The organism is Pseudomonas sp. Fl5BN2 (genome assembly GCF_009908205.1).
Lineage (GTDB): Bacteria > Pseudomonadota > Gammaproteobacteria > Pseudomonadales > Pseudomonadaceae > Aquipseudomonas.
In genome coordinates this window covers 1-115343 of the sequence record NZ_JAAARL010000022.1, presented here as the reverse complement: position 1 = coordinate 115343, position 115343 = coordinate 1, and the positions used below count along the sequence as shown (strand labels likewise).

The following is a 115343-nucleotide window of genomic DNA, read 5'->3' as shown; positions in this document are numbered from 1 at the left end:
CCCACGGAGTCCTTGATCTGAGTCAGCGTGGCATGGCGGATCTCGGCCGAGCTGTAGCGCTTGGGCAACGCTCCGGTGCGTTGTCGCAGCTTCAGCAGCTTGGGCGTCAGGCCAGGGTCGCGCAGGGTCAGCAGTTCGCGGGTGAGCTTGGCTCGCTCCTGGCGATTGAGCCCACGCAGCAGCTGGTACCAGCTCTTGCCGATGCCGGAGGCCTTGTTGGCCTTGAGCAGCTTGACCGTGGTCAGCGCCGAGCCGCCCACTCCCACCAGGGATATTCCATCGAGAATCGGTGACACGGTGGTGTACCACTCGGCATCGTCCATCTCGTCATTGGCATCGGGGTTGTGGATTTCATTCAGCACCCGCAGGCCACCGATTCCGCACTGGGCGGTACCGGCTGACGCAGCGGCAATCCCCAGGCCGACCATGAACGCACTGGCCCCCGCCGTGAACGGCACCGCAATGCTGCCGCTGAACACCACGATCCAGCCCAGCAGCGCGGCGCCACAGGACAGCGTGGTATTCACCGCCTCAGTGGTCAGGCGCGACTCGCGGGGGTTCTTCTTCACCTGTTCGATAAACTGCTGGGGCGTGATGTACTTCTTGGCCTCACGCAGGATCAGCCGCTTGGGGGTAATGCTGCAGATCGGCTTGAACTCGCGCAGGGTCACCACATTGAAGTCGGCGTCGATGTACACCACCCCGGCGCCGACAATCGCCGGATCGGAATCGATGGCGGCGAACAGCCGTGGCAGGTCAATCTCGCTTTCGATGCGTTGGCGGGCGAAAAACTGCGAGCGATTGGAATCCATGCCGATGCCGGCTAACAGGCTGGTCACGCTATTCATCCTTGAACTGAAGAAGACATCTACCACCGGTGCCAAGCACCAACCTGGCGGTAGCCTGTTGAAAAACCGCGCCACCTTAACAAAGCTCAGGGTGTTTGTTGACCGCCCGCCGGCAAATAAAACCAGTCGCCATAACGGCAAAACGCCAGCTCTGCGGCTGGCGTTTTGGGGGTTTAGCGCGGTACCACCGGCTTGCGGGTCGGCTTGTTGCCTTTGCCCTTGGCCGCGTCGGCACGCTCTTTAGCAGCCTGTTTGTTACGGGCAAATGCCGCAGCCTTGGCCTGTTCACGCTTGTCCCAGGCGTTGCCGCCGTCACTGGCCCGCGGCGGCAGGCCGGTGTGCTGGGTAAGGATCTTGGTTTCCTTGCCCACCTTGTGGCTGCCGGCCGGCGTCGAGTTCTTGCGCCGGGCGCTCTGGTAGCTATCGGTCGCCGGCTGATGGGTCGGAATCAGCTGATTCTTGCCCGGGCCGATCAGGTCGCCACGGCCCATGCGCAGCAGGGCCTCGCGCAGCATCGGCCAGCCTTTCGGATCGTGATAACGCAGGAACGCCTTGTGCAGGCGACGCTGTTCCTCGCTCTTGACGATGGTCACTTCGCCACTCTTGTAGGTGACCTTGCGCAGCGGGTTCTTGCCCGAATGGTACATGGCGGTAGCGGTGGCCATCGGCGACGGGTAGAAGGCCTGTACCTGATCGGCACGGAAGCCGTTGCCCTTGAGCCACAGGGCCAGGTTCATCATGTCTTCATCGGTGGTGCCCGGGTGGGCGGCGATGAAGTATGGAATCAGGTACTGCTCCTTGCCGGCTTCCTTGGAGTACTTCTCGAACATCCGCTTGAACCGGTCATAACTGCCGATGCCCGGCTTCATCATCTGGTTGAGTGGACCTTCCTCAGTGTGTTCCGGGGCGATCTTCAGGTAGCCACCCACGTGGTGGGTCACCAGCTCCTTGACGTACTCCGGCGATTCCACCGCCAGGTCGTAGCGCAGGCCCGAAGCGATGAGGATCTTCTTCACCCCCGGCAGCGCACGGGCGCTGCGGTACAGCTGGATCAGCGACGAGTGATCGGTGTTCAGGTTCGGGCAGATGCCAGGGAACACGCAAGACGGCTTGCGGCACGCGGATTCGATTTCCGGGGTCTTGCAGGCAATGCGATACATGTTCGCGGTCGGGCCGCCGAGGTCGGAGATCACCCCGGTAAAACCCGGGACCTTGTCGCGGATTTCTTCGATCTCGCGAATGATCGACTCTTCGGAACGGTTCTGGATGATCCGCCCTTCGTGCTCGGTAATGGAGCAGAAAGTACAGCCACCGAAGCAGCCACGCATGATGTTCACCGAGAAACGAATCATGTCGTACGCCGGGATCTTTTCCTTGCCATAGACCGGGTGCGGAATGCGCTGATACGGCATGCCGAACACGTAGTCCATTTCCTCGGTGGTCATGGGAATCGGCGGCGGATTGAACCAGACATCGACCTCGCCATGTTTCTGCACCAGCGCGCGGGCGTTGCCCGGGTTGGTTTCCAGATGCAGCACGCGGTTGGCGTGGGCGTACAGGACTGGATCGTTGCGCACCTTCTCCATGGACGGCAGGCGGATCACGGTCTTGTCCCGAGTCATCCGCGGGCTGGCAAGAATCTGCACCACCTTGGCTTCCTGAGGATCTTCAACCGGTCCCTTGTCCTGCTCGATGGCGCAAGCCTGGGTGTCCTGGGTATTCACGTAGGGGTTGATGATCTTGTCGACCTTGCCCGGACGGTCAATACGCGTGGAATCCACTTCGTACCAGTCTTTAGGCGTGTCGCGGCGAATGAAGGCCGTACCGCGCACGTCGGTAATGTCTTCGATCTTGTGGCCGTAGGACAGGCGCTGGGCGACTTCGACAATCGCCCGTTCGGCGTTGCCGTAGAGCAGGATGTCGGCGCTGGCATCGATCAGGATCGAGTTGCGAACCCGGTCCTGCCAGTAGTCGTAGTGGGCGATGCGGCGCAGGGAAGCCTCAATGCCGCCAAGGACGATTGGCACATTCTTGTAGGCTTCCTTGCAGCGCTGGCTGTACACCAGGCTGGCGCGATCCGGACGCTTGCCCGCCAGGCCACCCGGGGTGTAGGCGTCGTCGGAACGGATCTTCTTGTCGGCGGTGTAGCGGTTGATCATCGAGTCCATGTTGCCGGCGGCGACGCCGAAGAACAGGTTCGGCTCGCCGAGCTTCATGAAGTCGTCTTTGGACTGCCAGTTGGGCTGGGCGATGATCCCGACGCGAAAGCCCTGGGACTCCAGCAGCCGGCCGATGATCGCCATGCCGAACGACGGGTGATCGACGTAGGCATCACCGGTGACGATGATGATGTCGCATGAATCCCAGCCGAGCTGATCCATCTCCTCCCTGCTCATGGGCAGGAATGGCGCTGGCCCGAAACATTCGGCCCAGTACTTTGGATAGTCAAATAACGGCTTGGCTGCTTGCATGTCGATGACCGGTGTTGGCGTAGAAGAGGACGCGTGGATTTACGGGAAATTCGCGGGCGCGGAATATAGCACAAAAAATAACCAATTCCGACCGCAATGGTCGGAATTCAGTGTGACCCGCTGCACCGGCATGCCGGCACCAGGAGAGCCCAGACGGGTTATTCGTCGTCGTCGAAGTTGTAACTGCCCGGTGCGAGGTTCTCGAAGCGCGTGTACTTGCCGATGAAGGCCAGGCGGACAAAGCCGATGGGGCCGTTCCGCTGCTTGCCGATGATGATCTCGGCGATGCCTTTGTGCTCGGTTTCCGGGTGATAGACCTCGTCCCGGTAGACGAACATGATGACGTCGGCGTCCTGCTCGATCGCTCCGGATTCGCGCAAGTCGGAGTTGATCGGGCGCTTGTTCGGCCGTTGCTCCAGGGAGCGGTTGAGCTGTGACAGCGCCACCACCGGGCAATTGAATTCCTTGGCCAGAGCCTTCAAGGAACGGGAGATCTCGGAAATTTCGTTGGTCCGGTTGTCGCCGCCCGAACCCGGGATCTGCATCAATTGCAGGTAGTCGATCATGATCAGCCCGACGTCACCGTGCTCGCGGACCAGGCGCCGGGTCCGTGCGCGCATTTCCGACGGGCTGATGCCCGCGGTATCGTCGATGAACAGTTTGCGGTCATTGAGCAAGTTGACCGCCGAGGTCAGGCGCGGCCAGTCGTCATCTTCCAGCTGACCGGAACGGACCTTGGTCTGGTCGATACGGCCGAGGGACGACAACATACGCATGATCAGCGATTCACCTGGCATTTCCAGGGAGTACACCAGCACCGCCTTGTCGCTGCGCAGTACCGCGTTCTCCACCAGGTTCATCGCAAAGGTGGTCTTGCCCATCGACGGACGGCCAGCAACGATGATCAGGTCGGCCGGCTGCAGGCCACTGGTCTTCTCGTCGAGATCGGTGTAGCCGGTGGACAGCCCGGTAATCGCGTTGTCGGTGTTGAACAAGGTGTCGATACGGTCGATGGCCTTGGTCAGCAGGTCATTCACGCTCACCGGGCCGCCGGTTTTTGGCCGGGCCTCGGCGATCTGGAAGATCTGTCGCTCAGCTTCGTCGAGAATCTCTTCCGCCGTACGGCCTTCGGGGTTGAATGCACTGTCGGCGATCTCGGTAGCGATGCCGATCAATTGCCGCAAGGTTGCCCGCGCACGAACGATCTGCGCATAGGCCTTGATGTTGGCCACCGACGGGGTGTTCTTCGCCAGCTCGCCGAGGTAGCCCAGGCCACCCACCTGGGACGTCTGGCCTTCCTTGTCCAATTGCTCGGACAGGGTGACCACGTCGATCGGCATGTTCTGATCGGCCAGCTTGGCGATCGCGCGGAAGATCAGGCGGTGGTCATGCCGATAGAAGTCGCCGTCCGAGACTTGATCAAGCACACGCTCCCAGGCGTTGTTGTCCAGCATCAGACCACCGAGCACGGCCTGTTCGGCCTCGATGGAATGCGGCGGCACCTTCAGGGCAGCGGTTTGCAGATCGTATTGCTCGGGAGCGGAGATATCGTTCATGGCCACTTGGAATTCGGGGGGGTGTGGAAATCAGGATCAGCAGAAAGACAAAGGGCACGACCTGTAAACAGGATCGTGCCCGATGTTACCGACAAGCACCCGAGGGTGCCAGCCGACAAGTGCTGCTTAAGCAGCCACCACAACAACGCGTACGGTTGCTTCAACTTCAGCGTGCAAGTGCACGGCTACGTCGAATTCGCCTACGTTGCGGATGGTGCCGTTCGGCAGACGAACTTCGCTTTTTGCAACTTCAACGCCAGAGGCGGTCAGTGCATCAGCGATATCGTGGGTACCGATCGAACCGAACAGCTTGCCTTCGTCACCGGCGGTGGCAGTGATAGTCACTTCCAGCTCAGCCAGTTGGGCAGCGCGGCTTTCAGCCGAAGTTTTACGGTCTGCAGCCAGTTTTTCCAGCTCAGCACGACGCTCTTCGAACGCAGCCAGGTTGGCAGCGGTCGCAGCGGTGGCTTTGCCGTAAGGCAGCAGGTAGTTACGGCCGTAACCAGCCTTAACATTCACTTTGTCGCCCAGGTTGCCCAGGTTGGCGACTTTTTCCAGAAGGATCAGTTGCATGTGAAAATCCTCTTAACTTTTAACCTTCACCGTTCGCAGAGCCGTCATCGGCGTCTTTCGGCGCCAAACGACCGCGAAAATCAATCAGGCTGTCAACAATGGTCAGGACCACGAGCAACGGGACGAGCAGGTGCATCAAAGGCAGCAGCGTGACGTAAACCCCGACCAGCCAGAAATTGGCCAGTCTTTTCTGCGCCACCAGCCCGTGCATCAGGGCCAGCCCGGCGAGGACCAGTGGTACGCTGCAAAACGGCACCAGAATCCACATTTGCGGGCTCAGAATCGGCCCCACAAACATCAATGCCAGCAGCAACATCAAGGGTCCCTTGGGGATTCTGATCTGGCGAAATTCGCGACCAAAACCACCGGGGTTGTACAACGACGCTTGCCAGTAGCGCCCAAGAATCAGGCACAGCACGCTGAAGACCTGGAACATCATCGCAATCGAACCGATCACCATAGGTGCAACGAGTGAGGCGAGGTTGGCTCGCTGATCTACCGAAAGCTGCTGGTAGACCTCACCCAACATCAGTGGCAGGACCTTTACAAGTTCCTGCGTCACCGCATCGACAAAGGGACTGAACAACGTCCCCAATATCGCTACACACAACAGCGCAATCGCCACGCTCGCCAACAGCACACGATTCCAGGAGTGGCCGGCGCGCAACACCAGCGCCAGACCGCAAGACCCAAGCAGCACCAACAGTGCACTGGGGTCTTTCTGGAAGTGCCAGCAAATCAATGCTGAAAGCACCCCGACTCCGAGGACGCCAAGGGCGTCCGAACCGCGCCGAAGGAGCACAAGGCAACCCGCAGCGGCACTCAACCAGAACAACAGCGGCAATGCCGCAGATCCGGCCACGACTAACGTGGCCTGCACACGACCGCGCATGATGAACTCAGCTAAGGCGCGCATGCATTCAATCCCTTACTACTTGTCGACAGCCCGGTCTCAGCGGCCGTGGCTGTCGGTGTAGGCCAGCAGGGCCAGGAAGCGGGCGCGCTTGATAGCGGTGGCCAGCTGACGCTGATAACGAGCTTTGGTACCGGTGATGCGGCTTGGAACGATTTTGCCGGTCTCGGATACATAAGCTTTCAGAGTGTTGAGATCTTTGTAATCGATCTCTTTCACGTCTTCAGCGGTGAAGCGGCAGAATTTACGACGACGGAAGAAACGTGCCATGTAATTGGCTCCTCAAAAGGTCCGTGGATTACTCGTCAGCGTTATCGCTGGCGTCGCTGTTATCGCTGTCATCGCCATCGGCGCTGTCAGAATGCTCAGGACGGTCACGACGCTCACGGCGCTCACTGCGGTTTTCTTCAGCCTTGAGCATCTCGGATTGGCCGGTAACGGCTTCTTCGCGACGGATGACCAGGTTACGGATCACTGCATCGTTGTAACGGAAGTTGTCTTCCAGTTCAGCCAGGGCTTTACCGGTGCACTCAACGTTCAGCATCACGTAGTGAGCCTTGTGAACATTGTTGATTGCGTAGGCCAGTTGACGACGGCCCCAATCTTCCAGACGGTGGATTTTGCCGCCGTCTTCTTCGATCAGCTTGGTGTAACGCTCAACCATGCCGCCGACTTGCTCGCTTTGATCCGGGTGGACCAAAAAGATGATTTCGTAATGACGCATGAATGCTCCTTACGGGTTGTAGCCTGCCGCCTATAAGCGGTCAGACAAGGAGTGAATGACACTTGTGTGTCTTGCCAGAGATAGGCACATATGCGCCTGCCGTCACGGCAAGGGGCGCAATTGTAGAGAAGGGGGAACAGCGGCGCAAGGCAATTGGTGATTATTTGAACAACAACCTATAGGAGCCTGCTTGCCGGCGATGGACGGCAGCATGCGGTCCGCCGGCAAGCCGACTCCTATAGAAGAGCGTCAGGACTTCTTGGTCTTGGCGCTGCGTTGACGCATGGCTTCAAAGAGACACACGCCAGTGGCCACGGACACGTTGAGACTGCTGACACTGCCAGCCATTGGCAGGCGCACCAGGTAGTCGCAATGCTCACGAGTCAGGCGACGCATGCCCTTGCCTTCCGCCCCCATGATGATGATGGTCGGGCCAGTGAGGTCCTGATCGTACAACTCCTGCTCAGCCTCGCCGGCAGTGCCGACGATCCACAGACCACGCTGCTGGAGTTTTTCCAGGGTGCGCGCGAGGTTGGTCACGGCCACCAACGGAATCACTTCCGCAGCACCGCAGGCCACTTTACGCACGGTCGGCGTCAAGGTTGCCGACTTGTCCTTGGGCACCAACACAGCCAAGGCACCTGCCGCATCGGCGGTGCGCAAGCAAGCGCCGAGGTTGTGCGGATCGGTCACGCCATCGAGCACCAACAACAGCGGCGCGCCTTCGGTGCGATCCAATAGCTCATCGAGCATGGCTTCGCCCCACACCTGGCTCGGACTGACCTCCGCCACCACGCCCTGATGCACACCCTCAACCCAAGCGTCCATTTCACGCCGCTCGGCCTGACCGACAGAAACCCGGTTCTGCGCCGCCAGATCCACCAACGCCTGAACCCGAGGCTCACTGCGCCCTTCAGCCAACCAGATCTGCTTGACCCGCTTGGGATGGTGACGCAGCAATGCTTCCACAGCATGCACGCCGTAGATCTTTTCCAACTGACTCATGACTTGGCCTTAGGTTTACGCGCCCCAGAGCTTTTCGCACCGGAAGCGGAGCCCGCCTTGGGCGGACCTTTACGATGTTTGCTCGGCTTGGCGGGCTTGTCGCTATTTCTTGCAGGAGCCGACTTGCCGGACTTTCCACCAGAAGCCGCCTTGCCACCGCTTTTCGCTTCAGTCAGCAGCGCCTGCTTCATTTCACGACTTTTGCGCAGTTCGGCATTTTTCGCCGCAGCATCGCTCGGACGATAAGCCTCACCGGCCTTTTCCTTGGTGGAGCTGCGACGTCCGGCCTTGGCCGGAGCAGACGCCTCGACAGTTTTGCTCACGGGCGCATCCGCAGTGCCGCGTTTTTTTCGACCGATCGGGGCGCTGATGGTTTTTTCTGCCATCTCGAAATCGATCTTGCGCTCGTCGAGGTCGACGCGCATCACCCGCACTTCCACGGTGTCACCCAGGCGGAAGCTGCGACCGGTGCGCTCGCCCGCCAGGCGGTGATGCACAGGATCGAAGTGGTAGTAGTCACCCGGCAAGGCGGTGACGTGCACCAGGCCTTCAACGTAGATATCGGTCAACTCGACGAACAGACCAAAGCCGGTAACCGCCGTGATCACCCCCGGGAAAGACTCACCCACGCGATCCTTCATGAACTCGCACTTGAGCCAGTTCACCACGTCGCGAGTAGCCTCGTCGGCGCGGCGCTCGCTCATCGAGCACTGCTCGCCGAGCTGCTCCAGAATTGCCTCATCGTACGGATAGATACGCGCCTTCGGAATCGTCATTGCTCCAGCGCGACGCACGTGTGGCGTGTCCTGCTTGGAGTGGATGACACTGCGAATGGCCCGGTGGGTCAGCAGGTCTGGGTAACGACGGATCGGCGAGGTGAAGTGGGTATAGGCTTCGTAATTCAGGCCGAAGTGACCCTGGTTATCGGCGCTATACACCGCCTGGCTCAGGGAGCGCAGCATCACGGTCTGGATCAAGTGGTAATCCGGACGGTCCTTGATGGTTTCCAGCAGAGCCTGATAGTCCTTCGGCGTTGGACCATTCTTGCCCTTATGCAGGGACAAGCCCAGTTCGCCAAGGAAAGCACGGAGCTTTTCCAGACGCTCCGGCGGCGGACCATCGTGCACCCGGTACAGAGCCGGAATCTCGTGCTTCTTGAGGAACTCGGCAGTGGCCACGTTGGCCGCCAGCATGCATTCCTCGATCAGCTTGTGAGCATCGTTGCGCGTGGTCGGACGAATCTCGGCAATCTTGCGCTCGGAACCGAAGATGATCCGGGTTTCCTGGGTTTCGAAGTCGATGGCACCACGGGCATGCCGGGCACCGAGCAGGACCTTGTACAGCGCATACAGCTGCTTGAGGTGCGGCACGACGTCAGCGTATTCACCACGCAACTGCTTGGCTTCGGTGGTTTTCGGCTGTTCGAGAATAGCGCTGACCTTGTTGTAGGTCAGACGCGCCTTGGAGTGGATCACCGCCTCGTAGAACTGATAGTCGGTCATCTCGCCGGACTTGGAGATGGTCATTTCGCAGACCATGGCCAAACGATCGACTTTCGGATTCAGCGAGCACAGTCCGTTGGACAACTGCTCGGGCAGCATCGGGATCACCCGCTCAGGGAAATATACCGAGTTGCCGCGCACCTGAGCCTCAGCGTCCAGGGCCGAACCGATCTTCACGTAGCTGGAGACGTCGGCAATCGCCACGTACAGTTTCCAGCCGCCACCGAATAGGCGCAGCTTGCCAGGCTTGGCTTCGCAGAAGACCGCATCATCGAAGTCCCGGGCGTCTTCACCGTCGATGGTGACGAACGGCAGATCACGCAGGTCGATGCGCTTCTCTTTGTCCTTGTCCTCCACTTCCGGCTTAAGCTTGGCAGCTTCCTTGAGTACGGCTTCAGGCCATACATGAGGAATATCGTAGGTGCGCAGGGCAACGTCGATTTCCATGCCGGGGGCCATGTAGTTGCCCACCACCTCTACCACGTCACCTTGCGGCTGGAAGCGCGGCGTCGGCCAGTGAGTGATCTTCACCTCAACGAACTGACCGACCTTGGCATTGGCGTTGCGCCCCGGAGTCACTAGCACTTCCTGCTGGATCTTCGGGTTATCCGCCACCACGAAGCCGATACCGCCTTCTTCGAAGTAACGGCCAACAATGCTTTCGTGAGCACGGGACACCACTTCGACGATCACGCCTTCGCGACGACCACGGCGGTCCAGGCCAGAAACCCGGGCCAGAGCGCGATCGCCATCGAACACTAGGCGCATTTGCGCAGGGCTCATGAACAGGTCGTCGCTGCCGTCGTCCGGCACCAGGAAACCAAAGCCATCGCGGTGACCGCTTATGCGGCCGAGAATCAGGTCGAGCTTGTCTACCGGCGCATAGGTACCGCGACGGGTGTAGATCAGTTGAGCATCGCGCTCCATGGCGCGCAGGCGGCGGCGCAGGGCTTCGAGCTGGTCCTCTGTGGTCAGACCAAACTCTTCTACCAACTGCTCGCGACTAGCAGGCGAACCCCGATCAGCAAGGTGCTGGAGGATAAGTTCGCGGCTAGGAATAGGGTTTTCGTATTTTTCCGCTTCACGAGCGGCCTCGGGATCGAGGGACTGCCAATCGGCCATTAGATAAATTTCACCTTGTCTATATGCGGGTTAGTTTGGCATACGCGTATTGAAACGGGAAATTTCAGGCTCAGACAACGCTGGAAAATCCTCCGTAGCACTCCAGAAACGCCCTTAAGCATGATTTCATCAACTTTTTTCAAGATTTTTTGATCCTCTGGGTTTACAGCTTAAAATAGCGTCCGTATAGTGCGCGCCATCGACGACGGAGACGTCAGCGATGCTGCCCAGATGGTGAAATTGGTAGACACGCCAGCTTCAGGTGCTGGTGACCGCAAGGTCGTGGAAGTTCGAGTCTTCTTCTGGGCACCAATTCAAGAGCTTGAGATTAGAACAATTTCAACGCTCAAACAAAAACCCGCGAAAGCGGGTTTTTGCATTCTAAGTGTTTGATTTAATAAAACCAAAACAGGGGTTTACAGATCAAAACGCTCTCCGTATAGTGCGCTCCATCGACACGGCGACAACGTCGATACTGCCCAGATGGTGAAATTGGTAGACACGCCAGCTTCAGGTGCTGGTGACCGCAAGGTCGTGGAAGTTCGAGTCTTCTTCTGGGCACCAATTCAAAACTTGAAAGCAGCGCTTTCAAGTCTCACAAAAACCCGCGAAAGCGGGTTTTTGCGTTTACTCCCCCCTATATCTCTCCGCCTCCTGCTACCTCCGCAAAACCCACATGAGAAACGATATCGTTTATGATTGTTACAAGTTTTTGCGACGCTACAGTGAGGAAACCTGCGAATGATGTTCAGAAATACCCTCCTTCCAACATCCCTTCTGCGCGGCTTGACCATCACTTTGCTGGGACTGACCCTGGCTTCCCCACCCACCCAAGCAGCTGATCCAGTCTCTCTGACCCTATACAACGGGCAGCACAAGGAAGTTGGCGATGCTGTCGCCAAGGCCTTCGAAGCCAAGACCGGCATACACGTCAACGTGCGCAAGGGCAGCAGCAATCAACTGGCCAGCCAGATTGTCGAAGAAGGCGAACGCTCTCCCGCCGACGTGATCTACACCGAAGAATCCCCTCCCCTGAACAAACTCGGCGAGCAAGGCCTGCTAGCCCAGAGCGATGCCACCACCCTCGCCATGCTGCCCAAGGAATATGTGGCCGGCAATGGCACCTGGATCGGCATTACCGCGCGCGTGAGGGTCGTGGCCTTCAACCCGAAACTGATCGACGAAAAAGACCTGCCCAAGTCAGTGTTGGAATTCTCCCAACCACAATGGCAAGGCAAGGTCGGCTTCGTACCCACCAGCGGCGCCTTCCAGGAACAGGCTGTGGCGATCATCAAGTTGCACGGGATGGACGCCGCCGAAGAATGGCTGACCGGCCTGCGGGCATTCGGCAAGGTTTACAGCAACAACATGGTGGCCCTAAAAGCCGTGGAAAACGCTGAAGTGGCTACAGTCCTAGTGAACAACTACTACTGGTTCGCCCTACAACGGGAAAAAGGCCAACTGGACTCGAAACTGCATTACTTTACCGACGGTGACGCCGGTGGACTGATTACCGTGTCCAGCGCGGCAGTACTCAAATCCAGCAAACACCCAAAAGAAGCCCAACAATTCCTCGCCTATATGGCCAGCGAAGACGGTCAGCAGGTGATCACCCAGACCACCGCAGAATACCCACTGCATAAAGGCATGGAATCAAACCGCGGACTCAAGCCGTTCAGCGAATTACAGGCGCCAAAAGTAACTCCGGCCGATCTCGGCAATGCCGAAGAAGCCCTGGACCTGGAACGTGACGTCGGCCTGAACTGATGAATCCATCGCTAACCGCCGCCTCAAGCTCCCGCCACACACCGCGGCGCAAGCGGCCATCTATCTGGCTGCTGCTTCCGGTCCTGCTGCTGGTCTGTCTGAGCCTGCTGCCACTGCTGTATGTCGGGCTCAAGGCCTGGCAGGCTGGCTGGGCCGAAGCCTTGCACCTGCTATGGCGCCCGTATGTGTTCCGCCTGCTGCGCAATACCTTGCTGCTCATGCTCGGAGTGACCATCACCTGCGCCGTCATCGGCTTGTCCCTGGCCTGGCTGCTGGAGCGCAGTGACCTACAAGGACGACGGTTTTGGGGTGTACTGCTGTGCCTGCCTTTCGCCGTGCCGGCCTTCGTCAGCAGTTTCACCTGGGTGTCTCTGAGCTCCGGATTCGAAGGGCTCGGCGGCGCAATCCTAGTGATGACCCTGTCCAAATACCCCCTGGTGTTCCTACCGGTTGCGGCGACCCTGCGCAATCTCGACCCTTCCCTGGAGGAGTCGGCGCGCACCCTCGGACAGAACCGCTGGGGAGTGTTCTTCAAGATCACCCTCCCCCTGCTCTGGCCCTCACTGCTGGCCGGATCACTGCTGATTGCCCTGCACATGCTGGTGGAGTTCGGCGCTCTGTCGATCATCGGCCTGCAAACCTTCACTACGGCGATCTATCAACAGTTCGAGTTGGAATTCAGCAATGCCAATGCGGCGATGCTCTCGGCAGTGCTGCTGTTACTGTGCCTGATGCTGCTAGGCCTGGAGCTGCGGGCTCGCGGCAAGGGACGACACGTGCGCACCGGCCAAGGAGCGGCGCGGCACGCCGAGCAGGTGCGCCTGGGCCGATGGTCCATGGGCGGCCAGTTGTATTGCCTGATTCTGACCCTGATTGGCAGCGGCGTTCCCTTGGCGATGCTCGCCTACTGGCTGGCAGTCGGCTCATCAGCAGCCTTCCCGGTCGCAGCCATCAGCGAGGCCCTGCTTTCCTCGCTGGCGCTGTCCCTCGGCGGCGCTGGCTTGTGCCTGGCCTTGGCGATGCCGGTTGGCCTGCTGGTAGTGCGCTACAAAGGGCGACTGGCAATCTGGGCCGAACGCCTGCCCTATCTGCTGCATGCCCTGCCAGGGCTGGTGATCGCGCTGAGCCTGGTGTACTTCGCCTTGCACTATGTGCCGGCGCTGTATCAGACCTCGGCGTTGCTGCTGATTGCCTATGCCCTGCTGTTCCTGCCGCTGGCGCAAGCGCCGATTCGCACCGCACTGAACAAGGCCGCACCGCAACTGGAAGAGGCAGCCAGAACCTTGGGAGCGTCATCGTTCAGCGCCTTTTGTCGAGTGACCCTGCCGATCATCTTCCCGGCACTGGGCGCGGCTTTTGCCCTGGTATTCCTGGATGCGATGAAAGAGCTGACCGCGACCCTGCTACTCAGCCCAACCGGATTGAATACCTTGGCCACTGAGGTCTGGGCGCATACGGCAAATGTCGAGTTTGCGGCTGCGGCGCCTTATGCGGCGCTGCTGATTCTGGTATCGGGACTGCCGGTCTATCTGTTGACGACGCGGATGTACTTGAGTCGTTGAGAGCACCTTCGCCAGCAAGCCGCCCCCTACACGATGCTGCAGGAGCCGACTTGCCGGCGAAGCCTCAGGCGCGGAACTGTCCCAGGCTGGCCTTGAGCTGCGCCGCCAGGCTGTCCAACACCTTGCCGCTGGCGGTGGTTTCCACCACGGCCTGGGCGGCGCGCTCGGCCTGGGCATGAATGGTTTCCACCCGCCCACGCACCGCCTGCGCGCCTTGAGCCTGATGCGCCGCAGCCTGGGTGGCAAGACCAATGGCGGCATGCACCTGCTCCACCGAAGACTGCACCGACTGCTGCAACCGGGCACTGTCGCGCAACACCAGCAAACCTTCACTGGCCTGACGCCCCGCCTGACCAATAGCTGCCACCGCCTCCCGCGCGCCTTGTTGCAAGGCACCGATATGTGCCTGGATATCGCCAGTGGAACTCTGGGTCTTGCTGGCCAGGGCTCGCACTTCGTCTGCCACCACGGCAAATCCACGCCCAGTCTCACCGGCCCGAGCCGCTTCGATTGCCGCGTTCAGCGCCAGCAGGTTGGTCTGCTCGGCAATGCCGTGAATTACCGTCAGCACCACCTCGATCTGCTCACTCTGTTGAGCCAACCGCTCGATCACCTTCGCCCCGGTATCCACCTGCCCCGCCAGGGCCTCGATTAAGCTGCCAACCTGTTCCGAGGTGCGCGTGGTTTCGTCAGTCGCCTGGCGAATTTCCACCACTTGCTGCAGCGCGGCCTGCATCGCCTGGCTTTCCGCCTGAGCCTCATCGGCCATCTGCGACAAAGCCCGCAAGCTCTCCGCCACCTCGTCGCGCTGCGCCTCGGCCACAGCATCCGCCCCGGCATTACGCAGACTCATGGCACCGATCTCGACCCCGGTACGCTGCGCCACATCACCCGCCTCACGCACGATGGGCTGCAACTTATCCACAAAGCGGTTCACTGCCGATGCCATGTCACCGATCTCATCATTGCTGTTGAGCGGCACCCGCTTGGTCAGATCCCCCTCGCCCGCCGCCAGATCATTGAGTGCCGAGATCAGCAGATGCAGCTTGCTCACCACCCGTCGCCCCAGCACCACCGCCAGCAACAGCAACAGGGCCAGGCCCACCAACGCCAGGCCAACACCAATCTGCCAACGCAAGGTCGCCGCAGCCTTTTGCACCGTGCTCGCAGTATTGGCCTGCATTTCTGTGGCAGTGGCCTGCGCCGACTGCAAGCGCGAACGCATCGCCGCCGAACTGTCGGCAGAGGCTCCCTTCAAGCTGTCACCGACTAACTGATCGCTGCTGGCGATCAAGACCCCAAAGCGTTGATCCAGCGCGGCGATATCCGCCTCCACCGAGGCCGTCGACACCCCCATCAACACCTTGCCGATCTCTACCCCGTTGGGGTTGATCGACGCCTCAAGGTAGTAGACCGAAGGATCGTTTTTAGCCGCATCCAGGACCTTGTCCAGCGCCCGATCACCATTGCCCTTTTCCAGCAGGGCCTTGTTGATTGGATTCTCCCGATTCAAATAGCGAGTCAGGTGCTCACCCGCAGCATCGTCATAGACCACGAACAGCACATTGGGATTACGCTGGGCACGCCGCGCGAACTCGGACAGAGTCGGCACATCACTGTCCCACATGGCCCTGGGCGCAACGGATGCCAGCAACTGAGCCATGTCATTGGCGGAGTCCTTCAGGTCTTTTTCCAGGGCGGCACGCAACTGAACCTGCTCTTCCTTCAGTCGCGAAGACAGGCCGGCAGTCAGGCGCTGGCGAGTGTTGCTGGACAGACTCTCCAGGCTGGAGGTGACCTCCTTAGCGGCCTGCTCGAGCTCGCCAGACAATTTCTGGCTATCAACACCCAGACGAGCAGCCAGGTCCGCCTCAAGTGCAGTCACCGTGCTCCGAGTCAGGGCAACGGCTAGCAGCACCTGCACCAAAAGGGCGATACCGAGAGTAACGAAAACAGGCCGCAATAAACGGCTTTGTAACAATGAGAGAACGGCCGACACAGGAAATCCCTCTGCTTTGACGCCATTGTTTTGATGGCACTCTAGACGAGATTTTCACAGCAAGGGTCATGCCGTGCGGCACGCAGAAATGACAAAGGGCCCGATCAAGGGCCCTTTGTTCTTTACATCAACAACTTATCAAGCGAACGGATGACGCAGAACGATGGTTTCGTTGCGGTCCGGACCTGTCGAAATAATGTCGATCGGCGCGCCGATCAGCTCTTCAACACGCTTGATGTAGGCACGGGCGTTAGCCGGCAGCTCTTCCAGGGTCTTGGCGCCCACAGTCGATTCGGTCCAGCCCGGCACTTCTTCGTACACAGGCTGCAGGCCTACGTAGCTGTCGGCGTCGGTCGGCGCAACGTCCTTGCCTTCTGCATCTTTGTAACCGATGCAGATGTTGATGGTTTCCAGGCCGTCGAGTACATCCAGCTTGGTCAGGCAGATGCCCGAGATGCTGTTCACATCGATAGCGCGACGCAGGATAACGGCGTCGAACCAGCCGCAACGACGCGCACGGCCGGTGGTGGCGCCGAATTCGTGACCTTGCTTGGCCAGGTGAGCGCCGACTTCGTCGAACAGCTCAGTCGGGAACGGGCCCGAACCTACGCGAGTGGTGTAGGCCTTGGTGATGCCCAGAATGTAGTCCAGGAACATCGGGCCAACGCCCGAACCGGTCGCCACGCCGCCAGCGGTGGTGTTGGAGCTGGTCACGTACGGATAGGTGCCGTGGTCGATGTCCAGCAGGGAGCCTTGGGCGCCTTCGAACATGATGTCTTTACCGGCGCGACGCAGGTCGTGCAGCTCGGCAGTGACGTCCAACATCAACGGCTTGAGCAGCTCGGCGTATTCCTTGCACTCAGCCAGGGTCTTTTCAAACTCGATGGCCGGCTCTTTGTAGTAACCCACCAGCATGAAGTTGTGGTAATCCACCAGTTCACGCAGTTTGTCTTCAAAGCGCGGCATGTTGAGCAGATCGCCCACACGCAGGCCACGACGTGCAACCTTGTCTTCGTAGGCCGGGCCGATGCCGCGACCGGTCGTACCGATCTTCAGCTCGCCACGGGCCTTTTCACGGGCCTGGTCCAGCGCAACGTGGAAGGACAGGATCAGCGGGCAGGACGGACTGATACGCAGGCGCTCGCGCACCGGTACGCCTTTCTCTTCCAGCTTGGTGATCTCACGCAGCAGAGCGTCAGGTGCAACCACTACGCCGTTGCCGATCAGGCACTGCACGCCTTCGCGCAGCACGCCCGACGGGATCAGGTGCAAGACGGTTTTTTCGCCATCGATGACCAGGGTGTGGCCAGCGTTGTGGCCACCTTGGTAGCGCACTACGGCGGCAGCATGTTCGGTCAGCAGATCAACGATCTTGCCTTTGCCCTCATCACCCCACTGGGTGCCCAGGACTACGACATTCTTACCCATAACACTTGTCCTCATTCGCGCAAACTTGGTGCCGGCAGCCGCCGGCAGGAAAACTCAAGAAGCCAGCGGCAATACTTGCCAAAGCCCATTCTGCTGAATCAATTGCCGGTCGCAGTCCGCTTCACGGGCGGCGGCCAAAGGCTGCCCAGGCAGAGCCTGAACGACACGCTGACCCTCACTGCGCAACTGGCAGACGGTCTGCCAGAGTGCCGCATCAGTGCTGTCAGGCATCCAGATACCGCCAGACGGTAGCTCGACTTCAGCACGCCCCAGGGTCACCAGGGTTTTCAAATCGGTGGAGAAGCCAGTCGCTGGACGGGCACGCCCGAAATCCGCGCCAATGTCATCGTAGCGACCGCCCTGAGCAATGGATTGACCCACGCCCGGCACAAACACCGCGAACACCACACCGGTGTGGTAGTGGTAGCCGCGCAACTCGCCGAGATCGAAATACAACGGCAAATTCGGGAACCGCACCGACAGGCGCTCGGCAATCGTCAGCAACTCATCCAGTGCCAGCAGAACCGAAGTCGGCGCCCCGGCCAAGCGACGGCGGGCATCGCCCAGCACTTCGCGACTGCCACACAAGTCCACCAGGGAGCGCAGCATGTCCGCCAGATCGGCAGGCAGGCCTTCGGTCAGGCTGATGACTTCATCGATCGCCTTGCGCTGCAGGGCGTCGAACAACTGTTGCTCCACGGCTCCGGACAGGCCAGCAGCCTGGGCCAGGCCACGGTAGATACCCACGTGCCCCAGGTCCATATGCACATCAGGCACATCGGCCAGTTGCAACATGGCCAGCATCAGGCTGATGACCTCGACATCGCTGCTCGGGCTGGCATCGCCATACAACTCAGCGCCCAACTGGATCGGGCTGCGTGAGGACGATAAGGCCCGCGGCTGCGCATGCAGCACGCTGCCGGCGTAGCACAGACGGCTCGGCCCTTCACGGCGCAAGGTGTGAGCATCGATACGCGCCACTTGTGGCGTGATGTCGGCACGGAACCCCATCTGCCGGCCCGACTGCGGGTCAATGACCTTGAAGGTACGCAGATCCAGATCCTGGCCGGCACCTGTCAGCAGGGATTCCAGGTATTCGATATGGGGAGTGACGACGAACTCGTAACCCCAACTCTGAAACAGATCCAACACCTGACGACGCGCCACTTCGATGCGCGCCGCTTCCGGCGGCAGTACTTCTTCGATGCCATCTGGCAGCAGCCAGCGGTCTACCGTTGCCATTACGCCATTCCCCTATGGTCCGGGCGGCAAGCCTGGGGCCAGCCTTAGAGTGAAGCAGAAAACAATCGCATCCGACGCGAGCTCAGCCGGACAGGCAGCCAGGAATCAGCTGTACAGACCATTTTCCTCGAAAAATCTCGCCGGGCTCTGAACGAACCACGACCAATCAAAGATGCAGACGCAAAAAAGCCGGGAATTTCCCGGCTGCCGCATCATACACCCGTTTTTCCAAAGGATCACCCCGCGAGGCGTTTTAGCCGCCCGGCGGGGTGCCCCTAGGTCAGGGGCGGATCAAGGCTTGGACTTTTCCAGATAGTGGAAAAAGTCGCTGCTTGGATCCAGAACCATGACGTCGGATTTGTTCGCGAAGCTTTCACGGTAGGCACGCAGGCTACGGTAGAACGCGTAGAACTCCTGGTCCTGACCGTAGGCCTTGGCGTAGATCGCCGCTGCCTGCGCATCACCATCACCGCGCGCCTCTTCAGACTCACGATAAGCTTCAGCCAGCAGCACGCGACGCTGACGATCAGCGTCGGCACGGATGCCTTCCGCCAGTTCGTTACCCTTGGCACGGTGCTCACGAGCCTCACGCTCACGCTCGGTGCTCATACGCTCGAACACGCTGCGGTTCACTTCCTTCGGCAGATCGATAGCCTTGACCCGGACATCGACCACTTCGATACCCAGTTCCTTTTCCGCCATCTTGTTCAGCGAAGCAGTGATATCCGCCATCAGCGCATCACGCTCACCGGAAACCACCTCATGCAGGGTGCGCTTACCAAACTGGTCACGCAGGCCCGATTCCAGACGACGGGAAAGACGCTCGTCGGCAATCTGCTTGAGACCGGAAGTCGCGGTATAGAAGCGCTCGGCATCTTTCACCCGCCACTTGGCGTAGGCATCAACCATCACGGCTTTCTTTTCCAGGGTCAGGAAACGCTGCGTCGGTGCATCCAAAGTCATCAGGCGCGCATCGAACTTACGGACCTGGTTGATGTAGGGCACTTTCCAATGCGGGCCAGGCTGGACATCCGCCTGGACCACACGACCGAACTGCAGCAACACCGCGCGCTCGGTCTGAGCGACGATGTAGAAGCTGTTCCAGGCAACCACCGCCACGACAACGCCCACGATCAGGGCGATCAGCGATTTATTGCTCATCAGCGACTCTCCCTAGAACGCGTCTGCTGCTGTTGCTGCATATGATCAGCCGCCGCACGCGCATTCGCTTCATTGCTGGCCGCAGAAGCCGAGCCCGTTACCGGAGTGCCACCGCTACGACCACTGTCGATCATCTTGTCCAGCGGCAGGTAAAGCAGGTTGTTCTGCCCACCCTTGCTGCCAGTCACCAGGACCTTGCTGGTATTGCTGAAAACTTCCTGCATGGTGTCCAGGTACAAACGCTGACGTGTGACTTCAGGAGCCTTGCGGTACTCGGCAACCAGCTTGGTAAAGCGATCCGCCTCACCTTTGGCCCGCGATACCACCTCATCACGATAACCGTTGGCATCCTCGAGGATGCGCTGGGCCTGACCACGAGCTTCCGGAACAACGCCGTTGGCATAGGTCTCGGCCTGGTTACGCGAACGCTGCTCATCCTCACGAGCACGGATCACGTCATCAAAGGCTTCCTGCACTTCACGCGGTGCGGCTGCGCTCTGTACGTTCACCTGAGTCACGGTGATACCGGTGCGATAGTTGTCGAGGAAACGTTGCAGACGCTCCTTGATCTCGCTGGCCATCAGCTCACGGCCTTCGGTCAGTACCTGGTCCATTGCGGTGGAACCCACCACGTGGCGCAAGGCACTGTCAGTCGCATGTTGCAAGCTGATTTCCGGCTGATCGACGTTCAGCACGAAGTCTTGCAGGTTGCTGATCTTGTACTGCACGGTCAGCGGCACTTCGACGATGTTCTCGTCCTCGGTGAGCATCTGCCCTTGCTTGGTATAGGCACGCTCACGCGTGACGTTCTCCATGTACTTGCGATCCAGCGGCGGGAAGTAGATGTTCAGACCCGGCCCGACAGTCTCGTAGTATTTGCCGAGGCGCAGCACCACGGCCTGCTCCTGCTCGTCGACGACATACACCGCGCTGTACAGCCACACGGCCGCCAGCACGACAAGGCCAATACCCAGCAAGCCGAAACCACCGCCCTTGCCGGAGCTACCGCCATCGCCACCACGTTTCTTACCACCACCGAACAACCCATTCAGGCTTTCCTGCAGCTTACGGAAGGCCTCGTCAAGATCTGGTGGCCCCTTGCGATCGCCGTTATTGCGGCGTTTACCACCCCAAGGGTCCTGATTATTCGAGTTGCCACCCGGCTCATTCCAAGCCATAGCGCTCTCCATCTGATAAAGCAAAGACGCACCCACGGCGCGCCGACCAATGCTACAGAATGCCTGCTACAGCGGCACAACCGCTTGCCCAGGCTTTTATTGCAAAGTGTGTTGCTCGATGAATTCGGACGGCTGCATACCTTCGCGACTGACCAGCCGATTCAACTCGGCTCGCGGCAGGCGCACGGCCAGCAAACTGACACCCTCGTCGTCGTGTTCTTCCTTCTGCACAGCATTCAACTGGAAAAACTGTGCTCGCAGTCGAGCAAAACGCTGAGGCAAGCGCAAGGTGCCCACGAACAAATCTTCGCCCAACAGCTCCGCCATGGCCTGCTTGAGCAAATCCAGTCCCTGGCCGTCACGAGCCGATAACCAGACCCGCTGCGGCTTGCCGTCGGGGTCTCGCTGGATCTGTGGCTCAACGCCCTCGAGCAAATCGAGTTTGTTATAGACCTCCAGGATCGGCAAGTCTTGAGCCCCGATTTCCCCCAGCACCACCATCACCTGCTCGATTTGGGCCATGCGCTCAGGCTCATGGGCGTCGATCACATGAAGCAGCAAGTCGGAGTTGCTCGACTCTTCGAGCGTAGCCCGAAACGCTTCCACCAATTTGTGCGGCAAGTGGCGGATGAAGCCCACGGTATCAGCCAGCACGATCGGCCCCAGATCATCCAGCTCGAGCCGGCGCAAAGTCGGATCGAGCGTGGCGAAAAGCTGGTCGGCCGCGTACACGTCGGATTCGGTCACCGCATTGAACAGGGTCGACTTGCCGGCGTTGGTATACCCCACCAGCGATACCGTCGGAATGTCGGCGCGCTTGCGCCCTCGACGGGATTGCTCACGCTGACTGCGAACCTTTTCCAGGCGTGCCTTGATCTGCCGCAGACGCACTCGCAGCAGGCGTCGGTCAGTTTCCAACTGGGTTTCACCTGGACCGCGCAGACCGATACCGCCTTTCTGCCGTTCAAGGTGAGTCCAGCCGCGAACCAATCGCGTACTCATGTGTTCAAGCTGGGCCAGTTCAACCTGGAGCTTGCCTTCATGAGTGCGTGCGCGCTGAGCGAAGATATCGAGAATCAGGCCCGTGCGATCAATCACGCGACACTCGAATACACGTTCGAGGTTACGTTCCTGACTGGGCGTGAGGATGTGATTGAAAATCACCAGATCTACCTGTTCGGCGTTGACCAGGTCGCGTAATTCCTCGACCTTGCCGCTGCCAACCAGGTATTTGGCGGTTGGCCGATGACGCGGCACGTTTACAAACGCGACGGTCTCGGCGCCGGCCGATATTGCCAGCTCCTGAAACTCCTGCGGATCTTCGCGCGCCTCAGGGTCCTGACCATCCAAGTGAACGAGAATGGCCCGTTCACCACCACCGTGGCGCTCAAAGAACAAAGGAGACTCCTATCAGGCGTTACCTGGCTCAGCGTCACCCTGTTCGGATTCGGATGCGCTAGGCAGACGAATCGGGCGAACTGGAACTACTGTCGAGATAGCGTGCTTGTAAACCATTTGGCTGACGGTGTTTTTCAGCAGGATAACGAACTGGTCAAACGACTCGATCGTGCCTTGCAGTTTGATCCCGTTGACCAAATAGATGGAAACCCCAACCTTCTCTTTACGCAATGTATTCAAGTAAGGGTCTTGTAGCGAATGCCCTTTTGACATGTGCCGCACTCCTTTAAGGATCAATAATAAAAATCGGAAAACAGGTGGCTAAAGCCGTCACACCCCCAAGGATAGACGGCAATTACAAGGACTCAGCTCAATATGGAGATCGTCCCCAAGTATTTCAAGGCGCGTGGCAGATTGTCGCAATCCAGGCTGTCCAACCATTGCAGGTCAGCCCAACTGCGTAACCAGGTGAACTGGCGCTTCGCCAATTGGCGCGTGGCAATGATGCCCCGCTCCTGCATTTCGGCTGACGTCAGCTTGCCATCCAGATGATCCCAGACTTGGCGGTAGCCCACTGCACGTATAGACGGCAACCCGGCATGCAGGTCACTTCTCGAACGCAGAGCTACGACCTCGTCAATGAATCCCTGTTCCAACATTTGTGTGAATCTTTGTGCAATACGCTGGTGCAGTACCTGGCGATTCGCCGGAGCGATGGCCAGATTCGCGACAGTATAGGGCAATTGACTGCGTCCCGATGCGCCTGCTTCAGTACTTTGCGCCAATTGACGCTGGCGATGGGCAGTCATTGTCAAGCCGCTGACCCGATAGACTTCCAGCGCCCGGGTCAGGCGCTGGGGATCATTAGGGTGGATCCTGGCCGCAGACTCTGGATCAACCACCGCCAACTGGTCATGCAGCGCTTGCCAGCCAAGGCGTGCAGCCTCGTCTTCAAGCTCGGCACGCACACTGGGATCCGCCGGAGGCATGTCCGCCAAACCTTCCAGCAGCGCCTTGTAATACAACATGGTGCCGCCCACCAGCAGCGGGATCTTGCCCCGCGAGGTGATATCCGCCATGGCCGCCAGGGCATCGGTGCGAAAATCCGCCGCAGAGTAACTTTCGGACGGGTCAAGGATATCGATCAGACGGTGGGGAAACTGCGCCAGCAACTCCTTGGAGGGCTTGGCGGTACCAATGTCCATGCCGCGATAGACCAATGCCGAGTCGACGCTGATCAGCTCGCAAGGCAGCACCTTGGTCAGCTCTATGGCCAGATCGGTCTTGCCCGCAGCGGTCGGGCCCATGAGGAAAATCGCTGGAGGAAGCTGAGTCATCAACGGCCGCGCAGAAAGAGTTTGTCCAGGTCGTCCAGGCCCATCTGGGTCCAGGTCGGTCGACCGTGGTTGCATTGACCACTGCGTTCGGTGTTTTCCATATCCCGCAGCAAGCCGTTCATTTCCGGCAGGGCCAGTCGCCGATTGGCGCGAATCGCTCCGTGGCAGGCCATGGTCCCCAGCAGCTCATTGAGGTGAGCCTGGATCCGGTCACTGGTGCCATATTCCATCAGGTCTGCGAGCACATCGTGCACCAGGCGATTGGCCTCGGCCTGCTTCAACAGCGCCGGGATCTGCCGGATCGCCAGGGTCTCGGGCCCAAGGCGCTGCAGCTCGAAGCCCAGGCGCTGGAACCAGCTGGCATGCTCTTCAGCACAGTCTGCTTCACGCTGGCTGACCGCAATCGACTCCGGCACCAGCAATGGCTGGCCACTCAGGCCTTCGCTGGCCATCGCCACCTTCAAGCGCTCGTACATAATCCGCTCATGAGCCGCGTGCATGTCCACCAGCACCAGGCCCTGGGCGTTTTCCGCCAGAATGTAGATGCCCTTGAGCTGCGCCAGGGCGTACCCCAATGGGGGAATGTCCTCCTGCCCCTCTGGCAGGGCCGCAGCGGCGCCCCCCGGCAATGGCGCAAAAAACTCGCGATAGGCCCCCTGGGCCTCCGCTGCTGGCAACACTGCCTGGGGGCGTGGCGTGTACTGATATTGGTAGCCGGCGCCGGCACCAGTACCTGGCGCACTGAGGTTCGGCTGGGACTGCGGCTGCTCTAGGGCCAAATTCGCCGCCAGGCGCATCTCCCCCTGGGGCCCGAACTCTCCGGCCTCGATACCGGTCGGCCGCACGATACCTGCCACCGCAGCGGGCGCCGCCAACTGGTCCTCGGGACGCACATCGCCCAAGGCTCTGTGCAAGGTGCCATAGAGGAAGTCATGCACCATGCGTCCGTCACGGAAGCGCACTTCGTGTTTGGTCGGATGCACGTTGACGTCGACCACCGAAGGATCGACTTCGAAAAACAGCACAAAGGTCGGGTGCCGGCCGTTGAACAGCACATCGCGATAAGCCTGGCGCACCGCGTGGGCTACCAGCTTGTCCCGCACGGCGCGTCCATTGACGTAGAAATACTGCAAGTCCGCCTGGCTGCGAGAAAAGGTCGGCAAGCCCACCCAGCCCCATAGATGCAGGCCATTGCGCTCGACCTCAATGGGCAGCGCCTGCTCCAGAAAGCCCGAGCCACAGACCGCTGCCACACGCCGGGCACGCGCCGCGTCGTCCTTGGCTTCGTGCAGGCTGAGGATGCTCTTGCCGTTGTGCCGCAGATGAAAGGCCACGTCAAAACGCGCCAGGGCCAGGCGCTTGATCACTTCCTGCAAGTGATCGAACTCGGTCTTCTCCGCCTTGAGGAACTTGCGCCGGGCCGGAGTATTGAAGAACAGATCACGCACTTCCACCGAAGTCCCCACCGGATGCGCCGCCGGCTGTACTCGCGGAGCCATGTCCCGGCCTTCGGTTTCCACCTGCCAGGCCTGCTCGGCATCCCGGGTACGGGAAGTCAGGGTCAGACGAGCCACGGAGCTGATGGAGGCCAAGGCTTCACCGCGGAAACCCAGGCTCATTACCCGCTCCAGGTCTTCCAGGTCGCGAATCTTGCTGGTGGCGTGACGGGCCAGCGCCAGCGGCAGGTCGTCGGAGGAAATACCACTGCCATCGTCGCGCACCCGCAACAGCTTGACCCCGGCCTGCTCAACATCCACATCGATGCGCTTGGCACCAGAGTCCAGGCTGTTTTCCAGCAACTCCTTGATCACCGAGGCCGGGCGTTCAACCACCTCGCCTGCCGCGATCTGGTTGGCCAGGCGGGGGCTGAGCAGCTCGATACGCGCGCCGCTGATTGCCGAATCACTCATTCCTTGGCCGCCAATTCAGTGCCGGGGACGGTCAGGACCTGCCCCACTTTCAACTCGTCGCTTTTCAGGTTGTTGGCGTTGCGCAAGGCAGCCGCTGAGACCTGATAGCGCACCGCAATCATGGCCAGGGTCTCACCCGGGCTGACCCGGTGATCACGTGGCCCCTGGGCGATTTTTCCGGAATCCCGCAGCCAGGCGATATACGTCCCTGGTGGTGGGTTTTGCTGGAAGAACTGCCGCACACCGCTGCTGATGGAACGCGCCAAGGCCTGCTGATGGCTGGCGGTAGCCAGCTTCGAGGCTTCGTTAGAGTTGGAGATAAAGCCGGTCTCCACCAGGATCGACGGGATGTCCGGGGACTTGAGCACCATGAACCCGGCCTGCTCCACCCGTTGTTTGTGCAGCGGCGTAACCCGGCCGATATTGTTCAGGACCTTCTGCCCGACATTCAGGCTGGAGGTCAGGGACGCGGTCATCGACAGGTCCAGCAACACCCCCGCCAGCATCCGGTCCTTGTCATCCAGACTAACGTTGCCGGCACCACCGATCAGGTCGGAACGGTTTTCACTGTCCGCCAGCCAGCGGGCAGTTTCCGAAGTGGCACCGCGCTCGGACAAGGCGAACACCGAAGCACCAAACGCAGCAGCCGAAGGGGCGGCGTCAGCGTGGATCGAAACGAACAGGTCAGCACCCTTCTTCCGAGCGATCTCGGTACGGCCACGCAACGGAATGAAGTAGTCGCCAGTACGGGTCAGTTCGGCGCGGAAGCCCTTGAGGCCATTGACCTGACGCTGCAGTTCCCGGGCGATAGCCAACACTACATCTTTCTCATGCTGCCCTCGCGAGCCGGACGCACCCGGGTCCTCACCGCCGTGACCGGCGTCGATTACCACAATGATGTCGCGCTTGCCCGCCGGAGCTGGAGGCAGCTTGATCGCTGGTTCCACCGGGGTGACCGGCACTGCCGGCACGGTCGCGACAGTGGGTGGAGGCGCAGCAGGTGGCGCGGCGTCAGCGGGATTATCGAACAGGTCGACCACCAGGCGATTGCCGTACTGGGCGTTGGGCGCCAGGGTAAAGCTTTTTGGCGTGACGGCTTTTTTCAGGTCGATGACCACCCGCAGGTCGCTGGGGGTGCGCTGCGCCGAACGCATGGCGGTAATCGGCGTGTTGGCCGTGGCAACGTTCAGCGGGCCGCCAAGAGTCGCGCCATTGATATCGATCACCAGGCGATCCGGGGCCGTCAGGGTAAAGACGCTGTGCTGAACCGGGCCGGACAAGTCGAATACCAGTCGCGTGTTATCCGGTGCCCGCCACAGGCGGACACTGCGAACCTGTGTAGCGGCCACAGCATCGACGGCCAATGCCGTAAGCAACAGTCCTACGACAGCAACCAACGCGCGAATGCGCATACCTAACCCCATCAATTATTTGAATTCCAACGCCAAAGCGGCACACCAGGACTCGCCTCGCGAGCCCTGAGACAACAGATGCACAGAACGCCCATTGTTATGCGGTGTAATGGTAATGGTCAGGTCGGGCTTTGGCAAAAAGCCTGCACCACGCTGGGGCCATTCCAAAAGGCACAATGCATCACCTTCGAAGTAGTCGCGAATCCCCAGAAACTCTAGCTCCTCCGGGTCGACCAAACGGTACAGATCGAAGTGAAAGGCCCGCACCGTACCGATCTCGTAGGGCTCTACCAGGGTAAAGGTCGGGCTTTTTACTGCGCCTACATGCCCCAATCCCCGGATGATCCCCCGAGACAAGGTGGTTTTACCGGCCCCGAGGTCGCCCTCCAGAAAAATCACTCCCACGCCCCCGGTGACCCGGGCAATACGTGCACCAAATTCCACCATGGCCTGCTCGTCGGCCAGATAAAGGGTTAACTCAGACACGGTGATTGCTCCTCCAACAACTGACGAATGGCTGGGATCAGATCACTGGCCGCCAGCCCACGGCCCAATTTTCCTTGCAGCTCGCCGGCGCTGGCATGCAGCCAGACTGCCAGGCAGGCAGCATCGAATGCCGGCAACCGCTGTGCCAGCAACGCACCGATCAACCCCGCGAGCACATCCCCCAAACCCGCAGTGGCCATCGCCGGATGCCCAGCATCACAGCGGGCCAACTGGCCGTCGGGACTGGCGATCAGGCTACCAGCGCCCTTGAGCACGGCAATCGCTGCGTATTTCTCGCTCAAGGCTCGAACAGCCGCAGGGCGATCACTCTGAACCTCGGCAATGGAAACACCCAACAGACGAGCTGCCTCCCCGGGATGTGGGGTGATCACACTGCCGGTCGGCAGTTGCAGACCGCCCAGCGCCAATAGGTTCAAGGCGTCGGCATCCCACACTTGAGGCAAAGCCGCGTTGGCCGCAGCGGACAACAGGCTACGCCCCCAGGCGCCCTGGCCCAGGCCAGGGCCGACCACCACCACGCTGGCCTGTGCCAACAGCCCCATCAACTGATTGGCCGAATGGGTACCCAGGGTCATGACTTCCGGTAGGCGCGCACCGGCCGCAGCCACATGTTCGCTGCGAGTGGCCAGGGACACCAGCCCCGCGCCACTGCGCAGAGCGCATTCAGCACTCAACAAAGCAGCACCGGCAAAGCCTCGATCGCCACCGATCAACAACAGATGGCCGAACTGGCCTTTATGAGCATCTCGGGAGCGCACGTTCAGACGCGGCAAATGGCCGGAAGTCAGCAACTGAACGTCAGGTAAAGGGTGTTTTGTCTGCGGCATGCGTCTTCAAGCTCCGATGTCTGGCAGAATTATACGCACCTCAGCCCCGGTTTCTCTCGCATCATGCCCGCTATTACCCAGGATCTCCCCGCTCTCGCCCAATCGATCAAGGACTGGGGCCGCGAACTGGGCTTTCAACAAGTCGGCATCAGCGGCCTGGACCTGGCCGAGCATGAGCAGCACCTGGAGCGTTGGCTCGCCGCCGGCTACCACGGCGAGATGGAATACATGGGCGCCCACGGCAGCAAACGCTCCCACCCCGACCAATTGGTGCCCGGCACTCTGCGAGTGGTGTCGCTGCGCATGGACTACCTCCCCGGCGATACCCAAATGGCCCAGCGCCTGGCCGAACCCTCCAAAGCCTACGTCTCGCGCTACGCCCTGGGCCGCGACTACCACAAGCTGATCCGCAAACGCGTGCAACAACTGGCAGAGCGCATCCAGCAAGCCATCGGGCCCTTTGGCTATCGGGCCTTCGTCGACAGCGCGCCCGTGCTGGAGAAGGCCATCGCCGAACAGGCCGGGCTCGGCTGGATCGGCAAGAACACCCTGGTGCTGAACCGTAAGGCCGGCAGCTACTTCTTCCTCAGCGAACTGTTCGTCGACCTACCGCTGCCAGTGGACGCGCCCCATGCCACCGAGCATTGCGGACGCTGCACAGCCTGCCTGGACATCTGCCCGACCAAGGCCTTTGTCGGCCCCTATGTGCTGGATGCGCGGCGCTGCATTTCCTACCTGACCATCGAACTGAAAAATGCCATCCCCGAAGACCTGCGCCCGCTGATTGGCAATCGGGTATTCGGCTGCGACGATTGCCAGATCGTCTGCCCCTGGAACCGCTTCGCCCGCCCCTCGGGAGAAGGTGACTTCAAGCCTCGACACAACCTGGACAACGCGGAACTGGCGGAACTGTTCCTGTGGGACGAGGACAAGTTCCTCAGCAGCACCGAGGGCTCACCGCTACGCCGTGCGGGTTACGAGCGCTGGCTACGCAACCTGGCAGTGGGCCTGGGCAATGCACCATCGAGCATTCCGGTACTGGAGGCCCTCAAGGCCCGCCAGGACTATCCATCGGAGTTGGTGCGCGAGCATGTGCAATGGGCCCTGACCCAGCACGCCAACCGTCAATGCTCGTCGTTGTAGACGAACTTGGGCATTTCCCAGTGAAAACGAATTGCCAGCAAGCGCAATAGGAAACCGCCGAACAGGGTGATCAGGATCGACTGCTCACTGGGCAGTTGCAGGTAGATGCACAGCATGTAGCACCAGGCGGCGGCAAAGGACACGCTGGCATACAGTTCGCGACGGAAGATCAGCGGAATGTCGTTGCAGAAGATATCCCGGAGGATGCCGCCAAAGACCCCGGTGATCACCCCGCTGACCGCAGCCACCAGCATGCCGTGCCCCATCTCCAGAGCGGTCATGCAGCCGATCAGGGTAAAGGCCACCAGGCCCACGGCGTCGAGCACTAAAAACAGCGAACGCAGATGGCGCATCAGCGGCGCGATGAAAATCGTCACCAAGGCTGCCACCGAGGTCAGCACCAGGTATTCCGGGTGCTTGACCCAGGTCAGCGGGTAATGCCCCAGCAGCACATCACGGACCGAACCGCCCCCCAGCGCGGTGACACAGGCGATCAGCACCACGCCGAACCAGTCCATGCCGCGACGGCCGGCAGACAGTGCGCCGGTCATGGCCTCGGCGGTAATGGCAATCAGATAAAGCATCAACAGCATGATGGCGGTCCTTACAGGAAGGCGCGCAGTCTACTCAGTTGAAGCGAGCACCAAAAGAGGGCAAGTACGGACGCGGAGTTTGCTGCGCGCCCGTTCTCCGGCAAGCCGGTTCCTGCGATCAGAGCTTGATGAAGTGCTTGCGGTAATGCTGCAGCTCAGCGATCGACTCGCGGATATCGTCCAGGGCCAGGTGGGTGCCGCCTTTCTTGAAGCTATCGCGCACGTCCGGAGCCCAGCGAGCAGCCAGCTCCTTGAGGGTCGAGACATCAAGATTGCGGTAGTGAAAGTAGCTTTCCAGGGCCTTCATGTGACGATAGAGGAAGCGTCGGTCCTGGCAGATGCTGTTGCCGCAGATCGGCGACTTGCCCTTGGGCACCCATTGCTCCAGGAAGGCAATGGTCTGGGCTTCGGCTTCGGCCATGCTGATACGGCTTTCGCGAACCCGCTGGGTCAGCCCGGAACCGCCATGCTGGCGGGTATTCCATTCATCCATGCCGGCAAGGATTTCGTCGCTCTGGTGGATGGCGATGACCGGTCCTTCAGCCAAGGTGTTGAGATTGCTGTCGGTGACAATGGTCGCCATCTCGATGATGACGTCGGTGTCAGGGTTCAGACCGGTCATTTCCAGATCGATCCAAATCAGGTTCTGCGGGTTTTGCATGGGTGGGCTCCTCGGCGTAGTTGCGCAGTTTAGCCTAGCGGGCCTGCCCGGCGTGCTAAACTCGCCGCCGTTTTACCCAACCGCCGTAATTATCGACACGGAACACCAATGGCCAAACGCCAGCTCAATCGCCGCCAAAACTGGCGCATCGAAAAGATTCAGGGTGAGCGCGCTGCTCGCGCTGCCAAACGCGAGTCCTCCGCCGTAGAGGCACTGGAAGGTGGCGACCTGGGCCCGGAACAGACCGGCCTGGTCATTGCCCACTTCGGCGTTCAGGTCGAGGTCGAGGCCCGCGAAGGCGAACTGGCCGGCCAAGTGTTCCGCTGCCACTTGCGGGCCAACCTGCCCGCCCTGGTGACTGGGGATCAAGTGGTCTGGCGCGCCGGCAACCAGGGCATCGGGGTGATCGTCGCGCAACTGCCGCGCAACACCGAGCTGTGCCGCCCGGACAGCCGCGGCCAGCTCAAGCCAGTGGCCGCCAACGTCGACATGATCGTGATCGTGTTTGCGCCCATGCCCGAGCCCCACGCCAACCTCATCGACCGTTACCTGGTGGCCGCCGAGCACGCCGGTATCCGGCCACTGCTGCTATTGAACAAGGCCGACCTGATCGACGAGCAGAACGCTCCGGCACTCAACGCCTTGCTCGCGGTCTATCGCCAGCTGGGTTATCCACTGCTGGAAGTCTCGGCCCATCACGGCGACGGCATGGAACAACTGCAAGCCCTGCTGGATGGTCGCATCAGTGTGTTCGTCGGTCAGTCCGGGGTAGGCAAGTCGTCCCTGGTGAACAGCCTGCTACCGGAAGTCGAAACCCGGGTCGGCCCACTCTCCGAGCTTTCCGGGCAGGGCACCCACACCACGACTACCGCGCGGTTGTTCCACTTCCCCGGCGGCGGTGAACTGATCGACTCCCCAGGCATTCGTGAATTCGGCCTGGGACATGTCAGCCGGGCCGATGTCGAGGCCGGCTTCATCGAGTTCAACGACTTGCTGGGCACCTGCCGCTTCCGCGACTGCAAGCACGATCGCGAACCGGGCTGCGCACTGCTCAAGGCTCTGGAAGATGGGCGCATCCAACAACAACGGATGAACAGCTACCGCTCGATCCTCGCCAGCCTGCCCGACAACAGCTACTGAACGAACGACCGTAGAAACGACAAGGCCGCGATCTTCGCGGCCTTGTCATTTGTCACTTCACCGTTCCCGGTACAGCCGGTGGCGCCGCAGGCTGGGGTGTCGGGGCCGTCGGAGCCGGCCTGGAAGCTGGCGCCTGACCTGCCGCACCCTGCTCATCCATCTTCAGCACGCCATCTTCAAAGATGTTCATCCGCTGGCGCACTTCATGAGCCGGCAGTGACTCGCTGCCCGGCGGCAGGGCATTCGGATCAGTTGCCGCACCCGGCACCGCCCCGGGAGCCCCGCTCCCCTGGGCTGGCGCCGGGGCATTCGGATCGGTCTGCTCACCCTCGATGGCGCGCTGCGCCTTCTTGGTCAGCACCACGATATCGATACGCCGGTTGACCGGGTTGAACGGATCCTTGCGATCGAACAGCGCAGAGGAGGCGAAACCCACTACTCGTGCCACTTGCGGATCAGGATAACCACCAGCCACCAACGCCCGCCGCGCAGCGTTGGCACGGTTGGCAGACAGCTCCCAGTTACCGAAGTCGCCAGTGCCCGAATACGGCTTGGCATCGGTATGACCGCTGATGCTGATCTTGTTCGGCACCGTCTTGATGGTGTCGGCCATGGCCAGCAGGATGTCTTCGAAATACGGCTTCAGACGGGCGCTGCCGGAGTCGAACATCGGCCGGTTCTCGGCGTCCATGATCTGGATGCGCAGACCGTCCGGGGTGATCTCGAAGAGGATCTGATCCTTGAACTTCTGCAGTTGGGGATTCTCTTCGACCTTGTTCTGCAACTCTTGCAGCAGCAACTCGAGACGCTCGCGCTCGACCTGCTCGGCCATGCCCTCCACCTGATCGGCATCCACCGTGACCTTGTCCGGTTGTGGCTGGGACTTGATCTCGGGGTTGAGGGTGGTATCTGGCGCCAGCTCCGGAGAGCCGCCCAGATCAATAATGTAGGGCGTGCCGCTTTCAGAGAAGCCGATCGGATCCTTGAAGTAACCGGCAATGGCGATCTTCTGTTCCGGAGTTGCAGTGGACAGCAACCACAGCACCAGGAAGAACGCCATCATCGCCGTGGCAAAGTCGGCGAAGGCGATTTTCCAGGCGCCCCCGTGATGCCCGCCAGCGAAGCGCTTGACGCGCTTGATGATAATCGGCTGATTATTTTCCATGACTTAGCGACCGCGAACCGCTTGTTCCAGCTCGGCGAAGCTAGGACGGTGCGCCGGGTACAGGACCTTGCGCCCGAACTCCACCGCCAGCGAAGGCGGCATGCCGGAAGCGGAGGCTACGAGCGAAGCCTTGATGGCCTCGTAGACATTCAGCTCTTCCTTAGCGTCATGGGACAACGAAGTGGCAAGCGGGCCGAAGAAACCATAGGCCGCAAGAATACCGAAGAAGGTACCCACCAGTGCCGCACCTACGTGCAAACCGATGGACTTCTGGTCGCCTTCACCCAGGGACGCCATGGTCACCACAATCCCCAGTACCGCCGCGACGATACCGAAGCCGGGCATGGCGTCGGCAATCCCGGTAACCGCATGGGATGGGTGCTCAAGGTCTTCCTTGAGGCTGAACAGCTCCATGTCGAACAGGCCTTCCAACTCGTGGGGAGCCATGTTGCCGGAGGACATGATGCGCAGGTAATCACAGATGAACGCAGTCATGCGCTCGTCCTTCAGAACCGCCGGGTACTTGGCGAAAATCGGGCTGGCCGCGGCGTCTTCGATATCCCCCTCAATCGCCATCATGCCTTCACGGCGGCTCTTGTTGAGGATTTCGTAGATCAGACCCAACACTTCCAAATAGAAAGTGTGAGTGAAGCGCGAACTGAACATTCCCAGGGATTTCTTGATGACGTGCATCGTCATATAACCCGGGTTGGCCTGGAGGAAAGCACCAAAGGCCGCACCGCCGATGATCAACACCTCGAAGGGCTGGATCAGGGCAGCGATTTTGCCGTGAGAGAGCACGTATCCGCCGAGCACGCTCGCGAATACGACGATGATGCCGATAATTTTAGCCATAGGTAGGGGAGTACTTACTGAGTCGGGTTCAAGGTCATATTCGGAAGTTCTTAAAACTCTTCTTCTACTTATCGGCAAAACTGCGCCAGACTATAGCCAGTTAAGGCGAAAAGCCAGTTTGGCCCGTTCTGGGCGCGTTCACAGCAAACGATGATTACGCCCAACCATGCCTAATGAAACCAGCGTCCCACATTCCCCGCCCGCCTCTCTCGACGCCTGGGTAAGACTCCTTAATGGCGTGCGCCTGCCCGTACCGCAAGCCAGCCATGACCGCGTCTGCGCAGCCATTGCCAACAATCGCAGCTCACTGCGCGATATTGCCGACCTGATGCAAAACAGTCCGGCACTGGCCTTGAGCGTGATCCGCGAAGCCAATCGGCACGCCCACGGCAGCATGAGTGAACCGGCGGAAAACCTGGAGATCGCAGTCAACCGCCTGGGCCTCAAGCGCACCGAGGAATTGCTCGAACAACTGCCGACGCTGCCCGAACAGCAGATCCCGCAGGCGCTACGCCAGTTCCAACTGATCAGCCAGCATGCCAGCCAGCAAGCCAACGGTTTCTTTGCCGGACGCCTGGCACGGCTCTGGCAAGACATCCACTGGGGCAGCCTGCTGTTTCTCTCACCCCTGTGGGCCATGGCCCTGGTGTATCCCAAGCTGCTGGAAGAGTGGGAGCTGCGGGTCATCTACAAACACGAATCCGCCCGCGAGGTCGAACTACAGCTGTTCGGTGTGCGCCTGATGGAGATGTGCCAGGCCCTGGTACAAGCCTGGCACTTGCCGATCTGGGTCCAGCAGGGCTATCGCGTGCTGACCCAGGAACAACACCTGCTGGCCAAGGCCATGCTGATCGCTCGGGACAGCGACAATCCGTTGCGCCAACAACAGCGCCTGGACGCCGACCCCGACCTGCGACGCTGGCTCAATCAGCCGGCCAACACCGTATTGCTGGCCAACGGCCTGGCACTGGCTGCGCATCAATCCTGGAACAGTCCTCACGGCCGACGCTGGCAGAATCTCACCAGCCTGTACCTGCAAATTCCCGTTGCCCAGGTCCAGCAACAGCTGCACCAACAAGCGGTACAAAGCGCTCGCAACGACACCCAGCCCGATCTCTGGCACCCGGCCCAGGCCCTGCTCTGGCCTTGGAACACCCGGCGCCTGCACCACGGCGAACTGCCAGCACCGGCCCCCACTGCGGCGGAGCTGGCCAAGTGGCGCAAACTCTGCGGCGAGCTGTTGCAGGACCCCAGCCCCTTTACCAATGCCGTGCACCTCACCGGCTTTGCCCGGGACGCCCTGGTCGCCTGCGGCATGCACCGGGTGATGCTACTGATGGTCGATCGCAGCCTGAATCATCTGCGGGTACAACAGCTCTTCGGCTTGCCCAAGGAAGCTGCCAGCCTGACGTTCCAAGCCAAGCAGAGCACGCTGCTGCAGCGCCTATTGGAAAAGTCCGCCCTGGTGCGCCTGACCCCGGCCAACAAAGCACAATTCTCCGCTCACTTGCCAGGAGCACTGCGCCAACTGTTCCGCGGTGAACACCTGCTGATCCGCTCCCTATCGTGCAACGACCGGGTGCTGATGCTGGCGATCGCCGATCAGGGCGGCGTACCGTTTTCGGAAATCAGCGTCCAGGCGTTCGGCAAGACCGCTCAGTGCATCGAAAAGGCCTTGCACAGCTTTACCAACCGCAGCCAATGACGCTTGCGCTACAATCTCTCCCTTTGCGCCCTGGGGACCTGACATGTCTGACTTCTCTGGCTTGCCGCTGGTCATCGAACCGAGCGACTTGCTCGCCCGCCTCGACGCTCGCGAACTGATCCTGGTCGACCTGACCAGCGCTGCCCGCTACGCCACCGGGCATATTCCCGGGGCACGCTTCGTCGACCCCAAGCGCACCCAGCTCGGCCAGGCTCCAGCCCCTGGGCTGCTACCGTCACAGTCCACCCTCGAAACGCTGTTTGGCGAACTCGGACACACCCCGGACGCCGTCTATGTGGTCTATGACGACGAGGGCGGTGGCTGGGCCGGGCGCTTCATCTGGCTGTTGGACGTGATCGGCCACAGCCGCTACCACTATCTGGATGGCGGCCTTACAGCCTGGTTGGGCGAAGGCCTGCCGGTTTCCACCGAAGTTCCGGCCTCGGCAGGCAACCCGGTGTCGCTGACCCTGCATGACGAGCCCATCGCCACCCGGGAATACCTGCAAAGCCGCCTCGGCGCTGCCGACCTGGCGATCTGGGACGCCCGCGGTCCGTTGGAGTATTCCGGCGAGAAGGTCCTGGCCGCCAAAGGCGGACACATCCCCGGCGCGGTGAACTTCGAGTGGACCGCCGGCATGGACCAGGCACGCCACCTGCGCATCCGCCTCGACATGCCGCAGATCCTCAAGGACCTGGGCATCAGCAAAGACAAAGAAGTGATCACCCACTGCCAGACCCACCACCGCTCTGGCTTCACCTACCTGGTGGCCAAGGCGCTCGGTTATCCACGGGTCAAGGGCTACGCCGGTTCCTGGGGCGAATGGGGCAATCATCCCGATACGCCCGTAGAGATTTAAGGTTTTTAAGGACAGTCAATGAAAAAGCGTTTGTTCATCCTCAGCCAGTACCTGCTGCCTCACCACCTGCTGTCGCGCCTGGCCGGCTGCATTGCCGAGTGCCGCGTGCGCTGGTTCAAGAATGCCTTCACCAGTTGGTTCGCCAAGCAGTATCAGGTGGACATGTCCGAGGCCCAAGTGGAGGACGTGACCGCTTACGAGCACTTCAACGCCTTCTTCACCCGCGCCCTGAAAGACGGTGTCCGGCCGCTGGACCCGACTCCGGGCGCAGTGCTCAGCCCAGCCGACGGTGCAGTCAGCCAACTGGGCCCGATCGAACACGGCCGAGTGTTCCAGGCCAAGGGCCACAGCTACAGCGTGCTGGAACTGCTGGGCGGCGACCCGGCCCTGGCCGCGCCATTCATGGGCGGTGACTTCGCCACCATCTACCTGTCGCCCAAGGACTACCACCGGGTGCACATGCCTCTGGCCGGTACCCTGCGGGAAATGGTCTACGTGCCTGGGAGGATCTTCTCGGTGAACCAGACCACCGCCGAGAACGTTCCCGAACTGTTCGCCCGCAACGAGCGCGTAGTGTGCATTTTCGACACCGAACGCGGGCCGATGGCACTGGTGCTGGTGGGTGCAATGATCGTCGCGTCGATTGAAACCGTCTGGGCCGGCCTGGTAACGCCGCCCAAGCGCGAACTCAAGACCGTGCGTTACGACGAAGCCGCCCGAGCGCCAATCCACCTGGAAAAAGGTGCCGAGATGGGCCGCTTCAAACTGGGCTCCACCGCCATCGTGCTGTTTGGCCCGGACCAGGTGAAATGGGCCGAAGACCTGACCGCTGGCTCACCCGTGCAGATGGGGCAAGGCATGGGCCTGCCTAAAGCCTGATGCTCCAACGCTAAATGAAAAACGCCGCTGATCAGCGGCGTTTTTCATGGGCTGAGGGTTTCACCCCTCGCGCGATGGCAGGAACTCAGAGCTGTCCGTCACGATCACGGAAACCCAATAGGTACAGCACGCCATCCAGGCCCAGGGTGGAGATCGCCTGCTTGGCCGATTGCTTGACCAGTGGCTTGGCGCGGAAGGCCACGCCCAAGCCGGCAATGCCCAGCATCGGCAGATCATTGGCGCCGTCGCCGACCGCGATAGTCTGCTCCAGTCGCAAGCCTTCCTTGTGGGCCAGTTCACGCAGCAGATCGGCCTTGCGCTGAGCGTCGACAATCGGCTCCACGGCCACGCCGGTGACCTTGCCGTCCACCACTTCCAACTCGTTGGCGAACACATAGTCGATGCCCAGCTTGGCCTGCAGCTGCTTGGCGAAGTAAGTGAAGCCACCGGAGAGGATCGCGGTCTTGTAGCCCAGGCGCTTGAGCTCGGCGAACAGGGTTTCCGCACCTTCGGTCAAGCGCAGGGAGGCGCCGATGGCATCCAGAACGCTCACGTCCAGGCCTTTGAGCAGCGCCAGGCGCTCCTTGAAGCTGGCACGGAAATCCAGCTCGCCGGCCATTGCCCGCTCGGTGATTTCCGCCACCCGAGCGCCAACCCCGGCGGCCTTGGCCAGCTCGTCGATGACTTCAGCCTCGATCAGCGTCGAATCCATGTCGAACACCGCCAAGCGCCGGTTACGGCGGAACAGCGAGTCCTCCTGGAAGGCGATATCGACGTTTAGCTCCTGAGCCACACTGAGGAACTCGGCGCGCAAGGCCTGTGGGTCGGCGGCTTCGCCACGCACCGAAAACTCGATGCAGCCCTTGCCCTGGTCCGCCGGCATGTCCAGAGGCATACGCCCGGACAGGCGATCGATATGGTCGATGTTCAGGCCATATTGGGCAGTAATCGAACTTACTCGCTGCAGTTGCTCAGCGGTGACCTTGCGGGTCAGCAAAGTAACGATATGGCGCTTCTTGCCTTGGCCGTCCACCCATTGCTGGTAGTCCTCTTCGGACACCGGAGTGAAGCGGACCTGCTGGTCGAGCTTGTAGGCGGTGAACAGAATATCCTTGAGCACCGACGAGCTCTGCTCGTTGCTCGGAATTTCAACCAGGATGCCGAACGACAGGGTGTCGTGGATAACCGCCTGACCAATGTCGAGAATGTTCACACCACCCTGGGCCAGAACACCGGTAATGGCCGCAGTCAGACCGGGACGATCTTCGCCGGTGATGTTTATCAGGACAATTTCGCGCAAGGCGCACCCCCGAGGTGGAAAAAAAGCTCATTCTACCCACTTTCGGTGACCATCGGGCACAGCCAGCGCTTTGCCGGCCTAGGGCCTATCGCTATACTGCGCGTCAACTTCACGGACAAAAGAGCCGAGCTCAGTGAACCGGCCCACGCCAGTTAAAACCGATAACTTCTTCCTGCTGATCTTCCGTGCACTGCGTCATCGCCGTGTGCCGATTGCATTGCGCATTGCCAGCCATAACGTGATCCTGGTCGCCCTGGCCCTGGTGATCTATGCCGGCGTGATGGGCCTGCAGTTCAAGCAAGCCATGCATGAACAGGCCGACGCCCTGGGTCAGAGCCTGACCACCCAGACCGCCACTTCGGCCACCGAGCTACTGGTGTCCAATGACATCCTCAGCCTCAATGTCCTGCTCAACAACCTGACCAAGAACCCGCTGGTAGCCCACGCGGCAATCTATAGCGTCGACAACCGCATCCTCGCCGAAGCCGGCCAACGCCCAAAGAGCAGCCTGCTGGGTGAAACCGAGGGCGTGTACCAAACCAAGATCACCTTCCAGGACGTGACTGCCGGCAACCTGCGGATCAGCCTGGACATGGCGCAATTCCAGCAGCCGATGACCATCAGCCTGCAGAGCATGGGGATTCTCAGCGCCATCCTGCTGGCCCTGGCATTGGCCCTGAGCCTGCGCCTGGGACGCCACATCTCCACCCCACTGCTGCAACTGCGAGTCTGGCTGCGGGACCTGGATGAACACACTCCGGCCACTCAGCGCCAGGACGAAATCGGTGACCTGGCGCGCCAACTACACGCGCGCCTGGTGCCGGAAAAGCCGGAGCCGGAACCTCAGCCAGAAGACGAAGAAGAGGATTACCAGGACACCGAGGCAGACGAACCGGCGTTCGAAGTGCGCAACCTGCGCGATCCGAGCTTTGATGAAAGCGCCCCGGTGGCCGGCCTCAAGCCTGCGCCACGACACCAGGTCAGCGCTGAGGAAGACGAGCTGGACGAGGAAGACCCGTTCGCCGACCTGCGCGATCACTCGTCGGCACCAGCGCCCAAGCCACAACCGCAACCTCAAGCCCCGAAACAGCCTCAGCACAGTGCGGTGCTCGCGGTGCAACTGGGTGCTCAGGAACAACTGCGGCGCCTGCCACGCGCGCGCCTGATGGAATTGCTGGAACGCTATCGCGATTGCCTCGATCAGGCGGCCTCGCTGTACCAGAGCGAGCTGCACACCCTGAACGACGGCAGCACGCTGATGCTGTTCCACAGCGAAGACAGCGGCGACGACTACCTGACCAATGCCATCTGCTGTGGCGAGCTGCTGCGCGCCCTGGGCCATGCCCTGCAGATCGAAGTGGCCGACAGCGGCATCACCCTGCAACTGCAGCTGGGCCTGACCCTGGGCGATGAATTGTTCGGCCTGAGCCAGATCGACCTGCTGCTGACCGAGACCGCCCAGGATGCCCTGGCACTGTCCCAACACAGCCGCAACCTGCTGCTGGTAGAGCGCAAGATCAACGATGATGCACTGATTCGTCAGCGAGCACGTATCCGCCCTATCGCCAGCCCGGAAGGTGCCTGCTGTGTCGAACGATTGATGGAGCCTTATCCGTCGATGCTGGAACGGCAACTGGCGCGCATGCACGAGACACGGGCCAAGCTGTAAGGCTGAAACCGTGCAAGAAAACGCCCGCCCAGTGCGGGCTTTTTTGTGCCTGGGTGGCGGGCGGCGTGGCGCCCTTCGCTGGCAAGCCAGCTCCTACAACAGCCCCGGCGGACTGCGTAGGAGCCGGCTTGCCGGCGAAGGCAATCGACCAGACACGCCCACTGCAGAAACGACAAGGCCCGCCAATGGGCGGGCCTTGTCTTGCAGCCAATCACCTCAGAACCTGAATACTTCCATATCCGTGCGGATCGGCGTGGCCATCGGAATCTTCGGCTGCTTCTCCTGCTCTGCCGGCTTGGCCGCTGGTGCCGGCGCGGCCTTGCGAGGCACCTCCGCCACCGCCGGCTGATTGGCCAGGGGCTTGAGAGCGACCGACAGCTGCTCGGCCAGGCGCTGCAACAACACGCCTTGAGCCTGGACCTGGGAAGCCGTGGTACCCGCGTGCTGCTCCTGCAGGTGGACGATGCGGTTGTCCCGCACCTGGCCACGACGATCGATCAAGCGCCATTGCGCATCCAGCACCGCAGGTTGCGACTTGCCGGAATCCAGACGAGTGATCGACAGCAGCACTTGTACATCCGGGGTGAAACCGCTGGTAGCCGGTGCCAGCACGACCCGTTGGCTGTCCAGTTGGCCCGCCACCTGGCGCAGCAACAGTTGGTCGATGTCCGAAGACAAGCTGCCCGCCCAACGACCATCAGTGGAAGCCTGCAGGCTGCCATCGTTCTGGCGCTGCAGGAGGGTTTCACGTTGCAGGTAATCCGCGATCAGCACCGGGCCGAGCAATACCGACATGCCGGCGCTGGCCGGCTGAGCTGGACTTCCGCTGTCCAGCTGATACAGCGACACCGGTTGGTGTACGCTGCAACCCGCCAGGCCAAGAACGCCGGCGAGCAAGAAAACAAGAGGAAGGCGCAGAGCAGTCATCATCCCATCCAGGTGGCGGCCATAAGGCTAGCCACAGTGTAAATACTCAAAAAAACATGAATAACGCACGGCTACGCCTGCGTTTGAAAGCGCATATCATCCGTGAATATGCGCCATGACTCCAGTGTTCTAGCGTCGATCTGGCGCTTAAATCGCAGATCGAGCGCTCTAGCCCAGCCTTAACTGAGAGTTTCTACCAACAACGCATCCACTCGTTGGAAACCGCGGGGCAATTTGTTGCCACGACGCCCGCGCTCGCCCTTGTAGTGCTCAAGGTCATCGGCCTTCAGGGACAAGGTGCGCTTGCCAGCTTGCAGGACCAAGGTCGCGCCATCCGGCAACACGGCGATGTCGGTCACGTACTCCTCGCGGCTGGCTACTCGCTCACCGGGGATACCGATGATCTTGTTGCCCTTGCCCTTGCCCAGTTGCGGCAGGTCGCTGATCTTGAACACCAGCAGTCGACCTTCGGTGGTCACCGAGGCCAGCCAGTTTTGTTCGCGATCGGCCACCGGTCGCGGTGCCAGTACCTTGGCGTTGTTCGGCAGGCTCAACAGCGCCTTGCCCGCCTTGTTCTTGGCTTGCAGATCCTCACCCTTGACCACGAAGCCGTAGCCGGCGTCGGAGGCAATCACATACAAGGCATCGTCATCCGGCAGTAGCACGCACTCGAAGGTCGCGCCCGGCGGCGGTGTCAGACGGCCAGTCAAAGGCTCACCCTGACCACGGGCCGATGGCAGTGTGTGGGCCGCCACCGAGTAGCTGCGACCAGTGGAGTCGATGAACACCGCAAACTGGTTGGAGCGTCCGGCAGCAGCGGTCTTGTAACCGTCGCCGGCCTTGTAGGACAGGCCAGTGGCGTCAATATCGTGCCCCTTGGCACAACGGACCCAGCCTTTTTCCGACAGGACGATGGTGACCGGCTCGGTAGGCATCAGCTCGTTTTCCGACAGTGCCTTGGCTTCGGCCCGGGCAACGATCGGCGAACGGCGGTCGTCGCCATAGGTTTCGGCGTCTTGCAGCAATTCCGTGCGCACCAGCTTTTTCAGCTTGGCTTCGCTGCTGAGCAGGGCTTGCAGCTTGGCCTGCTCCTTGAGCAATTCATCCTGCTCGGCGCGCAACTTCATTTCTTCCAGGCGTGCCAATTGCCGCAAGCGAGTATCGAGGATGTAGTCGGCCTGAATCTCACTGAGGGCAAAGCGCTCGATCAGCTTGGCCCGCGGATGCTCCTCGGTACGGATGATGTGGATCACTTCATCCAGGTTGAGGTAGGCAATCAGCAAACCGTCCAACAGGTGCAGGCGACGCTCGACCTTGTCCAGGCGGAACTGCAGGCGGCGGCGCACAGTGGTCACCCGGAATTCCAGCCATTCCACCAGCAGCGCCCGCAGGTTCTTCAGTTGCGGCTTGCCATCCAGGCCGATGATGTTGACGTTGACCCGGTAGGTCGACTCCAACTCGGTGGTAGCGAACAGATGCTGCATCAGCTCCTCGGGGTCGACCCGGTTGGAGCGCGGGATGATCACCATGCGGCACGGGTTCTCGTGGTCCGACTCGTCTCGCAGGTCGGCCACCATCGGCAGCTTCTTGGCCTGCATCTGCGCGGCAATCTGCTCCAGCACCTTGGCCCCGGAGACCTGATGCGGCAGCGCGGTGACGATGATGTCGCCATCCTCGATGCGGTACACGGCACGCATGCGCACCGAACCACGACCGGTTTCATAGATCTTCAGCAGATCGGCGCGAGGGGTGATGATTTCCGCTTCGGTGGGATAATCCGGGCCCTGGATATGTTCACAGAGCTGTTCCACCGTGGCCTTGGGCTCGTCCAGCAGACGCACGCAGGCCGAGGCCACTTCCCGCAGGTTGTGCGGTGGCACGTCGGTGGCCATGCCCACGGCAATGCCGGTGGTGCCATTGAGCAGGATGTTCGGCAACCGGGCCGGCAATACTTGCGGCTCCTGGAGCGTACCGTCGAAGTTCGGCCCCCAGTCCGCAGTGCCCTGGCCCAGCTCGCTGAGCAGTACTTCGGAATAGCGCGACAAGCGTGCTTCGGTGTAGCGCATGGCGGCGAAGGACTTGGGATCGTCCGGCGCGCCCCAGTTGCCCTGGCCGTCCACCAGCGTGTAGCGATAGCTGAATGGCTGGGCCATCAGCACCATGGCTTCGTAGCAGGCCGAGTCGCCGTGCGGGTGGAACTTGCCGAGCACGTCACCCACGGTACGCGCGGATTTCTTGTGCTTGGAATCGGCATCCAGCCCCAACTCACTCATGGCGTAGACGATACGCCGCTGTACCGGTTTCAAGCCGTCGCCGATGTGCGGCAGAGCACGGTCCATGATCACGTACATGGAGTAGTTGAGGTAGGCATTTTCGGTGAAGTCGGCCAGTGATCGGCGTTCTACGCCATCCAGGCTGAGATCAAGGGAATCGCTCATGCGGGCCTCATTGGTTCGTAGTCTGGCGCAGCAGCATGGTGCCGCCGCGCTGAGTAAATTCAAGTTTCTTCAAAGCGCTCATGCCCAGCAAAACCTGGTCACCGTCGAGCCCCGGAGCTACCAGGGCCCTGACGTCCTGGAGGACGATGTCGCCCAGCTGTAGCCGCTCGATGCGGGTCCGATAACCCTCGCTGCGCCCATTGGCGGTGCTCAGGGTGACCGGCGCCCCGCGCTCCAGGCCAAGGCGCTCGGCCAACCCGGAGGGAATCGAGACATCGGTGGCTCCGGTATCGAGCATGAATTGCACCGGCAGCCCATTGATATGGCCACTGGCGACGAAATGCCCTTGGCCATTACCGGCCAGTTTTACTTCGATGTAACCCTCATGTTGTTGCGAACTGACGACGGTATTGGGGTTCTCCTGACGCGCCTCCCAGCCGGCAAAGAATTGCGTGGCCAGAAACAGTGCCGCGGCCCAGGCCATGATCAACATCACGCGCCCGGCACTCTTGCCTGGTTGCTGGCTCATGGCTTGGCACTCCAGCCGCCTTCAGGGGCTGCAAAGCGCCAGACAATCGGACGGGCCTCGCCATCGGCGCGGGCCCAATGATTGTTGTTGTCCAGGCCGACCCAAGCGCCCTTGGCATCCACCACCAGCGCCTCCGCCAAACCAAAAGACTGTGCATAGCGCCGATGCTCCACCAGAGCTTCGGCGGCAAACGACCAGCATTGCTCGACCTTGGCAGTCTGCGCATCCCGGCGGCAGATCTGGTAGGCATTACGCTCAAGGGTGAACAGCTTGCCGTCGAACAGCGACAAGTCAGCGAAATCACGAGATACCGCCTTGGCATGGGGCACCTGCACCGGCTGCATTTCCATACCGGCTTCGCTGAGCAGCACGCAGGCGCCGTCACAGTCCCAGAGGGTCTGCCCACGCTTGATCATCAGCACGCCGCGCCGCTGACGCTCCGCCGCCAACCAGATCCGATCCCCGGCGGGGCTCACCGCCAGGCCCTCGAACAAGGCATTGAAATGCAACAGCATGCCACTGGCACGGGCTTCGCGAAGCATGACTGGGGAAATCTTCAACCAGGCCGGCGCACCTTGTATCGGAACCTGCAACACCGTGGCGTGGGTTTCGCTGACCACGTACTTGTTGCCGGCGGCATCACAGGAGATGCCTTCGAAGTCCAACTTGCCGCCACGCACGAAGGACGCTGCCCAGGCGCTCGATTTCAACCCCCAGGGCAGACCCGTATCCGGCACCGGCGGCACCTCTATCTTGACCGTCTCGGCCTGCCAGACGGTATCGCGGGTATCGAGCCGATAGATCTGATCGTCGTCGCGGTCGGAGACCGTCCACAATGCCTGGCCACAGAGCGCCAGCCCGGACAGATTGCCACCACGCATGCCTTCCACAGGATGCTCGGACAGCAAGGTCAGTTCGGGTGCCGGCGCGGCCACCACCGAGGTTGCCAATAGCGCGAGGGCCAGGGCAAAACCCCTGTGCATCAGCCCAGCACCTCGGCCAGGTTGCCCTTGGACTCCAGCCAGGCCTTGCGATCGCCGGCGCGTTTTTTCGCCAGCAGCATGTCCATGATTTCCGAGGTGGCCTCGACGTCATCCAGGGTCAACTGCACCAGACGCCGGGTGTTCGGGTCCATGGTGGTCTCACGCAGTTGCGGCGGGTTCATTTCACCCAGCCCCTTGAATCGGGTGACCTGCGGCTTGCCACGTTTCTTCTCGGCCACCAGGCGGTCGAGGATGCCGTCGCGTTCGGCGTCATCCAGGGCGTAGTAGATGTCCTTGCCCAGGTCGATGCGATACAGCGGCGGCATGGCCACGTAGACGTGGCCGGCATTCACCAGCGGACGGAAATGCTGGACGAACAGAGCACACAGCAAGGTGGCGATGTGCAGGCCGTCGGAGTCGGCGTCGGCGAGAATGCAGATCTTGCCGTAGCGCAGCTGGCTCATGTCCTCGGCGCCCGGATCGACGCCAATGGCCACTGCAATATTGTGCACTTCCTGGCTGGCCAGGACTTCGCTGCCGTCCACTTCCCAGGTGTTGAGGATCTTGCCGCGCAACGGCAGGATCGCCTGGAATTCCTTGTCCCGTGCCTGCTTGGCCGAACCACCGGCGGAGTCACCCTCCACCAGGAACAGCTCGGAACGCATCGGGTCCTGGCCGGCGCAGTCCGCCAGCTTGCCCGGCAGTGCCGGCCCCTGGGTAATGCGCTTGCGTTCGACCTTCTTGCTGGCCTTCAAACGACGACCGGCGTTGCTGATGGCCAGTTCCGCCAGTTGCATGCCCAGCTCGGGGTTGGCGTTGAGCCACAGGCTGAAGGCGTCCTTGACCACACCGGAAACGAACGCCGCCGCCTCGCGGGACGACAAGCGCTCCTTGGTCTGGCCGGAGAATTGCGCGTCCTGCATCTTCATCGACAGGACAAAGGCAATCCGCTCCCAGACGTCTTCCGGGGCCAGCTTGAGGCCACGGGGCAGCAGGTTGCGGAATTCGCAGAACTCGCGCATGGCATCCAGCAGGCCCTGGCGCAGACCGTTGACGTGAGTGCCGCCCTGGGCCGTGGGGATCAGGTTGACGTAGCTTTCCTGGACACTGTCGCCGCCTTCGGGCAGCCACAGCAGGGCCCAGTCCACCGCTTCCTTGTTACCTGCCAGGCTGCCGCAGAACGGCTCGTCCGGCAGGCGTTCGAATTCGCTGACCGCGTCCACCAGGTAGGAACGCAAGCCATCTTCATAATGCCACTCGACCTTCTCGCCGCTGGACTTGTCTTCGAAGCTGACCAGCAGTCCCGGACACAGTACGGCCTTGGCCTTGAGCACATGCTTGAGGCGGCTGACGGAGAACTTCGGTGAATCGAAGTATTTCGGATCCGGCGCGAAGTACACGCTGGTACCGGTGTTGCGCTTGCCTACGGTGCCGACCACTTCCAGCTCGGTGGCCTTGTAGCCGTCGGCGAAGGTCATCTGGTATTCGTTGCCGTCGCGCTTGACCCGTACCCGGACCTGGTTCGACAGAGCGTTGACCACGGAAATACCCACCCCGTGCAGACCGCCGGAGAACTGGTAGTTCTTGTTGGAAAACTTGCCGCCCGCATGGAGTTTGGTGAGGATCAGCTCGATCCCCGACACGCCCTCTTCCGGGTGGATGTCCACGGGCATGCCGCGGCCATCGTCGGAGACCTCCAGGGAATGGTCGGCGTGCAGGATGACCTGTATCGACTTCGCATGGCCGGCCAGGGCTTCGTCGACACTGTTGTCGATGACTTCCTGGGCCAGGTGGTTGGGCCGCGTAGTGTCGGTATACATGCCCGGGCGTTTGCGCACCGGGTCGAGTCCCGAGAGGACTTCGATGGCGTCTGCGTTATAAGAGCTAGCGCTGGGAGTGGCCATGGGTTCTCGTCGTTAGTCGTTCAATGAATATGGGGCGACGGTTCACAATGCAGTGAAGTCGATCGCCTGGTACTGATCGGCAGTGATGCCGGCAAAATTCAACATCGCCGGCAACTGCCCGGCAAAACCTTGGAAACTATGATCGCCGCCGGCCTGGATACGCAAGGCGCAGGCACGGTAATACAGTTGAGCGCTGCGATAATCCAGCGTCTCGTCCCCGGTCTGCAACCAGACCTGATAACGCTGTGGGTCCTGGGGCGGCGCGACTTCCAGCTCAGCCAGGGCTGCCACATGGTCGTGGGTCAGCTCCCAGGTTTCATCGGTGTACAGGTTCTTCTGCGTGCCCAGATAACCGTCGAACATCCGGTGCGGGCTGACAGCAGGGTTGATCAGCAGGGCTTTCAGGCCAAAGCGCTCGGCAAGGTGAGTCGCATAGTAGCCGCCGAGCGAGCTGCCGACCAGCAATGGTCGACCGAGTTCGGCGATCGCCTGTGCCAACTGGCCAATGGCCTGGCGCGGATGGTGATGCAAGGCCGGCACGCGCAGTTGCTCGCCCAGGCCTAGCTGCTCCATGACGCTGCGCAGCTGGCTGGCCTTGGTCGAGGCGGGAGCACTGTTGAAGCCGTGGATATAGAGGATCGAACCGGACATGCAAGCTCCCTGTGCACCGAGGCAAAAGCCGCAGTTTACAGGGATGGCGCCGGGTAACGAAGCCGCTTCAGTAGCCGTTGCTGCCGTAGTCGATGGTGAATTCGTAGCCTTCGACCCGTTGCACGCCGGTTTCCAACCGTCCATCGGGCTGCAAGCGCAGCCAGCGGTAGCCTGGCGCCTGCTCCTCGACCTTGAAATCGTCGCTGCGGGGCTCGAACTGGATGCAGGTGGAGGGTGAGGCCAACAGTCGCACGTCACCCCGCAGGCGATCGATTTCTTGATGCACGTGGCCCCAGAGCAGCGCGCGAACCTGTGGAAAACCGTCGATCACGGCAAACAGCGCCTGAGCGTTGCGCAGGCCAATGGGCTCCATCCAGGCGCAGTCGATGGACACTGGATGGTGGTGCAGGCAGATCAGATGATGGCGTTCCGGGGCCTCGCTCAGGGAGCGAGTCAGCAATTGCAGTTGATCATCTTGCAGATAGCCCGGCACCGAGCCGGGCACCGCCGAGTCCAGCATGGTGATACGCCAGTTGCCGATATCCACCACCGGCTCCAGCAAGTCGCTGCCTCGCGTCGCCTGCTGCATGACCTGTGGCTCATCATGGTTGCCAGGCAGCCAGCGCCCCGGCGCACAGATCTGTCGGGTCAATTGACGAAAGCGCTGGTAGGACTCCAGGGTGCCGTCCTGGGACAGATCACCGGTGGCCAACATCAGGTCGATCTGCGGCTGCTGCGCCAATACCAGGTCGATGACTCGCTGCAGGCTATCGGCGGTGTTCATGCCCAGCAGCGCAGCATCCGTCTCGGCAAACAGATGGCTATCAGACAGCTGTACCAGCAACACGGAGTCGTCAGTGGACAGAGCGGATACGCTTGGCACGGCGTTCTCCCGGAGCGAAATCACAAGGCATGAAGAAGGCGACAATTATGCTGGGGGAAACGAGAAAGAGGAAACCACCGAAGTGGACCCAGTTCACATCTAGCGTACAGCTTCGAACTCATGCCCACAGGCCAGGCAGTGACTGAGCCACTCCCCGAGGAACACATTCAACTGGGCCTTTTCATCCGGCTGGTGCATGAAGGCGTTAGGGTAAGGGTAGATGCCGCGAAAACGCCGGGCATGCTCGGCGCTGATGACTTCCGCCATGCGTGCATCGTGATAGACCTGCACTTCCAGTTGCGGCACCGGCAGCCAGGGCAGGCTGTGCTCTTGGCGTACTTGCAAGGTGGTGGTGTAGGGACAGGCCAGCACCACTTCGAGGGCCAGTACGCCGAGCATCTGGTCACCCTGGGTCAGCGCAATGCGCCGGGCCACAGGCTGGTTGCGCATGTCGGGCAACAGGCGCATCAGCCGGGCATAGTTGGCCTCGCAGGAAGCTTGTAGCCCTGCGAGATCCACTCGATAGCGGTCGCGTAGCTTGTTTACGACCATAACCCCCTCACTTCAGCGCGATTGAGCGCCAGCCACTGCAAGGCAATAATGCTTGCCGCATTGCAAATCCGCCCGTCACGCATAGCCTGCAAGGCGTCCTCATAAGCCATCACCGAAACTCGAATGTCCTCCGCCTCTTCTTCCAGGCCGTGCAACCCGCCAGCGGCGCTGCTGTCGCAACGGCCCAGGTACAGATGGACGAATTCGGTGCTGCCCCCGGGCGACGGAAAATACTGGGTCATCGGCCACAACGCCAAGATGTCCAAGCCAGCTTCCTCCTGCGCTTCACGCCGAGCAACTTCTTCCGGCTGTTCATCCTTGTCGATCAGCCCGGCCACCAGCTCCACCAGCCAGGGCGTGGCGGTCTTGCCCATGGCGCCAACGCGGAACTGTTCGATCAGCACCACTTCATCACGCTGCGGATCGTAGGGCAGTACGCAGACCGCATCGTGACGGACAAAGACTTCACGATTGATTTCACGCCCCATGCCACCGGCGAACAGTTCGTGGCGCAGTTGCAAGCGGTCGAGCCGGTAGAAACCCTGGTAACAGTTTTCGCGACGGATGATCTCGACGGCATTCGGCGTGGAGTTGGCAAAGTCAGTCATAACAATCCTCGTGTACAACGTATTCGACCCGAGGATCCCCCCTCGACTTCGCGCCATCCTAACGCGCTGATGGCTGATGATGCAGCCCCTTTGCCCTCAGCGGGATAGACGGCGAGGGGCGAAACCTACTCTAATTGCCTCTATTGAGCTTAGTGGCGAACCGACTGCCTCGCAGGCAGTCGAAGCCGGTAACTTTTGCCTCCCCCTGGTTTATGAAGGACGCCCATGTCGCTTGTCAAAATTGCCTCCGTGGCCTGTATCGCCCTGACCCTGGGCGCCTGCCAAAGCCTGTTTCAATCCAGCTACAAGACCCCGCTGGAAACCAAGCGGGAGAAGTCGGAGCAACTCAAGCCCGGCTGCAGCGGCGCCGACTGCCCGCTGGTCAACCTCGACACCGTGCACTTTCCCAGCGAGCCGCAACTGGATGCCATCGTCGAAAAACGCCTGCTGCAGATGACCCGTACAAGCCCCGATGCGCCACTGCCAGCCAGCCTCGAGGCCTACCGTGAACAATTCCTGCGCAATGCCGCGGATCGCCACGGCATGTACCTGCAATCCAAAGTACGCGAACAGCATGACGGCTTGGTGATCATCGAGTTGGCCAGCTACCTGGATACCGGCGCCGCCAACGGCACGCCTGGACGCGGCTTCATCAACTACTCGCGCCAGCAGCACCAGGCGCTGAACCTGGCAGATATGCTGCTGCCGGGCCAGGAGGAAGCCTTCTGGAAAGCCGCGCGGGTGGCTCACAACAACTGGCTGATCAGCACCCACCTGGATCGCGAAGCCGAATTCGTGAAAACCTGGCCCTTCCAGAAAACCTCGAATGTGGCGCTGACCCAGAACGCGGTGACCCTCAAGTACGATGTCACCGCTATCGCGCCTTCGGTCCTGGGCCACATCGAGTTGCAGATCCCCTATGACCGTCTCAAGGGCGTGCTCAAGCCTGAGCTGTTTCCCGGCGGTAACTGAAACCCCGGCCCATCAGCCACTGCAATAGCCCTGCCAGTACCAGTGACGGCAGGGTTGCACCGACATCCGGGTACAGATTGGCCAGCAGGTGATAGGTGCTCACTCCACCGAGCCAGGCCAGCAGCGCTGTCCAGCGCATTGCAGAAGCGGGGTTTTGCCCTGAGCGCCGACGCAGGATGAAGTGATCCACCAGCACCACGCCAAACAGCGGCGCAAACACCGAGCCGATCAACAGCAGGAAGTTCTGGTACTGGGCCAGCGGTGCCAAACAGGCGATCAGGGTGCAGAGCACGCCAATGGCCAAGGCCAGGTGCTCAACCTTAAGCCGCAGCAGAACACCGCTGGAGACCGCCGCCGAATGAATGTCGGCAAAGGCGTTTTCCGACTCGTCCAACAGGATCAGCAGCAGCGGAATCCCCAGCCCCGCGCCCGCCAGCGCCAATAGCAGAGCATTGACTTCACCGCTGGGAGCGAACGCCAGGGCATAGGCGACGCCCAGGCTCATCAGCCAGAAGTTGCCGATGAAGAAACCCAGCGCGGTCCCGCCGAACACACTCTTGGCACGCTTGCCGAAACGCGAGTAGTCGGCGATCAGCGGCAACCAGGACAGAGGCATGGCAATGGCGATATCGAAGCCCACCGCAAACGGCATCGAGCCATCCCCGGCCTGAGCCCAGAGCGCCGCCAAGTCAGCCCGGACAAAGAGGTTCCAGGTCAGCCACAGGCACGCCGCAAGCAACAGCCAGATGCCCCACTTGCGCAGGATCTGACGGACAAAGGTCAGAGGCCCGCTGACCGCCAGCAAGGTAGCCAACGCGCCGAAAATCAGGGTCCAGAGCAACGGACTGGCCCACAGGCTGCCCTCGCTGAAGGCCCGGGCGCCCAGCAAGCTGGCGGCATCGCGCATGACAATGATTTCAAACGAGCCCCAGCCCACCAGTTGCAGCAGGTTCAGCAGCGCCGGCAGGCTGGCGCCACGATGGCCCAGGCTGAGCTTGAGCGCGGCCATGGACGACAAGCCGGTGTCGCTGCCGATCACCCCCACCGCCGCCAGCAGCAAGACGCCGACTGCCGTGCCAAGAAAAATCGCCAGCAACGAATAGGACAACCCCAGACCTGGCGCCAGCAGCGCACCGGTCTGCAGCACCATCAGGCCGATGCCAAGGGAGAACCACAGGGAAAACAGATCGCGAGCACCGAAAACACGCTTGTCGGCCGGTACCGCGAGATTGGGAGAGTAGGTGCTGGTTGGACTGCTCAAGGCTGATATCTCGAAGGAATAGATCTGTAGGGGCCGGCTTGCCGGCGAAAGCGCCACCTCGTTGAGAACGCGGCGCCTGGTTCGCGGGCAAGCCCGCTCCTACAAGGAGAGGAGCGGGGTCAGACTTTCTTGTACAGCTGGCTACCTTCCTGCTTGAAGCGTTCAGCCTGCTCCGCCAATCCCTTGGCGACGTCCGCGTCGACGGCTTCGATACGCTGGTTGGCCGCGTACTCGCGAACCTCCTGGGTGATCTTCATCGAGCAGAACTTCGGCCCGCACATGGAGCAGAAATGCGCGACCTTGGCCGAGTCCTTCGGCAGGGTTTCGTCGTGGTATGAGCGCGCGGTGTCCGGGTCCAGGCCCAGGTTGAACTGGTCTTCCCAGCGGAACTCGAAGCGCGCCTTGGACAGGGCGTTGTCGCGGATCTGCGCGCCCGGGTGACCTTTGGCCAGGTCTGCGGCGTGGGCAGCAATTTTGTAGGTGATGATCCCGGTCTTCACGTCATCCTTGTTCGGCAGGCCCAGGTGCTCCTTGGGCGTGACGTAGCAGAGCATCGCGCAACCGAACCAGCCGATCATCGCCGCACCGATGCCGGAGGTGATGTGGTCGTAGCCGGGAGCGATGTCGGTGGTCAACGGACCAAGGGTGTAGAACGGCGCCTCGTCGCAGCACTCCAGCTGCTTGTCCATGTTCTCCTTGATCAACTGCATAGGCACGTGTCCCGGGCCTTCGATCATGCATTGCACATCGTGCTTCCAGGCGATTTTGGTCAGCTCGCCAAGGGTTTCCAGCTCGCCGAACTGGGCTTCGTCGTTGGCGTCGGCAATCGACCCAGGGCGCAGGCCATCTCCCAAGGAGAAGCTGACGTCGTAGGCCTTCATGATTTCGCAGATTTCGTCGAAGTGGGTGTAGAGGAAGTTCTCTTTGTGGTGCGCCAGGCACCACTTGGCCATGATCGAACCGCCACGGGAGACAATGCCGGTGACGCGCTTGGCGGTCAGCGGCACATAGCGCAGCAATACCCCGGCGTGAATGGTGAAGTAGTCCACGCCCTGCTCGGCCTGCTCGATCAGGGTGTCGCGGAACAGTTCCCAAGTCAGGTCCTCCGCTGCCCCGTTGACCTTCTCCAGCGCCTGGTAGATCGGCACGGTACCGATCGGCACCGGCGAGTTGCGGATGATCCACTCGCGGGTTTCATGGATGTGCTTGCCGGTGGACAGGTCCATCACCGTGTCCGAACCCCAGCGGATGCCCCAGGTCAGCTTCGCCACCTCTTCTTCGATGGACGAACCCAGGGCGCTGTTGCCGATGTTGCCGTTGATCTTCACCAGGAAGTTGCGGCCGATGATCATCGGTTCCAGTTCAACGTGGTTGATGTTGGCCGGAATGATCGCGCGGCCACGGGCGATTTCCTCGCGCACGAACTCGGCGGTGATTTCCTTGGGGATGCTGGCACCGAAACTGTGGCCGGCGTGTTGCTGCTTCAGCAGGCCGGCGGCGCGAGCCTCCTGCAGCTTCATGTTTTCGCGGATGGCGACGTATTCCATCTCGGCAGTAATGATGCCCTGGCGCGCGTAGTGCATCTGGCTGACGTTGACCCCGGCCTTGGCCCGACGCGGGTTGTTGACGTGGGCAAAACGCAGCTTGGTCAGCTCCGGGTCCGCCAGGCGCTGCTGGCCAAAGTTGGAACTCAGGCCCATCAGGCGTTCGGTGTCGCCACGATCATCGATCCAGGCGGAACGCACGTCGCCCAGGCCCTTGCGCACATCGATCACCACGTTCGGGTCGGTGTAGGGGCCAGAGGTGTCATACACGGTCACCGGTGCATTGATCTCACCGCCGAAATCGGTGGGGGTCACGTCCAGGGTGATTTCCCGCATGGGCACGCGGATATCCGGGCGCGAACCCTGGACATAGATTTTTTGCGAGCGGGTAAAGGGCTGAACCGATTGTTGGTCGACTTGGGCCGACTCACTGAGGTTGCTAGCGTTTTTTAATTTTGTAGTCATCACGGGCTCTCCAGACAGCATCCAGGCGGTGGAATTTTGTCGGAGTGAACCTGTAACGGACGGACGCACCCTGTCTAAGCAACTAGTGAGTGCAGTGCTTGGTACGCGAGGGGTGTTCGATTGTCGAACAACATCCCGGACGAAGCACAAGAGGACTCGCCGGGTGACGAGAAATCTTGTTCCCTACGCAGGCGCTAACCTGATCAGGTTCAACGGGATCCGGATTATCCGATCTCAGCCTCATAGCAAGGCACCCCGACAAGAACGCGGCCAGTCTAGACAAAGCCTGCGTAGAACGCCAACCCCCGTGTGATCAGCGTGATGAATGGCGTAAATGCAGGATTGTTGCGACAGGGCAGCGCATCTACACTCCCTGGCCAGTGCCGAACCTTGACGCTCCACGAGCCTCGCCTTAGCCTTGGCGCCTGGATTATCTCCGTAATATCAACTCTAGGGATCGCCGAATGCTGCGCAAACTCTCACTGGCTATTGCCGTGTCTTGTGCGTCCAATGGAATGGCATGGGCAGCAGAAGCGCCTTTGACCACCAAGACCGACCTGGTCAGCGTCTACCAGGAAGCGGTGGACAACAATGCCGATCTGGCCGCTGCGCGCGCCCAGTACGGCGCTCAGAAAGAAGTGGTGCCCCAGGCCCGCGCCGGCCTGTTGCCGAACCTCTCGGCCGGGGCGGACGTAAGCAGTGTGCGCACCGCGATCGACCAGCCTTCGGCAGTCGCCAACCGTAGCGCCAACTCGTATCAGGCGACCCTGGCGCAGCCGCTGTTCCGTGCCGACCGCTGGTTCCAACTGCAAGCGGCCAAGGACGTCAACGAGCAAGCCTCGCTGCAGCTTTCGGCCACCGAGCAGAACCTGATTCTGCAGAGCGCGGAAAATTATTTCGCGGTGCTGCGCGCCCAAGACAACCTGGCCTCGACCAAAGCTGAGGAAGCCGCCTTCAAGCGCCAACTCGACCAATCCAACGAGCGTTTCGACGTGGGGCTTTCGGACAAGACCGACGTGCTGCAATCCCAGGCCAGCTACGACACTGCCCGGGCCAACCGGATCGTTGCCCAACGCCAGGTAGATGACGCTTTCGAAGCCTTGATCACCTTGACCAACCGTGAGTACAACTCGATCCAGGGCATCGTTCACACCCTGCCAGTGCTCCCACCGGCACCGAACGATGCCAAGGCCTGGGTCGACACCGCCGCCAAGCAGAACCTCAACCTGCTGGCCAGCAACTACGCGGTCAGTTCGGCGGAGGAAACCCTCAAGCAGCGCAAGGCCGGACATGCCCCGACCCTGGATGCGGTGGTGCAGTACAAGAAAGGCGACAACGATGCCTTGGGTTTCAGCAACCCCAGCGCTTTTGGCCAGTCTTATCATGGCGATGTCGAGCAGCGCTCCATCGGCCTGCAGTTGAATATCCCGATCTACAGTGGCGGCCTGACCAGCTCCCAGGTCCGCGAGTCCTATTCGCGCCTGAACCAGACCGAACAGCAACGTGAATCCCTGCGCCGCCAGGTAGTGGAAAACACCCGCAACCTGCACCGCGCGGTGAACACCGACGTCGAGCAGGTCCAGGCCCGACGCCAGTCGATCATCTCCAACCAGAGCGCGGTGGAAGCCACGGAAATTGGCTACCAGGTGGGGACGCGCAACATCGTCGACGTGCTCGATGCCCAGCGCCAGCTGTACACCTCGGTGCGCAACTACAACAACAGCCGCTACGACTACATCCTCGATAACCTGCGCCTGAAGCAGGCCGCGGGCACCCTCAACCCGGGGGACCTGCAGGACCTGTCGCGCTACCTCAAGGCCGACTACAACCCGGATCGCGACTTCCTGCCGCCAGACCTGGCCAAGGCCGCGCAAGAGCAACTCAAGGCTCGCCCCTGAAGCCAGCGGTAATAAAAAAGGCCACCCAAGCGGGTGGCCTTTTTACATTCTGCCTATTGTCGCCATCAACCGGCGCTGCCAACCGTATGCACCACCGATCGACTGCGGAGCAGGCAAATAGTCCGTCAACGCGGCCAGCCTGGCACATCACTGGACAGGCTTGACGGTACATCGCAGCTTTCGCCGGCGCTTATGACAAGGGTTTTTCCAGCAGGCGATCGAGGCCGTCAAGCAAGCGCTGCAACGCCCCCTGATTAGCCTTCAGTACCTTGAGTCCGGCCTCGGCCATCCGCTGCGCATCCTGCGGCAACTCGAACAGGCGCTGCACCGCCACTGCCAACCCTTCTGCGTCATCTACTTCCTGCAGGGCTCCAGCGTCACGCAGCAGCGTGGCGATTTCCAGGAAGTTGAACAGATGCGGCCCACTGAGCACCGGCTTGGCCAGCGCCGCCGGCTCCAGCAGGTTGTGCCCACCATTGGCCACCAGGCTGCCGCCGACAAAGGCGCTGTCGGCCAAGGCATACAGAAACAGCAACTCGCCCATGGTGTCCCCCAGCAACACCGAGGTGGCGGCAGCTACCGGCTCCCCGGCAGAGCGCCGAACCGTCGCGAAGCCTTGTTGCTGGCACAACTCGAACACCGAGTTGAAGCGCTCCGGATGCCGAGGCACCAGAATCAGCAAGGCATTCGGGTAGCTGGCCAGCAGTTGCCGGTGAGCCTCGAGCACCACGGCGTCTTCACCCTCGTGGGTGCTGGCGGCTATCCACACCGGGCGTTCCATGGCCTGCCATTGCTGGCGCAGCTCGGTCGCGCGCTGGAGCAATTGCGGGTCGATGCTCAGGTCAAACTTGATCGATCCGGTCACTTCCACGGTCTCGGGGCGAGCACCCAACTGGCGAAAACGCTCGGCTTCAGCTGCGGTCTGCACCGCAAACAGGCTCATCTGCGCCAGCATCGGCGCGGTCAGACCGGCAAAACGCCCATAACCCTTGGCCGAGCGCTCGGACAGTCGGGCGTTGGCCAGGGCCACCGGGATCCCCCGCCGGGCACATTGGTCGATATGGTTGGGCCACAGCTCGGTTTCCATGATCACCGCCAGCTTGGGCTGTACCCGGTCAAGAAACCGCGCGGCGGCACAAGGCAAATCGTATGGCAGGTAGCAATGCTGAATCCGTGGCTCGTTGGCGAACAGCGCCTGGATCCTCTCAGAGCCGGTGGGAGTCATGCAGGTCACGGTGATCGGCAACTGCGGATAACGCGCCAGCAGCGCGCGGATCATCGGCGCGGCGGCGATGCTTTCACCCACCGACACCGCATGCACCCAGATGCCGCCGCTGTGCATGGCCGGCAAGCCAATGGAGAAACGCTCGCCAATGCGCTTGGCGTAGGCCGGTGCCTTGCGCGAACGCAACCATAGCCGAATCGCCACCAACGGCAGCCCCAGGTAAAACAGTGCGGTATAGAGAGTTCTATTCATGGCGGCGGAGTTTATCGGTTTTTTAGCCGATCGCCTTCAGATGCACGGCAAAACGTTCCGCCAGCCAACACGCCGCTGGCCCCAGGGGTTCATCACGCCGCCAGGCCAGCTCCACTACTAGCGCCGGCGGGGTCCATTCGCTGACCAGCTCCACCATCTGCTGCTGATAGGCCGGGTACTGCACGACGTGCCGCGGCAACCAGGCCCAACCCAAACCACGCATCAGCCACTCGGCCATGACGTAGAAGCTGTCGGCCCGCCAGACCTGGGGGCTGACTTGCTCGCCACCCGGGTAGCCGCTGAGTTGCGGAGCGATCAGCAACTGGCGGTGCAGGGCCAGGAGCTGGCGATTGACCCGTTTCTCGGTGGCCAACGGGTGCCCCACGGCACAGACGGTAACCATCTCGACACTGCCCAGGGCCTGGCGCTCCAGGGTTTCAGGCATCTGCTCATGGTGGAACAGCAGCCCTAGGTCAGCGCGCCGCTCCACCAGCTTGCGCGCGACGTCACCCTGGGCGCCGCTGGCCAGTTGCACTTCCAGGCTGGGGAAGCGTTCTGCCAGGGCTTCCAGGCTGTCGAGTACCGGTTGATAAGGCATTGCCTCGTCCTGAGCCAATCGCAGTCGGGCCTCCTGACCACGCATCAGGGCCAGCGCCCGACCGTTAAGGCGATCGCACTGGCGCAGAATCTCCCGCGCCTCCTGCAACAACGCACTTCCGGCCTCGGTCAGCTTGGGCTGACGGCCACTGCTACGTTCAAACAGGCTCACCCCCAGGTCGTCCTCCAGCAGGGCAATCGCATTGCTGATAGCCGACTGGGCCTTGCGCTGCTGGCGGGCCACCGCGGAAAACGAACGCAGCTCGGCAACACTGACAAACAGGCGCATCTGCTCCAGGTTCCATTGCATGCTCATGAACCAACCCATCTCTAATTCAGATAGGTAATGACTTTACCCCATCTGAGTAATCTCTAAAATGCCGACCTCAGAAAGCAGCCCCAGACACGAGGAACCCTCCCATGAACGCTTACTACTACCTGGCCATCGCCATCTGCGCGGAAGTGATCGCCACTGTTTCAATGAAAGCGGTCAAGGGCCTGAGCACACCACTGCCACTGACGTTGATCATCGTCGGCTACGGCGTGGCCTTCTGGATGCTGACCCTGGTGGTGCGCACAGTTCCGGTGGGCGTGGCCTACGCGGTGTGGGCTGGCATGGGCATCGTCATGGTGAGCATCGCCGCGCTGTTCCTGTACGGCCAGAAGCTGGATATCCCGGCGATGCTGGGCATGGCGCTGATCGTCCTCGGGGTGGTGGTGATCCAGCTGTTCTCGAAAACCGCCGGGCATTAAAAATGCTGCGATCAATGGCAAGGCTCAAGCGACAAGAAGACGCAACAACCGGTTGTTGCTTGCAGCTTGAGGCTTGAAGCTAGAAACTTGCGGCTTCGATTTGTTCTCCGAGGTCGCTGCATGCCATCCGCTATTTCCACCGATGTGCTGATTGTCGGCGCAGGCGTCGCCGGTCTCTGGCTCAACGCTCGCCTACGGCGTCAGGGCTTTTCCACTGTGCTGGTGGAAAGCGCCAGCCTCGGTGGCGGACAGAGTGTGAAGTCCCAGGGGATCATCCACGGCGGAGCCAAGTACGCACTGCATGGCGCCCTCTCCGGCGCCTCGGAGGCCATTGCCGATATGCCTCGGCGCTGGCGCGAAGCCCTGGCGGGCACCGGAGAGTTGGACCTGTCCGGTGTACGCCTGCTGTCACAGGCCCACTATCTCTGGTCTCCCGGCACCCTCGCCGGCAACCTCACCAGTTTCTTCGCCAGCAAAGCTGTCCGCGGCCGGGTCGACCAGGTCAAGGGCGAGCAATTGCCCCCGGCCCTGCAGGACAAACGCTTCAAGGGCAAGGTCTATCGCCTGGCCGAGTTGGTGGTCGATGTACCGAGCCTCATCGAACGCCTGGCCGAACTGGCGGGCGACGGCTTGCTGGCGGGGCAGAAAATCGAACCGCTGGTGGAAAACGGTCAACTGGCAGGCCTGCGGGTCGATGACCGGGAGATCCGAGCGCAACGCATTGTCCTCAGTGCTGGCGCCGGCAATGCCGAGCTGCTGCAGGCCGTCGGCCTGAGCCAACCCGCCATGCAGCGGCGCCCACTGCACATGGTGCTGGTCAAGGGCCCAAGCCTGAAACCGCTGTATGCCCATTGCCTGGGCGGCGGTCCCAAGCCTCGGATCACGGTGACCACCCACCCGGCTGCCGACGGGCAATGGGTTTGGTACGTGGGCGGGGATATCGCCGAAGCCGAAGGCGTGGCCCGAGACCCTGCGGAGCAGATTGCCGCCGCGCAGAAAGAACTGGGGCACCTGCTGCCCTGGGTCGATCTCAGCCAGGCGCAATGGGCCACCTTGCGGGTGGACCGGGCCGAGCCGGCGCAGTCGGGCCTGGCCCGGCCGGACAACGCCTTCCTCGCCGAACAGGATCGCCTGCTGGTGGGCTGGCCGACCAAACTGGCCCTGGCGCCAGACTTCGCCGACCGGGTGCTCGCCGCCCTAAAGCGCGATGACATACAGCCAGGCCACGCTGAAGCCCTGCCCGTCCTGCCCAAGCCACCACTGGCGCAACCGGCCTGGGAGCAATTGCTGCCATGAGCCAGCCGACCCTGCACGACCTGCACCGAGCTATCGGCAGTACCGGCCTGATGGTTTCACCCCTGGGCCTGGGCACCGTCAAACTGGGCCGTGATCAAGGGGTGAAATACCCCAACGGCTTCCAGATCCCGGACGATCAGGAAGCGTGCATGTTGCTCAAGCTGAGCCGCGACCTGGGCATCAACCTGATCGACACCGCGCCCGCCTACGGCCGCAGCGAAGAGCGCCTGGGCCCCCTGCTGCGCGGCCAGCGCCAGGAATGGGTGATCGTCAGCAAGGTTGGTGAAGAATTTACCGACGGCATCTCCCGCCACGACTTCAGCGCCGCTCACACCCGACTGTCGGTGGAACGCAGCCTGCAACGCCTGGAAACCGACTTCATCGACCTGGTGCTGGTGCATTCCGACGGCAACGACCTGGCGATCCTCGACCAGAGCGAGGTCTACCTGACCCTGGCGCAGCTCAAGCAAGAGGGCAAGATCCGCGGCTTCGGCTTCTCCGGCAAGACCGTCGAAGGTGGCCTGAGGGCTCTGGAGCAAGGCGATTGCGCCATGGTTACCTACAATCTGAACGAACAGGCGGAGCGGGCGGTCATTGACTATGCCACCGCCCACCACAAGGGCATCCTGGTTAAAAAGGCCCTGGCCAGCGGCCATGTCTGCCTGAGCCCGGGCATCGATCCGGTGCGGGCCAGCTTCGAATTGCTGTTTGACCGGCCCGGTGTTGCCAGTGCTATTGTCGGGACCATCAATCCGCTGCACCTGGCCCATAACGTGGCAACCGTGGCACAGGTCCTGGGCAAGAACTGATGCCGCCGACGCGGCCGACCCCGAGGCAAGAAGGAGCCGAGATGTCGCGACCGCTCATTAGAAAGAACCCCAGCAACTTCAAGACCCTGCCCCTGTTCGTCGAAGCGACTCCCGAAGGCCTGTGCTACCAGAGCGTCGGGATGCCGCTGAACTTCGCCCAGACCCTGCAGCGCCGACGCCCGGTAACGGTGGCCGACAACGAACGTTTCGCCCTGGAACTGGCCAACCTCGGAGTCTCGGTGCGCCTGACCCTGCACTGGCAGAACCGCGACTATTGGGTGCTGGTACGCCAGCGGCGCCAGGATCGTGGCGACGTGGTGCTCAAGCTGATCTCCGGCTACGTGCCGGCCCATGAGCTGAACCTGCCACTGCACACCGCGATCCAGGAAATCGCCGAGGAATGCCTGCTGGAAACTCCTGAAGGCTGGCTCGGCGGACGCTTCAACGACACCTGGCTGCCCGCACCTTATGCCGGGGCCCTGCATTACCGCGAAGCCCTGCCCTTTCGCCTGACCCCGCTGTCCGGCGCGGCGCGTCCGGTACGCTGCGTCAACCTGCAACTGCTGGAGCGCCCCCGGGCCTATGTACATTTGCCCACCGCCTCGTTACAACTGATCTATGACCTGCGCCTGGATGTGCCCAAGGAAGCCAAGTCCCTGAGCCTGTTCCATGTCGACGAACGCCTGGAAGGTGATCAATTGGTGGCGCGCCTGGACCGCAAGCGCCCGGACCTGTACCTGATGCCCCTGGACAACGGCCAGCCCTGCGCCGAGCTGTACACCTTGAAGAAGGATCAACTGCATCCGGCCAGCACCCGCGGCCTGTACCTGGCGGAAAGCTTCGCCCTGCAAGAGGGCTGGGTGGTGAATGATGAGCGTATTCGCTGGAAGGATTGGCTCAGGCAACGGGGCTTGAGCGAGCCGGAGAAGGCTTCGAAGCTGTCACGCCTGACCGGTAAAGCACGGCAGATCTTGCGCAAGATCGTTCCCAGCAAGGCCAGTCGCGAGGGATGAAGCAAACCGATCGGCGCCCAGGACGGGCGCCGATGGGTATCACGCCACTGTTACTCGGCTTTTTCGGACTTGCGGATCTTCTCGACGATGGCGGTGGTCGAGCTGTTCTCCACCAGCCCCAGCACCTTCACGGTGCCGCCATAGGCCGTGACGATATCGGCGCCCACCACCTGATCGATGCCGTAGTCGCCGCCCTTGACCAGCACGTCCGGCCGGACCTGGGACAGCAGGTTTTCCGGGGTGCCTTCAGGGAAGCTGATCACCCAGTCCACCGCCCCCAGCCCCGCCAGCACGGCCATACGTCGATCAACACTGTTGATCGGACGGCCCGGGCCTTTGAGGCGACTGACCGAAGCATCGTCATTGATCGCGACGATCAGCCGGTCGCCCTGGGCCCGCGCCTGCTCGAGGTAGGTCACATGCCCAGCGTGAAGGATGTCGAAGCAGCCGTTGGTAAAGACGATCCTCTCGTTGTGCGCCCGAGCGTCATCAATGGCCAGCAATAACTGGTCGAGACTCAGGACACCGCGTTCAGAACCTTCCTCGCGCTGGATCGCCCGGCGCAATTCCGGCGCACTGATGGCCGCAGTACCCAGCTTGCCGACCACGATGCCCGCCGCCAGATTGGCCAGGCCCACTGCGTGAGGCAGCTCCTCGCCTGCGGCAATCGCTGCCGCCAGGGTCGAGATCACAGTATCCCCGGCACCGGTGACATCGAACACTTCACGGGCACGGGCCGGCAGATGCAGGGCCGGATGATCCGGACGCAACAGGGTCATGCCGTGTTCGCCACGGGTCACCAACAGCGCCCCCAGCTCCAGGTCATGCATCAACTGTGCGCCCTTGCTCACCAGTTCGTGTTCATCGGCACAGCCGCCAACGATGGTTTCGAACTCGCTGAGGTTCGGCGTGATCAGGCTGGCGCCACGATAGATGGAGAAATCCTTGCCCTTGGGATCAGCCAATACCGGTATGCCACGGGCCCGCGCAGCCGCGATCAGCACCTGGTGATTGCGCAGCGCGCCTTTGCCATAGTCCGATAGCACCAGCACCTTGATGCCGTCGAGCAAAGCCTCGACCTCGGCGGCCAAGGCCAGGGCGTCGGTGGCGAAGGGTTCTTCGAAATCGATGCGCAGTAACTGCTGGTGACGGCTCATGACCCGCAGCTTGACGATGGTCGGCTGGTGCTTGATGCGCTGGAACAAGGCGCGCACGCCCGCGCCTTGCAGGCTGTTGGCCAGGCTGTCGGCGGCTTCATCATCGCCGGTCACGCCCACCAGGGAGGCCGGCGCGCCGAGAGCGGCGATGTTCAGGGCGACGTTGGCGGCACCGCCGGGGCGATCCTCGATTTGCTCGACCTTGACCACCGGCACCGGCGCCTCAGGGGAAATCCGTGAGGTACCACCATGCCAGTAACGGTCGAGCATGACATCGCCGACCACCAAGACAGGGGCTTGATCGAATCGCGGCATGGACAACTTCATGGAGCATCCCACATACAAAATGAACAGGGGCGCGATATTAACACAGGGTTGGCGCCGCCTAGTTCAATGGCTTGAGTGGGGCCGACGAAGAATTTTCGCCGTTTATTTCCGCTGCAGGAGCAGCAGCAGGCGACGGATCGCCTCTGGCAGTTCCACTGCCTCTGTATCGATTTCGCAATCGGCCTGCAACGGCGCCTCATAGGGGCTGTCAATTCCGGTGAAATCCTTTATCCGCCCTTGCAGCGCCGCCTGATACAAGCCTTTGGGATCGCGTCGGGCACAGGTGTCGAACGGGGTACTGACATACACCTCGAAGAACTGTCCGGGGCCGAACAACGCCCGAGCGGCATCGCGCTCCGCCCGAAAGGGAGAAATCGCCGAGACGATCACCAGCAGACCGGCGTCCACCATCAAGCGCGCCACTTCGGCCATGCGACGGATATTTTCCTTGCGCGCCTCGACTCCCATTCCCAGATCGCTGCACAGACCACTGCGCACGTTGTCGCCATCAAGGACGAAGGTATGCATTCCCAGTTCGTTGAGTCGCAACTCCAGCAGGTTGGCCAAGGTTGACTTGCCGGCCCCCGATAATCCGGTGAGCCAGACGCACCCTGGCTGCTGGTGCTTGAGGGCTGCCCGGGCCTCTGTCGAGAGTGACAGGGTATAAGGGCGAATCTGCGGTTGCTCCAGAGGCGCATATGCAAGCTTATTCATAACCAAGCATCTCGTAGTCACGTTGATAAACCCGACGCACCAGGCGCCGCGTACGTACCGAGCAGAAGTCCCTGACGGGGGTGCTTTGACGCTCCTGGGTGCTGTTGACATGAGTCAGTTGCGCTGCAGTGCCCAGGTGCTCGCAAAGTAGGTGGAAATCTCGCTGCAGGTGTTCCTGATAGCCAAGGAAATCCAGAGACATTCGCCCCAGTGAATCGGTGAGAAAATCACTCTGGGCGGCAAAGTGCATCTGTTTGTGGATGGTTTCCGCGTGCAGCCAGCGGCAGACAAAGTCATCGAAGTCGCGGTAGTGCGCCACCAGCCTTTGCGCGGCCTGGTCCCGCCGCCCCAGTTGATTGCCTCGCAGAAAGGCATAGGCCGAGTAGGCACGCTCCAGGGGATCGCGGACGAAGGCAAACTTGAAACTGCTGGCAAACGCCTCGGGAAATTGCTGTTCATACCAGTACAGCGGCAGGTGCCCGGGCATCCAGCCGTCGAACAAGGCCGAGCAGATGCTGCTGCCGGCACACTTGGGCACATGAATGAACAGGCAAGAACGGCGCGCGAAGGCATCAGGGAAGCGCACATTGGCGGACATGGATTTGTTCACCACCTGACGATCCACCACCGACAGGCGCCCGAGCAGAAAGTTACGCTGGGGCTTAGGGATCAACTTCCAGACAAAGCGTTGCAACATTCCGGTACCCACGCGAGAAGGATGGCCCTCTCGATCAATTCGACGATTCAGGGGGCAACCATAACAAGCGTGAAAGGCAGAATTATTTAAGCTTGGTCAAGAATGTAACGCGGGCAATACAAATGATATCAAGGTGCCTTGCACACCCTGGATATAGCGGGGAGCGAGCCTGCTCGCGCCCCGCTAACGGTCAGGCAATCCCAGTGGGTACGGGCTCTTCCAGCCCCATGGCATTCAACCGCGCGTAATAGCCGTTCTGCGCCAGCAGCTCAGCGTGGGTACCGCGCTCGACAATTCGCCCCTGATCCATGACCAGGATCAGATCAGCTTTCTCGATGGTCGACAGGCGGTGGGCGATCACCAAGGTGGTACGCCCTTTCATGACCTTGTCCAGAGCAGCCTGGATATGCCGCTCGGACTCGGTATCCAGGGCCGAGGTGGCTTCGTCGAGAATCAGCAGCGGCGCGTTTTTCAACAAGGCCCGGGCAATCGCCAGGCGCTGACGCTGGCCACCCGAAAGCAGCACGCCGTTCTCACCCACCTGGGTGTCGAGCCCCTCGGGCAGCTGGGCGATGAAATCCATGGCATAGGCATCGGTGGCGGCCTTCTCGATATCCGCACGCGGCGCCCCAGCCAGGTCGCCATAGGCGATATTGTTGGCCACGGTATCGCTGAACAGGGTGACGTGCTGGGTGACCTGGGCAATATGCCGACGCAGGTTGAGCAGGCGATAGTCCTCAATCTCGGTGCCGTCCAGGAGGATCTGGCCCTGGTCGTGGTGATAGAAACGCGGGATCAGGTTGGCCAGGGTGGATTTACCGCTACCGGAACGCCCCACCAGAGCCACCATTTTCCCGGGCTCAATACTGAAACTGATGTCATCGAGCACCTGACGCTCGGTTCCCGGGTAGGTGAAGCTCAGATTACGCACTTCCAGGTGCCCACTGATGCTGGCGTGTTCCACGGTGCCACGGTCGATTTCCGGCTCGACGTCCAACTGCTCGAAAATGCTTTCCGCGCCCGCTACGCCCTTCTGGATAGTAGAGCTGACTTCGGACAGCTGGCGGATCGGCTTGGGCAGCAGGCCGGCCATGGTGATGTAGGCAACCATCTCGCCCGCAGAAGCATCACCGCGCAGGTACAGCACCAGGAACATCAGCACCGCCATGGCGCTGTAGATCACCAGTTGCAGCATCGGGGTGTAGATGGCACCGGTGCGGGTCATGCGCAGTTGTTTGTCGGTATTACCTTGGCTTGCGGCAAGAAAGCGCTGCTGCTCATAAGTCTCGCCGCCAAAGCTGCGTACCACGCGATAGCCCTGGATGGTTTCCGAGGCCACATGGGTCACATCACCCATGGCCACCTGGATTTTCTTGCTCTGTTTGCGGAATTTCTTGCTGGCGGTGCGAACCATGATGGCGATCAGCGGCAGGATGGCGATCATCACCAGGGTCAAGCGCCAGTTCATCCACAGCAACGAAGCAAACAGGAAGATCACCGTCATGCCTTCACGGATCACGACCTTGATCGCGTCCGTGGCCGCTCCGGTGACCATGGTCACGTTGAAGGTGATGCGCGAGATCAGGTGCCCGGAGTTGTGCTTGTCAAAATAGCGGTTGGGCAGTGTCAGCAAGTTGTTGAACAGCTGTACTCGCAGGTCATGCACCAGCCCCAGGGAGACCTTGGCTAGAAAGTAGTTGCCCAGGTAGGAGCCCAGGCCCTGCCAGGCCGCGATCAATACGATCAGTAGCGGCACCGCCTGCAGCAGGCGCATGTCCCGCAGATAGGGAACCGAGGGGAACAACGCAGCGTCGGGATTGGACAAGCCGTCGACAAAATACTTGAGGATGTAGCCGAGCATCGGCTGGGTCGATGCGAAGATCAAGAACCCGACGATGCTGATGAGGAACAGACCAATATATGGCCGCACATAGCCGAGCAGACGGAAGTAGATTTTCAAGCTCGAGGGGCTTGCGCTGGGACTGGAGTCGGTCATATCACGCGAATGTCGTCAAAAAGGAGGCTGACTTTAGCACAGCTTCCTAAGCACGCTGACAATCCCCGAGTGCCAGCAATTGTTCAGCTGACAAACGACAGTACCTGGCAATAGTCGCTATCATGGCCGACTTCATTTCTGGAACGAAGCTCCCAGCATGCAACTGAATGCGCTCAGCAACACGTCCAATCGAGTATTCGATTTCATTTGCCTATGGATCTTGCCGATTGGCTATCTATTGCTTCTCTGCGCGATGTTTTTTCTTCCCGGGCGAAGCATGCTGCACAAGATCTACTACGGGCTGTTCAGCATTCCGGTACTGATTGCCCTGTGCACACGCCCCAGCGAGCTGAAAGGACTGGTACGCGAGCCAATCTTTGTTGCCATGCTGCTGTTCTGTACCTGGGCCATTGTCAGCCTTGCCTGGAGCCCTCCGGTCGATAGCGTGTTGGGAGAGATCAAAGTCCCCCTGCACCTCCTGATGCTGTTTGCCGGCTGCGCCCTGCTGGTTCGCTATCGCAGCGAAATACTGCAGCCCCTGATCTTCTGCGCCGCGATCATTGCGCTCATCGCCTCGATCTTCAATCTGTATGTCTTCGTTCGTTATCACACCCCCGATTTACGCATGATCGGCGCCGGAGCTTTTGACAACCCGCTGCTGAGCTCCCATGTCTTCGGTTTCTTCTGTGTGTACTGGTTATGCCTGAGCATGACTTGTCGCCGCTACCAGATGCTCTGGCTGAGTGTTCCAGCCATGACCATCATGTTCGCCGCGCTGATCGCTACGGGCTCCAGAACGCCCTTGGTGGCACTGACTCTGGCCGCCCTCTGGCTGAGTTTCATCAGCTGGAACCGCCGCTCGCTGATGCTGCTTGCGGGCATGCTGGCAGGTGGCACGGCGGTGGTGCTGCTGTTCTCGCAGATGCTCCTGGAGCGTGGCAGTTCTTCGCGTTTCGATCTCTGGCGCCTGGCGCTGGAGCAGATTGCCAACCACCCATGGATCGGCCATGGCTATAACGCCAGCCTGTCTCTGGACCCGGGCATCGGCTTCCTTCTGCAAGAGCCGCACAACTTTGCCTTGGGGGTTCTCTACTATGTGGGCATCTTCGGCTTGCTGCCGTGGTTGTTCATGCAGGCCTGGGCCCTGTTCAAAAGCTGGCAGCTGCGTGCGACCCCACTGATGATCCTGGCCTCGACCTGGCTGATGTTCGGCATAGGGGCCGGCCTGACCGAGGGCGGCGGGATTCTCTCGCGCCCCAAGGAGCACTGGTTCCTGCTGTGGATTCCCCTGGCACTGATCGCCGCCCTGTGCATAGGCCAGCGGGCCAGGCGTTCGCCTGCCCTGGCGGTGCAATTGCTCACGCCTGCCGCCGCCGAACAGTTGACCGCCAACGCCCAGGTAATCGAGGCCGATGGCCTGGGCCCCAAAGTCCTGTGCCTGGAGGACGGCAGCTTCTTCAAGCTGTTCCGCCCCCGCCACTGGTACACCTCCGGCGGTTTCAATCCCTACTCCGAGCGTTTTGCCAACAACAGCGAGCAACTGCGCGAACTGGGTATTGCTGCGCCGATCATCCTCGGGCTCTACCGCCTCGCAGACGGCAGCAACGCCGTGCGCTACCAGCCCCTGCCCGGGCAAACCCTGCGCCAACGCCTGCAGTCGGCCGACACCGCCGAGCAGCGCGCGAAGCTGATCAAGAGCTTCGGTACGTTCATGGCCAAGCTGCATGAGCAGGGGGTGTACTTCCGCTCGCTGCACCTGGCAAATGTGCTGGTGCTGGAAAATGGCGAGTTCGGCCTGATCGATCTTGCCGACCTGCGGGTCTACCCCTCTGCGCTAAGAACCTCGCTACGCCAGCGCAATCTGCGGCACATGCAGCGTTATAGCGAAGACCGTGGCTGGTTGTTCCAGGAGCACCTGGGCGCGCTGCAGGCCGGTTATGCACTACCGACCTCAGCGTCACTGGCTACAAGGCTATTGAAAGCGCTGCCTGTGGGCAGTGAGCGTCAAGGCGCTCACTGAGCCACAGCAACGCCCACACTTGATCCAGGCAGCCCGTGAGGGTTGTCCGGGTCAAGTCAGGCAAGAGTTATGGCTGAGAGCCGCTATTGGCCCCAGCAGTCAGGCTGAGCGTTGCCGGGCATAGTCCAGAAAGCCCTCGATATCATCACTGCAGAGCTTGTCGGCCAACCCGTGCAACTCAGCCTCAGGCCAATCCCACCAGGCACTCTGCAGAAGTTGCAGACGCTGTTCTTCGGGAAAACGCCAGCGCAGGAAGCGTGCCGGGTTGCCACCAACCACCGCATAAGGCTCGACATCCTTGGTGACCAGGGCTCCTGCCGCAATAATTGCACCATGGCCAATGGTCACACCTGACAACAGGGTGCTGTTGGAACACAGCCAGACATCATTACCAACCTTCACATCACCATTGGTGACAGCGTATCCACTGATATGCGCGGCCTGGGGCAGCATCGCCGGGAACGGATAAGTGCTGACCCAATCCGCCCGGTGGTGTCCACCGAGGAAAATCTGCACGCCCTCGGCAATCGAGCAGTACGCCCCAATGCTCAGGGTCGAGCCCTCTTGCCAGTCATGCACCTCGGGCAAGCCGTAGCTGCCACGCCCAATGCTGTACCCCGGATAATGCTGCTGGAAACGCACCACGCCGCGTTCGATCTTCGGCAGCTTGCGGATCGCACGCTTGGCGCGCTTTTCAAGAAAGCGTTGAATCCAGCCCATTACCTACGCCTCTTCAGTCTTTTTCCAACGGCGAAAAGTACAAGCGCGCCAGCCCACGCCAGGTTTTCTTGTTCCAGGCCTTGAAGGGAATCTGTGCCAGCAGCTCTCGGGCCAGTGTCCGGTCACGGTTGGAGACCTTGAGGAACATCGAGCTGAGAAACTTGTAGCGCACCTCGTCGTACAGCGGATGGTCGCTGAACAGGGCATAGGTACGCAGGATGTTGTCGATCATGAAACGGTGGTTTTTGTACGAGTTGGTGGCGTGCTTGCGATAACGCGCCATCAATACATTCAAGCCATCGATGAAGTAGCCCGCATGGGTGATCTTCAACTCGATCAACAAGTCTTCCAGGCGGATATTCGGATCGAAACCACCAACCTTCTCCAGCGCCTCACGACGAATCATCAGCGTCGGGGCCGGCGGATAAGGCTTGCGCTCAAGAAACATGTCGTCAAAGTCCAGGCGTCGGAACGGTACGTCACGGCGCTGGCGCTTCTCGGGAAACAGATTGCCCTCACTGTCGATCAGTTCGATATTGCCGGCGCAGATCCCAACCTCGGGCTTGCCGTCCATATAGGCCACCTGCGTCGCGATACGCTCGGGCAACATGATGTCGTCGGAGCCGAAGGGCACGATCAGGCTGCCTTTGGATCGTGCGATGGCGCCATTGAGGGTGTTGGTCAGGCCCTGATTCTGCTGGACCCGGAAGTCGAAGCCATGCTGCTCCTGCAAGCGCCGGATACGCTCGACACTGTCATCACTGGAGCCATCATCGACCACCAGCAACTCGATGTTCGAATAGCTCTGGTTGAGCACACTGAGAATGCTCTGCTCGATGTAGGGCGCGTGGTTGTAGGAGGCGATGATCACCGTCACTACAGGTTGCTGGTCTGTCATTCCTGCCTCTTGCCCGCCTGACTCAAGCCCGAGTCGATCAGTTGGAGGTATTCCTGGCGGAATACATCGATGTCATGTTCTTGCCGCAAATAGCGATAGGCTTGCTGCCCCTTGTCCGCCAGCTCTGCGTCGGACAGCCCGAGGTACTTGTCCAAGGCCTCCAGCAGGGCCTGCACATTGGCAGGCTCCACGGCAAGACCACCAGCCCCCTCGATCAGCGGCAGCATCGCCGGTACGTTCGAGGCGATCACTGGCAACTGCCCACTCATGCCTTCGAGCAACGCCAGCCCAAGGCCTTCAGCCAGTGACGGCATGGTCCAGATATCGAAGGCGCGCACGTACTGCAGGGCGTTTTCCTTGAAGCCCAACAGGTGGGCCCGGCCCTGCAGCCCCAGGCGCTCGATCTCGGCTCGCAGATTGGACTCTTCACGACCCGCGCCGATGATCGCCAACTGCGCCTGCGGATACTTGTCCTTGAGCTGGGCAAATGCCTGTAGCAGATAGGTGTGGCCCTTTACCGGTACCAACCGCCCCAAGGCGCCAATCAGGCGCACCGACGGATCCAGCCCCAACAGCTCTCGAGAGCGTTCGCGCGAATGCTGCAAGGCTTCGGCCTGCTCAAGATCGATGGCGTTGGTGATGGCCCAGGTGTTCTGCTCGGTGAAACCGCACTGGCAATCCAGCAGGTACTGCTTGACCGCGGGCGACACACCGACAAAACGCCAATGCCGATCGATCAGGCGCTGGGCCTGGCGTCGCCGGTACCAGCGGTCGTACTCGCCGAACCCATGGGAGATACCGATACACAACGGAACCTTCAACCAGCGGTTGAGCGTCAGCATCATGTTCACTGGTTTGAAGCGATTGCAGATCACCACATCGAACTTTTCCCTGCGGCAAAACTGATACAGCCGCCACATGGCCCCCAGACGCATCCCCTTGAGGGACTTGTCGGAAAATTCGAAATACACCGAGTGGGCGGCCCGGCTTACAGGGTCGGCCGGCCCGGGGCGACCTTTCAGAAACGCTGCCGTGACCTCATAGCGCTCAGTCGGCAAGGCCTTGACGATCTGTTCTGCCAGGTCCGCGAAATCGTGGGATTTGACGTTGTAGTCCGGCTGCAATTGCAGGACCTTGAAGCGCTGGCTCATAACTCTCCCCGGTGAAAACCTGTGGCATCGATGAGCCAGGACGACTCACTGGCCAAGGCCTTGACCGCCTGTGCATCAGGCGCCAAGCCCGACCATTCATTGCGCTTCCAGCACACAAAGTGGAAGTACGGAAACTCGCGGCCGGCGTCGCGATCATTGGTCAGACGCCCATCCTTCCAGTACCAGCACGACGGAAAATCGCGACTGCCGTCATGCCACTTGATGACTCCGCCCGGAGTGCTGAACGCCTCGGTGAACTCACTGCGACGGCGCCACGGATTGAACTTGCCGACCAACTTGAACAGCGGCTCCGGGAAATTCTTGCGCCAGAGGAAAATCCGACTGAAGGCTCCCTCATCCAGTGCATGATGCTTCTGGTCGGTAAAGCGCACCTGCCAGTCCTTGATCTTCCTGAACAATTCACGCTGGCGGACATTGTTGCGTATCAGGCACAAGTGCCCGGCCACTCGCCGCTCGTGGGTGGAGAACAGGTCATACTTCGCCAGGCGATCCGCGGTGAAGTAGGCTCGCAGATCACCGTAGATCAGGTCGATATCGCCGAAGGCCCAGAAGTCGTAGCCCTCCAGCCGATCAAGATGGATATGCCCAAACGCCGGCCTGATATCACAGAGCTTGTAGGCGGCCGTGGGCGCAAAATCGATATCCAGACGCTGGGATACCAAGGCGCAGTAATCGGCAAAGCTGATGCTTTCATGGCTGACGTTCGGCGGCAGATTGTCCGGGATCCCGCAGTCGCTGAAAAATAGCCAGTCGATATCCGGATTACGTCGGCAGCTTTCAAGGAAAAACGGCATCCAGAAGGGCCAACTGCCGAAGTAGGGCATGAGAAACAAGATTCGCGGGCGAGGATTGATCACAAAAGACTCACTGTCGAATTAGGGGTACAAAGCGCCCCTATGGTTATGTCGGTTTAGCGCGACTTCAACAGCCAGAACAGCTCATGCCGCCTGACCGCCTTGCGAAAGAACTCATTCTCCCCAAGGGCCGAAGGTTTTCTGAGGGCCATAAGCTGCTGTATCGACCTGCGCAGGCGCCGCTTGAACGGCATTTTCGGCTGCAGGTCATGCATCATGCCCAGCGCCATGGCTTTGTCATATTGCTCGACCTGAGAAAGCGCCAGGCACCATGGACGCAGCACCGTGCCCGAGTCAAAAACGGGGGGCAAGGCAATGCCCGCGCCCGAATCGCCCATCGGCCAGCGGTCATTGTCATGCAGGTGATTGGCGTAACCAAGGATGCTGGTCGGCTGCCACTCCAGCCCTTCCAGAGCCTGCATCAGCGCCGCCTGGGCACAGATGTGATCGGGATGAGGGTCCAGTGTCGGGTGCGGCAGCACTATCACTTCGGGGCGCGCCTTGAGCAACAGCGCACGCAGGTCGGCTAGAAGATTGTTCCAGGTCGGCTGCCCATCCAGGTCGGCGGGCAACGGGAACGGATTGAACTGGCGGAACAGGCGGATATCGCTCAATTGCGCCTCGCGAGAGGCCATCGGCTGCTCAGGGGCAGCCTGCATGGCGGGCAGTTGCAGGCAGAAATAGCCCAGTTGCACGCAATGGGACTCCGGGACTCCCGCCCAACGAGGCACCGTAATACTGTCCCAGGCCCGTAGACGTCCCTTGACCCGCGCCGCCTCTGCAGGGTTCAGGCCCATGGCCTGGTAATGCTCGGCCTCGATTTCCCCTGCGGTCAGGGTCACGATCCAGGCTTCATCGGCCTGGCTGTACAGACCAAATGCTGCCAATTCAGCATCGTCGGCATGGGGGGCAATCACCATCACCCGCTGGCGCCGGTAGTCAGGATCACGCCAGACCATCAACTGTGGCTGGATCTGTATCCGGCAGAAGCGCCCGCGCAATTGCAACTCGCCGCTGGCCAAGGGACCGGCCAGGCCACTGAGATTGAGATAGCGCAGGCCATTGACCCCACGCTCGAATACCTGACGATCAATGCTCGAACCGCCCCGCACTTCAATCGCCGGATCAAGCAAACGTCCCAGCCAGGAGCTCTTGACCTGCACCCCAAGGACCAGGGTCTCATTCCCGGCCCACTCCTGCGGCGAGCCCAGCAGCAGGCGCCCCGCCTCCAGGCGCACCGCGACTGGCTGTGCGTCACTGCCGAAGTCGTAGCGATAGTCGTCTTTGGGCGAATAGAACAAGTGGTCGGCAAACCAGGCCTCATGGGCCAGCCAGCCAAGAACAGCCAGCAGCACCGGCAACCACCAAGCCACCAGCACACCAACCAGCAGCAGCAGCGCCAATCCGACCAGCAGAGCAATGCGTTTATTACGACGATGGCGCTTGAGCAGTTGCTGCTTACGACTCATGGGCTGACTCACACCTGGAAAACCGGCACAGGATTACACCAACGGTCCTTGTACTCACGGTCAGCGCGACCGAAGGAAAACCGCAACGGCTTGTTCAACGCACGAGCCTGCTCCCAGGCACTCTGGGTGTTGAGAAAACTCAGCACACTACCCGGGCTGAACTCGCGGGTCTCCGGATCGACACCACCATTGACGTACTCGACGCTGATCCACTCCGGCGCTTCGACCCGATAGATCAACTGCACGGCAATCGGTGCATCGTTGAGGAAAATTACCGAGCCAATCAGCAGCTCGCGCAAGCGTTCCAGAACCTCGGCCATACGTTCGGCGCCAGTGGCGGCAAAGCCCCAGCGACGCTGGAACAGATCACAGTAGATGGCCGCCAGTTCAGGACTGGTGAAATCACTGACAGGCCGCACCAACCCGCCCGCCTCTTCCAACAGGCGCAGTTCACGACGCTGGTTGTAGCGAAACTTCTTCGACAGTTCTTCCGGGGTACGAGCCATGGCCAGTTGTTCGGCCTGAGGCTTGAGAGTGCTGAAACGCCCTTCGTTCAACGCGGAAAGATAACGCCCGCGATGGCGCAACGGCGCCTGGGCATCTGCGGCAGCCGGTAGGATCAGCTCGGCATTGCCAATATCGAACAACCCTTTCTTGCCGGCACGCTTGAGCACGTCCTTGGACAACGCCAAGTCCCGGCCCCAGGTAGCGATGGCGGCCTGCAACTGGCCGTTGTGCTCCCAGGCCAGATAACGCACCGGGATCTGCGCCAGGTCCGCCAACTGCTCTACCACCTGCGGATGAGTTGCTACGCTGCCGCCAAAACGCTGCCAGGCCTCGGCATAGGTCGATGCGTCAATGACTGACCAGCCACGTTCGCGCCAGCCTTGAAATCGATTGAGCATCAGCCCCTCGCGGTCAGATCGGTGACTTGCGGCAAACGCCAGAATACGTCGCGTACCGCACGGTCGGAGAACCGCTCGCGCAAGCGATCGAGCATCAGCTCGGCACAGACCCGGCGCTGGTGATCGTCCATCGCGGCCAGATGCTGCAGCCCTTGCGCCATATGCTCGACGTCCCCCAGAGGGAACAGGATGCCCACTCCCTCGACCACTTCCCGGGCACCGCCACAGGCGGTGGCCAGCAGCGGCACGCCAGCGGCCATGGCCTCCAGCAGGACCATGCCAAACGGCTCATGATCGGAACTCAGGGCGAACACATCGAAGGCGCGGAAATAACGTCGGGCCTGGGACACCTGCCCAAGGAACAGCACGCGATCGGCAACCCCCAGTTCGCGGGCCAGGGATTTCAGGTCTTTTTCCAGACGCCCGGTTCCAAGAATCGCCAGTTGGCTGTGTGCCGGCAACTGCGGCACGGCCGCGGCAAAGCCACGCAGCAAGGTGGCCTGGTCCTTGTCCGGGTGCAGGCGCCCGACGTTGCCGACAATCCAGGCATCGGCGGACAGGCCCAGCTCGCTGCGGGCCTGGGCAGCGCTCAGTTGCTCGGCCTGCAGGGCCTCAAGGTCGATGCGGTTGTACAGGGTCTGAATGCGCTGCGCCGGCCATTTCGGCAGGCAGGCGCGCATGTCGTCACGCACCGCATCGGACACCCCGAGCAGGCTCAGGCGCTTGCGGAACAGCTGGGCAAAGAACTTGCGGCTGCCGCGCTTGTAATCGGAAAACGCATGATGGACACCAATCACCGGCAAGCGGGTGCCCAGCAAGGCGATGTAAATCGGCTTGAAACGATGGGCGATGCAGAAGCTGAAATTGCGCGAGGCGGCAATCTTGCGCATGTCACGGATGGCCCCCAGCTTCAGGCCACGAATGGCCTTGGAGCTGTACTCCATGAACAGCACTTCATCGGAGGCGCAGCCCGCGGCGACATCGGCATCGGCGGCCCCGGTCAGAAACACCGTGGTCACCCGATAGCCGCTGCCCGCGAACAGGTTGGCGTATTGCCGGGCACAGTCCAGGAACGGCCCGTCATAGCCGTGGCAGAACTGCAGCACATGGCGTTCAGCCGAGCGTGTCATAAGGGTCCACGCCGTCTTTGACCACCAGAATGTCTTCCATGATCAGGTACTGCAGATCGGACCCAAAGAACATGTTCAGGGCATCGGTCGGCGAGCAGATCATCGGTTCGCCACGGCGGTTCAACGAGGTGTTCAGCGACACACCGTTGCCGGTCAGGACTTCCAGGGCCTTCATCATGTCGTAGTAGCGCGGATTGTATTCGCGCTTGAGCACCTGGGCCCGGGACGTACCGTCCTCGTGGACCACTTCCGGCACCCGGCTTTTCCACTCTTCAGACACTTCAAAAGTGAAGGTCATGAACGGCGCCGGATGGTCGACCTTGATCATCTGCGGACCAACGGTGTCGAGCATCGACGGGCAGAAAGGCCTCCAGCGCTCGCGGAACTTGATCTGCTCGTTGATCCGGTCGGCGACACCGCTGGCGCTCGGGCAACCAATGATCGAACGACCGCCCAAGGCACGCGGACCGAACTCCATGCGCCCCTGGAACCAGGCCACCGGGTTGCCGTCGACCATGATCTTGGCGATCCGCTCCGGAGTGTTGTCGATCTGCCGCCAGGCTGGCTTGTTCGGGTGACGGGCGCAGGCGGCGATCACGTCTTCGTTGCTGTAGGACGGGCCAAGATAGACGTGTTCCATCTTCTCGACCGGCACCCCACGGGCATGGGAAACGTAGGCGGCGGCACCCACTGCGGTGCCGGCGTCGCCGGAAGCCGGCTGCACGAACAGCTCCTTGACCTCGGGACGGGCAATGATCTTCTGGTTCAGCTTGACGTTCAGCGCGCAGCCGCCGGCGAAGGCCAGCTTGCCGGTTTCCTTGAGGATGTCGCCCAGGTAGTGGTCGATCATCTGCAGGGCCAGCTTTTCGAACAGCGCTTGCATGCTCGCCGCATAGTGGATGTAAGGCTCGTCGGCGATGTCGCCTTCGCGCTTGGGACCCAGCCACTCGATGAGTTTTGGCGAGAAGTAGAAACCCTTGCCCTTCTCTTTGTAACGACGCAGGCCGATGACGTTGGCGTAATCGGTGTTGATCACCAACTCGCCGTTTTCAAAACTGGCCAGGCGCGAGAAGTCGTACTTGCTGGCATCGCCGTACGGAGCCATGCCCATGACCTTGAACTCGCCATCGAGCATCTCGAAGCCGAGGAACTCAGTGATCGCGCCATAGAGGCCGCCCAGGGAGTCCGGATCGAAAAATTCCTTGATCTTGTGGATCTTGCCGTTTTCGCCGTAGCCGAAGAACGTGGTGGCGTACTCACCCTTGCCGTCGATCCCGAGGATCGCGGTTTTCTCCTTGAAGCCCGAACAGTGGTAAGCGCTGGAGGCGTGAGCCAGGTGATGCTCCACCGGCTCGATCTTGATCTTCTTCGGATCAAAACCCAGTTGCTCCAGGCACCAGACGATCTTGTTGCGATAGCGCTTGTAGCGACGGTTGCCCATCAGGATCGCATCGAGGGCACGGTCCGGGGCATACCAGTAGCGCTTGGCGTAATGCCAGCGGGCCTTGCCGAACAGGCTGATCGGGGCAAACGGAATCGCTACCACATCGACGTCGGAGGGTTTGATCCCGGCCTGCTCCAGGCAGAACTTCGCCGACTCATAGGGCATGCGGTTCTTTGCATGCTTGTCGCGCACGAAACGCTCTTCTTCAGCGGCGGCGATCAGCTTGCCATCGATGTACAGGGCTGCTGAAGGATCATGGCTAAGGGCGCCGGACAGGCCAAGAATCGTCAATGCCACAGGGGTCTAGCCTCGTTTAGTCTGCATGCGGGCGCAATGCGCCTTGAAAATAAAGTGTGCTCGCAAGGGGCGAGAAACAACGAAAGGGCGGGATTATAACGTAAAAGCCGGGGCAAGCCTCTAGCGGCAAGCCGCGAGCCCAGGGGCAGCGTACTACACGCTCCCCCAGCCATCCCTGTAGCCGCCACCAAAGCCTGCGAGGCGCCGCAGGAGATGCACTCTTGAGGCCCACGCAAGGTCCCGGATATCGAGCGCGGCAGCGGCTATAGGTCGCAGGTCAGGCCTCAGCGGCCTGCGCAGTCTTTGGCAAGCGCCGATCAATCACTTGATACAAATTGCTGTTTTCTGGCCAATTGCGCATGAAACGTGCGCGATCACGGGCATAAGCCGGCGCGAAACTCCTCAGGCTGTGGTGCTGGCACATGGAATCCAGATCGATCAGTGCCCAGCGGTCCTCTTGCCAGAACAGGTTGTGCCCCTTGAAGTCGCCATGACTGATGCGCTCCTTGATCAACTCGGCAAAGAGCTGGTCCAGGGCCTGCAATTCCGACTCCGGCGCATCACCACTGACTACGAACGGAGCAAAGCGCTCGATGATGTCCGGTCCCGGCAAGTACTCGGTGACCAGATAGGCACGGCGCCGCAGCCAGAGAAAACGCGTCTCCAACAACGCCAGGGGCTTGGGCGTGGCGATCCCCAGAAACGCCAGGCGATTGCCTTCGCGCCAGGAATGCCAGGCTCGGCTCGGGCGCCAGAAACGCTTGAGCCAATGGGCGAAGCCCTTGATGTTGTAGCGCTTGACCACCAGGCTGCGCCCCGCCACCTCGACCCGACCGACACTGGCTGCGCCACCGGTCTTGTACAAGTGACCCTGGTCCAGCAGGGTGTCGGCCTGTTCAAGCACCGGCAGCATCGCCGCCTCTTCCTCACGGCGAATCGCGCGCAACGCAAACGGTCCACGCTGCACGCTGAACAGCGTGCATTCACGGCCGACCTTCTTGAGAAAGTCCCGCAGGCGCCAGCCACGCACCTTGTCCACCTGCTTCTGCAGGGCTTCCAGGGGCAAGGCATGCTCGGCATTGCTCAATAGGTAGTGCACCAGCAACTCTTCGGTGAAAGGCTCCAGGCTCTTGGGCAGTTGAGCAAAGAACACCCCGAGATTCTCCAGGACCCTGGAGCGAGACAGCGGCTTGCCGGCCTCCTCGACACAGATCCCTGCACCATCGATCAAATGCAGCTGTGCGCCGTGACGCAGCAGATTGTCCAAGTGCAGGTCTTCCTGCCACAGGCCCTTGGCATGCAGCTGGCCGATCGCCCTAAGCGCCTGCGCCAGCACTGCAGCCTGCTCATCCGCCAGCACCGGCAGTGTTTCCACCTGCTTCCAGGCCTCGCCGAGGCTTTGCGCGCCCTCCAGGAACTCGAACAGCAGCCAGCCGCCCTCGCCATCCTGCAAACCGTCCGCCAACAGCAAAGGCGTGGTCAGGCCCTGCTCCGCCAGCAGGCGCACACCCTTCAATTCCCGCTGAAAATGGCGTGCGGCCTTGGGCCCCACCAGCAACTTGGCCAACACCGGCCGGCCGCGCCAGACCCCGGCACCCACATAGCGTTGCCCGGGCAACACTCGCAGCAAGGTCAACAATTGCAACTGCGCCGGGCCGGCGGCGTCCGCCAGGTCCAGGCTCAAGGGCAACGCCGGGCTACGCCCACTGTCTTTCAGCTCGGACAAACGCATCAGCGAGATTCCTTGTGACTGCTGCGAGTACTGAGACGAGCGACCCAGGCATCCACCAGGGAGCTGTCCAGGGGCTGATCCAGGTAGGCCGCCAGCAAGCAGCGCACCTCATCGGCACTCCACACTGAAGCCCGACGCAACAAGGGTTCGAGATCCTTGACCCGATCACGCTGGCCAAACAGCAGGGGCCGGGTTTTCTCCAGGTCGATCAACTGCGCTTGATAACCGTCGCCGCTGGCCCGCAGGAAAATATGCTTGGGATAGAAGCAGCCATGCACCTGGCGCCGGCTGTGCAGTTGCCGGGCCAGTTGCCCACAAGCCCTGAGCACGGCTTGACGCTGAAGGTCACTGAGCTGGTCCCACTGCAGCAGCAACCCATCCAGATCATCCCAGCCATCCAGGGCACGAGTCAGGAGGATCGCCCTGGATTCCCCCGCGACCTTGCGCATACCGAAGAACACCGCCTGCAACGCGGGAATCCCCAACTGCTGATAGCGGCGAATATTGCGGAACTCACGGGCAAAGCTGGGCTCGCCGAAAGGCCGATGCAGGGTCCGGGTCAGGTAGTTGGTCTGCCGCTTGAGGTAGAACCCCTGCCCCTCTACATCCAGACGGAAGACACTGCTGCAACCGCCGCGACTGGTATTAGGCTCGTCCACCGCATCCAATTGCGTAGCCCACAGCTGGTCAAAAGTGCCAAGGCCGTTGCGCTCCAGCAGCGCACGTTCCTCGGACGCCAGGAAATCGCTCATTCACGCCCCTCGAAAAATCTCACCACGTGGCGAATACGCTCCTTGTCGGCGGCACTCAGGCGGTCGCGCTGGCGATATTGCAGATAAAAGCGCAGGCGCTGAGTCGCGGACAAATGATACTTGGCCACCTTGTCCAGGCAGGCCAGGTCCTTGGTGATCCGGTACTTGAGCCAGAATCCACGCCAGAAATCGCCGTTCGGACAGTCAATCAGGTACAACCGGTCCTGATCGTCGATCAGCAGGTTGCGCCACTTCAAATCGTTATGGGTAAAGCGATGGTCATGCATGACCCGGGTATAGGCCGCCAATTGACGACTGACCACATCGACCCAGCGCCGATCCTTGAGCCGTGGATCGTGACGGTCGGCCAGCACCGAAAGATCCTCGGTGTGCGGCAGTTCCCGAGTGATCAGCGCCCCGCGTGAATAAGCCAGGCCACACCGTTCCAGCCCCCAGGCCACCACATCGGCAGTGGGAATGCCCCACTTGGCGAAGCGCTTGAGGTTCTGCCACTCGGACTTGACCCGGGGCTTGCCCAGGTAACGCCGCAGGTTCTTGCCAGCACCGGTGTAGCGCTTGACGTAATAGTTGACGCCATCGCGCTTGACACGAATGACCTCGGACAGCGGATCACGGGTCAGGTGCTCGCCCTGCAGGGCGAATACCGCTTCCAGACTGCCGAAATCTTGCGCCAATGCCTGATAGGCAGGGTCCAGGTTCCAGCTCGCCATCAGAGCGCATCTCCGTACCGCTGTTTACGTGCGTAGAGCTTTTCCGCCTTGCCCTCGAGCCAGGACAACAGTGCGGCCTCCTCGGCCAGAATCTGGCGCAGTGGCTGCTGGAAGTAGCCCTTGAGGAAGCGCAGCTTGTCGCGGCGCGTCAGGCCAATGTCCAGGGCCGAGAAATACAGGGCCGCCAGATCCTTGTTGCGCCAGCGCAGAGTGATCTTCGACCGGGTCTGCGCGCGGTGCAGGTCGATCACCGAGAGCTTGAGCTCAGCTGGGGTGATCGGTCGGTCGGTGTGCAGCAGGAAGTGACAGATGTAGCAGTCGCGGTGGTTGACCCCGGCGCGGTGCATCATGCCGGTCATGCGCGCCACTTCGGCGATCAGCGCCCGCTTGAGCGCAGGCAGCGGCGGCTGCTTGATCCAGTCGATGCTGAAGTCTTCGAGGCTGACGGTAGGCGCCAGCTCCTCGGTGACGATAAACGAATGTTGGTCCGCCGGATTGGCACCGCGTTCGCCATAGGCCACGGCGGTCATGGTAGGTACGCCAACCTGGTGCAGGCGCTCCAGGGCCAGCCATTCCTGGCCAGCGCCGAGCACCGGCAACTTGGCGGTGATCAGGTTCTTGACGATCTCGCCCCAACCGATACCACGATGGATTTTCACAAAATAACCACGGCCGTCGACTTCCGTACGCAAGGTACGGCGCGCTTCCAGCTCACGGTAAACCTGGCCCTTGAGCTCCTCGACTGCAGCGAACGCATCGCGTCCGGCCCAGAGGGTCTTGAAGGGTTCGGCAAGCATCAACTTCATCGGTGTTGCTCCGCCAGAATCACATCCGCAGCGTGCTGCGGCATGCTATAGAGGTCGGCCGTCTCGGCGAACGCCAGGCCATTTCGGCTCCAGCTCGCACGTGCAGCGTCGTCGGTCAACATGGTGGTGAGGTATTGATTGAGCTGGGCCTGCTCAAACGGCTCATCCAGCACCAGGCCGCTCTCGGCCTCGGCGATGTAATGGGCGTAGCCGCAGACCGCACTGACCAGCACCGGCAGCCCGGCCACCAGGGCCTCGAGCAACACGGTGCCGGTATTTTCGTTGTAGGCCGGGTGAATCAACAGGTCGGCGCCCAGCAGGAACCGCGGGATATCACTGCGCCCTTTCATGAACTGCACCTGGTCGCTCAACCCCAGTGCGGCACTTTGCACCTGGAATACCTTGGGGTCGTCCTGGCCGATTACAAACAGCCGAGTGCGTTTTTTCAGCGCCGACGGCAACGCCGCCAGGGCCTTGAGGCTGCGATCCACGCCCTTGGTCTTGAACCCGGAACCGATCTGCACCAGCAACAGGTCGTCATCCTTCAAGCCGAATTCACTGCGGAAGTCGGCGCGAATCTCGGCCGCATTGGCCGGTGCCCGACGGTCCTGGGCGATCCCCGGCGGCAGCAGGTGGAAGCGCTCCAGCGGGGTGTCGTAATGCTTGATGAACAGTGGCTGCTGGACCTCGGAGATCATCAGGATCTCGGTCTTGGCGTCCTTGGCGAACACCGCGCGCTCGTACTCGGCAAAATGCCGGTAACGGCCCCAGCGACGGTACAGGGAATGCCGCAGGTTCTGCGCCTTATCCTCAAAACAGCCGTCGGCGGCGTAGTACACGTCCAGCCCCGGCATCTTGTTGAAGCCGATCAGCCGGTCCACCGGACGCTTGGCCAGGTCGGCCTCCATCCAGGCACTGAGCTTTTCGTTGCGGCGATGGTTGAACAGCGCCTTGACCGGCGCCACCAGCACTTCGAAACCGGGGGGAATATCGCCCTCCCAGATCAGGGTGTAGACGCGAATCTGGTGACCGCGACGCTGACACTCCAGGGCAATGCGCATGAAGTCACGCTGCAAGCCACCGAAGGGGAAATACTTGTAAAGGACAAAAGCCAATTGCATCAGCGCGGCTCCTCAGCCAGTAACAAGGTGCTCAGTCGGCTGGCGACACGCTCGGGATTCAGGCGAGTGAAGCACAGCGGCCACTCGCGTTTGAGGTCATAGCGCTGCTGATCGACAGCAGTCGGCTGATAGGTGCATTTCTTCTGCAGACACGGCGCACAGGGAAAGTTGCTCCCCAGGTGGATCTGCAACCGGCCATAGGCACCGGTCAGGCCCGGGTTGGTCGGGCCGAACAACGAGATGGTCGGCACATCCAGGGCGGCGGCAAGATGGCCGAGCCCGGTGTCCACAGCCACACAGGCCTGGGCGTCGGCCAATACCTTGGCGACCCCGGCCAGATTCAGTTTCGGCAGCACCGTGGCGTTTTTCAGGCCGCTGGCGATGCGCTCGGCCCGAGCCTTCTCGGCAGGATTGCCCCAAGGCAGCTTGACCTCGACCCCGAGCATGCCCATGCGCTCGGTCAGCTCACGCCAATAGGCTTCAGGCCAGTGCTTGGTGTCCCAGGTGGTCCCGTGCAAGAACAGCACGAAGGGCTTCTTGCGCGGCAACTCCACCAGTTTCTCGACATTCAGGCCGTAATCGCCCAAGCCTTGAGGCAGGTCGTAACCCAGGGCCACGGCAAACAACTGGCGCAGCCGCTCTACCGCGTGCTGCCCACGGGCCACCGCCAGGCGCCGAGAGTAGAAGCGTGAAGCCAGGGGTTCGCGAGCCGAATGTTTGTCCAATCCCGCCACCGGGGCGCGAACATAACGGGTCAGCCAGGCACTTTTCAGCAGGCCTTGGGCGTCGATCACCAGGTCGTACTTGGTCGAACGCACGCTCTGCTTGAAGCGCCGCCACTCGCCGCTCTTGATGGTCTGCCAGATATTCTTGCGCCAGCGGCGGATCGCCACCGGAATCACCTTGCCCACCGCCGGATGCCAGGTAGGAATCTCGGCAAAACCCTCTTCCACCACCCAGTCGAACTTGATTCCCGGGATCGCTCGCGAGGCATCGGTAAGGGCCGGCAAGGCATGAATCACATCACCCAGGGAGGAGGTCTTGATCAACAGTACCCGCAACTTATTGAACCTCGACCACAGAGCCCTGCAACCGCTGCAAGGCTTCGTTCACCGGCTGCGGCAACAGCTGGCGCAGGCAGTTGTAATGGCCAAAACGGCAGGTGCGGTCGAAACATGGACTGCACTCGATCCCCAGGCGTACCACCTCGACCTGGTCGGCCAGGGGCGGGGTGAAGTCCGGCGAGGTCGAGCCGTACACCGCCACCAACGGTCGGTTCAGCGCCGCAGCCACGTGCATCAAGCCGGAATCGTTGGAGACTACCGAGTCGGCGCAGGACAGCAGATCGATGGCCTCGGCCAGGGAGGTCTCGCCGCTGAGGTTGCTTGATTCCTCACGCAAACCGGGAATCAGCCGCCCACGAATTTCTTCACCGACACCGTGGTCATTCTTCGAGCCGAACAGCCAGACCTGCCAGCCTTCGCGGATCTTGGCCTCGGCGACCTGGGCGTAATGTTCGGACGGCCAGCGCTTGGCCTCGCCGAACTCCGCCCCCGGGCACAGCGCCAGTACGGGACGGTCCAGGGCCAGGCCGAACTTGGCCAGGGCCGCATCGCGGCTTTGCGGATCGATCTGCAGCTTCGGACGCGGATAAGGCTGGGGCAATTCGGCGCCCGGCTCATAGGCCAGCGCCATGAAACGCTCGATCATCAGCGGATAACGCTGCTTGTCGAGCTTGCGCACGTCGTTGAGCAGCCCGTAGCGAAACTCGCCACGCCAGCCGGTACGCTTGGGAATGCCGGCAAAAAACGGCACCAAGGCCGATTTCAGCGAGTTGGGCAACAAGATGGCCTGATCGTACTGACCGGCCAGGGACTTGCCGATACGGCGACGGGTGGCCAATTCGAAGGCGCCATGGCCGAGGGGAAAGCTCAAGGCCCGACGCACCTGGGGCATGCGTTCGAGGATCGGCCGGCTCCACTCGGGGGCCAGCACGTCGATCTCGCATTGAGGATGACGCTGTTTCAGGCACTCGAAGAGTGTCTGCGCCATCACCATGTCACCGACCCAACTGGGCCCAACAATCAGAATATTCATGTGGTTTCCATAAACGAACCGGGGAGGCATACGCCTCCCCGCCTCGAGAATCCAGCACCGCGGCCTTCACCGCCGGTTCAGTTTTGGCGAGCCCGCAAGGCTCGCCGAATACATGGGTGGCCCTCTCAGGCCGCTTAGCTTAGCCCCAGCTCGCGCCAAATCCGTAACACTTCCCGTCGTTCGGTCACGAATTGATCACCGGCAATGATCCCGGCCTCATTCTGCAACGCCTGTCGGTGAGCAGCGGAACGGTAGGCCTTGTAGACCTCGCGCAGCAGGCTGGCATCGCTCGACGGCATCAGCCCGACTTGCTCCAGACCTTCCAGGATGCGGATGTTATCGGTGTAGCGCAGCAGTGACGGGTGCTCTTCGGACCACGCCAGGGCCGCGTATTGCACCATAAATTCGATATCGACGATACCTCCGGCGTCCTGCTTGAGGTCGAACGGCGCCGTGGCTTCGAAGGCATTGGCCGCGGTTCCGGCAGCAGTCAGGCGACTGCCCAGGTTGTCGCGCATCTTGGCGCGCATCTCGCTGACTTCCTGGCGCAGCTTCGGCAGGTCGCGCTTTTTGCCCAATACGGCGGCGCGGACCTTTTCAAAGGCCTGGCCCACATCCTGGCTGCCCACCAGCACCCGCGCCCGCACCAGCGCCTGGTGCTCCCAGGTCCAGGCCTCGTTCTCCTGGTAACGGGCAAAGGCCCCCAGGGAACTCACCAGCAGGCCCGATGCACCGGAAGGACGCAAACGCATATCCACTTCATACAGCTGGCCGGAGTTGGTCTGGGTGGTCAGCAGATGAATGATGCGCTGTCCGAGCCGGGTGAAGAACTGCGCACCATCGATGGGTTTCGGCCCATCGGTTTCCGCCTGGGGATCGCCGTCATGGATGAACACCAGGTCCAGGTCGGAACCGTGCCCCAGCTCGATGCCGCCGACCTTGCCATAGCCAACGATGATGAATCCCGGATCGCACAAGGTGCCGTCGGCGCGCTGTGGCGCGCCGTACTTGGCCACGGTCTGGCGCCAGGCCAGGGCCAGCACCTGTTCCAGGATCGCCTCCGCGAGCCAGGTCAGATAATCGCTGACTTTCATTAAAGGCAGGCTGCCGGCAATCTCCGATGCCGCCACCCGCAGACGGTGGGCCAGCTTGAAGTGACGCAAGGCCTCCATCTGCTGTTCCAGGTCGTCCTCGGGAATCCGCGTCAGGCGCTCCCGCAACTCGGCCGCCAGCTCCGGCGCCAGGGGCGGCTTGAACAAGCGCCCCTCGTTGAGCAACTCATCCAGCAGCAAGGGAAAGCGGGTGATCTGCTCGGCGATCCACGGACTGGCCGCACACAAGGTCAGTAGCCGCCGCAGCGCGCCGGGGTTTTCGGTGAGCAGCACCAGATAGGCCGAGCGCCGTGCCACGGCCTCCACCAACGGCAGCACCCGCTCCAACACCAGGTCCGGATTGGCGTGCTCCACTGCCTGGGCCAGCAAGCGCGGAATAAAGGCATCCAGGCGCTCGCGCCCCAGCCGCTGCATGGCACGCAGCTGCGGGCTGCTCCGCAGGCTGGCCAGCGCTCGCAAGGCCTTGGGCGAATCAACAAAACCGCCCTCCTGCAACTGGCGGCAGGCGGCCTCTTCGTCCTGGGACTCCTCCCACAGCGGCAACCACTCACCACCCACCACCACTTCACTTTCCGCGCCTTCATCCTCATCGGGGTCGGCGATGACCTGGCGAAAGTGCCACTCCACTCGACCGCGCCAGTACATCAGCTGCTCGTGGAAGGCACTCCAGTCGGCGAACCCCAACATGAAGGCAATGCGCGCCTGATCCTGGGGGTTGTCCGGGAGCATCTGCGTCTGCCGATCGGCAATCGCCTGGATCGCATGCTCGGTGTAACGCAGGAATTCGTAACCCTCGCGCAGCTCACTGATCACCGCCGCCGGCAGGTAGCCCTGACCTTCCAGGGTGCCGAGCACCTTTAATAAAGGACGCTGTTGCAGGCTCAGGTCACGCCCGCCGTGAATCAACTGGAAGGCCTGGGCAATGAACTCGACCTCACGAATCCCCCCCGAGCCCAGCTTGATGTTATCGGCCATGCCCTTGCGCCGCACTTCCTGCTGGATCAGCTGCTTCATGGTGCGCAGCGCTTCGATGGCGGAAAAGTCCAGGTAACGGCGATAGACGAAGGGCCGCAGCATATCCTGCAATTGCGCGCCGGCCACTTGATCCCCAGCCACCACCCGGGACTTGATCATGGCGTAGCGCTCCCAGTCGCGCCCCTGATCCTGATAGTACTGCTCCAGCGCGTTGAAACTCAGGACCAGGGAACCGGCAGAGCCATAAGGCCGCAGGCGCATGTCGACGCGAAACACAAAACCGTCGACCGTCATCGGGTCCAGGGCCTTGATCAGGCGCTGCCCCAGGCGGATGAAGAACTCCTGGTTATCCAGGGGACGCTTGACCCCTACCGTCTCGCCGCCTTCCGGATAGGCAAAGATCAGGTCGATATCCGACGACAGATTGAGCTCCACCGCCCCCAGCTTGCCCATGCCGAGGATGACCATCTGCTGTGGCTCGCCGCTGCGCCCGCCGGTGGGCACTCCGAACTGCTGGCTGTGACGCAGGTACAACCATTGATAGGCCTGGTCGATGCAGGCGTCAGCCAGATCGGAAAGGTCGCGACAGGTCTGCACCAGGTCCGCCTGGCGATTCAGGTCGCGCCAGATAATCCGTACCTGCTGGCGGGTGCGCTGGCGCCGCAGCACCCGTCCCAACTGATCCTCGGTCTCGGCCGCCTGCACCGCCGTGGCGATCTGCCCGCACAGCTCGCCTGCGGCGAAATTGCGCTCCAACTCGCCGGAGCGCACCAGCTCCAGCAACATCAAAGGGTCACGCAGGCTCTGTTCAATGACAAAGTCGCTGGCCGCCGCCACCCGGGCGAACTCGGCCCAGCGCTCGGCACTCCAATCCGCTAAGCCGGGGTCGCCCTCCTGGGTCGCCACCACGCTGCGCAACGACTGCTCAGCACGGCTGACCAATGGCAGGAGAATCGCGGGGAGTTGGGCAAGCGCGGGCAGGCTCATGGGCTATCCTTGATCGGCGTGGAAAACGCGGGCGGTGATGGTTGGCAAGGGCAAGCAGCGCGGTCGACTGTCGAACAAAAGTTAGAAATAGCTGAAAATAGGTTTTTCTTAGCAGCCAGCATTAATTTATTACCTATTCCCGTTGGTCACCGACCAACAGTAACGATTATTCTCACAACGCAGCAGGAGGCCACGAGCCAATCTTCTGTAGTTTTACTACTCGTATATACATTCGAAAGGCTGAAATGGCCGACGATTTGTAGTAAAACTACACGCCGCCGGAACAACCTTCGGCAATCCAAGAATTTATAATCGTCTGCCCACAAGGCCAGTCGCAAACTCAGGCAACCGATTCTGGAAGCCTTTCCGCCCTGGAGCAAGCCATGCAAGACCTCGATCCCGTCGAAACCCAGGAATGGCTGGACGCCCTGGAATCGGTTCTCGATAAAGAAGGCGAAGACCGTGCTCACTATCTGATGACCCGTATGGGCGAACTCGCGACCCGCAGCGGCTCGCAACTGCCCTACGCCATCACCACGCCATACCGCAATACGATTCCCGTCACCCACGAAGCACGCATGCCTGGCGACCTGTTCATGGAACGCCGCATTCGCTCGTTGGTTCGCTGGAACGCGATGGCGATGGTTATGCGCACGAACTTGAAAGATTCTGACCTGGGCGGTCACATCTCCAGCTTCGCTTCCAGCGCAACCCTGTATGACATCGGCTTCAACTACTTCTTCCAGGCCCCGACCGACGAACACGGCGGCGACCTGATCTACTTCCAGGGTCACACCTCGCCAGGCGTCTACGCCCGTGCGTTCATGGAAGGTCGTATCACCGAAGACCAGATGAACAACTTCCGCCAGGAAGTGGACGGTCAGGGCCTGTCGTCCTACCCGCACCCTTGGCTGATGCCTGACTTCTGGCAGTTCCCGACTGTATCCATGGGCCTTGGCCCGATCCAGGCGATCTACCAGGCACGCTTCATGAAGTACCTGGAAGCCCGCGGCTTCATCCCGGAAGGCAAGCAAAAAGTCTGGTGCTTCCTGGGCGACGGCGAGTGCGACGAACCCGAATCCCTGGGCGCAATCTCCCTGGCCGGCCGCGAGAAGCTGGACAACCTGATCTTCGTCATCAACTGCAACCTGCAGCGCCTCGACGGCCCGGTTCGCGGCAATGGCAAGATCATCCAGGAACTCGAAGGCGTATTCCGTGGTGCTCAGTGGAACGTCACCAAAGTCATCTGGGGCCGTTTCTGGGACCCACTGCTGGCCAAAGACGTCGACGGCATCCTGCAACGTCGCATGGACGAAGTCATCGACGGCGAGTACCAGAACTACAAAGCCAAAGACGGCGCGTTCGTTCGCGAGCACTTCTTCAACACGCCTGAACTCAAGGCGATGGTTGCCGATCTGTCCGACGACGAGATCTGGAAACTCAACCGTGGCGGCCACGACCCGTACAAGGTCTATGCGGCGTACCACGAAGCGGTCAACCACAAAGAACAACCTACCGTCATCCTGGCCAAGACCATCAAAGGTTATGGCACCGGTGCCGGCGAAGCGAAAAACACTGCGCACAACACCAAGAAAGTCGATGTCGACAGCCTGAAGTTGTTCCGTGACCGCTTCGACATTCCGGTCAAAGACGACGAGCTGGAGAACCTGCCGTTCTTCAAGCCGGAGCCAAACAGCGCCGAAGCCCGCTACCTCAGCGAGCGCCGCACTGCACTGGGCGGTTTCGTGCCACAACGCCGCGCCCAAAGCTTCGGCATCCCGACCCCATCACTCGATACCCTCAAGGCTATCCTGGACGGCTCGGGCGACCGTGAAATCTCCACCACCATGGCCTTCGTGCGGATCCTCGCGCAGCTGGTCAAGGACAAGGACATCGGCCCGCGCATCGTCCCGATCATCCCGGACGAAGCCCGTACCTTTGGTATGGAAGGCATGTTCCGCCAACTGGGCATCTACTCCTCCGTCGGCCAGCTCTACGAGCCAGTCGATAAAGACCAGGTGATGTTCTACCGCGAAGACAAGAAGGGCCAGATCCTCGAAGAAGGCATCAACGAAGCAGGTGCCATGAGCTCCTTCATCGCTGCCGGTACTTCGTACTCCAGCCACAACCAGCCAATGCTGCCGTTCTACATCTTCTACTCGATGTTCGGCTTCCAGCGCATTGGCGACCTGGCCTGGGCCGCTGGCGACAGCCGCACCCGTGGCTTCCTGATCGGCGGTACCGCCGGCCGTACCACCCTCAACGGTGAAGGCCTGCAGCACGAAGATGGTCACAGCCACATCCTGGCTGCCACCATCCCGAACTGCCGCACCTTTGATCCAACCTACGGCTACGAGCTGGCGGTGATCATCCAGGACGGCATGAAGAAGATGACCGAAGAGCAACAGGACGTCTTCTACTACATCACCGTAATGAACGAGTCCTACCAGCAGCCAGCCATGCCGGCCGGTGTCGAAGAAGGCATCGTCAAGGGCATGTACCTGCTCGAAGAAGACACCAGGGAAGCGGCGCACCACGTGCAGCTGATGGGCTCCGGCACCATCCTGCGTGAAGTCCGTGAAGCGGCGAAGATCCTGCGTGAAGAGTTCAACGTCGGCGCTGACGTATGGAGCGTTACCAGCTTCAACGAATTGCGTCGCGACGGCCTGGCCGTAGAGCGCAGCAACCGTCTGCACCCTGGCCAGAAGCCAAAACTGAGTTATGTCGAAGAATGCCTGAGCGGTCGTAAAGGTCCGGTCATTGCCTCTACCGACTACATGAAGCTGTTCGCCGAACAGATTCGCCAGTGGGTCCCGTCCAAGGAATTCAAAGTCCTGGGCACCGACGGTTTCGGCCGTAGCGACAGCCGCAAGAAACTGCGTCACTTCTTCGAAGTAGACCGTCATTTCGTGGTGTTGGCAGCCTTGGAAGCCTTGGCTGACCGTGGTGACATCGAACCTAAGGTCGTGGCTGAAGCCATCACCAAGTTCGGTATCAACCCGGAAAAACGCAACCCACTGGACTGCTGAGGAGACTTTCTGTGAGCGAACTCATTCGCGTACCTGACATCGGCAGCGGTGAAGGTGAAGTAATCGAACTGTTTGTGAAGGTCGGCGACCGTGTCGAAGCCGACCAAAGCATCCTGACGCTGGAGTCGGACAAGGCCAGCATGGAAATTCCTGCGCCGAAAGCCGGTGTGGTCAAGAGCCTGAAAGTGAAGCTGGGCGACCGCCTGAAAGAAGGCGACGAACTGCTGGAGCTGGAAGTCGAGGGCGCCGCTGCCGCGGCCCATGCACCTGCCGCCGCCCCTGCTGCCAAAGCTGACACAGCTGCTGCCGCGCCGGCTCCTGCCGCCGCTCCAGCGGCCCCTGCTGCGGCTTCGGTGCAGCAAGTGCACGTGCCGGATATCGGCTCGTCGGGCAAGGCCCAGATCATCGAGATCCAGGTCAAGGTCGGCGATAAGGTTGAGGCTGATCAATCGTTGATCACCCTGGAATCCGACAAGGCCAGCATGGAAATTCCATCGCCTGCCGCTGGCGTGGTCAAGGCCATCAGCGTCAAGCTCAACGACGAAGTCGGCACTGGCGATCTGATTCTGGATCTGGAAGTGGCAGGCGCTGCGGCCCCTGCTGCCGCGCCCGCTCAGGCGGCTGCTCCAGCCACTGCTGCTGCGCCTGCGCCTGCTCCGGCAGCGGCCCCAGCAGCACCGGTGGCCGACAGCGTCCAGGACATCCACGTTCCGGACATCGGCTCGGCCGGCAAGGCCAAGATCATCGAAGTGCTGGTCAAGGCTGGCGACAGCGTCGTCGCCGACCAATCGCTGATCACCCTCGAGTCCGACAAGGCCAGCATGGAAATTCCATCGCCAGCTGCCGGCATCGTTGAAAGCGTATCGATCAAGCTGGACGACGAAGTCGGCACCGGCGACCTGATCCTCAAGCTGAAAGTCAAAGGCGCGGCACCTGCTGTTGCCCCGGCTCCAGCTGCCGCTGCTGCAAGTGCTCCGGCACCAGCCTCTGCCGCTCCAGCCGCCGTACCGGCTGCTGCCGCTCCGGTTGCTGCTCCTGCCAAGCCGGGCGCGAAAGTTCATGCCGGCCCAGCCGTGCGTCAACTGGCTCGTGAGTTCGGCGTCGAACTGAACGCAGTAAGTCCAAGCGGTCCACACGGTCGCATCCTCAAGGAAGACGTGCAGGTCTACGTCAAGGCGATGATGCAGAAGGCCAAGGAAGCACCGGCTGCCGGCGCAACCTCAGGCTCGGGCATTCCGCCGATTCCAGTGGTGGACTTCAGCCGCTTCGGTGAAATCGAAGAAGTGCCGATGACCCGCCTGATGCAGGCTGGCGCCGCCAACCTGCACCGCAGCTGGCTGAACGTACCGCACGTGACTCAGTTCGACTCGGCCGACATCACCGAGCTGGAAGCTTTCCGCGTTGCGCAGAAGGCTGTGGCCGAGAAGGCCGGCGTCAAGCTGACCATCCTGCCGCTGCTGCTCAAGTCCTGCGCGCACCTGCTCAAGGAACTGCCGGACTTCAACAGCTCCCTGGCGCCAAGTGGCAAAGCGATCATCCGCAAGAAGTATGTGAACATCGGCTTCGCCGTGGACACCCCGGATGGCCTGCTGGTACCCGTGATCAAGAACGTCGATCAGAAGAGCCTGCTGCAGCTGGCGGCCGAGGCCGCTTCCCTGGCGGAAAAAGCCCGGACCAAGAAGCTGTCCGCAGACGAGATGCAAGGCGCTTGCTTCACCATCTCCAGCCTCGGGCACATTGGCGGTACCGGCTTCACGCCGATCGTCAACGCGCCGGAAGTGGCGATCCTCGGTGTTTCCAAGGCCACCATCCAGCCTGTCTGGGACGGCAAGGCCTTCCAGCCGAAGCTGATGCTGCCACTGTCCCTGTCCTATGATCACCGAGTGATCAACGGCGCGGCCGCTGCACGCTTCACCAAGCGCCTGAGCGACCTGCTGGCGGATATCCGCACCATTCTGCTGTAACCCGCGAACCGGCTCTCCCATCTTGGGCGGGCCGGTAACGCATGCTTTCCGAGCGCCACGCTCGTACCTCAACCCCGTCAATTTGGCGGGGCTTTTTTTTGCCAAGAAAACGTCGCCAATAGCCCGTCATTCCAGGGTGAAAATGGCCAAAAAAGTTACTTTGCAGAAATCCTTCAGTCTGCCGATACAGGTTTATAGCACTTAGCCTTCATCTTACTTGTCAGTCGATGCCGCATGATGCAACCTTGCTGCAGGCAACAGTAAAGAGGGCGTGAGCCCGGCGCGATCAGCAATTTCGAAGCGAGTTTCCCCCATGAAAAGCCAACCCGATGCCGCCAGCCGTATGGTGGCCGAGGTAGTGACGCAGTTGCCTGTGCCCTCGCGGCTCGGCATGTTGCGTTTCGAACGGCTAAATGAAGCTAGCTGGGCGTTGCTGTTTCTCGATCCCAATTGCGAACGCCAGTTCGGCCTGCCCGCCGTCGAACTCTGCGCCCTGGTCGGTTCCCCCTACGCCAGCCTGATGGAACCCGAGGCCCGCTATCAACTGCACGACACCATCCAGCAGCAGTTGAGCAGCAGCCCGAACTACCTGATCCGCTACACCTTGCACACCGGCCAGGGGCCCTTGAGCATCCTCGAGCTGGGAGAAGCCTACAAGCAACACAACCGGCACCTGCTGCGCGGTTACCTGCTGGTGGTGGAAGGCCTGTTCAGCGACGGATCGACGATGCCGATCCTGGACCTGGAAACCCAGAACACCCGCCTGCAGATCGCCCTGGAACTCAACCAGCGGGCCCAGCAGGAACAACTGCAGCACCTGGAACGGGTACGGGCTCAGCAAGACCTGATCCTGCTCCTGACCCGCCAGCGCTACAGCAGCGGCAACTCCCTGAAGGAAGCCGCCGAGCTGATTACTCGTTGCGCCTGTGACATCTACCAGATCGACTGCGCGAGCATCTGGAACCTGGAAGACCAGCAACTGGTGCCGATTGCCGCCTACCATCGTGGCTCTCAGGAACACCGTATGCCGGAGCCCGTGGACGCCAGCAACTTTCCCGATTACCTGGAAGCCCTGCACAGCTGCCGCGCCATCGACGCCCAGAACGCCATGCGCGATCCGCGCACCCGGGAAATGGCCGAGAGCCTGCGCCCGCGGGATGTGAATGCCATGCTCGACGCCAGCATCCGCATCGACGGCCAGGTGGTCGGCGTGCTGTGCCTGGAGCAGACCGGCATGACCCGGGCCTGGCAGTCGGACGAAATCGCCTTTGCCGGCGAGCTGGCAGACCAGTTCGCCCAAGTCATCAACAATCACAACCGGCGTGCCGCCACCAGCGCCCTGCACCTGTTCCAGCGCGCCGTGGAACAGAGCGCCAACGCCTTCCTGCTGGTCAACTGCGACGGCGTGGTGGAGTACGTCAACCCGAGCTTCACCGCGATCACCCAGTACAGTACCGAAGAGGTCCATGGCCACCGCTTGTCCGAACTACCGGCCCTGGAGAACCTCAGCGAACTGCTGTTCGACGCCCCCTCCAGCCTGGCCAAGAGCAATAGCTGGCAGGGCGAATTCAAGAGCCGGCGCAAGAACCTCGAACCCTATTGGGGCCAGTTGTCGATCTCCAAGGTCTATGGCGACAATCGCGAGCTGACCCACTACATCGGCATCTACGAAGACATCACCCAGACCAAGCTGGCCCAGCAGCGCATCGAGCGCCTGGCCTATACCGACAACCTGACCAACCTGGGCAACCGCCCCGCCTTCATCCGCAACCTCGACGAGCGGTTCGCCCGAGACAGCGATACCCCGATCAGCCTGCTGCTGGTGGACATCGACAACTTCAAGCGGATCAACGACAGCCTCGGCCACCAGACCGGCGACAAGCTGCTGATCAGCCTGGCCCGACGCCTGCGCAACAGCCTGAGCCCCAGCGGCAGCCTGGCACGCTTTGCCAGTAACGAATTCGCCGTGCTGCTGGACAACACCGACCTGGAAACCGGCCAACAGATCGCCAACCAACTGCTGATGACCCTCGACAAGCCGATGTTCGTCGACAACCAGTTGATCAGCGTCACCGGCTCCGTGGGGCTGGCCAGCTCGCCACTGCACGGTCGTGATCCACAGACGCTGATGCGCAACGCCGGGCTGGCACTGCACAAGGCCAAGGCCAACGGCAAACACCAATTGCAGGTGTTCACCGAGGCCCTGAACGCCGAGGCCAGCTACAAGCTGTTCGTCGAGAATAACCTGCGCCGGGCCCTGACCCAGAACGAACTGGACGTGTTCTACCAACCCAAGCTGTGCCTGCGCAGTGGTCGCTTGCTGGGAATGGAGGCACTGCTGCGCTGGAACCACCCGGAAAAAGGCATGATCCGTCCGGACCAGTTCATCAGCGTGGCGGAAGAAACCGGCCTGATCATCCCCATCGGCAAGTGGATTGCCCGACAGGCCTGCCGCATGAGCAAGCAACTGACCGCCGCCGGCATGGGCAACCTGCATGTGGCCATCAACCTGTCACCCAAGCAGTTCTCCGACCCGGACCTGGTAGCCTCGATCGCCAGCATCCTCAAGGAAGAACAACTGCCCTCCTCGCTGCTGGAACTTGAGTTGACGGAGGGCTTGCTGCTGGAAGCCACCGACGACACCCACCAGCAGCTTGAACAGCTGAAAAAGCTCGGCCTGACCCTGGCCATGGACGACTTCGGCACCGGCTATTCGTCCCTGAGCTACCTGAAGAAATTCCCCATCGATATCATCAAGATCGATCGCAGCTTCATCCACGAAATCCCCGATAACCAGGACGACATGGAAATCACCTCCGCAGTGATCGCCATGGCCCACAACCTGAAAATCAAGGTGGTCGCCGAAGGCATCGAGACTGCCGAGCAGCTGACCTTCCTCCGCCGCCATCGCTGCGACGTCGGCCAGGGCTACCTGTTCGACCGGCCGATTCCCGGCTCCGAACTGATCGCCAAGCTCAAGCGTTATCCTCGTGGTCCAATTGCCTGACAGCGCTGTAACACTCGGGCAAACTGCGTGTCTATCCTCTTACCGACTCCCCAACCTGACTGGAGGACCGCCACATGGTCTTGCGCTCGGAAATTCTGGTGAACAAAAAAGTGCTTCCAACCAAAGAACAAGCTCTGCCCGGCCGTGAAACCCCCATGGCCCTGCCTGCCGAACACTACGTCAACGGCAACCCGCTGCTGGGTCCGTTTCCGGGCAATGTGGATTTCGCCATCTTCGGCCTGGGTTGCTTCTGGGGCGCGGAACGGCGCTTCTGGCAGCGCGAAGGCGTGTTCAGCACGTGCGTGGGTTATGCCGGTGGCTTCACCCCGAACCCGACCTACGAAGAAGTCTGCTCAGGCCTGACCGGCCATACCGAAGTGGTGCTGGTGGTGTATGAACCTGAGAAGGTCAGCTACCAGGAGCTGTTGGCGATGTTCTGGGAACTGCACAACCCGACCCAGGGCATGCGCCAAGGCAATGACATCGGCACCCAGTACCGCTCGGTGATCTACGCCACCAACCCAACCCAGCTGGAGCAGGCACTGCACAGCAAGGACGTGTTCCAGGCCGAACTGACCAAGGCCGGACTGGGCAACATCACCACGGAAATCGAAGAAGCCCCGACCGTCTACTTCGCCGAGGCCTATCACCAGCAGTACCTGGCGAAGAATCCTGAAGGGTATTGCGGTATCGGTGGCACTGGCGTGACCTGCCCGATCTGAGCCTTTCGTTGCAAGCCGGTTCCTGCCGGAGCTGGCTTGCCAACGAGAGCATCAGGCGCTTATTCCGCAATCAGCCAATCCATCTGCCAGCCGCCCTGAGTCTGACCGAGCTTCTTCGACAGCCAAGGCAACAGCTCGCGCAACTCCTCTTCCAGCCCCCAAGGCGGGTTGGCGATCGCCAGGCCCGAACCATTGAGGCTGTTGGGCGTATCCAGGGGATGCACCAGCAATTCCACCCGCAGCAACTTCGGCGCACCGGTGCCGGCCAGGTCCTGGTAGAAACGCCGTAGCGCCCGCTGGTCCTTGACCGGGTACCAGATGGCCGCCACGGTCTGGCGCATGCGGGCGATGGCTTCCTTCAACGATGCGGCACAGCGCTGCATCTCATCGAGTTGCTCGAAAGGCGGATCGATCAGCATCAACGCACGCTTTTCCGCCACCGGCAGCAGCGCCCGCGCCACATGCCAGCCCTCCCCCAGATGCACCGCCACTCGGCGATCACCCTTCATATTGTCCTTGAGCAATTGACCGTCTTGCGGGTGCTTTTCATTGAGCAGTACCCGATCCTGGGAGCGCGTCAGGCGCCGCGCCAGCTCCGGTGAGCCCGGGTAGTAACGCAGTTCGCCATCCGGGTTCATCTTGTGCAGCACTTGCATGTAGTCAGCAGTCAGTGCCGGCAGTTCCTCGTCGCCCCACAGTCGTGCGATGCCTTCCAGGTATTCGCCGGTGCGCGTTGCCTGGTCGCCCTTGAGGTCATACAGGCCAATGCCGGCGTGGCTGTCGAGGTAGGCGAACGGCTGCTCCTTGCGCGACATCAGGGCGATGAGGCGGGTCAGGGTCAGGTGTTTGAAGACGTCGGCGTGATTGCCGGCGTGGAAGGCGTGACGATAGTTCATGGTTGCTCCTGCGCAGGAGCGCAAGTTTACCCTGTGTGCAGCCTGTCGTCAGTTCGGACGGGGGCCGTACCCGGCGCAGTCGACGACGGGTACGGCAGGCAACTCAGACGAACTCGTGGCTGACCTCGGACCACAGACTGACCCGGCGCCCGGAGGATTCGAAAACCTCGATCTCGCGCTTGATCCCGCCGCTGTCTTTCCAGCCCGGCAGGTCGAGCACGATCAGCTCTTCCATCATCGCCATGTACAGCGCATCGACCGGTGCCCAGAGCTTGCCAATGGCCGCGTTATCCTTGCCCTCAAGGCACAGGTTGATCGGATGGGACATGCTCACTTGGCTGAACACCGCATGCCCGGCCTGGAGAATCCCCGCCGCCACCCGGTTGCACTGGATAAAGCGCTCGTTGACGACCGCGGCTTCGGGATGGCTGTACGGACAGGCCAGGAAAATCTTGCGCATGGTTACCTCGACTCTTGGAACAGTGAAGCGGACCGTTCAGGTCCGCGCGGGTTGCAGGGCAAAGGCCTCGGCCTGCTCCTGCTCTTGCAGCTCATAACGCTGGGCAGCCGGAACCGAGATGCGGATGGCAATCGCCACCGCCAGCAGGCCGCCGAACAGTTTGCCGATGAGGATCGGCAGGATCAGGCTCGGCTGGAAGTTCGCAGTGAACGCCAGGTGATCGCCGATCAACGCCTGGGCACAGACACCCAGGGCCACGCACAGCACCTTGTCGCGAGCGGTCATGTACTTGAACAGGTGATAGGTGGCAATGATGTTGGCGAACACCATGATGAACCCCGCTGCACCGGTGCTCGACAGATTCAACTGGCGCCCCAGCAACTCCATGGGCTTCTTGCAGTAGCGCTGGAACAGGTAGCAGATCGGGAAGGTACCGGCGAGCATGATGCCGATGTAGCCGGCGATCTCGATGGCCCGGAACAACTCCTTTTCATCCGCGAACATCGGGTCGAAGCCCCAACCGCCGAAGTTGATGCTGAAGAACTTGGTGAAGTGTTCGACGATGCTCAAGGCGAGGATCAGCTTGATCCCGGCGTCCATGATCTTGCCGAACACCAGGAAGCCGCTGACCATCATTTGCGGGCGGTAGCGCAGCCCGGCCGCCAGCAAGAAGCAGAACACGAACAGCGGCGCCAGCAACTTGAGCATGTCGCCGAAACCCAGGGACAGGTAATACAACGCCTCGGAGTTGGTGGAGACAATGTCACGCACCGGCAATTGGCTGACGGTGATGATCAGCAGCGACATCAGCACCGCGAACGGAATACTGATCAGCCCGGCCATGGCCCCCAGCGCCAGGTACTTGTGGTCCTTGCGTTCGAGCATGGTCAGGCCCACCGGGATCAGGTAGACGATGGTCGCCCCGGAGGTATAGCCCACCAGCATCGCGGTGATCCACAGGTCGCGGTTGGCGGTCAGGGCGTTGGCCAACTGATAACCGCCCATGTCCACCGCAATGATCGACAGCGCCGCAATAGAGACATCCGAACCCAGGGCATTGAAGAACGGCCCCAGGGCGTGGGAAATGCCTTGGGACAGGTAGGGAATTGCCACCATGATCCCGGCCTGGGCCAGGAACACCGGACCGATGGAGTGGATACCGTTGACAAACTCCCTGCCCAGCCCGCTATCAGGCTTGATGATCGACGACAGGGCGCCGATTACCGCGCCGAGCATGATCAGGTAAATGACGTAGTTTCCAAATTCAGCCATGTTGGTTCATCTCTCTGAGCGTCATTTATAGGTTTCCCCGCCGGGAAGGTTCTTGTTGAGGCCAGTCCTGGTCAGCCCATCGCATAGGCGGTCGATAGTCCAGGTAAAGGAAGACAGGGCATTTCCTGTGCCACAATGTGTATTAGTTGTGGTTTTTACATACAAACAAGCAAATATCAGTCAACAAAATCACCACATTTCGATTCTTAAAGCCTGTTTCATTGAATCAGCGGATGACTGAGGGTCATTGTTAAACGTGCAAGTAAATGCTTAACTTTTCCATCAGACTTGACCGAATCCGCACCTCAATGTGCAAAAGGTGTGCGTAAGTAACAAGAACTGCCCATTTGTGTGGCGAAGTACCACTGACGGAAAACCACCATGCGCCCCAACGAACGACGACAGCACATTCTCGAACTCCTGCGGCAACGGGAGCGGATCTCCGTGGAAGAGCTGGCCCGCATCACCACCACCTCCCAGGAGACCATCCGCCGCGACCTCAGCGAACTGGCGGAAAGCGGCCTGGTTACCAAGTTTCACGGCGGCGCTGCGCTACCGCCCACCGGCGAACACGAAAACACCTTTCAAACCCGCATGAACGAACATGCCCAGGAGAAGCGCGCCATCGCCCGCTATGCCGCCGGACTGTTCTGCGCCGGCGACAGTATCTTCATCGACACCGGTACCACTACCTTGTTCTTCGCCCGGGAACTGGCGCAACACACGCGCCTGACGGTAATCACCAACTCCCTGCCGATTGCCGGCTGCATGGGTGAGTCGGGCAACCGGGTGTTCATGATCGGTGGCGAATACCGCCCTGATTCGACCCAGAACGTCGGTACCCTGGCCCTCGAGCAGATCACCCGCTTCAACGCTGAGCACGCGGTCATCACCATCGGCGCCCTGAATGAGGACGGCGCCATGGACTTCTCCATTGAAGAGACGGAAGTCGCCCGCGCCATGATTGCCCAGGCCCGCCAACTGACGGTGATCGCCGACTCCTCGAAGCTGGAACGGCGTGGCCTGTTCAAGGTGTTCCCGCTGGAGCGCATCGACCGCCTGGTGATCGATCGCCAGCCTGGCCCGGAGCTGCTGGCGGCCCTGGAAAAAGCCAAGGTAGAGGTGCACGTGGTGACCCCCTCCTGAAGCCTTGATGAGAATTGGGAAAACCATAAAGCCTCATAAAAACAACATAAAACGACCGATATATGACCGAATAACAAATTAAAACAACAACCATGGCCCATATTATGCTTTGATTTCTGCACCGATCCTCAGGCGTTACCGCAGGAAACAGGCGTTTATATGACCGAACTTTATCCGAACAGTATGACTTTCGATGTGGCCATCGTCGGTGGCGGTGTCGTGGGTTGCGCCATGGCCCGGCGCTTTGCCCTGGAAGGCGCACGGGTGGTGCTGCTGGAAAAAGGCAGCGACATTCTCTCCGGGGCCAGCAAGGCCAACAGCGCCATCCTGCATACCGGTTTCGATGCGCCCAGCGCCAGCCTGGAGTTGCAGTGCATGCAGGCCGGGTACCAGGAGTACCTGGAAATTCACCCGCAGATGAACCTGCCGCTGCTCAAGAGCGGCGCGTTGGTGGTGGCCTGGAACACCGAGGACCAAGCCAAACTGCCCGGCATCCTCGCCCAGGCCCAGGCCAATGGGGTGAGCAATGCACGGTTGCTGGAACAAGGCGAGATCCTCGCGCTGGAACCGCATCTGGCCAATCACGCGGTGGGCGCAGTCCTGGTGCCCGATGAACACTTGATCGACCCCTGGTCCGCCCCCCTGGGATACCTGCAACAGGCCATGGCCCACGGCGCTCGCGTACAACTCCAGTGCGAGGTGCAGCAAGGCCAGTTCGACGGCGAGCACTGGACCCTGCACACCAACCGGGGCACCCTGCGCTGCGCACAGGTAATCAACTGCGCCGGGCTGTTCGGCGACACCCTGGAACACCAGTTGCTGGGGCACAGCGAGTTTCGGATCATGCCGCGCAAGGGCCAGTTCGTGGTCTTCGACAAAGCCGCGGCCAAGCTGCTGCAACGTATCGTCCTGCCGGTACCCAACGAACGCACCAAAGGCATCGTCCTGACCCGCACGGTGTACGGCAACCTGCTGGTGGGCCCCACCGCCGAAGAGCAGGAAGATCGGGTCCACGCCGGCCTCGACGGCGCCACCCTGCAAAGCCTGATCGATGCTGCAGTGGAGCGGATCCCGGCTCTCGCCGGCGTCCCGGTGACCGCCACCTATGCCGGGCTGCGCCCCGCCAGTGAAAAAAAGGAATACCGGATTCAAGCCGATCACCCACGGCACTGGATCACCGTCGGCGGTATCCGCTCCACCGGACTCACTGCAGCCCTGGGCATCGCCCGGCACGTCTATGAGCTGTACAGCCAACGCCGCCAGCATCACCCGGTGCGAGAGTTGATCTGGCCGCAGATGCCCAACCTCGCCGAGCACTTGCCCCGCGACTGGCAGCGGCCAGGCTACGGCGAAATCGTCTGCCATTGCGAACTGGTGACCCGTCGCGAGATCGAGGCGGCCTTGATCGGTCCCCTGCCCCCCGGCGACCTCGGCGGCCTCAAGCGTCGCACCCGGGCCTGCATGGGCCGCTGCCAGGGTTTCTATTGCTCGGCCCAGGTGGCCGAACTCAGTGCCAGCCATCTAGCCGTTCCACTTGCCACAGGTCGTTGCCATGAACCGCACTGAACACATACAGGCCGAAGTGGCCATTATCGGTAGCGGTCCGGCAGGCCTCGCAGCAGCCATTGAGCTGCGGCGCCAGGGCATCGGCCCGGTACTGGTCATCGAGCGCGAAGGCCAGGCCGGCGGTATTCCCCGGCATTGCGCCCATCCACCTTTCGGCATGCGCGAGTACCAGCGCATTCTCAGCGGACCGGCCTATGCCCGGCGCAACGTCGAGGCCGCCCTGAAGGCCGGCGTGGTTCTGCTGTTGCGCCACACCGTAGTCAGCCTCGAACCCGGCGGCCTGCTGCAACTGGCCAGTCCCGACGGGCCGCTGCAGATCCACGCGCAGAAGGTCCTGATCGCCACCGGGGCCCGGGAAACCCCGCGCTCGGCCCGCCTGCTCTCCGGTGACCGGCCCGTGGGCGTAATCAATACCGGGGCGCTGCAGAATTTCCTCTATGTGCAGCACCTCAAACCCTTCGAGCGCCCGCTGATCATCGGCACCGAACTGGTCAGCCTGTCTGCCGTTCTCAGTTGCCGTCGCGCCGGCATCCGCCCGGTGGCCGTACTGGAAGCCAACACTCGCGCCACGGCCCGCTGGCCGCTGTCGCTGTTTCCACGTGTGCTCGGCATCCCCATGCACTTCGGCGCACAGTTACTGGCGATCAATGGCACCGGCCGCGTGGAGTCGGCCCAGGTGCGCATGGCCAATGGCGAGGTACGCACCCTCGACTGTGACGGGGTGCTGCTCAGCGGCCAGTTCACTCCGGAGTCGAGCCTGGTGCGCCAGAGCCACCTGCAACTGGACAGTGGTAGCGATGGGCCGAAGATCGATCAGTTCGGACGCTGCTCGGACCCGGCCTACTTCGCCGCCGGCAACCTGTTGCGCCCGATCGAGACCGCTGGCTGGTCCTACCGTGAAGGGCGGCGCATCGGTGGCTTGATGGCGCTGGCCCTCAGTGGCCAACTACCTGACACGCACAATGCGCTGACCCTGAAATACGCAGCGCCCATCAAACTCGGCGTGCCGGCAAGACTGGTGCGCGGCGACGTTCCCGGCTTGCAACACATCCAGCTGCGGGTCAGCCAGGCGGTCAGCGGCACCTTGCGGGTCCGCGCCCATGGCAAGGACCTCTGGAGCCAGCCGGTGTCAGCCTTGCCGGAACGCCGTCTGCTGATTCCCCTCAAGGCATTGAAGCTGCCGGAGCACATCGACCAACTGGACATTTGCATCGAGTAGGCCCGTCCATCAATAAGAGAGAAAACCATGCGAATAGCCGCACTTGACCAGGGCACTACCAGCACCCGCGTATTGGTGGTGGACATGCAGGGCCGAGCCGATATCCAACTGTCGTTGCGTCATCAGCAGCATCATCCCCGTCCGGGCTGGGTCGAGCACGATCCGCTGGAACTGCTGGCCAACCTGCAACGCTGCCTGGAGGCCACCGGCCGGGTCGACGCCATCGGCCTGGCCAACCAGGGCGAAAGCTGCCTGGCCTGGGACGCTGTCAGCGGCACGCCACTGTCGCCAGTGATTGTCTGGCAGGACAACCGCACCACCGCGCGCATCGAGGAACTGCGCGCCAAGGGCGCCGAGGCGCTGACCCTGGAGCGCGCCGGACTGCCCCTGGACGCCTACTTTTCCGCGAGCAAGCTGGCCTGGATCCTCGACAACCTGCCGGCTGCGCAAGCCGCCCTCAGCGCCGGCCGCCTGCGCCTGGGTACCACCGATGCATATTTTCTCGACCGTCTGACCGGGGTCTACGCCACCGACATCACCACCGCCTCGCGCACCTCGCTGATGAATCTCAGCACTGGCCAGTGGGACCCCGAGCTCTGCGAACTGTTCGGCGTGCCCCTGCAGGCGCTGCCGCAGATCCGCGACACGGTCGGTGACTTCGGGCGCATCGGCCAGACGCCTATCAGCGCCTCGGTGGTGGACCAGCAGGCTTCGCTGTACGGCCACGGCTGCCGGCTGCCAGGGGACGCCAAGATCACCTTCGGCACCGGCGCCTTTGCCCTGACCGTTACCGGTGAACAAATCATCCGCGCCCCAGAGAAAGGCCTGCTGGCAACCGTTGCCTGGCAGGCCGACGGCCAACCGGTGTATGCCATGGACGGGGGTGTCTACGACGCCAGTGCCGCAGTGGAATGGGCCGGACGACTGGGCCTGTTCAGCGACTTTTCCGAGCTGGCGGCCTTCGACCAGCCTCCGGCGATTTCCCGCGACCTGGCCTTCGTGCCGGCGCTTTCCGGTCTCGCCTGCCCGCACTGGGACCGCAGCGCTGGCGCGGTGTGGATCGGCATGAACGCGGCCACCAGCCGCCAGGACCTGTGCCAGGCGGTGCTGGAAGGCGTGGCCCTGCGCAGCGCCGAAGTGATCAGTGCAATGGACGACCACTTGAACGTCACCGACCAGCTGTCGATTGATGGCGGCCTGGCCCGCAGCCCGTATTTCGCCCAGTTCCTCGCCGACATCCTGCAGCGCACCATCGTCACCCAGCGTTTCGACGAGCTCACCGCCCTGGGCTGCGCCGCCCTCGCCGCCCGCGGCCTGGGCCTGGAACTGCCGGCCCTGGACAACACCCGCACCGACTACCAGCCACGCATCGACCAGGCCACCGCCGCGGCCTGGCGGCTGACCTTCAGCGGTGCGGTCAGCCGCTCCCAGGGCTGGTCGCAACCGCGCTGAACACTCAACCGGCCACGGACGGCCGGTGCTTCCTGGCGCACTCAACAGCCCCTTGCCGATCCGCCACGCCTATTGGACACTGGCCCGCCTGCCCGCGACCAAGCGGCGGGGACACCTAGCGGTTGCTGGCGACTCAGACACACGGGACCACTGACTGCTGCGCGGGCACACGACCTGCCTGGCTGTGCTCATTAATGGATTAACTCTGAGTCGAGGTTTTATGAAAGACGCAACGATTGCGCTGCACCATGGATTCAAGTCGGACCCGACCACCAAGGCCGTGGCCGTGCCCATCTACCAGAACGTCGCCTTCGAATTCGACAACGCCCAGCACGGCGCTGACCTGTTCAACCTCGATGTGCCCGGCAACATCTACACCCGCATCATGAACCCCACCAACGATGTGCTGGAACAGCGCATGGCGGCCCTGGAAGGCGGGATCGCCGGGCTGGCGGTGGCTGCCGGCAGCGCCGCGATCCACTACGCGATCCAGACCCTGACCCAGGCCGGCGACAATATTGTCTCCACCCCGCAGCTATACGGCGGCACCTACACCCTGTTCGCCCACCTGCTGCCGAGCTTCGGGGTCGAGGTGCGCTTTGCCCGGGACGACTCCGCCGAGGCCATCGCCGAGCTGATCGACGACAAGACCAAGCTGGTGTACTGCGAAAGCATCGGCAACCCGGCGGGCAACATCGTCGACCTCGAAGGCCTGGCGCAGGCGGCTCACGCCCGTGGCGTGCCGTTGATGGTGGACAACACCGTGGCCACGCCAATCCTGTGCAAGCCGATCCAGTTCGGTGCCGACATCGTCGTGCACTCGGTGACCAAATACGTCGGCGGCCATGGCAACTCCCTGGGTGGAGTGATCGTCGACAGCGGCAACTTCCCCTGGGCCGACCACCCGCAGAAGTTCGCCAGCCTCAATACCCCGGAGCCGGCCTACCACGGCGTGGTCTACACCGAGAAATTCGGCCCGGCGGCCTTCATCGCCCGGGCGCGCACCGTACCGCTGCGCAACACCGGCGCGGCGTTGGCGCCGATGAACGCCTTCCTCCTGCTGCAAGGCCTGGAAACCCTGGCCCTGCGCATGGAACGCCACACCGACAACGCCCTCAAGGTGGCGCAATTTCTCAAGGCCCACCCGCTGGTGGCGTGGGTCAGCTACGCCGGCCTGCCCGACCACCCGCACCATGAGCTGGCGCGCAAGTACATGCAGGGCAAGCCGTCGGCGATCCTCTCCTTCGGCCTCAAGGGCGGCTATGCCGCGGGCGTGCGCTTCTACGACGCGCTGCAGATCTTCAAGCGCCTGGTGAATATTGGCGACGCCAAGTCCCTGGCCTGCCACCCGGCCTCCACCACCCATCGACAGATGAACGAAGAGGAGCAGGCCAAGGCCGGGGTCAAGCCGGAAATGATCCGGCTCTCGGTGGGTATCGAAGCCATCGAAGACCTGCTCGAAGACCTCGACCAGGCCTTGAAACAGGCCTGACCACCGATGGACCGCCGCCGAACAGCGGCGGCCCCTTGGGTACCAGGGCCCTGGCGATCAACGCCAGGGCCGAGCCAACCCGCGTCGGCACCGGCGCACCACCCACCCATCAGCCCCCAGGATCATTTCTCACCCTCAAAGGACCCCAACATGATTGTGCGTTACGTAAAAATCACCATGACCCTGGCCGTTGCCGCCTTCGCCTTGCTGGTGGCCTACAACAACCTCAGCGACTACGGCTCCAACTTCGCCTTCGTCCAGCACGTGCTGAGCATGGACAGCGTGTTCCCGGGCAACAGCGCCACCGACCGGGCACTCACCCTGCCGCTGCTGTGGAACCTCGGCTACTGGCTGATCATTGCCGGTGAGGCGCTGACAGGCGTCATCCTGACCTTGGGTGCCCTGCGCCTGTGGCTGGCAAGACGCGGTGCCGCCAGCTATTTCAACCGCGCCAAGCACTGGGCCATTGTCGGTTTCTGCCTGGGCTTCTGCGTATGGTTCTTCGGTTTCATGGTGGTGGGAGGCGAGTGGTTCATGATGTGGCAGTCACCGACCTGGAACGGTCAGGACGCCGCGTTCAAGTTCTACATGGCAATTCTTGGCGTGTTGATCTTCCTCAACCAGCCTGACGCCGAACTGCACTGAGCGGCCCCCGGATCACCGCGACAGGAATCCAGCCAGAGGCTGATGATCAGGCACAAAAAAGGCCCGCTGCGGTGACGCAACGGGCCTTTTTCTAGCGCCCTGAAACATCAGGGGCGGATTTTCCTACTCAGTGATTGAGCTTGAAATCCTTCTCGGCGGCTTCGAAACGCTGAACCATGCCAGCGCTCGGAGCACTCATCTTGCTCACCAGCAGGATCGCCAGGCTGGCGAAGATGAAGCCCGGGATGATTTCGTACAGGCCCAGCAGAGCAAAGTGCTTCCACAGGATTACGGTGACAGCACCGACGATGATGCCGGCCAGCGCGCCGTCGCGGGTCATGCCTTTCCACAGCACCGAAATCAGCACCACGGGACCGAAGGCCGCGCCGAAACCGGCCCAGGCATAGCTCACCAGGCCCAGCACGCGGTTTTCCGGGTTGGCGGCCATGGCGATGGCGATCAGCGCAACCACCAGCACCATGGCGCGACCGACCCACACCAGCTCCATCTGAGAGGCGTGCTTGCGCAGGAAGGCTTTATAGAAGTCTTCGGTCAAGGCACTGGAGCACACCAGCAGCTGGCAGCTCAAGGTACTCATGACGGCCGCCAGGATGGCCGACAGCAGCACACCGGCGATCCATGGGTTGAACAGCAGCTTGGCCAGTTCGATGAACACCCGCTCATGGTTCTCGGTCACTGGACCGGCCACTTCAGGATGCGCCGAGAAGTAGGCGATGCCGAAGAAGCCCACGGCCACGGTGCCACCCAGGCACAGGATCATCCAAGTCATGGAGATGCGACGCGCGTTGGCGATCGACTTCACCGAATCTGCCGCCATGAAGCGCGCCAGGATGTGCGGTTGGCCGAAGTAGCCCAGGCCCCAGCCCAGCAGCGAGATCACGCCGATGAAGGTGGTGTTCTTGAGCATGTTGAAGTTGCTGGGGTCCTGGGCCTCGATGGCCAGGAACGTGGTGTCGACACCACCGGTGGCCAGCAGCACGATGATCGGCGTCAGGATCAGGGCGAAGATCATCAGCGTGGCTTGCACGGTGTCAGTCCAGCTCACGGCCAGGAAACCACCGACGAAGGTGTAGGCGATGGTCGCTGCCGCGCCGGCCCACAGCGCTGTCTCGTAGGACATGCCGAAGGTGCTTTCGAACAGGCGGGCACCGGCGACGATGCCGGAAGCGCAGTAAATGGTGAAGAACACCAGGATCACTACCGCGGAGATGATCCGCAACAGGCCGCTTTTATCTTCGAAGCGGCTGGAGAAGTAGTCCGGCAGAGTCAGCGCATCACCGTTGTGCTCGGTCTGCACCCGCAGGCGACCGGCCACGAACAGCCAGTTCAGGTAGGCACCCACGATCAGGCCGATGGCGATCCAGCTTTCTGAAAGACCGGACATGTAGATGGCGCCCGGCAGGCCCATCAGCAGCCAGCCACTCATGTCGGAGGCACCAGCGGAAAGCGCGGTGACCACGCTGCCGAGGCTGCGGCCGCCAAGAATGTAGTCGGAAAGGTTGTTGGTGGAGCGATAGGCCATGAAGCCGATCAGCACCATTGCCGCGATGTAGATCACGAAGGTGATCAGGGTTGGATTGCTTGCACTCATTGAGTTACGCCCTGGCTTTGTTTTTATGGTGCGGCGGCCATTGCCACCCGCCGTCAAACGATGACGCTTGGGAGACGATCAGGTGGGCCGCGCATTTATGACTGATGTTTCCCCAGGAAAGCCATCAGCCGATGAACCGCTCCGAAAGAACGGTTGCACCTTGGGCGCGAATCCTATTCAACAAAATGAACAAGGTGCAACCAATTTGAGGTGAATCAGTTGCACCTTGTCGATTAATCCACCTTTGACGACGCTTTTGCTCCTTTTTGGGGCAAGCAACGGCTTTTTCAGAAGCAAATGCACCATATGGACGCAAGCAGCTCCCAGCAGGAAATTTATTCCTGACAAGCTGTCTATTTTTCCGACTGAAAATGGGTTGCACCCGGTTGCACCTATTTCGGCGCACGGATAATCTTGCCGCCAGCTGATGCCACACGTGCGTGGCAAACATGAGGATAAAAATATGGCTACCACCACCCTCGGGGTCAAACTCGACGACCCAACCCGCGAGCGCCTCAAGGCCGCCGCGGCCTCGATCGATCGTACGCCGCACTGGCTGATCAAGCAGGCGATTTTCAATTACCTGGAAAAACTCGAGGGTGGTGCAACCCTGACCGAGCTGAGCAGTGTCACCGCCAAAGAAGGCGAAGATGCTGGCGACGTGCACACTGATCACGCTCATCAGTGCTTCCTCGAATTCGCCGAGAGCATCCTCCCGCAATCGGTGCTGCGCGCCTCGATCACTGCCGCTTACCGTCGTCCGGAACCGGAAGTGGTGCCGATGCTGCTGGAGCAGGCACGCCTGCCGGCCGAAACCGCCGAAGCCACCAACAAGCTGGCCTCCTCGATCGCCGAGAAGCTGCGCAACCAGAAGAGCGCCGGCGGCCGTGCCGGTATCGTCCAGGGCCTGCTGCAGGAATTCTCCCTGTCGTCCCAGGAAGGCGTGGCGCTGATGTGCCTGGCCGAAGCGCTGCTGCGCATCCCGGACAAAGGCACCCGTGACGCGCTGATCCGCGACAAGATCAGCACCGGCAACTGGCAGCCGCACCTGGGCAACAGCCCGTCGCTGTTCGTCAACGCCGCGACCTGGGGCCTGTTGCTCACCGGCAAGCTGGTGTCGACCCACAACGAGGCCGGCCTGACGTCGTCCCTGAGCCGCATCATCGGCAAGAGCGGCGAGCCGATGATCCGCAAGGGCGTCGACATGGCCATGCGCCTGATGGGCGAACAGTTCGTCACCGGCGAAACCATCGCCGAAGCCCTGGCCAATGCCAGCAAGTTCGAAGCCAAGGGCTTCCGCTACTCCTACGACATGCTCGGCGAAGCGGCACTGACCGAGCACGACGCACAGAAATACCTCGCCTCCTACGAGCAGGCCATCCACTCGATCGGCAAGGCTTCCCACGGTCGCGGCATCTATGAAGGCCCGGGCATCTCGATCAAGCTCTCGGCCCTGCACCCGCGCTACAGCCGCGCCCAGTACGAGCGCGTGATGGACGAGCTGTACCCGCGCCTGCTGTCGCTGACCCTGCTGGCCAAGCAATACGATATCGGCCTGAACATCGACGCCGAGGAAGCCGACCGCCTGGAGCTGTCCCTGGATCTGCTGGAGCGCCTGTGCTTCGAGCCGCAACTGACCGGTTGGAACGGTATCGGTTTCGTGATCCAGGCTTACCAGAAGCGCTGCCCGTACGTGATCGACTACGTCATCGACCTGGCGCGCCGCAGCCGCCACCGCCTGATGATCCGCCTGGTGAAGGGCGCCTACTGGGACAGCGAAATCAAGCGCGCCCAGGTCGAAGGCCTGGAAGGCTATCCGGTGTACACCCGCAAGGTGTACACCGACGTGTCCTACATCGCCTGCGCACGCAAGCTGCTGTCGGTGCCGGAAGTTATCTATCCGCAGTTCGCCACCCACAACGCCCATACCCTGTCGGCGATCTACCACATTGCCGGTCAGAACTATTACCCCGGCCAGTACGAGTTCCAGTGCCTGCACGGCATGGGCGAACCGCTGTACGAGCAAGTGGTGGGCAAGGTTGCCGAGGGCAAGCTGAACCGTCCGTGCCGCGTGTACGCCCCGGTGGGCACCCACGAAACCCTGCTGGCCTACCTGGTTCGCCGCCTGCTGGAAAACGGCGCCAACACCTCGTTCGTCAACCGCATCGCCGATCAGTCGATCTCGATTCAAGAGTTGGTGGCCGATCCGGTGAGCCAGATCGAGCAGATGGCCACCCTGGAAGGCGGCCTCGGCCTGCCACATCCGCGCATTGCACTGCCGCGTGACTTGTATGGTGCCGAACGCGCCAACTCGGCCGGCATCGACATGGCTAACGAACACCGCCTGGCGTCGCTGTCCTGCGCATTGCTGGCCACCGCGCACAACAACTGGAAAGCCGCGCCGATGCTCGGCTGTGCTTCCAGCAGTGAAACCCCGGCTCCAGTCCTCAACCCTTCCGACCATCGCGACGTGGTGGGCCACGTCCAGGAAGCCACGGTCGAAGACGTCGACAACGCGATCCAGTGCGCCCTCAACGCCGCACCGATCTGGCAGGCCACACCGCCGGCCGAACGTGCCGCGATCCTCGAACGTGCCGCCGACCTGATGGAAGGCGAGATCCAGCCTCTGATGGGCCTGTTGGCCCGCGAAGCCGGCAAGACCTTCGCCAACGCCATCGCCGAAGTGCGCGAAGCCGTGGACTTCCTGCGCTACTACGCGGTGCAGGCACGCAATGACTTCAGCAACGACGCTCACCGTCCGCTGGGGCCTGTGGTGTGCATCAGCCCGTGGAACTTCCCGCTGGCGATCTTCAGCGGCCAAGTCGCCGCAGCCCTGGCCGCCGGGAACCCGGTACTGGCCAAACCCGCCGAACAGACTCCACTGGTCGCCGCCCAGGCCGTGCGCCTGCTGCTGGAAGCCGGGATTCCTCAAGGCGTGCTGCAACTGCTGCCGGGCCAGGGCGAAAGCGTCGGTGCCCGCCTGGTAGGTGACGAGCGCGTCAAAGGCGTGATGTTCACCGGCTCCACCGAAGTCGCCCGCTTGCTGCAACGCAACATCGCCGGACGCCTGGACAACCATGGCCGACCGATCCCGCTGATCGCCGAAACCGGTGGCCAGAACGCAATGATCGTCGACTCCTCGGCGCTGACCGAACAAGTGGTCATCGACGTGGTCTCCTCGGCCTTCGACAGCGCCGGCCAACGTTGCTCTGCCCTGCGCGTGCTGTGCCTGCAGGAAGACTCCGCCGACCGCGTGATCGAAATGCTCAAGGGCGCCATGGCCGAAAACCGCCTGGGCAACCCGGAGCGCCTGTCGGTGGATATCGGCCCGGTGATCGACGCCGAAGCCAAGGCTGGCATCGAGAAGCACATCCAGGCCATGCGCGACAAAGGTCGCAACGTGTACCAGATGGCTATCGCCGACAGCGAAGAATGCAAGCGCGGCACCTTTGTCATGCCGACCCTGATCGAGCTGGAAAGCTTCGACGAGCTGCAACGCGAGATCTTCGGTCCGGTGCTGCACGTGGTGCGCTACAAGCGCAAGGAAATCGACCAGTTGATCGCCCAGATCAACGCGTCCGGCTACGGCCTGACCCTGGGTGTGCACACCCGCATCGATGAAACCATCGCCAAGGTGGTGGACAACGTCCATGCCGGCAACGTCTACGTCAACCGCAACATCGTCGGTGCCGTGGTCGGCGTGCAGCCGTTCGGCGGCGAAGGCCTGTCGGGCACCGGCCCGAAAGCCGGTGGCCCGCTGTACCTGTACCGCCTGCTGTCGACCCGCCCGGTGGATGCCATCGAGCAGTCCTTCGTTCGGGCCGATGCTGCCAACGCTCCGGACCTGCGCCTGCGGGAAGTCCTGAGCAAGCCGCTCAATGCCCTGCAAGCCTGGGCCGAGAGCAGCAAGCTGGCGGAACTGGCGAGCCTGTGCAAACAGTTCGCCGGGCAGTCGCAAAGCGGCATCACCCGCCAGCTGAACGGCCCGACCGGCGAGCGCAACAGCTACGCCATCCTGCCTCGCGAGCACGTGCTGTGCCTGGCGGAAATCGAAAGCGACCTGCTGACCCAACTGGCAGCGGTCCTGGCCGTTGGCGGTTCGGCGGTGTGGCCGGAAAGCGATCTGAGCAAGGCGCTGTTCGCCCGTCTGCCGAAGGATGTGCAAGCGCGCATCCAACGGGTGGCGGATTGGACCAAGGATGACGTGGTGTTCGACGCGGTCCTGCACCACGGCGACTCTGACCAGCTGCGCGGCGTTTGCCAGCAAGTGGCCCAGCGTGCCGGTGCCATCGTCGGCGTCCAGGGCCTGTCCCAGGGCGAGACCGCGATTGCCCTGGAGCGCCTGGTGATCGAACGCGCCCTGAGCGTCAACACTGCAGCAGCCGGCGGCAACGCCAGCCTGATGACCATCGGCTGATCGCCGAAGGCCAGGCTGCATCGATGGGCGCCCTCACCGGCGCCCATTTTTTTTGCCCGCGCCCTGCATCGCCCCCCATGACGCCTTCGCTGGCAAGCCAGCTCCTACACAAGGCGCCATTCCACACCCGTAGGAGCCGGCTTGCCGGCGAAAGCGCCCGTCCTGACACACCGCGGCGCATGGTTCGCTGCCAAGCCAGCTCCTACACAAGCCAGCTCCTACCGAGGTTTTTTGGGCTCTGCATCACCGCGATCAATCTTGCTATCCAGCCTTTATTCACCCGCCTAGACTCGGCCCACTCCCCAATCCACAGGTAAGCCGCCATGTCCGAGACCTTGCTCAGTTCCCGCAATCTGGCCTTTGAACTGTATGAGGTACTCGATGCCGAGGGCCTGACCCAGCGCGAGCGGTTTGCCGAACACAACCGGGAAACCTTCGATGCAGCCCTGGGCACCGCCCGCAGCATCGCCGAGAAATTCTTCGCCCCGCACAACCGCAAGGGCGATGAACACGAACCCCGTTACGAAGACGGCCAGGCGGTGTTGATCCCCGAGGTCAAACCGGCGGTGGATGCCTTTCTCGAAGCCGGCTTCCTCAACGCCGCCCGCAGTTTCGAGGCCGGCGGCATGCAGCTGCCAACCCTGCTGTCCCAGGCCTGCTTCGCCCACTTCCAGGCGGCCAACGCGGCGACGACTTCCTATCCGTTCCTGACCATGGGCGCCGCCAACCTGATCGAAAGCTTCGGCAGCGAGGAGCAGCAGCGCTTCCTGCAACCGATGATCGACGGTCGCTTCTTCGGCACCATGGCCCTGACCGAACCCCACGCGGGCTCGTCGCTGTCGGATATCCGCACCCGCGCCGAACCGGCCGCCGACGGTAGCTACCGGATCAAGGGCAACAAGATCTTCATCTCCGGCGGCGACCACTCTCTGTCGGAGAACATCGTGCACATGGTCCTGGCCAAGCTGCCGGATGCGCCACCCGGGGTGAAGGGTATCTCGCTGTTCATCGTGCCCAAGTTCCTGGTCAACGACGACGGCAGCCTGGGTCCGCGCAACGACGTCCTGCTGGCCGGGCTGTTCCACAAGATGGGCTGGCGCGGCACCACCTCCACCGCGCTGAACTTCGGCGATAACGGGCATTGCGTAGGCTATCTGGTGGGCAAGCCGCACCAGGGCCTGAGCTACATGTTCCAGATGATGAATGAGGCGCGGATCGGCGTCGGCATGGGCGCGGTGATGCTCGGCTACGCCGGTTACCTGTATTCACTGGAATATGCCCGTGAACGCCCGCAAGGCCGCCTGCCGGACAGCAAGGACCCGAGCACTGCGCCGGTGTCGATCATCCAGCATGCCGATGTGCGGCGCATGCTGCTGACCCAGAAGGCTTATGTAGAAGGTGCCTTCGACCTGGGGCTGTACGCGGCGCGGCTGTTCGATGACACCACCACCCTGGGCACTGAGGCCGAACGCCAGCAGGCCCACGAACTGCTGGACTTGTTGACCCCGATCGTCAAGTCCTGGCCCTCGGAGTTCTGCCTCAAGGCCAACGAGCTGGCGATCCAGATCCTCGGCGGCCACGGCTATACCCGGGAATACCCGGTGGAGCAGTACTACCGTGACAACCGCCTGAACCCGATCCACGAAGGCACCCACGGCATCCAGTCCCTGGACCTGCTGGGACGAAAACTGGCGCAGAACGGCGGTGCCGGGCTCAAGCGCCTGGTCCGCCTGATCGCCGAAACCGGGGCCCGGGCCCAGGCACATGAATCCCTGAACGCCCTGCGCATGCCGCTGGAGCAACTGCTGACACGCCTGCAGAGCGTGACTCTGGGGCTGCTGGGAGACCTGGCCAGCGGCAAGGTCACGCCGACCCTGGCCAACTCGGCGTTGTATCTCAAGGCGTTCGGCCACACGGTAATTGGCTGGCGCTGGCTGGAACAAGCCATCAAGGCCGAGGAAGGACTGGCGCGGGGCGATGCCGGGGATCGGGATTTTTATCGGGGCAAGCTGCAGGCCGCGCGCTATTTCCTGACCTGGGAGGTGCCGGGATGCCAGCATGAACTGACGCTGCTGGAGGCGCGGGATGATACCTGCCTGGCAATGCAGGACGCCTGGTTCTGAGGCGACCGCCGCAGGAGCCGACTTGCCGGCGAAAGCGCCCGGCCTGACACTGCGCGGCACGCGGTTCGCTGGCAAGCCAGCTCCTACACGAGGCTTCACTCCACGCTCGTAGGAGCCGGCTTGCCGGCGAAAGCGCCCGGCCTGACACTGCGCAGCGCACGGTTCGCTGGCAAGCCAGCTCCTACACGAGGCTTCACTCCACGCTCGTAGGAGCCGGCTTGCCGGCGAAAGCGCCCG

General features: G+C 61.6%; 90 protein-coding genes, 2 tRNA genes and 1 riboswitch (1 of these 93 running past the window's edge). Of the genes, 29 read left to right on the top strand and 63 right to left on the bottom strand.

The window, feature by feature from the left end; genetic code table 11:
- From GV819_RS26410 to rnr, 9 genes are all read right to left on the bottom strand, one after another.
- A protein-coding gene (locus GV819_RS26410) for an NAD synthetase (RefSeq protein ID WP_178126095.1) crosses the window boundary here: on the bottom strand, nucleotides 1-848 show its 5' portion. The gene continues 94 nt to the left of window position 1, outside the view; only the first 848 of its 942 coding nucleotides appear in the window; its start codon is at nucleotides 846-848; its stop codon lies beyond the left edge, outside the window.
- 173 nt (nucleotides 849-1021) lie between these two features.
- Nucleotides 1022-3319: a YgiQ family radical SAM protein gene (locus GV819_RS26405; protein WP_161758987.1), complete on the bottom strand. Its 2298-nt coding sequence runs from the start codon at nucleotides 3317-3319 to the stop codon at nucleotides 1022-1024.
- 158 nt (nucleotides 3320-3477) lie between these two features.
- Nucleotides 3478-4875 carry a replicative DNA helicase gene (dnaB, locus tag GV819_RS26400; RefSeq protein WP_161758986.1) on the bottom strand — a complete coding sequence of 466 codons (1398 nt, stop codon included), beginning with the start codon at nucleotides 4873-4875 and terminating at the stop codon, nucleotides 3478-3480.
- A 126-nt stretch (nucleotides 4876-5001) separates the two neighbouring features.
- Nucleotides 5002-5448 (bottom strand): 50S ribosomal protein L9, encoded by a 447-nt coding sequence (rplI, locus tag GV819_RS26395; protein WP_161758985.1) that lies wholly within the window; start codon nucleotides 5446-5448, stop codon nucleotides 5002-5004.
- A gap of 19 nt (nucleotides 5449-5467) precedes the next feature.
- Nucleotides 5468-6364 (bottom strand): hypothetical protein, encoded by an 897-nt coding sequence (locus GV819_RS26390; RefSeq protein WP_161758984.1) that lies wholly within the window; start codon nucleotides 6362-6364, stop codon nucleotides 5468-5470.
- Between the two features lie 36 nt (nucleotides 6365-6400).
- The gene (rpsR, locus tag GV819_RS26385; protein ID WP_002551829.1) at nucleotides 6401-6631 is read right to left on the bottom strand and encodes a 30S ribosomal protein S18; all 231 of its coding nucleotides are present in this window, start codon (nucleotides 6629-6631) and stop codon (nucleotides 6401-6403) included.
- 28 nt (nucleotides 6632-6659) lie between these two features.
- Nucleotides 6660-7085, bottom strand: coding sequence for a 30S ribosomal protein S6 (rpsF, locus tag GV819_RS26380; protein WP_020299424.1), 426 nt, complete (start codon nucleotides 7083-7085; stop codon nucleotides 6660-6662).
- A 249-nt stretch (nucleotides 7086-7334) separates the two neighbouring features.
- Entirely contained in the window at nucleotides 7335-8090 is a 756-nt protein-coding gene (rlmB, locus tag GV819_RS26375) for a 23S rRNA (guanosine(2251)-2'-O)-methyltransferase RlmB (protein ID WP_161758983.1), read from the bottom strand.
- Nucleotides 8087-10714, bottom strand: a complete 2628-nt coding sequence (rnr, locus tag GV819_RS26370; protein ID WP_161758982.1) for a ribonuclease R — start codon at nucleotides 10712-10714, stop codon at nucleotides 8087-8089. The genes rlmB and rnr overlap by 4 nt, the downstream gene beginning before the upstream one ends.
- A gap of 225 nt (nucleotides 10715-10939) precedes the next feature.
- Between rnr and GV819_RS26365 the strand changes: the two genes are divergently transcribed.
- The 4 genes from GV819_RS26365 to GV819_RS26350 all read left to right on the top strand — a co-directional run bounded on the left by GV819_RS26365 (nucleotide 10940) and on the right by GV819_RS26350 (nucleotide 14043).
- Nucleotides 10940-11026 (top strand) — tRNA-Leu (locus GV819_RS26365).
- A 165-nt stretch (nucleotides 11027-11191) separates the two neighbouring features.
- A tRNA-Leu gene (locus GV819_RS26360) sits at nucleotides 11192-11278 on the top strand.
- A gap of 177 nt (nucleotides 11279-11455) precedes the next feature.
- Nucleotides 11456-12481 carry an extracellular solute-binding protein gene (locus GV819_RS26355; RefSeq protein WP_161758981.1) on the top strand — a complete coding sequence of 342 codons (1026 nt, stop codon included), beginning with the start codon at nucleotides 11456-11458 and terminating at the stop codon, nucleotides 12479-12481.
- Nucleotides 12481-14043 carry an ABC transporter permease gene (locus tag GV819_RS26350; RefSeq protein WP_161758980.1) on the top strand — a complete coding sequence of 521 codons (1563 nt, stop codon included), beginning with the start codon at nucleotides 12481-12483 and terminating at the stop codon, nucleotides 14041-14043. The genes GV819_RS26355 and GV819_RS26350 overlap by 1 nt, the downstream gene beginning before the upstream one ends.
- Nucleotides 14044-14107: 64 nt before the next feature.
- On the opposite strand, the gene GV819_RS26345 is transcribed toward GV819_RS26350, so the two are convergent.
- The 12 genes from GV819_RS26345 to GV819_RS26290 form a co-directional block, all read right to left on the bottom strand.
- Nucleotides 14108-16042, bottom strand: a complete 1935-nt coding sequence (locus GV819_RS26345) for a methyl-accepting chemotaxis protein (RefSeq protein ID WP_161758979.1) — start codon at nucleotides 16040-16042, stop codon at nucleotides 14108-14110.
- A gap of 138 nt (nucleotides 16043-16180) precedes the next feature.
- Nucleotides 16181-17470 (bottom strand): adenylosuccinate synthase, encoded by a 1290-nt coding sequence (locus tag GV819_RS26340; RefSeq protein ID WP_010213605.1) that lies wholly within the window; start codon nucleotides 17468-17470, stop codon nucleotides 16181-16183.
- A 54-nt stretch (nucleotides 17471-17524) separates the two neighbouring features.
- Entirely contained in the window at nucleotides 17525-18712 is a 1188-nt protein-coding gene (locus tag GV819_RS26335) for an ATP phosphoribosyltransferase regulatory subunit (protein WP_161758978.1), read from the bottom strand.
- A 291-nt stretch (nucleotides 18713-19003) separates the two neighbouring features.
- A complete protein-coding gene (gene hflC, locus GV819_RS26330) occupies nucleotides 19004-19873 on the bottom strand; it encodes a protease modulator HflC (RefSeq protein ID WP_161758977.1) in 870 nt (289 codons plus the stop codon).
- On the bottom strand, nucleotides 19873-21051 hold the full coding sequence (hflK, locus tag GV819_RS26325; RefSeq protein WP_161758976.1) for an FtsH protease activity modulator HflK: 1179 nt from the start codon (nucleotides 21049-21051) through the stop codon (nucleotides 19873-19875). The genes hflC and hflK overlap by 1 nt, the downstream gene beginning before the upstream one ends.
- A 96-nt stretch (nucleotides 21052-21147) precedes the next feature.
- Nucleotides 21148-22449 (bottom strand): ribosome rescue GTPase HflX, encoded by a 1302-nt coding sequence (gene hflX, locus GV819_RS26320; protein ID WP_161758975.1) that lies wholly within the window; start codon nucleotides 22447-22449, stop codon nucleotides 21148-21150.
- Nucleotides 22450-22461: 12 nt separating this feature from the next.
- A complete protein-coding gene (hfq, locus tag GV819_RS26315; RefSeq protein WP_007921378.1) occupies nucleotides 22462-22722 on the bottom strand; it encodes an RNA chaperone Hfq in 261 nt (86 codons plus the stop codon).
- Nucleotides 22723-22814: 92 nt separating this feature from the next.
- Nucleotides 22815-23786, bottom strand: coding sequence for a tRNA (adenosine(37)-N6)-dimethylallyltransferase MiaA (gene miaA / locus GV819_RS26310; protein WP_161758974.1), 972 nt, complete (start codon nucleotides 23784-23786; stop codon nucleotides 22815-22817).
- Entirely contained in the window at nucleotides 23786-25696 is a 1911-nt protein-coding gene (gene mutL, locus GV819_RS26305) for a DNA mismatch repair endonuclease MutL (RefSeq protein WP_161758973.1), read from the bottom strand. Before mutL ends, miaA begins: the two co-directional genes overlap by 1 nt.
- Nucleotides 25693-27120 (bottom strand): N-acetylmuramoyl-L-alanine amidase, encoded by a 1428-nt coding sequence (locus tag GV819_RS26300; RefSeq protein ID WP_218579776.1) that lies wholly within the window; start codon nucleotides 27118-27120, stop codon nucleotides 25693-25695. Before GV819_RS26300 ends, mutL begins: the two co-directional genes overlap by 4 nt.
- 3 nt (nucleotides 27121-27123) lie before the next feature.
- On the bottom strand, nucleotides 27124-27594 hold the full coding sequence (tsaE, locus tag GV819_RS26295; RefSeq protein WP_161758971.1) for a tRNA (adenosine(37)-N6)-threonylcarbamoyltransferase complex ATPase subunit type 1 TsaE: 471 nt from the start codon (nucleotides 27592-27594) through the stop codon (nucleotides 27124-27126).
- The gene (locus GV819_RS26290; protein WP_161758970.1) at nucleotides 27582-28442 is read right to left on the bottom strand and encodes an NAD(P)H-hydrate dehydratase; all 861 of its coding nucleotides are present in this window, start codon (nucleotides 28440-28442) and stop codon (nucleotides 27582-27584) included. The genes tsaE and GV819_RS26290 overlap by 13 nt, the downstream gene beginning before the upstream one ends.
- A 63-nt stretch (nucleotides 28443-28505) precedes the next feature.
- On the opposite strand from GV819_RS26290, the gene queG reads away from it, so the two are divergent.
- The gene (gene queG / locus GV819_RS26285; RefSeq protein WP_161758969.1) at nucleotides 28506-29585 is read left to right on the top strand and encodes a tRNA epoxyqueuosine(34) reductase QueG; all 1080 of its coding nucleotides are present in this window, start codon (nucleotides 28506-28508) and stop codon (nucleotides 29583-29585) included.
- Here queG and GV819_RS26280 read toward each other — a convergent pair.
- Together GV819_RS26280 and orn are read right to left on the bottom strand one after the other, a co-directional pair.
- A complete protein-coding gene (locus GV819_RS26280) occupies nucleotides 29567-30181 on the bottom strand; it encodes a trimeric intracellular cation channel family protein (protein ID WP_177431252.1) in 615 nt (204 codons plus the stop codon). The two genes, queG and GV819_RS26280, sit on opposite strands and share 19 nt — an antisense overlap.
- 115 nt (nucleotides 30182-30296) lie before the next feature.
- On the bottom strand, nucleotides 30297-30839 hold the full coding sequence (orn, locus tag GV819_RS26275; RefSeq protein WP_053277194.1) for an oligoribonuclease: 543 nt from the start codon (nucleotides 30837-30839) through the stop codon (nucleotides 30297-30299).
- Nucleotides 30840-30947: 108 nt separating this feature from the next.
- Between orn and rsgA the strand changes: the two genes are divergently transcribed.
- Nucleotides 30948-31979: a small ribosomal subunit biogenesis GTPase RsgA gene (rsgA, locus tag GV819_RS26270; RefSeq protein WP_161758968.1), complete on the top strand. Its 1032-nt coding sequence runs from the start codon at nucleotides 30948-30950 to the stop codon at nucleotides 31977-31979.
- Between the two features lie 52 nt (nucleotides 31980-32031).
- On the opposite strand, the gene motB is transcribed toward rsgA, so the two are convergent.
- Nucleotides 32032-33144, bottom strand: a complete 1113-nt coding sequence (gene motB, locus GV819_RS26265) for a flagellar motor protein MotB (RefSeq protein ID WP_161758967.1) — start codon at nucleotides 33142-33144, stop codon at nucleotides 32032-32034.
- Between the two features lie 3 nt (nucleotides 33145-33147).
- Nucleotides 33148-33999, bottom strand: a complete 852-nt coding sequence (motA, locus tag GV819_RS26260; protein ID WP_161758966.1) for a flagellar motor stator protein MotA — start codon at nucleotides 33997-33999, stop codon at nucleotides 33148-33150.
- A gap of 166 nt (nucleotides 34000-34165) precedes the next feature.
- Here motA and GV819_RS26255 point away from each other — a divergent pair, with 166 nt between their 5' ends.
- Genes GV819_RS26255 through asd form a run of 3 tightly spaced genes read left to right on the top strand, consistent with a single transcriptional unit; the run spans nucleotide 34166 to nucleotide 37442 of the window.
- The gene (locus tag GV819_RS26255; protein ID WP_161758965.1) at nucleotides 34166-35704 is read left to right on the top strand and encodes an HDOD domain-containing protein; all 1539 of its coding nucleotides are present in this window, start codon (nucleotides 34166-34168) and stop codon (nucleotides 35702-35704) included.
- 43 nt (nucleotides 35705-35747) lie between these two features.
- The gene (locus GV819_RS26250; RefSeq protein ID WP_161758964.1) at nucleotides 35748-36563 is read left to right on the top strand and encodes a rhodanese-like domain-containing protein; all 816 of its coding nucleotides are present in this window, start codon (nucleotides 35748-35750) and stop codon (nucleotides 36561-36563) included.
- An 18-nt stretch (nucleotides 36564-36581) separates the two neighbouring features.
- The gene (gene asd / locus GV819_RS26245) at nucleotides 36582-37442 is read left to right on the top strand and encodes an archaetidylserine decarboxylase (RefSeq protein ID WP_161758963.1); all 861 of its coding nucleotides are present in this window, start codon (nucleotides 36582-36584) and stop codon (nucleotides 37440-37442) included.
- 85 nt (nucleotides 37443-37527) lie between these two features.
- On the opposite strand, the gene serB is transcribed toward asd, so the two are convergent.
- Nucleotides 37528-38742, bottom strand: a complete 1215-nt coding sequence (gene serB / locus GV819_RS26240; protein WP_161758962.1) for a phosphoserine phosphatase SerB — start codon at nucleotides 38740-38742, stop codon at nucleotides 37528-37530.
- Nucleotides 38743-38875: 133 nt separating this feature from the next.
- On the opposite strand from serB, the gene GV819_RS26235 reads away from it, so the two are divergent.
- The gene (locus GV819_RS26235; protein ID WP_161758961.1) at nucleotides 38876-40411 is read left to right on the top strand and encodes an AhpA/YtjB family protein; all 1536 of its coding nucleotides are present in this window, start codon (nucleotides 38876-38878) and stop codon (nucleotides 40409-40411) included.
- A gap of 216 nt (nucleotides 40412-40627) precedes the next feature.
- Here GV819_RS26235 and GV819_RS26230 read toward each other — a convergent pair whose 3' ends face one another.
- From GV819_RS26230 to GV819_RS26190, 9 genes are all read right to left on the bottom strand, one after another.
- Nucleotides 40628-41338: a PqiC family protein gene (locus GV819_RS26230; RefSeq protein WP_161758960.1), complete on the bottom strand. Its 711-nt coding sequence runs from the start codon at nucleotides 41336-41338 to the stop codon at nucleotides 40628-40630.
- A gap of 179 nt (nucleotides 41339-41517) precedes the next feature.
- The gene (gene parC / locus GV819_RS26225; protein WP_161758959.1) at nucleotides 41518-43776 is read right to left on the bottom strand and encodes a DNA topoisomerase IV subunit A; all 2259 of its coding nucleotides are present in this window, start codon (nucleotides 43774-43776) and stop codon (nucleotides 41518-41520) included.
- 7 nt (nucleotides 43777-43783) lie between these two features.
- Nucleotides 43784-44305 (bottom strand): retropepsin-like aspartic protease family protein, encoded by a 522-nt coding sequence (locus GV819_RS26220; RefSeq protein WP_161758958.1) that lies wholly within the window; start codon nucleotides 44303-44305, stop codon nucleotides 43784-43786.
- The gene (locus GV819_RS26215; RefSeq protein WP_161758957.1) at nucleotides 44302-45288 is read right to left on the bottom strand and encodes an esterase-like activity of phytase family protein; all 987 of its coding nucleotides are present in this window, start codon (nucleotides 45286-45288) and stop codon (nucleotides 44302-44304) included. The genes GV819_RS26220 and GV819_RS26215 overlap by 4 nt, the downstream gene beginning before the upstream one ends.
- Nucleotides 45288-47192, bottom strand: coding sequence for a DNA topoisomerase IV subunit B (gene parE, locus GV819_RS26210; RefSeq protein ID WP_161758956.1), 1905 nt, complete (start codon nucleotides 47190-47192; stop codon nucleotides 45288-45290). The genes GV819_RS26215 and parE overlap by 1 nt, the downstream gene beginning before the upstream one ends.
- A 42-nt stretch (nucleotides 47193-47234) precedes the next feature.
- Nucleotides 47235-47843 carry a YqiA/YcfP family alpha/beta fold hydrolase gene (locus tag GV819_RS26205; RefSeq protein WP_161758955.1) on the bottom strand — a complete coding sequence of 203 codons (609 nt, stop codon included), beginning with the start codon at nucleotides 47841-47843 and terminating at the stop codon, nucleotides 47235-47237.
- Nucleotides 47844-47910: 67 nt separating this feature from the next.
- Entirely contained in the window at nucleotides 47911-48726 is an 816-nt protein-coding gene (gene cpdA / locus GV819_RS26200) for a 3',5'-cyclic-AMP phosphodiesterase (RefSeq protein WP_161758954.1), read from the bottom strand.
- A 99-nt stretch (nucleotides 48727-48825) separates the two neighbouring features.
- Nucleotides 48826-49278 carry a DUF1249 domain-containing protein gene (locus GV819_RS26195; protein WP_161758953.1) on the bottom strand — a complete coding sequence of 151 codons (453 nt, stop codon included), beginning with the start codon at nucleotides 49276-49278 and terminating at the stop codon, nucleotides 48826-48828.
- Nucleotides 49269-49886: an NUDIX domain-containing protein gene (locus GV819_RS26190; protein WP_161758952.1), complete on the bottom strand. Its 618-nt coding sequence runs from the start codon at nucleotides 49884-49886 to the stop codon at nucleotides 49269-49271. Before GV819_RS26190 ends, GV819_RS26195 begins: the two co-directional genes overlap by 10 nt.
- A 225-nt stretch (nucleotides 49887-50111) precedes the next feature.
- Here GV819_RS26190 and GV819_RS26185 point away from each other — a divergent pair, with 225 nt between their 5' ends.
- Nucleotides 50112-50858, top strand: a complete 747-nt coding sequence (locus GV819_RS26185) for an RsiV family protein (protein WP_161758951.1) — start codon at nucleotides 50112-50114, stop codon at nucleotides 50856-50858.
- Here the strand turns inward: GV819_RS26185 and cytX are convergent.
- Nucleotides 50827-52119: a putative hydroxymethylpyrimidine transporter CytX gene (gene cytX / locus GV819_RS26180; protein WP_161758950.1), complete on the bottom strand. Its 1293-nt coding sequence runs from the start codon at nucleotides 52117-52119 to the stop codon at nucleotides 50827-50829. The genes GV819_RS26185 and cytX overlap by 32 nt on opposite strands.
- Nucleotides 52120-52238: 119 nt before the next feature.
- Nucleotides 52239-54128 (bottom strand): phosphomethylpyrimidine synthase ThiC, encoded by a 1890-nt coding sequence (gene thiC / locus GV819_RS26175; RefSeq protein ID WP_161758949.1) that lies wholly within the window; start codon nucleotides 54126-54128, stop codon nucleotides 52239-52241.
- Nucleotides 54129-54291: 163 nt separating this feature from the next.
- Nucleotides 54292-54396: riboswitch (TPP riboswitch) on the bottom strand.
- Between the two features lie 196 nt (nucleotides 54397-54592).
- Between thiC and GV819_RS26170 the strand changes: the two genes are divergently transcribed.
- Nucleotides 54593-56026: a TolC family outer membrane protein gene (locus GV819_RS26170; RefSeq protein WP_161758948.1), complete on the top strand. Its 1434-nt coding sequence runs from the start codon at nucleotides 54593-54595 to the stop codon at nucleotides 56024-56026.
- Between the two features lie 190 nt (nucleotides 56027-56216).
- Here the strand turns inward: GV819_RS26170 and waaA are convergent, their stop codons facing one another.
- Complete coding sequence (gene waaA, locus GV819_RS26165; RefSeq protein ID WP_161758947.1) at nucleotides 56217-57503, bottom strand: lipid IV(A) 3-deoxy-D-manno-octulosonic acid transferase; 1287 nt, start codon at nucleotides 57501-57503, stop codon at nucleotides 56217-56219.
- Between the two features lie 22 nt (nucleotides 57504-57525).
- Nucleotides 57526-58410, bottom strand: coding sequence for a LysR family transcriptional regulator (locus GV819_RS26160; protein ID WP_178124689.1), 885 nt, complete (start codon nucleotides 58408-58410; stop codon nucleotides 57526-57528).
- Between the two features lie 110 nt (nucleotides 58411-58520).
- Here GV819_RS26160 and GV819_RS26155 point away from each other — a divergent pair, with 110 nt between their 5' ends.
- The 4 genes from GV819_RS26155 (at nucleotide 58521) to GV819_RS26140 (ending at nucleotide 61971) form a co-directional block, all read left to right on the top strand.
- Nucleotides 58521-58853, top strand: a complete 333-nt coding sequence (locus GV819_RS26155; RefSeq protein WP_161758945.1) for a DMT family transporter — start codon at nucleotides 58521-58523, stop codon at nucleotides 58851-58853.
- A 120-nt stretch (nucleotides 58854-58973) separates the two neighbouring features.
- The gene (locus GV819_RS26150) at nucleotides 58974-60149 is read left to right on the top strand and encodes an NAD(P)/FAD-dependent oxidoreductase (RefSeq protein WP_161758944.1); all 1176 of its coding nucleotides are present in this window, start codon (nucleotides 58974-58976) and stop codon (nucleotides 60147-60149) included.
- The gene (locus GV819_RS26145; protein WP_161758943.1) at nucleotides 60146-60958 is read left to right on the top strand and encodes an aldo/keto reductase; all 813 of its coding nucleotides are present in this window, start codon (nucleotides 60146-60148) and stop codon (nucleotides 60956-60958) included. The genes GV819_RS26150 and GV819_RS26145 overlap by 4 nt, the downstream gene beginning before the upstream one ends.
- Before the next feature lie 41 nt (nucleotides 60959-60999).
- Entirely contained in the window at nucleotides 61000-61971 is a 972-nt protein-coding gene (locus GV819_RS26140; protein ID WP_161758942.1) for a metal ABC transporter ATPase, read from the top strand.
- A gap of 50 nt (nucleotides 61972-62021) precedes the next feature.
- Here the strand turns inward: GV819_RS26140 and hldE are convergent, their stop codons facing one another.
- The 4 genes from hldE to msbA form a co-directional block, all read right to left on the bottom strand.
- A complete protein-coding gene (gene hldE, locus GV819_RS26135; protein WP_161758941.1) occupies nucleotides 62022-63455 on the bottom strand; it encodes a bifunctional D-glycero-beta-D-manno-heptose-7-phosphate kinase/D-glycero-beta-D-manno-heptose 1-phosphate adenylyltransferase HldE in 1434 nt (477 codons plus the stop codon).
- A gap of 102 nt (nucleotides 63456-63557) precedes the next feature.
- Complete coding sequence (gene cysC, locus GV819_RS26130; RefSeq protein ID WP_161758940.1) at nucleotides 63558-64169, bottom strand: adenylyl-sulfate kinase; 612 nt, start codon at nucleotides 64167-64169, stop codon at nucleotides 63558-63560.
- The gene (locus GV819_RS26125) at nucleotides 64162-64866 is read right to left on the bottom strand and encodes a sulfotransferase family 2 domain-containing protein (RefSeq protein WP_161758939.1); all 705 of its coding nucleotides are present in this window, start codon (nucleotides 64864-64866) and stop codon (nucleotides 64162-64164) included. The genes cysC and GV819_RS26125 overlap by 8 nt, the downstream gene beginning before the upstream one ends.
- 190 nt (nucleotides 64867-65056) lie before the next feature.
- Nucleotides 65057-66862, bottom strand: a complete 1806-nt coding sequence (gene msbA, locus GV819_RS26120) for a lipid A export permease/ATP-binding protein MsbA (protein ID WP_161758938.1) — start codon at nucleotides 66860-66862, stop codon at nucleotides 65057-65059.
- A 157-nt stretch (nucleotides 66863-67019) separates the two neighbouring features.
- Between msbA and GV819_RS26115 the strand changes: the two genes are divergently transcribed.
- Complete coding sequence (locus tag GV819_RS26115; protein WP_161758937.1) at nucleotides 67020-68882, top strand: O-antigen ligase family protein; 1863 nt, start codon at nucleotides 67020-67022, stop codon at nucleotides 68880-68882.
- Between the two features lie 99 nt (nucleotides 68883-68981).
- Here the strand turns inward: GV819_RS26115 and GV819_RS26110 are convergent, their stop codons facing one another.
- The 16 genes from GV819_RS26110 to glnE all read right to left on the bottom strand — a co-directional run bounded on the left by GV819_RS26110 (nucleotide 68982) and on the right by glnE (nucleotide 88084).
- On the bottom strand, nucleotides 68982-69602 hold the full coding sequence (locus tag GV819_RS26110; RefSeq protein ID WP_161758936.1) for a CatB-related O-acetyltransferase: 621 nt from the start codon (nucleotides 69600-69602) through the stop codon (nucleotides 68982-68984).
- Nucleotides 69603-69615: 13 nt separating this feature from the next.
- Complete coding sequence (locus tag GV819_RS26105; RefSeq protein ID WP_161758935.1) at nucleotides 69616-70500, bottom strand: glycosyltransferase; 885 nt, start codon at nucleotides 70498-70500, stop codon at nucleotides 69616-69618.
- Entirely contained in the window at nucleotides 70497-71651 is a 1155-nt protein-coding gene (locus GV819_RS26100) for a glycosyltransferase (RefSeq protein ID WP_161758934.1), read from the bottom strand. The genes GV819_RS26105 and GV819_RS26100 overlap by 4 nt, the downstream gene beginning before the upstream one ends.
- Complete coding sequence (locus GV819_RS26095) at nucleotides 71648-72529, bottom strand: DUF6625 family protein (RefSeq protein ID WP_161758933.1); 882 nt, start codon at nucleotides 72527-72529, stop codon at nucleotides 71648-71650. Before GV819_RS26095 ends, GV819_RS26100 begins: the two co-directional genes overlap by 4 nt.
- A 53-nt stretch (nucleotides 72530-72582) precedes the next feature.
- Entirely contained in the window at nucleotides 72583-73995 is a 1413-nt protein-coding gene (locus GV819_RS26090) for a PIG-L deacetylase family protein (protein WP_161758932.1), read from the bottom strand.
- A gap of 8 nt (nucleotides 73996-74003) precedes the next feature.
- Entirely contained in the window at nucleotides 74004-74900 is an 897-nt protein-coding gene (locus tag GV819_RS26085; RefSeq protein ID WP_161758931.1) for an antimicrobial resistance protein Mig-14, read from the bottom strand.
- A complete protein-coding gene (locus tag GV819_RS26080; protein WP_161758930.1) occupies nucleotides 74900-76030 on the bottom strand; it encodes a glycosyltransferase in 1131 nt (376 codons plus the stop codon). The genes GV819_RS26085 and GV819_RS26080 overlap by 1 nt, the downstream gene beginning before the upstream one ends.
- The gene (locus GV819_RS26075; RefSeq protein ID WP_161758929.1) at nucleotides 76014-77771 is read right to left on the bottom strand and encodes a carbamoyltransferase family protein; all 1758 of its coding nucleotides are present in this window, start codon (nucleotides 77769-77771) and stop codon (nucleotides 76014-76016) included. Before GV819_RS26075 ends, GV819_RS26080 begins: the two co-directional genes overlap by 17 nt.
- A 277-nt stretch (nucleotides 77772-78048) precedes the next feature.
- Complete coding sequence (locus GV819_RS26070) at nucleotides 78049-79503, bottom strand: lipopolysaccharide kinase InaA family protein (protein ID WP_161758928.1); 1455 nt, start codon at nucleotides 79501-79503, stop codon at nucleotides 78049-78051.
- Nucleotides 79503-80255 carry a lipopolysaccharide kinase InaA family protein gene (locus tag GV819_RS26065; protein WP_161758927.1) on the bottom strand — a complete coding sequence of 251 codons (753 nt, stop codon included), beginning with the start codon at nucleotides 80253-80255 and terminating at the stop codon, nucleotides 79503-79505. The genes GV819_RS26070 and GV819_RS26065 overlap by 1 nt, the downstream gene beginning before the upstream one ends.
- Nucleotides 80252-80986 (bottom strand): lipopolysaccharide kinase InaA family protein, encoded by a 735-nt coding sequence (locus GV819_RS26060; protein WP_161758926.1) that lies wholly within the window; start codon nucleotides 80984-80986, stop codon nucleotides 80252-80254. Before GV819_RS26060 ends, GV819_RS26065 begins: the two co-directional genes overlap by 4 nt.
- Nucleotides 80986-81792, bottom strand: coding sequence for a lipopolysaccharide core heptose(I) kinase RfaP (gene rfaP / locus GV819_RS26055; protein WP_161758925.1), 807 nt, complete (start codon nucleotides 81790-81792; stop codon nucleotides 80986-80988). The genes GV819_RS26060 and rfaP overlap by 1 nt, the downstream gene beginning before the upstream one ends.
- Nucleotides 81789-82913, bottom strand: coding sequence for a glycosyltransferase family 4 protein (locus GV819_RS26050; RefSeq protein WP_161758924.1), 1125 nt, complete (start codon nucleotides 82911-82913; stop codon nucleotides 81789-81791). The genes rfaP and GV819_RS26050 overlap by 4 nt, the downstream gene beginning before the upstream one ends.
- The gene (waaC, locus tag GV819_RS26045) at nucleotides 82913-83974 is read right to left on the bottom strand and encodes a lipopolysaccharide heptosyltransferase I (RefSeq protein ID WP_161758923.1); all 1062 of its coding nucleotides are present in this window, start codon (nucleotides 83972-83974) and stop codon (nucleotides 82913-82915) included. The genes GV819_RS26050 and waaC overlap by 1 nt, the downstream gene beginning before the upstream one ends.
- Nucleotide 83975: 1 nt before the next feature.
- Nucleotides 83976-85010 carry a lipopolysaccharide heptosyltransferase II gene (gene waaF, locus GV819_RS26040; protein ID WP_161758922.1) on the bottom strand — a complete coding sequence of 345 codons (1035 nt, stop codon included), beginning with the start codon at nucleotides 85008-85010 and terminating at the stop codon, nucleotides 83976-83978.
- 134 nt (nucleotides 85011-85144) lie between these two features.
- Nucleotides 85145-88084, bottom strand: coding sequence for a bifunctional [glutamate--ammonia ligase]-adenylyl-L-tyrosine phosphorylase/[glutamate--ammonia-ligase] adenylyltransferase (glnE, locus tag GV819_RS26035; RefSeq protein ID WP_161758921.1), 2940 nt, complete (start codon nucleotides 88082-88084; stop codon nucleotides 85145-85147).
- Nucleotides 88085-88467: 383 nt separating this feature from the next.
- Here glnE and aceE point away from each other — a divergent pair, with 383 nt between their 5' ends.
- The 4 genes from aceE (at nucleotide 88468) to msrA (ending at nucleotide 96806) form a co-directional block, all read left to right on the top strand.
- Nucleotides 88468-91113 (top strand): pyruvate dehydrogenase (acetyl-transferring), homodimeric type, encoded by a 2646-nt coding sequence (gene aceE, locus GV819_RS26030; RefSeq protein ID WP_161758920.1) that lies wholly within the window; start codon nucleotides 88468-88470, stop codon nucleotides 91111-91113.
- Nucleotides 91114-91124: 11 nt separating this feature from the next.
- Nucleotides 91125-93077 carry a dihydrolipoyllysine-residue acetyltransferase gene (gene aceF / locus GV819_RS26025; protein WP_161758919.1) on the top strand — a complete coding sequence of 651 codons (1953 nt, stop codon included), beginning with the start codon at nucleotides 91125-91127 and terminating at the stop codon, nucleotides 93075-93077.
- A gap of 313 nt (nucleotides 93078-93390) precedes the next feature.
- Entirely contained in the window at nucleotides 93391-96084 is a 2694-nt protein-coding gene (locus tag GV819_RS26020) for a sensor domain-containing phosphodiesterase (RefSeq protein WP_161758918.1), read from the top strand.
- 74 nt (nucleotides 96085-96158) lie between these two features.
- Nucleotides 96159-96806, top strand: a complete 648-nt coding sequence (gene msrA, locus GV819_RS26015; RefSeq protein WP_161758917.1) for a peptide-methionine (S)-S-oxide reductase MsrA — start codon at nucleotides 96159-96161, stop codon at nucleotides 96804-96806.
- 59 nt (nucleotides 96807-96865) lie between these two features.
- Here msrA and GV819_RS26010 read toward each other — a convergent pair whose 3' ends face one another.
- The 3 genes from GV819_RS26010 to eutH all read right to left on the bottom strand — a co-directional run bounded on the left by GV819_RS26010 (nucleotide 96866) and on the right by eutH (nucleotide 99434).
- Nucleotides 96866-97702: a 23S rRNA (adenine(2030)-N(6))-methyltransferase RlmJ gene (locus GV819_RS26010; RefSeq protein ID WP_161758916.1), complete on the bottom strand. Its 837-nt coding sequence runs from the start codon at nucleotides 97700-97702 to the stop codon at nucleotides 96866-96868.
- 103 nt (nucleotides 97703-97805) lie between these two features.
- Nucleotides 97806-98162, bottom strand: a complete 357-nt coding sequence (locus tag GV819_RS26005) for a DUF1937 family protein (RefSeq protein WP_161758915.1) — start codon at nucleotides 98160-98162, stop codon at nucleotides 97806-97808.
- Nucleotides 98163-98198: 36 nt separating this feature from the next.
- Nucleotides 98199-99434, bottom strand: a complete 1236-nt coding sequence (gene eutH / locus GV819_RS26000; RefSeq protein ID WP_161758914.1) for an ethanolamine utilization protein EutH — start codon at nucleotides 99432-99434, stop codon at nucleotides 98199-98201.
- 381 nt (nucleotides 99435-99815) lie between these two features.
- Between eutH and GV819_RS25995 the strand changes: the two genes are divergently transcribed.
- From GV819_RS25995 to GV819_RS25970, 6 genes are all read left to right on the top strand, one after another.
- Nucleotides 99816-100580: a DeoR/GlpR family DNA-binding transcription regulator gene (locus GV819_RS25995; protein ID WP_161758913.1), complete on the top strand. Its 765-nt coding sequence runs from the start codon at nucleotides 99816-99818 to the stop codon at nucleotides 100578-100580.
- A 159-nt stretch (nucleotides 100581-100739) separates the two neighbouring features.
- Nucleotides 100740-102146, top strand: a complete 1407-nt coding sequence (locus tag GV819_RS25990; protein WP_161758912.1) for an NAD(P)/FAD-dependent oxidoreductase — start codon at nucleotides 100740-100742, stop codon at nucleotides 102144-102146.
- Nucleotides 102133-103365, top strand: a complete 1233-nt coding sequence (locus tag GV819_RS25985) for an NAD(P)/FAD-dependent oxidoreductase (RefSeq protein ID WP_161758911.1) — start codon at nucleotides 102133-102135, stop codon at nucleotides 103363-103365. Before GV819_RS25990 ends, GV819_RS25985 begins: the two co-directional genes overlap by 14 nt.
- A gap of 27 nt (nucleotides 103366-103392) precedes the next feature.
- Complete coding sequence (locus GV819_RS25980; RefSeq protein ID WP_161758910.1) at nucleotides 103393-104817, top strand: glycerol kinase; 1425 nt, start codon at nucleotides 103393-103395, stop codon at nucleotides 104815-104817.
- Between the two features lie 220 nt (nucleotides 104818-105037).
- A complete protein-coding gene (locus GV819_RS25975) occupies nucleotides 105038-106309 on the top strand; it encodes an O-acetylhomoserine aminocarboxypropyltransferase/cysteine synthase family protein (protein ID WP_161758909.1) in 1272 nt (423 codons plus the stop codon).
- 150 nt (nucleotides 106310-106459) lie between these two features.
- Nucleotides 106460-106954 carry a DUF2165 family protein gene (locus GV819_RS25970; protein ID WP_161758908.1) on the top strand — a complete coding sequence of 165 codons (495 nt, stop codon included), beginning with the start codon at nucleotides 106460-106462 and terminating at the stop codon, nucleotides 106952-106954.
- Between the two features lie 127 nt (nucleotides 106955-107081).
- On the opposite strand, the gene putP is transcribed toward GV819_RS25970, so the two are convergent.
- Complete coding sequence (gene putP / locus GV819_RS25965) at nucleotides 107082-108566, bottom strand: sodium/proline symporter PutP (RefSeq protein ID WP_161758907.1); 1485 nt, start codon at nucleotides 108564-108566, stop codon at nucleotides 107082-107084.
- A gap of 463 nt (nucleotides 108567-109029) precedes the next feature.
- On the opposite strand from putP, the gene putA reads away from it, so the two are divergent.
- A complete protein-coding gene (gene putA / locus GV819_RS25960) occupies nucleotides 109030-112983 on the top strand; it encodes a trifunctional transcriptional regulator/proline dehydrogenase/L-glutamate gamma-semialdehyde dehydrogenase (protein WP_161758906.1) in 3954 nt (1317 codons plus the stop codon).
- Between the two features lie 323 nt (nucleotides 112984-113306).
- Nucleotides 113307-115106 (top strand): acyl-CoA dehydrogenase, encoded by a 1800-nt coding sequence (locus GV819_RS25955; protein ID WP_161758905.1) that lies wholly within the window; start codon nucleotides 113307-113309, stop codon nucleotides 115104-115106.
- Nucleotides 115107-115343: the final 237 nt, after the last annotated feature.

Bases quoted from the DNA above. Each gene is read 5' to 3' on its own strand.
- GV819_RS26405 (WP_161758987.1), bottom strand. From the start codon at position 3,319: ATGCAAGCAGCCAAGCCGTTATTTGACTATCCAAAGTACTGGGCCGAA.
- dnaB (WP_161758986.1), bottom strand. From the start codon at position 4,875: ATGAACGATATCTCCGCTCCCGAGCAATACGATCTGCAAACCGCTGCC.
- rplI (WP_161758985.1), bottom strand. From the start codon at position 5,448: ATGCAACTGATCCTTCTGGAAAAAGTCGCCAACCTGGGCAACCTGGGC.
- GV819_RS26390 (WP_161758984.1), bottom strand. From the start codon at position 6,364: ATGCGCGCCTTAGCTGAGTTCATCATGCGCGGTCGTGTGCAGGCCACG.
- rpsR (WP_002551829.1), bottom strand. From the start codon at position 6,631: ATGGCACGTTTCTTCCGTCGTCGTAAATTCTGCCGCTTCACCGCTGAA.
- rpsF (WP_020299424.1), bottom strand. From the start codon at position 7,085: ATGCGTCATTACGAAATCATCTTTTTGGTCCACCCGGATCAAAGCGAG.
- rlmB (WP_161758983.1), bottom strand. From the start codon at position 8,090: ATGAGTCAGTTGGAAAAGATCTACGGCGTGCATGCTGTGGAAGCATTG.
- rnr (WP_161758982.1), bottom strand. From the start codon at position 10,714: ATGGCCGATTGGCAGTCCCTCGATCCCGAGGCCGCTCGTGAAGCGGAA.
- GV819_RS26355 (WP_161758981.1), top strand. From the start codon at position 11,456: ATGATGTTCAGAAATACCCTCCTTCCAACATCCCTTCTGCGCGGCTTG.
- GV819_RS26350 (WP_161758980.1), top strand. From the start codon at position 12,481: ATGAATCCATCGCTAACCGCCGCCTCAAGCTCCCGCCACACACCGCGG.
- GV819_RS26340 (WP_010213605.1), bottom strand. From the start codon at position 17,470: ATGGGTAAGAATGTCGTAGTCCTGGGCACCCAGTGGGGTGATGAGGGC.
- GV819_RS26335 (WP_161758978.1), bottom strand. From the start codon at position 18,712: ATGGCAACGGTAGACCGCTGGCTGCTGCCAGATGGCATCGAAGAAGTA.
- hflC (WP_161758977.1), bottom strand. From the start codon at position 19,873: ATGAGCAATAAATCGCTGATCGCCCTGATCGTGGGCGTTGTCGTGGCG.
- hflK (WP_161758976.1), bottom strand. From the start codon at position 21,051: ATGGCTTGGAATGAGCCGGGTGGCAACTCGAATAATCAGGACCCTTGG.
- hfq (WP_007921378.1), bottom strand. From the start codon at position 22,722: ATGTCAAAAGGGCATTCGCTACAAGACCCTTACTTGAATACATTGCGT.
- miaA (WP_161758974.1), bottom strand. From the start codon at position 23,786: ATGACTCAGCTTCCTCCAGCGATTTTCCTCATGGGCCCGACCGCTGCG.
- mutL (WP_161758973.1), bottom strand. From the start codon at position 25,696: ATGAGTGATTCGGCAATCAGCGGCGCGCGTATCGAGCTGCTCAGCCCC.
- GV819_RS26300 (WP_218579776.1), bottom strand. From the start codon at position 27,120: ATGGGGTTAGGTATGCGCATTCGCGCGTTGGTTGCTGTCGTAGGACTG.
- GV819_RS26290 (WP_161758970.1), bottom strand. From the start codon at position 28,442: ATGCCGCAGACAAAACACCCTTTACCTGACGTTCAGTTGCTGACTTCC.
- queG (WP_161758969.1), top strand. From the start codon at position 28,506: ATGCCCGCTATTACCCAGGATCTCCCCGCTCTCGCCCAATCGATCAAG.
- orn (WP_053277194.1), bottom strand. From the start codon at position 30,839: ATGCAAAACCCGCAGAACCTGATTTGGATCGATCTGGAAATGACCGGT.
- rsgA (WP_161758968.1), top strand. From the start codon at position 30,948: ATGGCCAAACGCCAGCTCAATCGCCGCCAAAACTGGCGCATCGAAAAG.
- motB (WP_161758967.1), bottom strand. From the start codon at position 33,144: ATGGAAAATAATCAGCCGATTATCATCAAGCGCGTCAAGCGCTTCGCT.
- motA (WP_161758966.1), bottom strand. From the start codon at position 33,999: ATGGCTAAAATTATCGGCATCATCGTCGTATTCGCGAGCGTGCTCGGC.
- GV819_RS26255 (WP_161758965.1), top strand. From the start codon at position 34,166: ATGCCTAATGAAACCAGCGTCCCACATTCCCCGCCCGCCTCTCTCGAC.
- GV819_RS26250 (WP_161758964.1), top strand. From the start codon at position 35,748: ATGTCTGACTTCTCTGGCTTGCCGCTGGTCATCGAACCGAGCGACTTG.
- asd (WP_161758963.1), top strand. From the start codon at position 36,582: ATGAAAAAGCGTTTGTTCATCCTCAGCCAGTACCTGCTGCCTCACCAC.
- GV819_RS26230 (WP_161758960.1), bottom strand. From the start codon at position 41,338: ATGACTGCTCTGCGCCTTCCTCTTGTTTTCTTGCTCGCCGGCGTTCTT.
- parC (WP_161758959.1), bottom strand. From the start codon at position 43,776: ATGAGCGATTCCCTTGATCTCAGCCTGGATGGCGTAGAACGCCGATCA.
- GV819_RS26220 (WP_161758958.1), bottom strand. From the start codon at position 44,305: ATGAGCCAGCAACCAGGCAAGAGTGCCGGGCGCGTGATGTTGATCATG.
- GV819_RS26215 (WP_161758957.1), bottom strand. From the start codon at position 45,288: ATGCACAGGGGTTTTGCCCTGGCCCTCGCGCTATTGGCAACCTCGGTG.
- parE (WP_161758956.1), bottom strand. From the start codon at position 47,192: ATGGCCACTCCCAGCGCTAGCTCTTATAACGCAGACGCCATCGAAGTC.
- GV819_RS26205 (WP_161758955.1), bottom strand. From the start codon at position 47,843: ATGTCCGGTTCGATCCTCTATATCCACGGCTTCAACAGTGCTCCCGCC.
- GV819_RS26195 (WP_161758953.1), bottom strand. From the start codon at position 49,278: ATGGTCGTAAACAAGCTACGCGACCGCTATCGAGTGGATCTCGCAGGG.
- GV819_RS26190 (WP_161758952.1), bottom strand. From the start codon at position 49,886: ATGACTGACTTTGCCAACTCCACGCCGAATGCCGTCGAGATCATCCGT.
- GV819_RS26185 (WP_161758951.1), top strand. From the start codon at position 50,112: ATGTCGCTTGTCAAAATTGCCTCCGTGGCCTGTATCGCCCTGACCCTG.
- thiC (WP_161758949.1), bottom strand. From the start codon at position 54,128: ATGACTACAAAATTAAAAAACGCTAGCAACCTCAGTGAGTCGGCCCAA.
- GV819_RS26170 (WP_161758948.1), top strand. From the start codon at position 54,593: ATGCTGCGCAAACTCTCACTGGCTATTGCCGTGTCTTGTGCGTCCAAT.
- waaA (WP_161758947.1), bottom strand. From the start codon at position 57,503: ATGAATAGAACTCTCTATACCGCACTGTTTTACCTGGGGCTGCCGTTG.
- GV819_RS26160 (WP_178124689.1), bottom strand. From the start codon at position 58,410: ATGCAATGGAACCTGGAGCAGATGCGCCTGTTTGTCAGTGTTGCCGAG.
- GV819_RS26155 (WP_161758945.1), top strand. From the start codon at position 58,521: ATGAACGCTTACTACTACCTGGCCATCGCCATCTGCGCGGAAGTGATC.
- GV819_RS26150 (WP_161758944.1), top strand. From the start codon at position 58,974: ATGCCATCCGCTATTTCCACCGATGTGCTGATTGTCGGCGCAGGCGTC.
- GV819_RS26145 (WP_161758943.1), top strand. From the start codon at position 60,146: ATGAGCCAGCCGACCCTGCACGACCTGCACCGAGCTATCGGCAGTACC.
- GV819_RS26140 (WP_161758942.1), top strand. From the start codon at position 61,000: ATGTCGCGACCGCTCATTAGAAAGAACCCCAGCAACTTCAAGACCCTG.
- hldE (WP_161758941.1), bottom strand. From the start codon at position 63,455: ATGAAGTTGTCCATGCCGCGATTCGATCAAGCCCCTGTCTTGGTGGTC.
- cysC (WP_161758940.1), bottom strand. From the start codon at position 64,169: ATGAATAAGCTTGCATATGCGCCTCTGGAGCAACCGCAGATTCGCCCT.
- GV819_RS26125 (WP_161758939.1), bottom strand. From the start codon at position 64,866: ATGTTGCAACGCTTTGTCTGGAAGTTGATCCCTAAGCCCCAGCGTAAC.
- msbA (WP_161758938.1), bottom strand. From the start codon at position 66,862: ATGACCGACTCCAGTCCCAGCGCAAGCCCCTCGAGCTTGAAAATCTAC.
- GV819_RS26115 (WP_161758937.1), top strand. From the start codon at position 67,020: ATGCAACTGAATGCGCTCAGCAACACGTCCAATCGAGTATTCGATTTC.
- GV819_RS26110 (WP_161758936.1), bottom strand. From the start codon at position 69,602: ATGGGCTGGATTCAACGCTTTCTTGAAAAGCGCGCCAAGCGTGCGATC.
- GV819_RS26105 (WP_161758935.1), bottom strand. From the start codon at position 70,500: ATGACAGACCAGCAACCTGTAGTGACGGTGATCATCGCCTCCTACAAC.
- GV819_RS26100 (WP_161758934.1), bottom strand. From the start codon at position 71,651: ATGAGCCAGCGCTTCAAGGTCCTGCAATTGCAGCCGGACTACAACGTC.
- GV819_RS26090 (WP_161758932.1), bottom strand. From the start codon at position 73,995: ATGAGTCGTAAGCAGCAACTGCTCAAGCGCCATCGTCGTAATAAACGC.
- GV819_RS26085 (WP_161758931.1), bottom strand. From the start codon at position 74,900: ATGCTCAATCGATTTCAAGGCTGGCGCGAACGTGGCTGGTCAGTCATT.
- GV819_RS26080 (WP_161758930.1), bottom strand. From the start codon at position 76,030: ATGACACGCTCGGCTGAACGCCATGTGCTGCAGTTCTGCCACGGCTAT.
- GV819_RS26070 (WP_161758928.1), bottom strand. From the start codon at position 79,503: ATGCGTTTGTCCGAGCTGAAAGACAGTGGGCGTAGCCCGGCGTTGCCC.
- GV819_RS26065 (WP_161758927.1), bottom strand. From the start codon at position 80,255: ATGAGCGATTTCCTGGCGTCCGAGGAACGTGCGCTGCTGGAGCGCAAC.
- GV819_RS26060 (WP_161758926.1), bottom strand. From the start codon at position 80,986: ATGGCGAGCTGGAACCTGGACCCTGCCTATCAGGCATTGGCGCAAGAT.
- rfaP (WP_161758925.1), bottom strand. From the start codon at position 81,792: ATGAAGTTGATGCTTGCCGAACCCTTCAAGACCCTCTGGGCCGGACGC.
- GV819_RS26050 (WP_161758924.1), bottom strand. From the start codon at position 82,913: ATGCAATTGGCTTTTGTCCTTTACAAGTATTTCCCCTTCGGTGGCTTG.
- waaF (WP_161758922.1), bottom strand. From the start codon at position 85,010: ATGAATATTCTGATTGTTGGGCCCAGTTGGGTCGGTGACATGGTGATG.
- glnE (WP_161758921.1), bottom strand. From the start codon at position 88,084: ATGAGCCTGCCCGCGCTTGCCCAACTCCCCGCGATTCTCCTGCCATTG.
- aceE (WP_161758920.1), top strand. From the start codon at position 88,468: ATGCAAGACCTCGATCCCGTCGAAACCCAGGAATGGCTGGACGCCCTG.
- GV819_RS26020 (WP_161758918.1), top strand. From the start codon at position 93,391: ATGAAAAGCCAACCCGATGCCGCCAGCCGTATGGTGGCCGAGGTAGTG.
- msrA (WP_161758917.1), top strand. From the start codon at position 96,159: ATGGTCTTGCGCTCGGAAATTCTGGTGAACAAAAAAGTGCTTCCAACC.
- GV819_RS26010 (WP_161758916.1), bottom strand. From the start codon at position 97,702: ATGAACTATCGTCACGCCTTCCACGCCGGCAATCACGCCGACGTCTTC.
- GV819_RS26005 (WP_161758915.1), bottom strand. From the start codon at position 98,162: ATGCGCAAGATTTTCCTGGCCTGTCCGTACAGCCATCCCGAAGCCGCG.
- eutH (WP_161758914.1), bottom strand. From the start codon at position 99,434: ATGGCTGAATTTGGAAACTACGTCATTTACCTGATCATGCTCGGCGCG.
- GV819_RS25995 (WP_161758913.1), top strand. From the start codon at position 99,816: ATGCGCCCCAACGAACGACGACAGCACATTCTCGAACTCCTGCGGCAA.
- GV819_RS25990 (WP_161758912.1), top strand. From the start codon at position 100,740: ATGACCGAACTTTATCCGAACAGTATGACTTTCGATGTGGCCATCGTC.
- GV819_RS25985 (WP_161758911.1), top strand. From the start codon at position 102,133: ATGAACCGCACTGAACACATACAGGCCGAAGTGGCCATTATCGGTAGC.
- GV819_RS25980 (WP_161758910.1), top strand. From the start codon at position 103,393: ATGCGAATAGCCGCACTTGACCAGGGCACTACCAGCACCCGCGTATTG.
- GV819_RS25975 (WP_161758909.1), top strand. From the start codon at position 105,038: ATGAAAGACGCAACGATTGCGCTGCACCATGGATTCAAGTCGGACCCG.
- GV819_RS25970 (WP_161758908.1), top strand. From the start codon at position 106,460: ATGATTGTGCGTTACGTAAAAATCACCATGACCCTGGCCGTTGCCGCC.
- putP (WP_161758907.1), bottom strand. From the start codon at position 108,566: ATGAGTGCAAGCAATCCAACCCTGATCACCTTCGTGATCTACATCGCG.
- putA (WP_161758906.1), top strand. From the start codon at position 109,030: ATGGCTACCACCACCCTCGGGGTCAAACTCGACGACCCAACCCGCGAG.
- GV819_RS25955 (WP_161758905.1), top strand. From the start codon at position 113,307: ATGTCCGAGACCTTGCTCAGTTCCCGCAATCTGGCCTTTGAACTGTAT.